The organism is Pseudomonas sp. CC120222-01a (assembly GCF_003097235.1).
Classification (GTDB): Bacteria; Pseudomonadota; Gammaproteobacteria; order Pseudomonadales; family Pseudomonadaceae; genus Aquipseudomonas.
On record NZ_QEQQ01000017.1, the window covers coordinates 1 to 115,343 of the forward strand.

The window sequence follows — 115,343 nt, forward strand, 5'->3', positions numbered from 1 at the left end:
TATATGGGCCGCTGACGCGGCCCATATAGCGCTGCAAACGTCTTTTTCGCCGGGTGAGGCTATTCGCGCTCTCGCGTGCTGATTCCACAGGCAGTCAGCTCGACTCTGAGTTTCGATGTATTTACTGCGTTTTCACACAGCCTGGGTCGTTAGCAGCCAGCTACGACCGGTTGCAGCGAGAGCTAGATAGCTGCCGGTAAGGCCAACAGTTCCAGACAGTTGTTCCGCGAGGACAAAGGCGACGTTAGAAGTGGTATTTAACCAAGGCACTCGCGGTGTTCTGGTCGGTCGTAAACCCTTTCGAGTCCCTGATGCCGTACTTGTCCGACCAGTAGTCATACTCCAGCCCCACATACAGGTGCTTGGCCTCGTACCCCATGGCCTTGCCAAGGTCGTACTTGAGCTGCGGGTTGAAGTGCAGGTTGGCGTGGTAGTCCGACTGGTTGCGGTGGTTGGAACTGGCGTCCTTGTTGTTGACAACCCAGTCCATGAAGCCATCAAACAGGATGTCCGAGTTGCCGACGGGAATCGTGATGGCCCAGGCCGGCGTCACCTGCCATGCGCCGGAGGGTACGCGATTGCCGTCGGGCTTGCGGTAGTAGACGTTGAGCTGGAAGTAGTCGAAACCGGGGATGGCCAGGTCGACGGCAGGGCCAAGCAGGTAGGTCTCGACATCTCCTTCGCCGAATTCGTAGGTGCTGGCAATCAGCACATCCTTGATCGGGCCGAATGACAGATCGGTGCCGCTGATCTTGCCCAGCGACAGGCGCGGGCTGAACTCGCCGTAATAGCTGCTCTTGCCGTTGTTGGCGCTTTCCTTGCCGTTGTAGTTGATTTGGTCGACGAAGAACCAGATGTCGCCCCAGGTCCAGTTGCTGGCACTTTCGAAGGTGAAGGTCTGCTGGATGGGCGGGTCGACCTTGTAGTTCTTGCCCCAGAGATAGGTCAGGCTTTCGTTGTGCCAGAGCAGAGGCCCGTCGTTGACTGTCGGCCCTGGCGCCAGGTCCTTTCCGCCGGCAAGGGACTGCCCGGTTGCCAGCAGGCCACTGGCGATCAGCAGGGAAGCCAGGGTACGTTCCATGTTCATGCGCCTCACATTGCGATTCGAGAAACCTTATTCACTAGTTCGCCTGGAGGGGGCTGTCAAATGCTGCAGACCGTCAGAGCCCATACGGTTGCAGTTGATCCTTGGTCTCAGTGGATACCTTGTTCTTCCAGGATCTTGCGCAACGCATGCACGCCGACCGCAACGATCAGCCCGGTCATGAAGATGCCGGCCAGGCCGATCAGCATGGCCAGGCAGCGCGCCACGCCCAGCTTGGGCACCAGGTCGCCATAGCCAATGGTCAATCCGGTCACGAAGGAAAAGTACAGGCCATCGCCCACAGGCCAGCCTTCCAGCGCGCCGACGGCCATGCCGAGCAGGGCCATGAGCACCAGCAGCATCGACACGATCGGCCAGACGACCAGCAGCCCGCGCCAGAACTCCCGGATGAAGTCGTGGCGCAACTGTTTCATGGCTCGCATGGGACTCTCCTTGAAAGAAGCAAACGGCGGATTTGTTCACCCTCGCACCTGGCTGCACTGCCAATCACCAGCCATCATCATGTAGCTGAATCTAGCCGTACTGGCCGCGTTGCGGGTGTGTTGCACCTGGCTGGCCGACGATTTTGCAGTGCAATCACTCCCTTGGGTATCGACGTTTGGCACGGAGGTCATCATCGTGCGCGATCCTGCAAAAAAAATGGGCCTGGTCGGGCTCACTACGTTGGTCACGGTGAACATGATGGGCTCCGGCATCATCATGCTGCCGGCAAGCATGGCGCAGATCGGCGCCGTTTCGCTGTTGTCCTGGGTGATCACGGCGGCGGGGTCGATGGCCATCGCCTATTGCTTCGCCCAGTGCGGCATCTACTGCACGCGTTCAGGTGGCATGTCGGCCTACAGTGAAGAGGCCCACGGCAAATCTGCCTTCTTTCTTTGTTCCTATCTCTATTTTCTGTCGCTGATGATCGGCAACGTGGCCATCGGCATTTCTGCCGTGGGCTACCTTACGCCCTTCATCCCCTGGCTTGGCAGCGGTGCGGTACCGCTGCTGGTCGGGGCGGTGGCGCTGATCTGGTTCACGACCCTGGCCAATCTGGGCGGCGCCGACATCACCGGGCGGCTGGGGGCGATCAGTGTCTGGGGCGTGATCGTGCCGGTGGCTGGCCTGAGCCTGATCGGCTGGTTCTGGTTCAGCCCTGCTACCTTCGAGCAGGCGTGGAACCCCGGGCAGGTACCGGTCGGCCAGGCGATCACCAACAGCATTCCGCTGACACTGTGGGCGTTCCTGGGCATGGAGTCGGCTGCGCAGAACTCCGACGCGGTGGAGAACCCCAAGCGCAATGTGCCGCTGGCGTGCCTGTTCGGTACGCTGGGCGCGGCGGTGGTGTACGTGCTGTCGACCAGCGTCATCCAGGGCATCGTGCCCAACCCCGACCTGGCCAACGCCAGCGCACCGTTCGCCCTTGCTTACGCGCGGATGTTCGATGACACCGTGGGCAACGTGATCATGGGCCTGGCAGTGATCGCCTGTGTCGGCTCGCTGCTGGGCTGGCAGTTCACCCTGGCAGAGACCGCCAAGGTCACGGCCGGGCAGGGGCTGTTTCCGAAACTGTTCACCCGCACCACGGCCCGCGGCGTTCCCCTGGCCGGGATGCTGACCTGCGCGCTGATGCAGAGCCTGATCGCCCTGTCGACCTTGTCACCCAACGCCAGCGCCCAGTTCGGCAGGCTGGTCAACCTGGCGGCAGTGACCAACATCATTCCCTACATCACCTCGCTGACCGGCTTGCTGGTGATCATGTACAAGGCCCAGGTGGACATCGCCATTTTCCGCCGCAACAGCGTCATCATGCTGGTCGCCGTGGGCTATTGCTTCTACGCGCTGTACGCCTCGGGCCTGGAGGCGGTGTTCGGTGCGGCACTGATCATGGCGTTGGGGTACCTGTTGTTCGGTTTCATAGCCAAGCGCTTCATCAAGGGGCTGGACATGATCGGAGGCGCGCCATGAATAGCAAGGCGAAGTTGGCCAGCCTGTGCTTCGCCAGCCTGATCGGCTGGGCGGCATCTCATGCCACGGTTGCCGCCGCGGACGTCTTGAGTCGGATACGTGACAGCCAGGTGCTGACGCTGGGCTACATGGACGGCTTTGCGCCGTTTTCCTCGGGCAACGAACAGGCCCCGCAAGGCTACACGGTCGAATTGTGCCGGGCCGTCGCCGAACGGCTGCGCCAGGCGCCTGGTTTCGCCGGGCTGCAAGTGCGCTGGCGAGCGCTGCCGGAAGAGGAGGTTGGACGCACCCTGAGCGAGGGGCAGGTGGACCTGTTCTGTACGCCGGCGGTGGAAACCCTCGCCAGGCGCAAATCCCTGGACTTCTCCATCCCGGTGTTCACCTCCGGCCTTGCCGTCATGGTCAGGCGCGATGCGCCCCCGACCTTGCTCGGCCCGCTCAACGGCCGTGCCAGCGATAATGGCCCACGCTGGCGCGCGACGATCAATGCGGGCCTGAGCAAACACAGCTTTGCCGTGCTGCACGGCACGGTGAGCAGCGACTGGGCCCGCCAACGGATTCGCCAGCTTGGCTTGCAGTCCACCCTGCAGGAGGTGCCCACGTATCAGGAAGGAGTGCGCCGGGTGGTGGCGCGCGAGGTCGATGCGTTCCTCGGTGATCGGATGGTCCTGCTGGGCTACCAGGCCGGGCAGGCCGAACGTGAGCAGCTGTGGGTGCCGGACCGCCTGTTCGAGATGAACCGGGTGGCCCTGGCAATGGCCCGTGGCGATGAGGATTTTCGGTTGCTGGTGGACAGCGCCTTGAGTCAGGCATTGGCAGGGCAGCAGGGCGAGGCGCTGTTCAAGCGCTACCTGGGGGCGCCGTCGGCACAGGACCGCTTGCTGCAGAGCCTGTACCCGCTGCCCGATTGAGCGGGCCGATAGTCGGAAGCCGTTGGCAATCTGCGCAGGTCGCGTTGCGCTATCGGCCTTCTCCGCTATGGTGTGGTGAGCCATACACATAAGACTAAAGTCGTAGGAGGGCGGCATGCGGATTCGCGGGGATGTGTTCTGGAACTGGGCTGATCCGATACTTCACCATCGGGCTCATGATGAGACCCTGGACGATGGCACGCGCATTGATGTCCAGGTACGACTGTCGCGTACAGGCAACACACAGATGTTCATCGGCGTGTATGCAGGCTGCGGTATGGCGCTGCATGAAGAAGCCTTTGCTTCAAGGCCCGGTGAGTCGATGACCCGGGCGCTGGCCTGGGGCGTGGGGCAGGCGAGACGTGTCGCCGTCGAAGGGCCGTCTCGGTCCAGGCAGGCGGCTTACGTGTGAATTGAGGCTGACCGGGAACGGCAACTTGATCACCTCACAGGCACTTCAGCGATTGCGCCGGGTCGACGAACCGGTACCCCTCGGTGATCAGCCCATCAACCTTCAGCGCCGTGCGGTTACGTTCCGCCTGCTCACGCATGGCCGCTGTGACATTGACGTTCAGTTCGATCTGCCGGGGCGTGAAGTCGGCATCCGACTCTTTGATCGGGACCGCCGATTTCTGCAACTGGGCAAAACCCTGCTCGGAAAGCTGCACCGGGTTGATGTTGCGTTGCACGTCCCGCTCGCTGCGCGGGTTATTGCTGCGGATGGTGAAGTCCGGCTGGGCGACGCGGCCCGTGGGGCTGTAGAAGATCGAGGTGGCGAGCCGGTCCAGGGCGCAGTCTTCTTCCTTGCGCCGATGCACGAGATCACGCGCCGGGCGTTCGGGCAGCGCCAGGCGGGTGATGCCGAAATCGTTGATCGCACCCAGAATCTCGCGGTGGTCGTCCGACACCTGGATCTCACGACGCGGCGGCCAGAAATCGAAGTTGCCATGGCCGCCCCACCAGCCGCCGACATGAATCGCGAACATCTCGGGGTAGACCTTGCGCTCGCTGCGGCGCATCGGCTTGATGTCGTAGAAGCACATGCACGCCAGCTGGATGAGGTGGGTCGCCCCCAGCGCGGCCAGTGGTTCGTAGATGACGATGCCGAAGCGATCATGGGCGTTCCAGCCCGGGAACACGTCCCACATGCTGGCCGGTTTGTCTGCGCACTCGACTTCGTAGAAGTTCGAGCTCAAAGCATTGATCACGTGCATATCAGTCCCTTGCCGAGGCGATGGCCGACCAGTAGACGCCCGGCAGAACCGGATTGCATTTCAGCGCGCGCCTTGTTGTCGACAGATCGCGCCGCCGGTTGGCTGATGAGCGAGTCTTTGCAGGAAAACTGGGTGAGGCGTTCACCGGTTGCATCACCACGAGTCAGATGCTGGGCAATGCCAGCCAGGTCGGCTGGCCAATCGAAAGTTGCAAGGCATCGCGCAGCTGAATGACCCCTTCGACTGCCAATGCCTGGGCCGAATAGCACAGGCCGATGCGCCGACGCATATCCAGTTGTGGCAGCGGTTCGGTGCGCACATCACGCTGTTCGGCGGCCAGCGACTGCGGCACGATCGCCGAACCCAGCCCGGCGGCTACCAGTTCCAGAGCCAGTGCAAAGGTTTCGGCTTCGGCCACCGGGACGCCATCGTAGAACGGCTGCAGCCGCTGATGGCTTGGCTGTGCTGGGCAGATGATCCAGCGTTCATGCCCGTCGCTGGCCAATGGCAGGGCCCGCACGAACGGGTCACTGTGCAAGGGTAGAAACAGCTCGTCCTCACAGCGCAGTTCTTCGCTGGCCAGCCGCGCAGCGCCCATGCAGCCGGTCACCAGCTGCAGGCGCACGGCGGGTGTGATGGTTGCGGCAGCCAGCGCAAGCTGCTTCACCGTCGCCGAGCTGACATCGTGCTCCACGCCAATCTGCAAGGCTGCACAGACGCGGTCGCTGCGAAAGCGGGTCAGCAGCCTGTTGGCCTCGGCGACCATGCGCTGGGCTTCAGGGTAGAGCGCACGCGCATCGTCGGTGACTTCCACGCCCCTGGGCCGACGCACGAACAGCGTGGTGCCCAGTGCATCTTCCAGTGCCTTGATGCTGCCCGACAGCGCCGGCTGGCTCAGGTGTATGGCGCGTGCGGCGGCGGTGATATTGCGTTCTTCGAACACGGCGATGAACGCACGAAGCTGACGATAATCCACGGGTTACCCATAAGTTCTGCCGATGGCAGCCACAAGAATATCCCATTTTTCGTGCTTTTAACCCTTACCTATACTTGCTCTGCGTTTTATCAATAGGCACTTCGAATATCAGGAGTTTCCCCATGACTACCCATAAACCCCTGGTCGTGATCACCGGTGCCAGCTCCGGCATTGGCCTGGCCACTGCCAGGCTGTTGTCTGGCCGCGGCCACGCGTTGCTGCTGCTGGCTCGCCGCCTGGAGCCGATGCTGCAGCTGCAACTGCCCAATACTTTGGCGCTGTCGGTCGACGTGACCGACCGGGCGGCAGTGCTGGCGGCGGTCGGCCAGGCCGAGCAACGTTTCGGCCCGGTGGATGCGATCATCAACAACGCTGGCGTGATGCTGCTGGGCAACATCGCCACCCAGGACCCTGGCGAATGGGACCGCATGCTCGACATCAATGTGCGCGGGCTGCTTAACGGCATCCATGCCGTGGCTGCCGGCATGGTCGCGCGCAAGCACGGCACTATCATCAATGTCAGCTCCGTCGCCGGGCGCAAGACGTTCCCCAATCACGTCGCCTACGTAGGCACCAAGTTTGCCGTCAGCGGCCTGTCCGAGAACCTGCGCGAAGAACTGTCGCCGAGCAATGTGCGGGTGATCACCATCGAGCCGGGCGCCGTGGACACCGAACTGCTGAGCCATACCAGCGATGAGGGCATCAAGGCGGGCTACGACGAGTGGAAGAAAGACATGGGCGGGGTACTGAGCGCCGAGCACATCGCTGAGGTGATCGACTTCGCCTATGGTCAGCCGCAATCGGTCTGCGTGCGCGAGATCGTGGTCTGCGCCACGCGCCAGCAGCAATAACGGGGGCCATGTGTCTGGCCTTTGATGCGGTTGAGGGCCAACAGGTGCTTGCCTTTAGCTCTTCAGCGCCTATGAGATCGAGCGCCGCCCGCGCGGCGCATCGCGGGCAAGCCCGCTCCCACATTTGTTTCGGGCCAATCTCTCCTGTGAAGCCAACAGGGACCGCCTTGTTGGCATGGCAATGCATCTCGGTGGAAGCCAACAGAGGCATGGCGATGCATCTCGGTGGGCGCTGATGCAGCCCCACCTGTCTCCAGTCATGCACCAAGGCGGACCCTGTTGGCGGTACAGGAGTGACTGGCCCGAAACAAATGTGGGAGCGGGCTTGCCCGCGATGCGCCGCGCGGGCGGCGCTCGATCTCATAGGCGCTGAAGAGCTAAAGGCAAGCACCTGCAAGCCCTAGTGCGGTTTAGAGGCATGACCCTGCCAGCCTCATACACCTCACAACCAGACAGCATCCCAGTGTGGGTAATCACCTATCTTGCTCACCAGACCCGCTCTTACCGGGTTGTAAATGATATACCGCGCAACTTTCACCACATCTTCATCCCGTCGCAAGGCTCGGTCGTGATAACCAACTTGCCAGACAGGAGACGCCCGCTCGCCGGGTTTTCGCAATGCATGGCTGGATCGAGACTTGAAGCGGCGCATCAAAGCGCCGAGCGTCGCTTCTTTCAGTTCGATCAACCAATGCACATGGTCAGGCATTACTACCCATGCCAGGGTCTGGCAGTTGTTTTCCAAATCGGCTTGGCGAAAATGCCTTATCACCAACCTGGCAGAATGGAAATCATGGAACAGAGGTCTGCGCCGGTCAGTGGTCGAAGTGAGTAGATAGATCCTTTCGGGTTCAGAGCAGCGACCTCTGCGGAGCAAGCAGCTGTGGGGAGTGGGCATGCGATCATCCTTGAGCAGACATGGCCATTGGAAGGCTAGCCATTTCAGTGGTGGATGAGCAGTGGAACCATTTCAAGATTTGAGGCTGCAGATACAGAGGGGGGCATCTGGGCTTACAGGTGCATGGCTGGGAATGGCATTAGGGCTTACAGGTGCCAGGCTGGGAATGGCATCAGGGCTTACAGGGGCCTGTCACAAGATCTTTAGCGCCTGTGAGATCGAGCGCCGCCCGCGCGGCGCATCGCGGGCAAGCCCGCTCCCACATCTGTTTCGGGCCAGTCACTCCTGTGCCCCCAACAGGATCCGCCTTGTTCGCATGGCGATACATCTTGGTGAAAGCCAACAGGGCAAGACTATGCATCTCGGTGGGCGCTGATGCTGCTCCACCTCTCTCCAGTCATGCACCAAGGCGGTCCCTGTTGGCTTAATAGGAGTGACTGGCCCGAAACAGATGTGGGAGCGGGCTTGCCCGCGATGCGCCGCGCGGGCGGCGCTCGATCTCATAGGCGATACACCTCTCAAGGCATGCGCATGTCAGCCCTGACCGGCCTCCCTGCCGCGAACCGCAAGGCCAGCGGCAATGCCAACGCCCAAATCGGCGCGAGGACCAGCGCGGTCTCCAGGCGCCCCAGTGGCAGCTCGATACCAGCCAGTCGGGCGCCGGCCAGGTAAGCCAACGGGCCACCGAACAGGCCCAGCAGCACCGCGAGCCACGCGGGGTGGCCGAGCCCTGCCAGGCTATGACGCATGCCGCTGGCCAACACCAGCCATAGCAATGCCAGCCAGAGCGGCAACGGCCACGTATTGAAACTGAACACGCCGAGCATGCCCAAGGTGCTGTCCAGCAGGCAACCAACCGCCGCTACCCAGAGCAGCACACGCAGCTCACCGCCCGGGCTCAGGCAGAGGTGCAGCAGCAGGCCGACCACCACCACCAGCAACAGCCAGGGCCGGTGCGCCCCCAGCACACACAGCCACCAGCCGGCCTGCAACCACAGCGCGTTGCCCAGCAGCCAGCCACGGTGGCCCACGTTCAAGCGCCTGGCAGCGGCGCCCGCCGCGCGTTGGGCCCGGCCCACAGCATCTGGGCCACGCCAATGGTCCGTTCCTCGAAGCCGCCCTGGCAATAACACAGGTAGAACTCCCACAGGCGCTGGAAGGTGTCGTCGTAACCGAGCCTGGCCAGCTCCGTGCGCGAGTGGCGCAGGTTGTCGCGCCAATGGCGCAGGGTGCGCGCATAGTCCTGGCCGAAATCTTCGAGGTGCACCAGGTTCAGCGCAGTCTGGCGGCTGGCGGTGTCGAGCAGGACGCTCAGCGAGGGCAGGGCGCCGCCGGGGAAGATGTAGCGCTGGATGAAGTCCACCGAGCGACGGGCCTGGGCGTAGCGCTGGTCGCGGATGGTGATGGCCTGCAGCAGCATCAGGCCGTCGTCCTTGAGCAGCGCGGCGCACTGGCGGAAGTAGGTGGGCAGGTAGCGGTGGCCGACGGCCTCGATCATCTCGATGGACACCAGCTTGTCGAAGCACCCGCGCAGGTCACGGTAGTCCTCGTGCAGCACAGTGACCAACCGCTCCAGGCCCAGCGCCTTGACCCGCTGCAAGGTGTGGGCGTGCTGCGCGGCGGAGAGCGTGGTGGTGGTGACCCGACAGCCATGCTGCAGGGCCGCGTGGATGGCCAGGCTGCCCCAGCCGCTGCCGATTTCCAGCAGGTGTTCGCCGGGCTTGAGCTCGAGCTTCTGGCAGATCTGCCGGAGCTTGTTCGACTGGGCCTGTTCCAGGCTCTGCTCGGCACTGTCGAACTGAGCGGCGGAATACATCATGGTCGGATCGAGCAGCCGCTCGAACAGCGCATTGCCCAGGTCGTAGTGGGCCAGGATGTTGCGCCGCGCGCCGCGCCGGCTGTTGCGGTTGAGGCGATGCAGCAGGCGCAGGGCCGGGCGCGCCAGGCGGGCCAGGCCGCCTTCCATGGCGTCCAGCACGTCGAGGTTGGCGACGAACAGCCGGGTCACTGCGGCCAGGTCGGGGCTGCGCCAGTAGCCGTGGATGTAGCCTTCGCCCGCCCCGATCGAGCCATTGCCGGCGACCAGGCCCCAGGCGGCCTCGTCAACGATTTCCACTTCCGCGTAGAGCGGGCTGGCGACATCGCCGAAGGTCCATTGCCGGCCCTGGCTGATCAGGCGCAGATGGCCACGGCTTAGCTGGCGCAGCTGCGCCAGCACCGCACGCCGGGCCAGGCTGCCGAGCAGCGGCGTGATGCCGGCGGATTTGCTAACGCTCAAGATCGGTTCGGACATGGTCGGGTTCCTCGCGGATGGCTTGGCCAAGCGCCAGGTCGTGCTGGCTGGCGGTGTGGTTGTGCACAGGGGTGCGTTTGAGTAGCAGGCGCAGGGCTTGCCAGTAGATGCCGCTGACGGTGCGCAGGCTCATCCAGGGAAAGGCCAGCAGGTGTCGATGCAGGCTGGCGCGGTCGAGCGGCTGGCGTTGCACGGCGAGGTCTGCTGCGAACACCAGGTGCCCGGCGTGCCAGTTTTCCATGTGCACGCGCACGCGTTGTGCATCGACGGCGAAGCGCAGCCGGTAGTCCATGTCCATTGGCATGAACGGCGAGACATGGAAGGCCTTGGCTGCGGCAAATGGCTGGGTCAGGTCGCCCTGTACCGGCAACACGTAGTGGAAGCGCTCGCGCCAGGGGGTGTTGCGCACCTCCAGCAGTACGGCCGCGACCTGCCCTTGGCGGTCGTGGCAGAAGTAGACGCTCACCGGGTTGAACGACAGCCCCCAGCAGCGCGGTTGCGTCAGCAGGTGCACGGGGCCTTCGGGCACCTGCCCGGTGGCCTGGCCAACCAGCAGGCGTGCGGCCTCGATCAGGGGCATGCCTTGGCGGGTCAACGCGGGCAGGTAGTCGGTTTCGCGCCAGCACAACGGCGCCAGGCGCGAGCGGCCGAGCCAGCGGGAGAGGTTGAGCAGGCGCGGCAGTTCGTCGAGGTCCAGGTAGAACAGGCCGATGCGGTAGCGGAACGCGTGGGGCCTGGGCGTCAGGCGCCGGTGGCTGACCCAGCCGTGGCACAGGCTGCTGTTCACAGCGTTTCTCCAAAGCGCCTGGCGACCGTCAGCGCACTGAGCACGCCGTCCTCGTGAAAGCCATTGGCCCAGTAGGCACCACAGTAGTAGCTGTGCAGCGGGCCTTGCAGTTCACCCTGACGGGCCTGGGCGGCCAGCGCGGCGAGGCTGTACTGCGGATGCGCGTACTCGAAGCGGGCAATGATTTGCGCAGGGTCCACCATCGCGGTCTGATTGAGGCTGACGCAGAAGGTGACCGGCGCCTCGATGCCCTGCAGGATGTTCATGGCGTAGGTGAGCGCGGCGGGGGCCTGCTCGCTGCCACCGAGGCGGTAGTTCCAGCTGGCCCAGGCCCTGCGCCGGCGCGGCAGCAGGCGGGTGTCGGTGTGCAGCACCACGTCGTTGCTGGCGTAGCGGATGGCGCCGAGAATCGCCTGTTCCGGCTCGCTTGGGCGGTCCAGCAGTGCCAGGGCCTGGTCGCTGTGGCAGGCGAAGACCACCTTGTCGAAGCGTTCGCTGCCGCCTGCCCAGGTCACCGTCACGCCTTCATCGTCGCGGTTCACCCGTTGCACCGGGCAGTTCAGGCGTATGCGCTCGGCAAAGGGCCGGCACAGCGGTGCCAGGTAGCTGCGTGAACCGCCTTCGATCACCCGCCATTGCGGGCGCTGGTTGACCGACAGCAGGCCGTGGTTGCGGCAGAAACGCACGAAGAACTGCAATGGAAAATGCAGCATGTCGGCCCGAGACATCGACCAGATGGCCGAGCCCATGGGCACGATGTAGTGCTCGATGAAGCGCTGACCGTAACGATTGTTGCGCAAGTAATCGCCCAGGGTGGTCGCGCCATCGATACGTTGCTGGTCGAGGTCGGCCAGTGACTGGCGGTTGAAACGCAACACATCGCGCAGCATGCCCCAGAAGGCTGGCGACAACAGGTTGCGGCGCTGGGCAAACAGGCTGCGCAGGTTGTGCCCGTTGTATTCGAAGCCGGTTTGCGGGTCGTGCACCGAAAAGCTCATCTCGGTGATCCGCGAGGCCACGCCCAGGTGTTCCAGCAGGCGGATGAAATGCGGATAGGTCCAGTCGTTGAAGACGATGAAACCCGTGTCCACGGCAAAGTGCTGGCCGCGCCAGTGCACATCGACGGTATGGGTGTGCCCGCCGACCCGGTCTGCCGCTTCGAATACCGTGACATCATGCCGGCGTGACAGCAGGTGGGCGCAGGTGAGGCCGGCGATGCCGCTGCCGATGATGGCGATGCGCATGGTTCAACCCTGGGGCTGGCGCGCCAGGCGCCGGCCCAGCATCAGGCGCCAGCGTGCCGGCAGTGCGCCGAGCAGGCGCAGCAACAGGGTGAAGCTGGCGGGGAAGGTGATCTCCAGTGGGCGACCTGGCAGGCGTGCGGCAATGTATTTGGCGGCGCGTTCGGCGCTCCACAGCTGGGGCATGGGGAAGTCGTTGCGGCGCGTCAGCGGGGTGTCGACGAAACCGGGGCTGACCAGGGTGACATCAATGCCCTCGCTGGCCAGGTCCAGGCGCAGCGACTCGACCAGGTAGCGCAGCGCGGCCTTGGACGCGCCATAGGCACCGGCCCGTGGCAGGGCAAACCAGCTGACCGAACTGCCCATCACCACCAGATGCGGGCGTTGGCCGCGACGCAGCAAGGGCAGGGCGGCGGCCAGGCAATGGCTGGTGCCGATCAGGTTGGTGTGGATCACCCGCTCGACCAGTGCCGGGTCGAACTGGCCTGGCTCCAGGTACTCGCAGGTGCCGGCATTGAGGATTACCAGGTCCAGCGAGCCCCAGGCCTGCTCGATCTGCGCGGCGATGCGTGCCACCTGCTCAGGCTGGTCGACATCGCCGACGGCCAGCAGCACCTGGCCTGCAAAGCGTGCGGCCAGGTCTGCCAGGCGCTCTGCCTGGCGAGCCCCAAGCGCTACGTGGTGCCCTTGCTCCAGCAGGCGCTGTGCCAGTTGCGCGCCGATGCCGCTGCTGGCACCGGTCAGCCAGCAGCGGCTCATGCCAACCTGCCCTTGAGCCAGCGAATTGCGCCGCCCAGGACTGGAACATGTTCATAGAGCAAGGCGCCGGCGTCGAAGTAGTCCTGATGCAAGTAGACCCGTCCACGCCAGCGCAGGTGGCTGCAGCCTTGCAGGCTGATCGGTTGGCCGCCGGCCAGGCGCGGGTGGCGATAGTGCAAGGTCCAGCGGATGTAGCCGTGGCCCGGCTGTGGCTCGTCAAGGTCCTCGAAGGTGTAGCGGACCTCGGCAACGTTGGCGTACAGCTGCGCGAAATAGGCACGCAAGGCCGTGAGCCCACTGACGTGATGGAGGGGGTCGCGAAAGCTGACGTCGTCGCTGTACAAGTCGCCGAGCAGGTCGAGATTGTGCGGACCCAGAGTGGCAAAGCGTTCGGTGAAATGCTGCAGGTAGGTGGACATGCACAATACCTGTACAAAGTTGAATATCTGTACAAGGTATAGTGCAGGTCAGCGAGGAAATCTATACAGCAAAATTATTTTGTACAAATATCCTGAGGCTGCTTGCGGACCAGGCCGCCACACAGCACGCCTATCTCGAACAACAGCCACATGGGTACGGCGAGCAGCGTTTGCGAGAAGATGTCCGGCGGGGTGAGGATCATGCCGACTACGAAGCAGCCGATGACCACGTACGGGCGGACCTTCTTCAGGTACTTCACGTCGACCACGCCGATCCACACCAGCAGCACCACGGCCACCGGGATCTCGAAGGCGACGCCAAAGGCAAAGAACAGCGTCATGACGAAGTCGAGGTAGTTGGCGATGTCGGTCATCATCGCCACGCCTTCTGGCGTGGCTTTGGCGAAGAAGCTGAACATCAGCGGGAACACCAGGAAATAGGCAAAGGCCATGCCGGCGTAGAACAGCAGGATGCTCGACACCAGCAACGGTACGGCGATGCGTTTTTCCTGGCGGTACAGCCCCGGCGCGATGAAGCCCCAGATCTGCTGGAGGATGAACGGGATCGCCAGGAACAGCGAAACGATCATGGTCAGTTTGAACGGCGTGAGGAACGGTGAGGCCACGTCGGTGGCGATCATCGTCGCATTGGCCGGCATATGGTCGCGCAGCGGCGCCGAGACCAAGGTGTAGATCTGCTGGGCGAAGGAGAACAGCCCGGCAAAGATCAGCAAGATGACCGCCACGCAGCGCAGCAGGCGGGTACGCAATTCGGTCAGGTGTGAGACCAGCGGCATGGCCTGGTCGTGTTCGATTGTTTCGCTCATGGGGCTCGCGGCGGTTGGGGCGGTTCGGGCGTGGCAGGCGGATGCAGGCTTTGCGTGTTGTGCGGCGGGTGGTGGATGTCGCTGGCAGCGATCTCGCGTTCGAATTCGTGCTTGATTGCGTTGAGGCTGCGTTTCAGGCGCCCGATCCACAACCCCGCAGTACGCGCGGCACTGGGCAGGCGCTCGGGGCCGAGCACCAGCAAGGCCACCAGGCCAACCAGCAACAGCTCGCTGAAGCTGATACCGAACATGCTTCAGGCGTTCTGCTGCGGCTGCGCGCTGCTTTGTTGCTGCGGTGCGGGTATCGGTGCGGCCGGGGTTTTCTCTTCATCGCTCATGGCCTTGCGAAAGCCCTTGATTGATTCGCCCAGGTCACCGCCGAGGTTCTTCAGCTTCTTGGTGCCGAAGACCAGGACCACGACGGCCAGCAGGACGATCCAGTGTTTCCAGTCAAAAATGCCCATGGTGTTCTCTATTGTCAGGGAGGAGAGAGGCTGGCGCGCGAAGCGCCAGCCTGCCGGGTCAGGCTTCCAGGCCAGCCTTGGCCTGGCCGGTGCGCAGGGTGAAGTTGACGCCCATCGACAGCACGGGCTGTGGCGGGTTCCAGTTGGGCTTCGGTGCGCTCAGCAGGAACTCGGTCAGCGGCTCCATCTTGCCCGCCAGCATGTTCGCCAGCAGGGTGCCGGTGGCGGTGCCGCGCACGGTGCCCAGGCCGTTGCAGGCCAGTGCGCCATACACGTTCTCGCGCAGTTCGCCGAAGAAGCCGGCGCCGTTGCGGGTCATGCCCAGGCCACCGCCCCAGGTGTGCTCGAACGGCACTTCGGTGAGTGTCGGGAAGCGGCGTTCGAACGACAGCCGGTGGGAAGCACGCACCTTGTCGGTGTAGCCATCCTTGGAGCGGCCGTCAGGGTTGAAGCTGAAGCTGTTGCGCACCAGGATGCGGTTGTCGTGGGTACGACGCAAGGTCGAACCGAACGGGTCAGCCGGGATCACGCCCCAGAACTCCTGGCCACCGATGCTGGCCTGTTCGGCCGGGGTCAGCGGGCGGGTCAGGCTGCCGTAGGTGAAGATCGGCAGCATGCGGTTCTGAAGGAAGCCGAAATGCTGGCCGAAGTGGTTGTTGCCGAGGATCAGCTTGCCGGCGGTGATGCGCCCGGTCGGGTGATGCAGCACGATCTTCTGACCGTAATCGACCGCGGTGATCACCGTGTCTTCATACAGCGTGACGTTCTCCGGCAGGCTGTCGGCCAGGCCTTTGACCAGTGCCGAAGGCTGCACCAGCATGGTGCCCGGGGTGTACAGCGCCTTGCGGTAGAACGAGGTACCGATGTGGTCCTTCAGCTCGTTGCCTTCGATCAGCTCGACCTTTTCGCCCAGGGCTTCCAGGCCGCCACGGTAGGCGTTGAGCACGGCGATGCCTTTGTCTTCGATGGCTGCCTGGTATTTGCCGGAGTGGCGCAGGTGGGCGTCGACGATGTTGTGCTGCTCGACCAGGTCACGAAGGATGCCCTGGCCGCGCTGGTTCAAGTGCAGGATGTTCTTGGCGTTGGCCTTGTCGCCGATGTAGTCCGGCGCGCCGATGTCGTGGGGCACGTCGATCAGGAAGCCGGCGTTGCGGCCGGAGGTGCCGAAGCCGACCTGCTGGGCTTCCACCAGGATCACCTTGTCCTGAGGGAAGTTCAGGGCCAGCTGGCGTGCAGCGGCAAGGCCGGTGAAGCCGCCACCGATCACCACCCATGGCGCCTGGTCATCACCGATCAGCGGGGCTTTAGGCTGACGCACGCGGCTGGTGTGGAACCAGCCAGGGGACGAATCGTCACGTGGCAGCGCATCGACGCGCACCAGCGAGGCCGGGTCGGCCGGGATTCCGTCATTGAGCAGCGTGGCTGCGCCACCTGCTGCGACAACGCCTGCGCCGACGCCGGCACCAATAAGTACTTTCCTGCGGGTAACTGCCATTTACATCCATCTCAGTCAAAGGTGATTGCGGTAAATCCTTGAAGCGCATTGATTCTTATTTGAAGAATACAATGTGTATACAGATTGTATGGCCGAGGTTGAGGGTGCGTCAATCTGCCTCTGCGACCGAGTGGCCCATTCCTTGCTTTCGTAGGGCGCATGCAATCGAGGTAACAGTCCCGCCATGCACGCCCAACGCCACCGCTTCAATGACGTCAACACCCATGCCAGCGCGATCCTCGGCTGGCAGCAGACCTACGACCAGATCAGCGCCGGCAGTGCACACACCGAGCTCACGCACCTCACCGCCGAACGCTTCCAGATCTTTCGTGAATGCCTGGACAAGCGCGTGGTCCAGCACGGGGCGGCGCCGGCGCGGCGCTTTTGCCTGGCGCTACCCGCCGGCAGTGCGGGGGCCGGGGTATTCCAGGGCAGCAGCGTGGGTAGCGCGGATGTCACGCTTCTTCACAGTGGTCAGGAGTTTTTCGTCCATGCGCCCGAAGGCATGGACCTGCTGGCGGTGAGTGTCGATGCCGATCGTCTGGAACAATTGGCCGAGCGCGAGTTCAGCGCCCAGGAACTGCGGGCATTGAACAGGGCCACTCGGCTGAACGTCAGCCCGGCCTTTCTCGGTGCCGTACGTTCGCAGTTGCAGGGCCTGATCGATGCGGCGCTGCAGGGCGAAGCGCTGGTGGAAGCGCAGCTCGAAGACTTGTTGCTGGAGTGCATGCTGGTGCTGCTGGACCAGGTCAGCCAAGGTGGCGCGGGGCGAGGAGGGAATGTTGCGGTCAGCGCCTACCTGGTCCGCCAGGCGCACCAGATGGCCCTGGATTGCCTGGACGAGCCGTTGTCGGTGTTGCAGATCTGCGAGCGCCTGGATGTCAGCCGCAGCACCTTGCAGCGCAGTTTCCTCGGGGTCACCGGCCTGAGCCCGGTCGAGTACCTGCGTGCGGTGCGCCTGAATGCCGTGCGGCAACGGCTGCAGTGCACCGCCGCCGAGCAGTTCACCGTTGCCCGGGTGGCCAGCGACCTGGGCTTTACCCACCTCGGGCATTTCTCCGGCGCCTACCGCGCGCTGTTCGGTGAACTGCCGTCACACACCGCTCGCCAGGACAGCGTGGTTCAGGCAAAGCGTTCCAGGCGGTAAGGCGAGGGGTCGACCAGCGGGGTACTGCCATCGACCAGGTCTGCCGCCAGCTGCCCGGCTGCGGGCGAAGTACCGAAGCCGTGGCCGGAGAAACCGGTCGCCAGCACCATCCCTGGCAGCTGCTGAACGTGCCCGATCACCGGTAGCGAGTCTGGCGTCACATCGATGGTGCCGGCCCATGCCTGCTCGATGCGCGCCTGCTTGAACACCGGCCAGGCCGCCCTGAGGTTGTCCAGCGCCTCCTGGTTCAACGCCGGGTTGGCGTCGGGGTTCTGGGTGCGGATGCGCTCGAACGGCGACACCGCAGCAGGTGACCAGCGCCGTGCCAATGCCAGGTCCTTGAAAAACGGCTTGCCGAACGATACCCGCAGCAAACCCCGCTGTGCACGGAACTGCGGCAGGTAGCGTCGCCCGAGCAAGGCATGATCGAGGGTCAGGTGGGCATCGAGGGCACCCCGTTGGGTGATGATGAAACCACCGTCCATATGCTTGCGGAACGAGAAATCCGGGCCGCCCACGGCGATGTCGGTAGGGCCTTCCATGGGCGCCGTGCGCAGCACCGAACAGTTCAGCGGCAAGGTCGGCAAGGCGACCCCGTGGTTGCCCAGCAGGCGCCGCGACCACAAGCCACCGGCCAGCAGCACCTGCTCGCAGCGGATCTCGCCGTGCTCGGTCACCACACCGTCGATGCGCCCGGCGGCGGTGGTTACGCTGCGCACCGCACAGTTCTCGACGATCACCGCGCCACGGGCCATGGCCGCCTGGGCGATGGCACTGCTGGCCAGGGTTGGCTCAGCACGGCCGTCGCTTTCGGTGAAGATGCCACCGGCCCAGGTGGCCTGCCCACCTGGCACGCGCTGGGCGATTTCGGCGTTGCTCAGCAGGCGCGAACCGACCGGCAGGCCGTCTACCGACTTCAGCCAGGCCTCGTGCATCGCCATTTGCCCGGGTTCCCGGGCGGCAAACAGAATGCCCGCCTGCCGGTAGCCGACCTCGCGCCCGACCCGGGCGGGCATTTGCGCCCACAACCGGTCTGCGGCCAGGGCCAGGGGCAGGTCCTCGCGGTGGCGGCTGGTCTTGCGCACCCAGCCGAGGTTGCGCGATGACTGCTCGCCGGCGATGCGGCCTTTCTCCAGTACCACCACCGGGATGTTGCGCTCGGCGAGGGTCAGGGCAGCGGTGAGGCCGACGATGCCGCCGCCGATGATGACCACGGTGGTGGCGCTGGGTGGCGTGTTTGCGCAGTGCACCGGCGCGATGACAGGGGACATGGACGGTTCTCCTCGAAGGCGGGCTAGCGCGACAGGTCGATCAGCTGGGTGGTGGCGCGGGAGGCTCCGCGGTAGGCGGTCACCTCCAGTTCCACCCGGTACACCGTCGCGCCCAGGGGCGGGCAAGTGACCGTGCTGGCCGGGTCGATGCCGCGAAACACTTCGCCGACGATGGTCATCACGCTGGCGACATCCTCAGGCCTCTGGATGAACACCCGTGAGCAGACTACGTCGGCCAGGGTCGCATCCACGGCATTCAGCGCCGCTTCGATGTTGGCGAGCACCTGGCGGGTCTGGGCCTCGAGGTCTTCGGGGATTTCGCCAGTCGCCGGGTTGCGCCCGGCGGTGTTGGACACGAAGATCCAGTCGTCCACGGCCACCAGGCGCGAATAGCTGCCCAGGGTCTCGTATTTCGATCCGGTCTTGAGTTTGGTGATCTGCAGCATGGCATTGTCCTTGAGGGTTGGAGGGATGGATCAGCTCAGCGCCGGGCTTTCCCACAGGTTGAGGCGCACGCCGACGCCGCGCTCCAGCGCCTGGCGGTACACCACCGTGCCCCAGGCCACGTCCTCGACCGGCATGCCGCCCACCGACATGATGATGATCTCTTCGTCGTTGCTGCGGCCGGGGGCTACGCCTGCGACGATCTTGCCGATGTCTTCCAGCTGCTCGGCCGGCAGGCTGCCTTCGGCGATCATGTCCATGAACCGCACGCCCACCAGCGGCACATGGTTGTGCGCAGGCTTGGGCAGCTCCTCGAACCAGGCCTCATACAGGCCGGTGTTGTCGACCACCTTGCGTACGTCGGCCTGCTCCATGCCGGCGTCGATGCTGCAGCCGGCGGGCATGGCGAGAAACGCGCCGGGCTTGACCCATTCGCGCTTCACCAGCGGATAGGTGGAAGGGTCACCGGTTTCGCCGGAGGTGCAGTAGGTCACCAGGTCCGAACCGCGTACCACCTCCTCGATGCTGTCGACCACTTCGATGGTGGTGATCTGCGGGTAGGTTTCGCCTACCCAGCTGATGAAGTCGTCCAGGCTCTTCTGGCCGCGGCCCTTGAGCTTGAGGGTATCGACTTGCGGGCACACGGCCATGAACGCGGCCACGGTGGTCTTGCCCATCACGCCGGGGCCCAGCAGGCCGATCACCCGCGAGTCGCGGCGGGCCAGGTGGCGTGCGCCGACACCGGGGATGGCGCCGGTGCGGTAGGCCGACAGCAGGTTGGCCGACATGTGCGCCAGGGGGGCGCCGGTGTCCGGGTCATTGAGGGTGAACATCAGGATCGAACGCGGCAGGCCCTTTTCGCGGTTGGCGATGTTGGAGCCGTACCACTTGACGCCGGCGGTGCAGAAGTCGCCGCCCAGGTAGGCAGGCATCGCCATCATGCGGCGGTCGGCCGTGGGCTTGGGCATGTTGGGGAAGGGCGAGTCCTTGGGGAAGGTGATCATCGCGCCGTGGGAGTCGCTGTTCGGCCCGGCCATGCGGTAGTCGCCGTGGTGGAGCAGGGCGAACATCTGCTCCATGGTGTTCACGCAGGCCAGCATGTCGGTGACGCCGGCGCGGATCATGTCCTGCTCGGACAGGTAGAGAAAGTCGATTTTTGTAGTTGTCGTCATGGCTCATCTCGGGGCGGAGGAAGAGGGCCGGCAGCGAAGACTGCTGCCGACGGCGCCGATGTTAGGAATGCGCCAGGGCGGGCGGCTATCCCAAATTGGTCAGGAATCACGGGGTGTCTGCGGCCATGGCTATCCGCGCTGTCTAGCCTGCGGCTTTGCGCGATTTCAGCGGAATTCGCGCTGCTGCACAGCTGGCAGCCATGACCAAAAGCCCGGCAAAGGGGTACATGCTGCGGGCCTCCGGGCGTTGCACACTGTGGGGGTCACAAGGCATCAGCCAGGGACGGTCGTGTCACACCGCTGTAAACCAGCACATCCATCCAGGATCAATCCATGAAAACAACAACATCCAATCCGATTGACAAGACTTCCGTGTACATCTGCGCCGGCCTGGTTTCCGCTGGTGGGGCCCTGTTGCTCAATGTGTTGCCGGTGTTGTTCGGTGCCCTGGCCGAGCAGTTCGGTTATGGCGAACAGCAGCTGGGCAGCCTGGCCATGGCCATGAACCTCGGCTTCGGGGTGCTCGGCCTGGCCTCGCTGCTGTGGATCCAGCGCTTGAGCTGGCGGGTCATTTCTACTTTGTCTTCGCTACTGGTGGCGGCTGCGCTGGCGGCGATGCTGGGTAACCCCAGCTACGAGGCGCTGATGCTGCTGATGGCCCTGGCCGGGGCCGGCACCGGTTCGCTGTACGCCCTGGCGATGAGCATCTTCGGCGACAGCGCGCAACCTGAGCGGGCCTTCGGTTTCAAGCTGGGCATGGAGACCGTGCCCGGCGCCTTGCTGCTGATCGTGCTGCCGGTGGCGGTGGCACCGCAGTGGGGCTTCCAGGGCATGCTGGTGACACTGGTGATCAGCATGTTGCTGATGGGGGTAGCGCCTTTGCCGTGGGTGCCGAGCCGCAGTGCGCGGCAGCTTGAGGCGCGTGCTGGCGGGGCGCCGGTGGTGTGCCGCGAGAGCCGGACCATTGCCTGGCTGAGCCTGCTCGCCAGCCTGGTGTTCCTGACCGGCATCATGTCGGTGTGGGCCTTCCTTGAACTGATGGGCAAGAAGAGCGGCCTGTCTTCGGACACCATCGGCTCGGTGCTGGCGCTGGGCTTCATCATCAATGCCGGCGGCGGCTTCATCGCCTCGTCGGTCGGCCTGAAGGCCGGGCGCTTCCTGCCGGTGGCAGTGATCATCGCGGCCGAGGTGGCGGGCCTGGTGCTGCTGGCACAGTTCGACTCGCTGACCACCTACGTGGCCGGGGTAATGTGCTTCCTGTTCTCGATCAGCTTCGTGCTGGCCTACACCTTTGGCGTGATGGCCGAGTTCGACCTGTCGGGCCGGCTGGTGGCCTTGGGGGCGCTGTGCCTGTCGGTCGGCGCGGCGGTGGGGCCGGCAGTCGGTGGCCTGCTGATCGAAACCTACGGCTACACCGCGGTGCTGCTGTTCTCCGGTGCTTGCTCGATCAGCGTGCTGGCGATCTACGGTGCTGCCGTGCTGCGTTCGCAGCAGGCGGGGAAGCGTGAGCCGATGGGCGACGCGGTGACCTTGCCGAAGCTGTGATGGATGCAACCTGGGTAGAAAAAGCTCGCTGGGGATGACTCGGCGAGCTTTTTCATTTCACGCGACTAAGGACGAAACCAAGCATGAAGATTGCAGTGATCGGGGCAGGGGCCATGGGCAGCCTGTTTGCCGCCAGGTTGCTCGATGCCGGCGCCGAAGTGACCCTGGTGGATGTCGATGAGCGGCTGCTCGAAGCCCTGCACACCGATGGCCTGCGCCTGGAGGACGAACAGGGAACGCGGGTTTACTGGCCTCGGGTGGCACGGGCCGAGCAGCTGCAGGGCGAGTTCGATGCCTTGCTGATGCTGACCAAGAGTTACCACGCTCGCCAGGCCATGCAGGCCAGTCGGCATCTGCTCGGCCAGCAGACATTGGTGCTGACGTTGCAGAACGGCCTGGACAGCGTGCCGGTGCTGCGCGAGTTCGTGGCAGACCGTTGCCTGGCGATGGGCATGACCCTCTATCCGGCCGATGTGCTGGCGCCCGGCAGCGTGCGCAGTTGCGGCGGTGGCGAGGTGCGCTTGCGCGGGCTGTTGCCTGGGGCAGGGCAGGCCGGGCCGTTGCAGGCACTGATCGATGGCTTGCGCCGTGGCGGCATGCGCTGCATCGAAGACCCGGATATCGAGGTGAGCCTCTGGGAGAAGGTCGCCTTCAACACGGCGCTGAACTCGCTGTGTGCCCTGACGGGGAACAACGTGGGCGAGCTAGGCCGTTGCGCGCGCGGCCGCGAGGTGGCGTTGGCACTGGTTGCCGAGGCGGCCTCCATCGCCGCGTCGGTGGGCGTGGCGCTGGACCCGCAGCGCGTTGTGCTGGCGGTGGAGGAGGCGTTCGTCGTGCACGCCGGGCACAAGCCCTCCATGCTCCAGGACCTCGAACACGGCAGGCGCATGGAGATCGATGCGCTGTCCGGCGCGTTGCTGGGCCATGCCCGGCGCCAGGGCGTACGCGCCCCGGCCATGGCCGCCATCGACCGGCTGTTGCGCCGGGTGCAGCGTCAGCGCAGCGGTGAAAAGGCCGCTGGCAGGTAGACCACCGAGTTCATCTTCTGCAGCTGCGCGGCAGAATTCTCCGGCGGCCATACCCCGTCGCTGACGGCGCGGGTGCGCACATCCAGGCGCTGCTCCAGGCTGGCGTAGGGCCAGATGTGCAGGTAGCGCGGCAGCCTGCCATTGGTGGCGTAGAACGCCGCATACACCGGCGAATACGGCTCCCCCGTGCGCGGCCCGACCGCCTTGCGCCAGCCGGCCAGGGTCGGTGCCAGGCCGGAGGTGACCAGGTCGTACTCGCGCAGCTCGTAGAATGGCCCGTGCTTGCCGGGGGCCAGCGGCTCAAGGAATGTGAACAGACGGTAGTCATCCATGTGCTGTTCAAGCACGAACTCACCGATGCCGAAAGCATCACTGGCCAGCAGCACGCGCTCGCGTTCGGCTGCCTGGACCTCGACGCTGGCAAAGCGGCGCAGCACGGCAATGGTGTTCTGCGGGCCGATCTCGGAAACCCAGCAGCCGATCAGCTCGACGCCCTCGATGGCGGCTTGCAAGGCCTCCTGTAGGCGGGGCAGGGCCTGGCTGGGTGTGCGCACGCGCAAGGTAAAGCGCAGCAGTTCGTAGTGGTAGGACATCAAGCGTAGCTCCTGGCTAAAAGATGAGGAACGCTAAGGGGCAGCGGGCCAGGCGCTCAATGACCGGGCGGATCAATGTTGTTGCGTTACACGCAACGAAAGCTCGCCCGCAGGCCGCAATGGGCAATGTGGCGCGGTATGTGCTTGCGCTTAGTTCATCCGTCTTTTTGTTACCCAAAATCACGTGAATATTGCACTAATATGGCGCGTGCTCCCGATAGAGGTGGTTCATGAACGGTCAAGCGATGTCTGTCTGGAACGAGCGTGTCCACGCGGTATGTGGGCGCTTCGAAACCCGCTACGACCAGTGCCAGAGCCTTTTCATCGGCGACTTGCGCCCCTCGCTGCTGGGCACCACGCAGGTCGCCCACATCCGTAGCAATGCCCATGCGATCGCCCGTTCGGAGCGCGAGGCGGGGCGTGATGGCGATTCACATTGTTTCCTTGTGTTACAGCAGCAAGGGGAAATGTCCATCGAGCTGGGCGACCGGGTGATGGAACTGCGCGAAGGTGACATGGCGCTGCTGGATTCGGCGCAGGCGATGAAGATGATCCCCCGCGGGCTGTTCTCCCACGTGTCCATCCACATGCCCCGCGAGCGCCTGAAGAACCTCGATGCCAGCCGTTTCGGCAAGCTGTCCACCGCCGGCGCGTGCGGGCAATTGCTGGCGACAATGGTGCGCCAGGTGGCCGAAGGCGAACTCGAACAGTGGGCCTGCGCCGAAGACGGTGACGGGCTGCAGGCTGCGCTGGTGGGGTTGCTCGGTTCGGTGCTGGAATACCGGGCGCGCGACAGTTCGCCCGGCCTGCACCTGCACGAAGTGCAGTCGCTGATCCAGCAGCGGCTGGACTCGCCGCGCCTGACGCCGGTGGCCCTGGCCGAGGAGCTGGGCATTTCCAGCCGGCAGCTGTATCGCCTGTTCGAGGCCAGCGGCGACAGCGTCTGCCGTTACATCCTGCGCGAACGGCTGCTCAAGGCCGCCCAGGACTTGCGCAACCCGGCCTATGGGCATCGCTCGATCACCGACATCGGCACCCGCTGGGGCTTCGCCGATTCCGCGCATTTCTCCAAGACCTTCAAAAAGCAGCTGGGCATGACGCCACGCAGCTATCGCGGTCAGGGGCAGTAGGCCAGGGGGGCGCCGCTGAGGTTGGAAACCGCGCAGCGCGGATGAGCGAGGCGCTTCCGGCAGATGAAAAACATTGATAGCATTCGGCCATCCATTCGGATGTCGGGTTTGTGACGCTGTTCTCGTTTTACCGTGTTCCGAGCCTGGAGCCTTCCCCCCACTGCAGGGCCTCGAAAAGTAGCGGCCCACAGTGATAGACGGCGTTCACGTTCCGTGGACAGCAGCCGATACTCTGATGCAAACAATAATGCAGATCTTCGACAGGGATGTTCCACGATGAAGCAGGCAGTGTGGTGGGCGGCGTTGGCCTTGATGGCAGGTGTTGCACAGGCCGCGACCGAGAGCGATCCATTGCTCGATGGCGCCACCTCCAGCGGCGGCAGTGAAGTGCGCGGCGTGCTCCGCGCCCGCTCCCAGGCCGTATTGGCCAGCGAGCTGTCCGGTCGGGTCACGGAGATCCCCTTCAGCGAAGGTCAGTCGTTCAGCAAGGGCGATGTGCTGGTGCGCTTCGATTGCAGTGCCTATCAGGCGCAGGCCAATGCCTCGGCCGCCGCCGTGCGAGCGACCCGTGAAGAGTTGCGCAACAAACAGCAACTGGCGGCGCTGAACTCGGTTGGCAAGTTCGAAGTGTCCCTGGCTGAAGCGCGCCAGGCCCAGGCCCAGGCCGAAGCCCAGGTTTACCAGGTGCAGGTACAGCGCTGCCAGATCAAGGCACCTTACGATGGCCAGGTGGTGCAGCGGCGGGTCCAGCCCCACGAAAGCGTGGCCAGCGGCGCACCCCTGTTGGAAATCGTCGACAATCGCTCGCTGGAAATCCACCTGTTGGTGCCATCGAACTGGCTGGGCAAACTCAAGCCTGAGCAGACGTTCAGCTTTGTTCCCGACGAGACCGGCAAGCCGATCGATGCGGTGATCAAGCGGCTGGGTGCGCGCATCGACGAGGGCAGTCAGACCTTGCTGCTGATTGCCAATGTGCCGGCCAATACGTCGGGCCTGCTGTCTGGCATGAGCGGTACGGCGCACTTTGCGGAGCGCAAATGAACGCTCCCGTTCCTGGTGCACTCGAGCAACTGCTGGCCCATTACCTGAAGCTCGAACGCCAGGCCCGGTCTGCGCCCTCGGTGGAAGAGCTGGCTTTCAGCATGGTCAACGACAGTCAGCCGCTGTTCGGCTACCGCCATGGGGCACTGTTGATCGCTGGCAAGGTCCGCGCGCTGACCGCTGTCAGCGCGGTCGAACCGAACGCGCCGTTCGTGGTGTTCGTTGAGCGGGTGGCCAAGGCGCTGGCGGCTGGCGAGCGTTTTGCCCTGCCGGGGATCGTGCCTGCGCAGGACCTGGACCAGGCCTGCCGTGATGACTGGCAGGCGCTGTCCGCGGCGCATGGTTTCTGGCTGCCGTTGAAGGACCGCCAGGGCGAGGTCTTCGGTGGGCTCTGGCTGGCCCGCGACATGCCCTGGACCGAGGCAGAACAAGCGTTGCTGGCGCAACTCGGTGACTGTTACAGCCACGCATGGCTTGCCCTGCAGCCTGGCAAGCCGTGGCGCCTGCGTTGGCCGGCACGGGCCCGCTGGGCCTTGGCTGCAGCACTGTTGCTGGTGCTGCTGGTGCCGGTGCGCCAGTCGGTGTTGGCCCCGGCCGAAGTGGCGCCGCGCAATGGGCAGGTGGTCGCCGCGCCGCTGGATGGTGTGGTCGCCGATGTTCTGGTCAAGCCGAATCAGCCGGTCAAGGCCGGCGAGGTGCTGGTGCGTTTCGATGCCACCACCCTCAAGGCCCAGGCCGATGTCGCCGAACGTACCCTGGGCGTGGCCGAGGCGGAGTTCAAGGCCAACACCCAGCGCGCCTTCTCCGATAGCGACTCCAGTGCGCGCCTCGATCTGCTGGCCGCCCGGGTCGAGCAGAAGCGTGCCGAGCGTGATTACGCCCGTGATCTGCTGGCGCGCACCGACGTGCGTGCCGAGCGCGACGGCATAGCCGTGTTCGCCGATGCCCAGCGTTATATCGGCAAGCCGCTGCGCACTGGCGAACGCCTGATGGAAATCGCCAACCCGGCCCAGGCCGAACTGCGCATCGAACTGCCGGTTGCCGATGCCATTGGTCTGGAGAAGGGCGCTGAAGTCGCGCTGTTCCTCGACAGCGATCCGCTGCACCGGCACAGCGCCGTACTCGAGCGCGCCGCTTACCAGGCGCAGAACACCCCGGCCGGGCAGCTCGCCTATCGCCTCGATGCCCGCTTCGAGAACGCACCACCACGCATCGGCCTGCGCGGCACCGCCAAGGTGTTCGGTGATCGCGCGCCGCTGGCCCTGTATCTGCTGCGCCGGCCCCTGGCGGCCCTGCGCCAGGCGGTGGGCCTGTGATGCTGCCGGCGCTGCGCCCCGACTTGCAGCTTTCGGCGGGTGCACCGGGGCTCGACGGCTCGCCCAACTGGACGCTCGCCGATCCGTTGCGCGGGCGTTATTTCAAGCTCGGTGCGCCGGCCATGCGCTTGTTGCGCCACTGGGCCCTGGGCGATCCGCAGCGGGTGCTGAACGCCGCCAATGCCGAGCCAGGCGTACCCTTGACAGGCGCGGCGGTGGAGGAGTTGCTGCGCTTCCTGCGCGGGAATGACCTGGTCAGCGCGGTGGATGAAGAACAGCGCGCCAGCTATGCCGCCAAGGCAGCTGCCCAGCGCCAGGGCATCGGGACCCAGTTGCTGCACAAATACCTGTTTTTCCGAGTTCCGCTGTGGCGCCCGGACGCTTTTCTCAATCGCACCTGGCCCTGGCTCGAGCGCCATGGCCGTAACCTGCTGCGCTATGGCCTGCCGGCCGTGCTGCCGACCGGCCTGTTCCTGGTGATGCGCGACTGGGAGCGCTTTCTTGCGACCTTCCCCCATCTGCTGAGCCTCGGCGGCATGGCGGCCTTCGCCATTGCCCTGGGCTTTGCCAAGCTCTGCCATGAATTCGGCCATGCCTACATGGCCAAACGCGCCGGTTGCCGGGTGCCGAGCATGGGCGTGGCGTTCATGGTCCTGTTGCCGATGCTCTATACCGATGTCAGCGATGCCTGGCGCGTGCAGGACCGCCGCACCCGCCTGCTGATCGGCGCCGGTGGCGTGCTCGCCGAGCTGATCCTGGCCTGCATTGCCCTGCTGGCGTGGTCGCTGCTGCCGGACGGGGCAGGGCGCACCGCCGCCTTCATGCTGGCCAGCGCCACCTGGATCACCACCTTGGCGATCAACGTCAATCCGCTGATGCGCTTTGACGGTTATTTCCTGCTCAGCGATCTGTGGGGGGTCGATAACCTGCAGGGGCGCGGGTTCGCCCTGGGGCGTTGGCACTTGCGGGAAAAGCTCTTCGGTTATGGCGAGCCCATGCCCGAGCGCTGGTCGCCGAAGCTGCGCCGGCGCCTGCTGTGCTGGAGCTATGCCTCGTGGATCTGGCGCGCGGCGCTGTTCTTCGGTATCGCCCTGGCGGTCTATCACCTGTTCTTCAAGGTGCTGGGCATCTTCCTGATGATGGTCGAACTGGTCTGGTTCATCGGCCTGCCAATCTGGCGCGAATGGCAGCATTGGTGGCAGCACCGGGACAAGGCCCAGCCGCGCAAGGTGCTGTTGCTCGGTGCCGGTCTCGCCTGGGTGCTGGCCTTGCTGATCGTGCCGTGGCGCAGCGGCGTGGAAGTGCCGGCGATGCTCGAAGCGTCCCGTTTAAGCGCCTTGCATGCGCCAGCGTCGGCGCGGATTCGCGAGGTGCTGGTCAAGGATGGTCAGCAGGTCGAGGCCAGCCAGGTGCTGATGACCCTGGAGTCGCCCGACCTCGAAGCGCGCATGGTGATCGGTCGACGCGAGATCGAGATTCTTCAGTTGCAGTTGCGGCGCCAGTCCGCGCGCAGCGAAACCGCCGCCGACAGCGGCATCCTCGAGCAGCGCCTGGCCGAGGCCGTGGCCGAGTACCGTGGCCTGGCTGCCCAGCGCGAACGCCTGGTGCTGCGTGCCCCCCATGGCGGGACAGTGCGTGACCTGGCGGACAACCTGGTTGCCGGTCGCTGGGTCGGTGCTGACCTGCCGCTGGCGCAGATTGCAGAAGGTGGCCTGCGCCTTCGTGGTTACCTGGCCGAAGCCGATCTGTGGCGGGTGGCGCCGGGTGCCGCCGGGCATTTCGTCGCCGATGACGTACTGCGCGATTCCCTGCCGGTGAGCCTGGCCTCGGTGGATGCCAATGGCGTGGCCTATATCGACCAGGAAGCGCTGATTTCCGAGCATCACGGGCCGATTGCGATCCGCCGTGACGAAGAGAAGAGGGCGCAGCCGTTGCAAGCGCAATATGGTGCGCAGTTCATGCTCGAAAACAGTGCATTGAACCCGCTTTCACACCCTGTTCGCGGCCTTGTCGTGCTGGACGGAAAGGGCGAATCGCTGTTGTCCGCCGCCTGGCGACGTATGGCAGCGATCGGGGTTAGAGAAAGTGGATTTTAGTCGTGCGATTGTAAGGCGGTTGGGGTAGGCTGATATCAACTGGCCATGCAAGTAAGCGTGGCTCTCGTCACAATAAAAGCTAGCATGCAAAGTCATGACTACAGGGATGTTCGCATTGATGTCGAAGCATGCTGTGACCCTCCGTGCCCTGCATCCGGACGATATGGCCTTTATCGAGCGCCTGTATGCCGGTTCGCGCGCCGAGGAGATGGCCCATAGCGGCTGGCCGGCCGAGCAGATCGCTGCATTTCTCAGCCAGCAATTCAATGCTCAGCATAATTACTATCAAGCCCATTATGCCGATGGGGAATTATTGATCATCGAACTTGAAGGGCGGCCGATTGGCCGTCTTTATATGTTCTGGGGGCCGACCACCCTCAACGTGATCGATATAACCCTGCTCAGCGAGTTCCAGGGCCGGGGTATTGGCTCGGCCCTGATCGAAACGCAATTGCGCCGGGCCGATGAGCAAGGCCTGAGAGTTGAACTCTTCGTCGAATCCTATAACCCCGCTCAGCGGCTGTATGGCCGTCTGGGCTTCTACGTCTGTGGCGATTCCGGGGTTTACCTGAAGCTGCGCCGCGACGCTCGCACTGACTCAAGGAACGTTTCATGAGCGACCCGACAATTGCTGCCATTCCCAGCCTGCAGGAACTGCGTGAGGCCGACCCCGAAGGCTTCGTGCTTCAGCTCTCACCGGAGCAGGGCCTGAAGGTCAGGCTGTTGTCCGTGCGCGAAGGCGTGGCCATGAACCAGGACTACGAATGCTATTCGCTGGCTGTGGTGCTGCCCCTCGGGGTCAGCCTGCCGCAGGCGGTGTTCAATCTGTTCGGGCCAGGGCGCGAGCTGCCCTGGACATTGATGATGACCCCGGTGTTCCCCGAACCCGATGGCCGTCATGTACTTGAAGCGGTTATCCATCGCCAGCGGCAGCTGGCTGCGGTTGCAGTCTGAGTCACGGAAATCCAAACCACGCTAGTCAACATAAGGAAGAGTCTGATGGCTGATCCATTCCTGGGTGAAATCAGAATGGTGGGGTTCAACTTCAACCCCTATGGATGGGCGCTGTGCCAGGGTCAGGTCATGTCCCTGAGCCAGAACACGGCACTGTTCGCGCTGCTGGGGACCACGTATGGCGGTGATGGTGTGAGTAACTTCGCACTTCCTGACCTGCGCAGCCGTACGCCGGTGGGCTGGGGCCAGGGTAATGGCCTGTCGGTGTATGAACTGGGCGAGCAGGGCGGTACCGAGCATGTCACCCAGACACTGACCAACATGCCGCCGCATACGCACCTGCTGAACCTGACCGCGGCCAACAACCTGACCGCGACCAACAACTTGGGCGGTACCACTGTGCCTCAGGTGGTCAATGCCGACGCAACCAGCGCCACGCCGATCGCGGGCGGCTGCCTGGGCATCGCCAACGATGGTACCGGCACCACGTTCCAGATCTATCACAGCGGCAAGGACAACGCTGGCAACCCGCTGCCGCGCGTCGACCTGGCCACGCAGGCGCTCACGGTGACCGGTACCACCGCTATCGGCGGCTCCACCACCGTGTCCGGGACTGCTTCCGTGACCGGCACCGGTAGCCCGTCCTCGGTGCTGAGCCCGTTCCTCGCGTTGAACTTCATCATCGCGCTGCAGGGTATTTTCCCGAGCCGCAGCTAACGCAACAACCAGCGGTGCCCCGGGGCACCGCCACTTTTTCGAGTGCATTGCCCGAGCGGGCACTGCGCTGGCTCACCAGGAGGTGCACCTTGACATTCATCGAACGACTCTCGCGCAAGTCCGTCCAGCCGTCGCAGCCCGCTGAACCTGGCCAGGCTCCGCTGTTGATGGCCCTCGAGCCGCGAATCATGTTCGATGCGTCGGTGGCCGTGGTCGCCGAGGATGCCGCTGCGCAGACCACAGCCGATGCGGCCAAGGACGGCACCTCCAGCAGCGACAGCCAGGCCCCGGCCTCCGCCGGCGAGACGGCGAGCCAGCAACAGGCCTCACAGCGCCAGGAAGTGGTATTCGTCGATGGTCAGGTCAACAATGTCGGGCAGTTGCTCGAAGGCCTGTCGGCGAATACCGAAGTGGTGGTCCTCGACCCGGACAAGGACGGCCTGCAGCAGATGGCCGACTATCTCAAGGGCCGTGAGAACCTCGACGCCATTCATCTGCTGTCCCATGGTGCTGACGGTACGGTGCAACTGGGCAATGTCTGGCTGGCCAGCAACAACCTTGCCGAGCACCACGCGGCGCTGGAGAGCATCGGTGCCGCGCTCAAGGCCGACGGCGACCTGATGATCTACGGTTGCGATGTGGGGCAGGGCGACAAGGGCCAGGCGTTCATCGACGAACTGGCTGCGATCACCGGCGCCGATGTCGCCGCCTCGGTGGATGAGACCGGTTCTGCAGCCCTGGGCGGCAACTGGAGCCTGGAGCGCAACAGCGGCAGCATCGAGACCGCCACGCTCAGCATCAACGGCTATGACAGCCTGATGGTCGCCAGCTACTCGGGTGGTACCGTCTCCAGTGCGCCGGTCCTGGGCACTTCCGGCAACCTGATGAAGTACGTGGTCGGTGACTTCAACGGCGACGGCCGTGCCGACATTCTTTTCCAGGCCTCAGGCAGCAACGGGCTCTGGAGTTTCGCCCAGAGCAACAGTGATGGCACCTTCACCATTCTCAGCCAGGCAAACTCGATCTTCGCCGGCCTGAGCCTGGGTGATGCATCTACTGGAGGTGCCAACTTCCATGCCGGAGACTTCAACGGCGATGGCCGCATCGACCTGCTCGCCGCGCCCCTGACTGGCCCGACGATGAAGCTCTACATCAACAACGGCAGCGGTTTCAGCAGCCAGGACGTGACCGGTCCGAACTTCGGCGTTCGTACCCTGGTGGGCGACTTCAACGGCGACGGCGCCCTCGACATCCTCTACCAGACCAACGGCAGCGCCTCGGCCTGGGCCCTGGCATTGAACAACGGCAGCGCCACGCCAAGCTTCACCACCGTCACCAGCGCGGACGGGGCCTGGCCGTTCGGCGGGATCATCATGCCCGACTTCAACGCCTACAACTACAAGGCGGCGGACATCGATGGCGATGGTTTTACCGACCTGATCTACGTTGCCTCCGGGATGCAGATGAAGTACTTCCGCAACAACAGCGGGGTCTTCGTTGACAGCACTTCCTCGGCGGGCCTGCCGATCACCAGCGTGAGCCGGGCCATCGTCGCCGACTTCGACGGCGACGGCGACGCTGATATCCTTTATCAGGTCGGCGGCAACGGCACTCTCTTCCGTTACGTGCGTAACGACAACGGCACTTTCGTCGATGTCGACCAGGCCAGCTCGCCGTTCGCCAACGTGGTCCTGCCCGACATGAGCTCCCAGCAGTTCCGCGTCGGCGATATTGATGGCGACGGCGACCTCGATCTCGTCGTCACCTCGTCCTCGGCCAACAGCACCAGCATCTTCTACCAGAGCGGCAGCCTGCCCAAACTGGTCAGCTCGACCCCGGCCGATAACAGCCTGAGCGTCTCCCCAAGTGCCAATATCACCCTGACCTTCGACCAGTCGGTGACCAAGGGTACGGGCAACATCTACATCGTGCGCACCAGCGACAACACGATCATCCAGACCATCGACGTCAGCAGCAGCGCCGTTGCCGGCATTGGCACCACCTGGACCATCGACCCGCCAGCCGATTTGGTCGACGGCGTGGCCTATGCCGTGCGTATCGACAATAAGACCTTCGCCAACGCCAACGGCCAGGTTTACAAGGGCATCCAGAACAACACCGCACTGAACTTCAGCGTAGTCGCCGTCGCCGCGCCAGTGATCGGCAACTTCAATGGCGACGCTGCCAGCTACGTCGAAGGCGCCGCCTATGTGCTGCTCGACTCGGGTAGCAACGCCACCGTCACCGATGCTGACTCGGCCAACTTCAGCGGCGGCCAGATGACCGTGCAGATCACCACTGGCCTGGCCAGTGGTGAAGACGTGCTGTTCATCCGCAACCAGGGCAACGGGGCCAACCTGATTTTCGTGAGCGGCGCCTCGATCATCTACAACGGCCTGGTGGTCGGTACCTTCACCGGCGGCACCAATGGCAACCCGCTGGTGATCACCTTCACCAACAACGCCAACCCGACCACCGTTTCCGCGCTGGTGCAGAACCTGGCGTACCGCAACGCCAACAGCACCGAGCCGTCGACCACGCCACGTACGGTGTCGGTCGCCATGAGCGACGGTGCCGGTGGTACCAGTGCCACGGCCACGATCGGCATCGAGATCCATCCGGTCAACGATGCACCGGTGGTCAACATCACCGCGACCAACCCGACTTACACCGAGAACGCCGCGGCGGTCCAGCTGTTCACTGGCGCGACGATCAATACCGTCGAGTCGGGCCAGTCGGTGCTGCAGATGGTCTTCACCGTCAGCGGCATCGCCAACGGCGCGGCGGAGAAGCTGGTCATCGACGGCACCGACGTGACCCTGGTCCAGGGCACCTCGCTGACCACCTCGATCAACGGCATCAGCGTCAGCGTGTCGGTGAGCGCCGGCACGGCCACCGTCACTCTGGACAAGGCCGCCGGCCTGTCCACGGCGGCGGCGCAGGCCGTCCTCAACGGCATGGCCTACCGCAATGACAGCGAGAGTCCGACCACGGCCAACCGGGTCGTGTCCCTGAGCACCGTGAGCGACAACGGCGGGAGCACCGACGGTGGCCAACCCACCGCTGCCGTGGGCATCTTCAGCACCGTGACCGTGGTCGGCGTCAACGATGCGCCGGTCCTCAGTGGTGGGCCATACAACTTCGCCACCCTCAACGAAGACACCACGGCCACTGGCGTGCCGATCTCGACCGTACTGGCCAGCCACACCATGATCGACCCCGATACCGGCGCCCTGCGCGGTGTCGCGATCATCGCCAAGACCGGCAACGGCACCTGGCAATACTCCACCGACAACAGCAACTGGACCGACTTCGGTGCCGTCTCCAGCACCAGCGCGCTGTTGATGGCTGCCACCACCTATATTCGCTACGTCCCGGATGCCGCCAACGGCGAGACCGCGACCCTGAGCTTCCGTGGCTGGGACCAGACCTCCGGCACCGCCTCGGTCAACGGCATCCGTGGCCTGGCCGACACCACCAGCAATGGCGGCACCACGGCGTTCTCGATCGGTACCGGGGCGGTCAACCAGATAGTGACCTCGGTCAACGATGCACCGATCATGATCGGCGTAGCGCCGACCCTGCCCGGACTCACCGACACCTCTACCAGCAGCGTCGGCACCCTGGTCAGCGACCTGCTGGGTGGTGTCACCGATGTCGACACCGGCGCGTTGAAGGGCATGGCGATCACCGGCCTGACCTCGAGCTACGGCAAATGGCAGTACAGCACCGACGCCGGCAGCACCTGGAGCGACGTCGACACCGTCTCCGTCACCTCTGCGCTGATCCTCACCGCGCAGAACAGAGTGCGCTTCGTGCCGGACGGCATCCACGGTGAAACCGCGACCATCACCTACAAGGCCTGGGACCAGACCAATGCCACCCTCGGCCTGCAGGGTACCAAGACCAATACCACCACCTCCGGCGGCACCTCGGCCTATTCCAGCCAGACCGACACTGCCACCGTGGTGGTTACCGCCGTCAACGACCGCCCTGTGGTGACGCTGACCGGTACTGCGGCGATCTGGACCGAAGCCAACAACGCCCCTTCCGACCGCATCGTGGTGGATTCCGGGGTGACCGTGTCCGACCCCGACGGCCCGAACCCGCTCACCGCTACCGTGCGCCTGCTGACCTACTACAGCGCCCAGGACAGCCTGGCCTTCGTCAACGATCAGCTCACCATGGGCAATATTGTCGGCACCTGGAGCGCCGGTACCGGCATCATGACCCTGACGTCCGCCGGCAACACGGCGACCGCCGCCGAGTTCCAGGCCGCGATGCGGGCAGTGACCTACGGTAACGCCTCGGAATCCCCGAACACCACGAGCCGTACCGTGCAGTTCCAGGTCACCGACGGTGGTGGCCTGTCCTCCATCGCAGTCACCCGTGACATCACCATCGTCGCGGTCAACGACTCGCCGACCATCAGCGCGCCGGCCTCGCAGCAGATCATCGAGGACATCCCGACGGCGCTCGGCTCGATCACCTTCAGTGATGTCGACTCGACCCTGGGCATCGTCACCTTCTCCGTCGCCAGCGGTACCCTCAGCGCCACCAGTGCCGGTGGCGTGACCGTGGGCGGCACTTCGACGGCCCTGACCCTGAGCGGCACCCTGGCCAACATCAACCAGTTCATCGCCAGCAATCGCCTGGTCTACAGTGCGGCGGCCAACGCCAGCGGCGATGTGACCCTGACCATCAACGTCAATACCAGCAGCGTTTCCGATGCCACCAGCACCATGACCCTGCAAGTCCAGGCGGTGAACGATGCGCCAGTGGCCACCGTGCCGTCGTCCATCACCGTGACCGAAGACGTGGCCAGCGCGATCACCGGTATCAGCTTCACCGACGTCGATGCCGGCATCAACACCGTGGAAGCGACCTTCTCGGTGCCGAGCGGCACCCTGAGCGCCACCACGGGCATGGGTGTGACCGTGGTCGGCTCCGGTACCGGCCTGCTGACCCTGTCGGGCAGCCTGGCCGATATCAACTTCTTCATCGCGGCCAATGGCCTGGCCTTCAAGACCGCCCAGGACGCCACTGCCAGCGTGACCCTGACGGTCAGCATCAACGACGGCGGCTTCAGCGGCAGCGGCGGCGAGCAGACCGACACCAAGACCGTGACCCTCAATGTCACGGCGGTCAACGATGCACCCGTCAACAACGTGCCGGGCACACAGACTGCCTCGCAGAACGTCCCCCTGGCCTTCAACACCGGCAACGGCAACGCCATCTCGATCAGCGACGTGGATGCCGGCAACGGTCTGATGACGGTGACCCTGACCGCGACCAACGGCGTGCTCAGCCTGGGTAGCCTCAACGGCATCAGCCTGGTGATCGGCACCGGCCTGAACAACATCACTATGACGTTCGAGGGCACCCGCACCGACATCAACGCGGCGCTGCAGACCCTCACCTTCAGGCCGTTGAACAACTACCTCGGCGCTGCCAGCGTGACCATCGAGACCCACGACAACGGCAACTCCGGGTCCGGTGGTGCCAAGTCCGATGTCGATACCCTCTCGATCAACGTCATCCCGGTGAACCCGAAGATCACCCATGTCTCGGCCCAAGGCCTGGACCGCACCGTGAAGGTCGGCGATGACGTACTGATCAGCATGACCTGGGACCAGGTGGTCAACGTCGATCTGAGCAGTGGCAGCCCGACCTTGCTGCTGGAAACCGGCCTGGTGGACCGCAACGCGCAGTATGTCAGCGGCAGCGGCAGTAATACCTTGGTCTTCAAGTACACCGTGCAGGCCGGTGATATCAGCGCCGACCTGGACTTCCAGAGCACTGCGGCGCTGCAGATGAACGGCGCCGTGATCAGCAACAATACCAGTGACCTGGCGGTCTTGACCCTGCCGACCCCAGGCGCCGCCGACTCCCTCGGCGGGCGCAGCAATATCGTGGTCGACGGTGTGGTGCCCGTGGTGGGCAGCGTCAGCGCGCCGGTGGACGGCACCTACATCGTCGGGCAGGCCCTGGACTTCACCGTCAACTTCAGCGAAGCGATGACGGTCGATACCCGCACCGGCGTCCCGCGTATCGCCGTGACCCTGGACACAGGCGGCACCGTCTGGGCCGAGTATGTCTCCGGCAGCGGCAGCAGCGCCCTGGTGTTCCGTATGGTGGTCAGCAGCGGGCAGCTGGACAGCAACGGCGTCACCTTGGGCACTAGCATCGACACCCACGGCGGGGCGATCACCGACCTGGCCGGTAACGCCACCGTAACCACCCTGAACGGCGTGGCCAGCTTGGCAGGCGTCAATGTCGACGGCATCGCGCCCAGCGTCATCAACGTGACGCCGCCAGTGGACGGCAGCTACAAGGCCGGTGACGTGCTGACCTTCACCGTCAATGCCAGCGAAGCCGTGCAGATCGGCAGCCTGGCGCCGCGCCTGACGCTGGATGTGGGCGGGGTGACCCGTTACGCAAGCTACGTGTCCGGTAGCGGCACCGACAAACTGGTGTTCCAGTACGTGGTGCAGACCGGCGACAACGACGCAAACGGCATCGCTGCCAACAGCCTGGACCTGCGTGGCGAGCAGCTGACCGACCTGGCCGGCAACGCTATCGATCCGGCCTTGGGCAGCGGCAACCTGCCGGGCGTGCTGGTCGATACCACGGCACCGATCGCCAGTAACATCGTGCGCGTCGGCGCCAGCCCGACCAACAGCGGCTCGGCCAGTTTCACCGTGACCTTCAGCGAGGATGTGAGCGGGGTTGATGTCAGTGACTTCACCTTGGCCTTGGGCGGCTCGGCGGGCGGCAGCATCGCCAGCGTTACCCGCGTCGATGGTCGCACCTACACCGTGCTGGTCGACAACCTGGCGGGTATCGGCACCGTGCAGCTCAACCTCAATGCCAGCGGTACCGGCATTGCCGATGCCGCCGGCAACGCCTTGACCGGCGGCCTGAGTGGTGCCAGCTACAGCATCGACCGCGTCGCGCCGAGCGTGACCCGTGTCGATGTGCCGAATGGCGGCACCTATGTGGCGGGGCAGAGCCTGGATTTCACCGTGCACATGGACGAAACCGTGCTGCTGGATACCCGCAACGGCTCGCCACGCCTCGAAGTGACCCTGGACAACGGCCAGACCGCCTATGCGACCTACCTGTCCGGCGCCGGCAGCAGCGCCCTGGTGTTCCGCCTGACCGTGGCGACCGGCCAGCTCGATACCAATGGCATTGCCATCGGCAGCACGATCCAGCTCAATGGCGCGACCCTGCGCGATGCCATCGGTAACGATGCCCACACCACACTCAACGGCCTGCCGAACACCGACGCTATCCTGGTCGATGCCGTGGCGCCGACGGTCAGCAGCCTCGATTTGCCAGCCACCGGTGCCTACAAGGCTGGTGACGTGCTGCGCTTTACGGTCAATGCCAGCGAGGTCGTCAACGTTAACGGTACGCCGCGCCTGGCCCTCAACATCGGCGGCGTGACCCGTTACGCCGACTACGTCTCCGGCAGCGGCACCTCGGCGCTGGTGTTCGAGTACACCATCGTCTCGCCAAACACCGCCAACAGCGGCATCGGCCTGCCGGGCAGCATCGACCTGAATGGCGCGACCCTGCGCGATCCGGCCGGCAACGCCATGAACCTCAACCTCAACGCCCCTGGCACCGCCAGCGGCGTGATCGTCGATACCCAGGCGCCGGAAATCGCCAACATCGCCCGCGTCGAAGTGACGCCGAGCAATGCCAGCAGCGTGCATTACTTCGTCACCTTCAACGAGGACGTCAGCGGTGTGGACAGTGCCGATTTCAGCCTTGCTTTCACCGGCAGCGCCAACGGACGAATCGCTTCGATCACCCGCATCGACGGGCGTACCTTCGAGGTGCTGGTGGACAACCTGGCCGGTGTCGGCAACGTGCGCCTGGACCTGAATGGCAGCAATACCGGTATCGTCGATGTCGCCGGCAACCCGGTCAGCGGCGGCCTGGCCGGCAGCGTGTACACCCTCGACCGCGTCGCGCCATCGGTGACCAACGTTGCTGTAGCGGCCAGCGGCACCTACACCGCCGGGCAAACCCTGGACTTCACCGTCAACACCGATGAAGCGGTGCTGGTCGACAGCGGTGCCGGCAATCCGCGCCTGGCCATTACCCTGGACAACGGTCGGGTGGTCTACGCCGACTACCTGTCCGGCTCCGGCAGCATGGCGCTGACCTTCCGCCTGACCGTCACCAGTGGCATGGCTGGCAACAGCAGTTTTGCGGTGGCATCGACTATCGACACCAATGGCGGCACCCTGCGTGATGCCATCGGCAACGACGCCAACACCGGCCTGAACAATGTCGGTAACACCGGTGGCATCCTGGTTGATGCCCGTGCACCGCAGCCAAGCAGCATTGTCGTGGATGGCCCGGTCTTGCCGACCGACCGCAGCCTGAGCTTTATCCTGACCTTCGACGAGGCGGTCAGCGGTGTCGATGCCAACGACTTCAGCGTGCTGGGCACGGCCAGTGCCAGCGGCGTGGTGCAGTCGGTGCAGCGTATCGACGCGCAGACCTACCGCATCGTGGTCGGCGACCTGCGCGGGCAGGGCACCTTGGCCCTGAGTCTCAACGCGCTGAACAGTGGCATCCAGGATGGCGCCGGCAACCTGCTGGTACGCTCCTTGGCCAGCGCCGCCCAGGCCCGGCAGGCCCAGGACGTCGGCGATCTGGAGTACCGCATCAACCCACCGGATACCTCGGTCGTTGCACAACCCTCGGTGATCCAGCCGCAAGTACCGAGCAGGGTCATCAACGAAAGCATCTCGCCGCTGGTTCCCGGCTCGCTGTTCGAAGTGCGCACCGTGGGCGGCGACCTGAAACCGCTGGGCACCATCTTCCTCGGCCAGGCCGGCAGTGCACCGAGCTTTATCGCCCAGGTGTTCGGCAGCAGCGACAGCGGCCTCGGTAGCGGCGACGGCCAGGGCTTCCTGGGCTTCGGCGGTGGTAACGGCGGCATCTTCGGCAGCAGCACCTTCGCCACCCTCTTCGGTCGCGAGGTACCGGGGGTGACCGAGATGAACGTGTTCAGCGCCAGCCAATGGAAACAGAGCGACCTCAACCAGGGGCTGCGCGGAGTGTTCGGCGTGCCGACCTTTGGCCAGCAACTGCAGCAAATCAATGAAGCCGACCAGCGTCATGTGCGCGAGTTGGCCAAGGCCCTGGCAAAACCGGCAGAGATCGGACAACGGGCATGAAAGGCAGCACAATTCTTAAGAATCGAGCCGTACCAGGGGGCGGCCCAAGGATGAACAAGAAACACAAACTGTTTGCCGCCAGTCTGTTGGCATTGGCCATGGGCGGCTGTGCCGTCAAGACCGACCCGATCGAACGCAGTGCCAGCGAAGCGCGGGCCCGTGCTGACCTGGCGCAGATCTACAAGGACCAGGAACCCCTCAACGGGCCCCTGACCCTGCACCAGGCCATGGCCCGTGCCGTCAAGTACAACCTCGAAGCCCGTCTGAAGGTGATGGAAGAGGCCCTGGGCCAGCGTCAGCTGGACCTGGCCCAGTTCGACATGCTACCGCGCATGGCCCTGTCTGCAGGGTACGCCGGTCGCAACAACGTCAGTGCGTCGAGCAGCCAGAGCATCCGCACCGGTACCCAGTCTCTCGAACCTTCGACCTCGCAGGACCGTGACCGCGACGTGGCCGACCTGACCATGGTCTGGAACGTGCTGGATTTTGGTGTCAGCTACCTGGGCGCCAAGCAGCAGTCCGACCAGCGCTACATTCTCCAGGAGCGCAAGCGCAAGGTGATCCACACCATCACCCAGGACGTGCGTTCAGCGTACTGGCGTGCTGTGGCGGCGGAGCGTCTGCTGAGCCAGATCGATAAACTGATGGGGCGCATCGAGCAGGCCCGTATCAACAGCCAACTGATGAGTGCCCAGCGCATCGGTGACCCGGTCCAGGCCTTGAGCTACCAGCGCGCCCTGATCGAGGCAACGCGCCAACTGCAAGAGCAGCGCCGCGCGCTGACCCTGGCCAAGACCGAACTGGCGGCACTGATCAACCAGCCGATGGACAAGCCGTACACCCTGGCGCTGGACGGCAACTATGCGGTGCCCGAGCTGCACGTCGACTTCGCCAAGCTGGAGCAGCAGGCCCTGGCCAGCCGGCCGGAACTGCGCGAGCAGGACTACCAGTCGCGCATCAGTGCCACCGAAACCCGCAAGGCCATGCTGCGCATGCTGCCGGGCCTGGAGTTCTCGGCCGGCGGTCACTACGACAGCAACTCCTTCCTGACCAATCAGAGCTGGGCCGACTATGGCTTGAAGGTCACCTGGAACCTGTTCAACGTAATGTCCGCGCCGACCGCGATCAAGGTCGCCAAGGCCGGAGAAAACGTCGCCGATGCCCGTCGCCAGGCGATGTCGGTGGCAGTCATGGCGCAACTGTACGTGGCGCGGGCCAACTTCGAGGAAGCCAGCCGTCAGTTCAAGATCAGCGAAGAGATGGCCAATCTTGACGGGCAGATCGCTGAGCAACTGCGCAACCGCTTCCAGACCAACAACATCGGTGAGCTGGAGCTGATCCAGGGCGAGCTGAACAATCTGCAGACCCAGCTAAAACGCGACCTGTCCTACGCTGAAATGCGCAATGCCTACTCCCAAGTGTTCGTCAGCACGGGGGCGGACCCGCTGCCCAACGCACTGACGGATGACAAGGTGCAGACCATCGCCAATGCCTTGCAGAGCAGCGAGGACAGCTGGAACCGTTGAGTTTGCTGTGTAGCTGATGACTTCATCGTCGGCAACGTTGGCTCTGTGGGGGGCGGTGTTGCCGGTGATGGGGTCGGGTTCTATGCTGAAACCCCGATCAGAAATTTTCCAGAACGATCTTCCCCCGAGCCTTACCGCTTTCAATCACCGAATGGGCGCGCTTGAGGTTCTCGGCGTTGATCGCACCGAAATGCTCACCAAGGGTGGTCTTGAGAAGCCCTTCATCGACCAGCCGCGAAACACGCTCGAGCAGTTGGTGCTGCTTGATCATGTCCTCGGTCTTGTACAGCGAACGCGTGAACATCAGTTCCCAGTGCAACGAAAGTGACTTGCGCTTGAGCGGCATGACATCCAGCTGCGCTGGATCGTCGATCAGTGCGAGCTTGCCTTGTGGCCGAAGCACCTCAACCAACTGGGTAAGGTAGGTATCGGTGTGGCTCAGGCTGATCACGTAGTCGACTGGATTGAGCTTGAGCGCTTCCAGCTGAAGGGGGATCGACTGGGAGTGGTCGATGACGTGATGGGCGCCCAGATCTTTCACCCAGCCCTGGGTTTCAGGCCGTGAGGCGGTACCGATGACGGTCAGTTGCGTGAGCTTGCTGGCAAGCTGAACCAGGATTGAACCGACGCCGCCGGCAGCTCCGATAATCAGAAGGCGTTGGCCCTCGCCAGCGTTCTCTGCAATGCCCAGGCGGTCGAACAGCAGCTCCCAAGCGGTGATGGCGGTCAGCGGCAAGGCCGCTGCGCTTGCGTTGTCCAGGCTGCGGGGCTTGTGGCCAACGATGCGCTCATCGACCACATGAAACTCGCTGTAGCTGCCCGGGCGATCAATGGCGCCAGCGTAGAACACCTCGTCGCCCGGTTGGAACAACGTCACTTCAGCGCCTACCTCGCGGACGACGCCGACAGCATCCCAGCCGAGCACCTGCGGCTGCTCACCTCCACGGCTTGCGCGGATTTTCGTATCGACCGGGTTTACCGCAATCGCCTTGACCTCTACCAGCAGATCCCGGGCACCGGGTTTGGGTACGGGCAGTTCCGCGTCATAGAGCGCTTGCGGGTCATGGATAGGCAAACCGGCTTGGGTGTAAACGACGGCCTTCATTGGCGCGACCTCCAGAGATTCAAAAAGTGGGTGCAGGCTATTCGTTTCGATTCATTCAAGAAACAGCCTGAATGGAGTAAGACTTTCTCTCCCGCGGTGAAAGTTGGGTGAAGCAACCTGCTCCACCCAGAGGGCGCGGGTGATCACCTGGCGTTGTAGCGTGGAGCGAGCTGGTTGCTGGACAGCTGGTCGAACAGGGCCTTTCGGCTGGCGTCGTAACGTTCGAATGACTGCAGGTCGTGCATCGAGGGGATGGAAATCAGTACATCGTCGTCGAAGTCCTGCAAGGCACCGTCCACCAGATCCTGAGCCGACATGACGATGGCTGGATCCAGGTTCTCCACCGGCAAGCCGCCGATCTGCCAGAAATCGGTCGCGGTGGCGCCTGGCAAGACTGCCTGGATCTTGAGGCCGGTGCCCGCCAACTCCTTGTGCAGGGACTGGGTAAAGGCAGTGACATAGGCCTTGCTGCCGCCATATACGCCGTTGAGCAGCTCCGGGGCCAGGCTGACGATGGACGAGATGTTGATGACGGCGCCGTGCTTGCGAGCCACGAAGCCTGGAATGGCTGCATAGGTGAGGCGGGTGAGGGCGGTGACGTTGAGGGTGATCATTTCGGCCATGCGCTCGACATCACTTTCCAGCAGGCCGGTGTGAGTACCGATGCCCGCGTTGTTCACCAGCAGGCTGATGCTGGCGTCTTCACGCAGTTTGCGTTCTACCTTGGCCAGCGCTTCTGCATTGGCCAGATCTGCCGGGAGCACCTCCACGTTCCGTTGGGTTTGCGTGGTGATGCGATTGGCCAATGTGTTGAGACGCTCCCGGTTACGGGCAACCAGCACCAGGTCGTAGCCCCTGCGTGCCAAGCGTTCTGCGTAGATGGAACCGATGCCGGTCGAGGCGCCGGTGATGAGGGCAGTGCCTTTGAATGACTGGGTCATGATCATGCTCCGTGGTTGGGTGTGGAGCCATGATGCAGAACGTCGCTTTCGTCTTAAACGACGCATATGATACGTTTTCAGGACATTGAACAAGGAGCACACACCATGCACCGGGTCGGCTACCTCATCACCGAAGGTTTCCAGATCATGTCGCTGGCGACGCAGGCCGTATTCGAGTTCGCGAACATCGTCGCGGGCGAAGCGGTTTACAAGATCCAGAACTTCTCCATCGAGGGCGGCACGGTGCGCTCTTCCCTGGGGATGTACATGGACACGCTGGCGTTGGGCGCTCCTGGGTTGGCTGACACCTGGATGATCACGGGGACGTTGACCCCGCTGACGCCGCCGAGTGAGGAAGTGCTGGCCAGCGTACGAAGCTTTGTCGACGGTGCTCGACGCACCGCAGGGCTGTGTACCGGCTGCTTCATCCTGGCCCAGGCGGGCGTCCTGGATAACCGGCGAGCCACGACGCATTGGGCCTATGCGAAAAAGCTGCGTGAGCTGCACCCGAAAATTGAAGTGGAAGAAGATCGGATCTTCATTGTCGATGGGCAGATCTGGACTTCCGCTGGCATGACCGCCGCCCTGGATATGGCGCTGGGCATGGTGGAAAAGGACCTGGGCACCGAAATGGCCAGGTCAGTGGCGCGAAAGCTGGTGATGCATCAGCGCCGCTCCGGTGGGCAATCGCAACATTCCGAGCTGCTGACCCTTTCGCCAAAGTCAGACCGTATTCAGAGCGCCCTGGATTACGCGCGCAAGAACCTGACTCGCCCGTTGAGCGTCGAAGAACTCGCTGAAGCTGTGCATTTGAGCCCCCGGCAATTTACCCGGGTGTTCACTGCCGAGACCGGACAGTCTCCCGCCAAGGCCGTGGAAAGCCTGCGGCTTGAAGCGGCCAGGCTGATGATCGAGCAGAGCCGGCACAGCCTGGACGTGGTGGCGAAGGAGGCTGGCTTCAGGGACCGGCGGCATATGCGCGAGGTCTTCATTCGCGGCTATGGCGTCCCCCCGCAAGCCGTGCGAAGGGACGCGAGGCGTGTGGTTTCAGCTGGCTAGGCCTGGTCCAGCGCAGTGTTCAAGCGAGGCATGTCGCCAGCGGCGGCAAGCGCGGCGAGGATGACAACCGCTTGCTGTTGATTGCTGAGGGAAGTGGAGCTCGGTTGCTGCGAAGTGGGTGCGGTCATTGTATTACCCGTTCCGGTAGGGTCAGGCCAAGCCGTTTCCGTAGCGCCCAGTCCAAGCATGAATGTGATCGCCATGGCGACTTGGCCCTGCTTATTGAGCATGTGGCGACTCCTATTTCAGTCTCTTTCGACGGTGCCGTCCAGGAACAGGTCGTCAGTGACGGGCTCCAGCCAGTCCACGGCCTTGCCCTCCAGCAACTCATTGATCGCAACGTGCTGCATGGCCGTGGTGTCGGTCGCGCCGTGCCAGTGACGTCGGCCACAGTTGCACCAGATCAGATCACCTGCACGGATCTCGGTTTTCGGCCCATCCTCGCATTGCGTCCAGCCCACGCCATCGGTGACCAGCAAGGCCTGGCCCAGGGGATGGGTGTGCCAGTGGGTACGAGCACCCGGCTCGAAGTTGACCACCGCAACGCCAATCCGGGCCGGGGCCGGAGCCATGAATACACGGTCGATGCGCACGCGCCCGGTGAACCACTCAGCAGGCCCCTGGATCGCTTTGGCTGAACCCGCGCGATGGATCTGCATATCGGCGTCGGGAAGATTGCTGTCAGTCATGGTGTTGCCAACCTCTCAGAAAATCGAGTTGAGAGAACTGTACCGAGCGCGTTTTAATTCGAGTATTGGCAAAATACAGAAATCGGTGTGAAGCTGGGCTTAACAATGAAAGCAGACAACCTGAGTGATCTGGTGGTGTTCGTGGCCGTGGCCAGGGAGCGTAACTTCACCCGGGCGGCGGCCCATCTGGGCGTGTCGCCATCAGCCGTCAGCCAGACAATTCGCGGCCTGGAAGAGCGCCTCGGGGTGCGACTGCTGACGCGCACCACCCGCAGCGTCACCCGGACTGAAGCGGGGGAGCGGCTGCTGCACGAGGTTGCGCCCTTGCTGGATCAGATCGAGGGCCACCTGGGGGCGCTGACGGAGTTCGGCCAGCAGCCGTCAGGCACGGTGCGCATCACCGCTGACGAATTTGCCGCCCGCCATGTGCTGTGGCCGAAGCTGCAGCCGGTCATCGAGGCCTATCCAGACATCACGATCGAGTTGATGACCGACTACGGCCTGACAGACATCGTTGCCGAGCGATTCGACGCGGGCGTGCGACTGGGCGGCATTATCGATGCCGACATGGTGGCGGTACCCATCGGCCCAGCCATGCGCATGGTGACCGTCGCCTCACCGGCCTACCTGAAGCGATACGGCGTCCCCCTGCGGCCTGAAGAGCTGATGACCCACCGCTGCATCAATTTGCGCTTGCCTACGCACGGAGGCCTTTACCCCTGGGAGTTCACCAGTGATGGCAACGAGTTCCGTGTCCGCGTGCAAGGGCCGCTGATCATGAACAGCTCGCTGCAGATCCTCGATGCCTGCCTGGCCGGGGCAGGGCTGGCCCAGGTGACTGATGTCCATGCGCTGGCATACATGCGTAGTGGGGCGCTTGTGGAGGTACTGGAGCAGTGGTCGGAGAGCTTCCCTGGCTATCACCTGTATTACCCGACACGGCGACAGCAAACGGCTGCGTTCAAAATCGTTGTGGACGCACTGCGTGGCGACCTCGATTTACACGACACGTCAAGACGTTGAGGCTGTGCGCTGCGCTTCCTTGGTCTCGTATTACATTGTCACTTCTTGCTTGCCGCCGGCCGTTCCCTGGCAATGACTGGCATGGAATTTTCATAACTCCCGAAAGATCAATTTAATCTCCCACCACAATAAATACGGGGGCTTTATGAGTTGCCTGATTTGCGCGGGAATTGCTGAGTCCATCGAGTGCGCTGTGGGCTGGGAAGAGCGAAACTGCCCTCAATGTGGCTGTTACCGAATGTCCCAAGTACTTGTTCTGGCAATGATGGAAGAGGGGCAGATCTTCGATGCCGAGAAGATGAGACAGTGGCTTGGCATGTGTCGTAATGTCGCACGGGTTCCTACCATCGAGCCGCATCAAGCGATACTGATGCAGTAGCCGACTGCATCGTCCGGTATTCACTCGCCCTCCGGCGCGTTGACTGCGTTTGGCGGGGAGGGGTATTCGCTTATCGTCACAGCCCGATTCCTCACATCAACGTGAAAGCTTCAAAGCACCAACCCCATGCCTTCAAGCTCAAATCTGCATTTGCATCAGGCACCCCGAGTTCGGCGCACTGGCCAACGTTTCCAGCTGAAGTGCATGGCGGGCACTGGTAATGAACAGTGTGGTGCCATCCTCTCCACCAAAGCACAGGTCGGTCGGGCTCGGCACCGGCAACCCGATCATACGGTCCAGGTTACCCTCGGCATCAAAGCGCGCCAGGCTCCAGCCTTCCAGTTGCGTGGTCCACACTCCCCCTTTGCCATCCAGCGCGAGCCCGCCCAGGCTGCCGCCGCCACGGGGCAGTGAAGCCAGGCGGCGCACGCTGCTGCTTCCCGGTTGCAGCAACAGGATGTCCCCGGCCTCAGGTTCCAAGGCATAGACCGCGCTGCCCTTGGCGTCCCAGCGAAACGCACTGACCGGCTCCGGCAACGACCAGCCATGGCGCAGCTCGCCCTCGGCGCTGAGCTCACCGATCAGGCAGCCGTTTCCACTCCTGGCACAGGCCCACAGCGTGCCGGAGGGGTGGTTGGCCAATGCCAGCAGACGACTACCGAGCAGGTCCTGGCGAGGATGCTCGTTGCCTTGCCAGTCGATCAGTGACCAGCCCCCGGCCTGGGCCACTAGCAGGCCGTCAGAGTGCAGCTCCATGCCACGTATCGGCAGGTCGAGGCGAATCAGCAAGCGACTGGACTGGCCGTCCCAGCAATGGATGGCTGGCGCCAGGGTGTCGGCCCAGTACAGCACGCGCTGGCCCGCGTGCCAGCGCGGGAACGCGCCGTGAAACGCCCAGGGGCCGGGCAGCACGCTGAGCTCGCCGGTGGCGCGCGGGCTGCTGTCCGGGCGCAGTTGCTCACCGACCCGGCGCGCCGCGTCAGCCAGTTCCGGGCCGAGCAGGGTCAGGCGCTCCAGTGTCAGGCGGTAGGCCGGCCCGGCCACGCTCAAGGCACCGCGTACCAGGCCCTGCTTGTCGATGATCGGCGCTGCGACGCAGCGGATGCCCAGACGGATTTCCTCGTCGTCCAGGGCATAGCCGCGTGCCTGGGTGATCTGCAGTTCGGCCAGCAGGCGGCGGCGGTCGGTGATGGTCAGCGGCGTCAGCGGCGTCAGCACCAGTCCCTTGAGGATCTCATCGCGGGCAGTAGGTGAGAGCGCGGACAGGATCGCCTTTCCCTGGCCGGTGCAGTACACCGGCTTGCCCTGCCCGAGGCTTGCAGCCGAGCGCTGGGTGTGGGCGCCTTCGCAACGTTCCAGTGACAGCACCTGATTGCCGTCGAGCACCGCCAGGTAGGAGGTTTCGCCGGTGAGGTCACGCAGGGCACGCAGCTCGGCGCTGGCGGCGGCCACCAGGTCCGGTTCCAGGTAGGCGTTGCGGACCATCTCCAGGTAGTTGAAGCCCAGGCGGTAGACCTTGCGTGTCGGGTCGCGACGGATCATGCCGCGCTCCACCAAGGTGGCGATGATGCGATATAGCGTGGTGCGCGGCAGTGGCACCTGCTCGGCCAGCTTGGCCTGGCTGATGCCGGTGGCGGTTGCGCCAATGGCCTGGAGCACGTCCAGGGCTTTTTCCAGAGCAGCGGTGCCTTCACCTGGTTTCATCGTGGATTCCCATCTATTGGAACTCGGCTGGGTGAGTGCTAAGTCTGCCCCTTTTTCGAACAGTTTTCCGCCATAGAATCGGACTCAACAGGGCCTGTAGCGAACAGCGGTTCCATATGTTGGGAATTCGCCCTGGCAACTCAATCGGATGAACCCGCGAGGAGAACCTACAACAATGTCCGTCATCCACAACTACGCCGATGCCCATGAGAGCGTCTCCGGTAAACAGGTCGTCGTCAGCGACGAAGTACTGGCCAAGCTGGCCACCTGCAGCAGTGGTTCGCTGACCACCCAGCTGTTCAAGCGCGGCTTCCGCCAGCCGGCGCTGGTCGGCCTGCGCGCCATGTGCCCCGACGCCAAGCCGTTCGCCGGGCGAGCCTTCACCATGCGCTTCATCCCCGCTCGTGAAGACATCGACACCTATTCGACCATGACCACCAAGCCCAACGACGACAACCTGCAATGGGTGGGCGTGGAGCAGATCCAGCCGGGTGACGTGCTGGTGATCGACAGCCGCAACGACCCGGCCGCCGCGTCGGCCGGCAACATCCTGGTGACCCGCCTGCTGGCCCGTGGCGCCAAGGCTATTGTCACCGACGGCGCGCTGCGCGATGGCAGCGAAATCGCTGCCATGCGCCTGCCGGCCTATGCCCGCGAGATCACTGCGACCACGCGTATTTCCTATCACCACGTGGCCGACCTGCAGGTGCCGATCGGTTGTGCCGGCGTGGCGGTGTACCCGGGCGACATCATCGTCGGCGATGCCGACGGCCTGACCGTGGTCCCGGCGCACCTGGCCGAGGAGCTGGCCGAGGTGTGCAGCGTGCAGGACGACATCGAAGGCTACCTGGCCATGCGCATTGCCGCCGGCGAAGCGCTGTGGGGCGTGTACCCGCCGAGCCCGGCGTCGGTGTCCGACTACCACGCGTGGGTCGCCGCCGGCCGCCCGGCCATCCCGTCGATCATCGACCGCGAGGAGGGCTGAACCATGGCCGAGCACAAGCATGCACAACTGATCCGCCGCTACTTCGACGCCTGCAACGAAGGCGACTACGAGAAGCTGGTGTCCTGCTTCACCCCGGACGCGGTGCACTACTTCCCCTCGGGGTTGCCGGAAATCCCGTGGCGCACCGCTGACACCATCGCCCGCAAGTGGGTGTGGTGCGTGGAGAACCTGGGTTCGCAGTGGACCATCGAGAGGATTCTGGTCAGCCACGACAGCAACGAAGCGGTGATCGAGTGGACCCACTGGAAGAGCAAGCTGGGCACGGCCCTGCGGGGTGATGAGTGGTACGTGTTCGACGAGCAGAGCGGCTTGATCAAGGAGATCCGCGCCTATTATGCATCGCCCGCGGACAAGGACGTGGTGATCAACGAGCTGGTCGATTTCGACTATGTCGGCCGGGGATATCACCTGGAGCCGAAGGCGCGTTAAGGCCACTGGCCTCTTCGCGGGACAAGCCCGCTCCCACAAGGACCGTGCTGTACCTGTAGGAGCGGGGCTTGCCCCGCGAATGGCCACACTGCAATTGTTGAAGGAGTCTCCCATGACTACCCCGCAAAACCCGAATTTCGCCGCTATCGATGCGGTCGTCGCCCAAGCGGCCGCTGCCGCCGACTTCTGGGCCGATTCCAGCGCCACCCAGCGCGCCACCTTGCTGCGCGGCCTGGCCGATGTCCTGGAACAGCAGCAGGCCGAACTGGTCGTCATCGCCGACCGCGAAAGCGGCCTGGGCGAAGCCCGCCTGAACGGCGAAGTGGCTCGCACTGCTTTCCAGCTGCGTGGCTTCGCCAGCGAAGTGCAAGCCGGTGTGCCATATCGTCAGGTCGATGATGAAGCCATTGCCGGTGCACCACCTGCCGGCCGTCCGCGCCTGACCCGTGTACAGCGGCCGCTGGGCCCGGTGGCGATGTTCTCGGCCAGCAACTTCCCGTTCGCCTTCTCGGTACTCGGTGGCGATACCGCCTCGGCCCTGGCCGCCGGTTGCCCGGTGGTGATCAAGCCGCACTCCGGCCACCCGGAACTGTCCCGCGCCGTGTTCGCTTTGGCGGCAGGCGTGGTCCGCGCCCAGGGCCTGCCGGCAGGCCTGCTGACCCTGGCCGAAGCGCCCAATCGTGCCGCCGGCACTTATCTGGTCCAGCATCCGTCAATCGCCGCCGTGGCCTTCACCGGCTCCTACCAGGGTGGCAAAGCCCTGTGGCAGGCCGCCAATGACCGCGAGCGCCCGGTGCCGTTCTTTGGCGAGCTGGGTTCGATCAACCCGCTGGTGGCCTTGCCGGCCGTGCTGGAAAAAGACAGCGAAGCCCTGGCCAGGACCCTGGCTGGCTCGATCACCCTGGGCTGCGGCCAGTTCTGCACCAGCCCCGGCGTGATCGTGCTGCTCGACTCGCCCCACAGCCAGCGTTTCGTCGCCCAGCTGGCCGAGGCCATTGCGCCGATTGCCACGCACCGTATGCTGACGCCGGGCATGCAGCAGGGCTTCGAGGCGGCCGCTGCCACGGTCGCGGCCAACGCCACGCCGGTGTTCGCCCCGCAGGCCGATGGCGCTGGCCCGGCACCGCGGCTGTTCGCCACCGATGCCGCATCGTTCATTGCCAACGCTCACCTGCGTGAAGAAATGTTCGGCCCGGCGGCGCTGATCGTCACCGCGAATTCTGTTGCTCAGGCGGCCGAAGTACTCGAAGCGATCGGCGGTACCCTGACCACTACCTTGTGGGGCCTGGACGCCGATAACGCCGATAACCGCCAACTGCTGCGGGCGGCCCAGCGAGTGTCCGGGCGCGTGCTGTTCAGCGGCGTGCCGACCGGCGTTGCCGTGTGCCACGCCCAGCAACACGGCGGGCCATGGCCGTCTTCCACCGCGCCACAGTCCACTTCGGTCGGCTTTGCCGCCATCGAGCGTTTCCTGCGTCCGGTTGCGTTGCAGGACGCACCGGCCTGGGTACTGGGCTGAGGAGGGCAGGGTGATGATGCGACATATCGTGCTGTTCCGCCGCCTGCCCGGCGTCGAAGCGCAGCCTGAACGGGAAGCGGTGCTGGTGGCGCGGATGCGTGACCTGACCGAAGAAATCGACTTCATCCGTGACTGGCGCGTCGCGGCCAACGAACTGGATCGGCCGATCTGCTGGGACTACATCCTCGAGTCCAGCTTCGATGACGCCGACGCGGTAGCGCGTTACCTGCCACACCCCGCGCACCAGGCCCTGGTCGCCGACCTCAAGCAGTACTTCGAGTGGGTGGCAGTGGATTACAGCGTCTGATTGACCCCAGAGGCGCCTGGCCCTCTGCCGGGGCCAGGCGCTATAACAAAAAAAAGATCCGGCATCACAGGTGCCGGGCGGAGTCGTACATGAACAAGAAAAACAACTATCGCTGGACGATCCTGACCATGTTGTTCCTGGCCATGATCATCAACTATGTCGATCGCGCTGCCCTGTCGATCGCCATGCCGTTCATTACCCAGGAGTATCACCTCACGCCCGCCGAGAAGGGCATGATCTTCAGCAGCTTCTTCTTCGGCTATGCGCTGTTCTGCTTCGTCGGTGGCTACCTGGCCGACCGCTTCGGGCCCAAGCGGGTGCTGACCTGGTCAATGAGCTTCTGGTCGGTGCTGTGCGGTTCCACCGCACTGGCCTTCAATTTCTGGTCGCTGCTGATCGTGCGCGCGCTGTTCGGCGTCGGCGAAGGCCCGGTGTCGACCACCGCCAACAAGACCGTCAACAGCTGGTTCCCGATCAAGGAGCGCGCCCGCGCGATCGGCATCAACCAGGCTGGCGGCCCGCTGGGCGGCGCCCTGGCCGGCCCGATCGTGGGTTTTCTCGCCCTGTGGTTGGGCTGGCGCGTGGCTTTCGTAGTGATCGCGGTGATCGGTGTGCTGTGGGCCATCGCCTGGTACCGCCTGGCGGCCTCGACGCCCAAGGAGCACCCGCAGGTGTCGGCCGAAGAGCTGGCACTGATCAACGAGGGCCGTGAGGCGCCGGTCACTGCCGTCGCAGAAGCTCCCCGCACCCCGGTGCTGGAGATCATCCTGCAGCGTTCGGTACTGGTCACTGGCGTATCGCTGTTCTGCTACAACTACATCCTGTATTTCTTCATGACCTGGTTCCCCAGCTACCTGATCGAGGCCAAGGGCATCGACCTCAAGGCCATGAGCATCGTCACCGCACTGCCGTGGCTGGTGGGTACCGTCGGCTTCATCTGTGGCGGGTTGCTGATCGACTGGGTGTTCAAGCGCACCGGCAAGCAACTGTTCTCGCGCAAGGTGGTGCTGGTCAGCTGCTTGCTGGTGGCTGCTGTGTGCATTGGGTTGACCGGACAGGTCGAGAGCGTGACCAGCACCGTAGTAGTGATGACCGTGGCCATCGGTTTCCTGATGCTGACCGCGCCCGCCTACTGGTCGCTGATCCAGGACGCCGTGCCGGACCATCAGGTGGGCACCGCCGGAGGTTTCATGCACGGCCTGGCCAACCTGTCCGGCATCGTTGCGCCGACCGTGACCGGTTTCATCATCCAGTCCACCGGCACCTACAGCAGCGGCTTTGGCCTGGCCGCCGTGCTGGGCATCGTCGGTGCGCTGATCGTGGCCTTGTTCGTCGGCCAGAAGCCGGCCCGCCAAGTCACCGTCATCGCCACCGTCTGAACTGACTGCTACCCACGTTTTACGGGAATACACCATGCCTACGCTTCTAGTCACCGGCGCCGCCGGAATCGTCGGAACCGCCCTGCGCCCGTACTTGCGCGAGCGCTTCAGCCTGCGCCTGCTGGATCGCCGGCCGATCGCCGAGCTAGCCGCCAATGAAACCGCCCTGGTTGGCGACCTGACCGACCCGGCCTTCGTCCGCCAGGCCTGCGAAGGTATCGACGCGGTGCTGCACCTGGCCTGTGCCCATGGCACCGATATCCAGTTCCAGGCCACGATAGAGCCCAACTACCACGCCACCCTTTACCTGCTCGAGGCCGCCCAGCGCGCCGGGGCGCGGCGCTTCGTGTTCGCCAGCAGCCACCATGTGCTGGGCCAGTACCCCACGCAGGCAGCCGAACAGTTCGACGACCACCCGGTGGCGCCGGACAGCTACTACGCGCTGAGCAAGGTGTTCGGCGAAGCGGCCTGCGCAACCTTCTCCCAGCGCAGCGAACTGGCGACGTTCGTCGTGCGCATTGGCAACGCCGACGCCAAGGTTGCCGACGCCCGTCGCCTGCGCCTGTGGACCAGTGCCCGGGACCTCGCGCAGCTGGTGCTGATCGGCCTGGAGCATCCGCAGGTGCGCCATGAGATCGTCTACGGCGTGTCGGAATGCCCCCAGGCGCTGTTCCACAACAGCCGTGCCCGCGCCCTGGGCTACCGGCCGCAGGACAATGCGGCCGAGCACCTGGCCGACAACTTCCTCGCCTATGAAACCATGGCCCCGGTCGGTTCCGGCCGTGACCATGTTGGTGGCGCCTATGCCGGCGTTGCCCTGGCCAGTGTTCTGGAGCAAGCATGAAAATCGTCCGTATCGATACCCAGGTCGTCGAAATTCCCTTCCATGATGGCGGCAAGGGCCAGGGCATCACGCCGACCACCTGGCACACCCTGGAGAACGTGCTGATCCGCCTGGAAGACGAGCAGGGCAATGTCGGCTGGGGCGAGGCGTTCGGTTATTTCGTCGCCGACGCCACCAAGGCCCTGATCGATCGCCTGATCGCGCCGCTGCTGCTGGGCCGGCAGATCGACGACATTGCCGCCTTCAACCGGGAACTGCAGCTGCGCCTGCACCTGTTCGGCCGCTATGGCGTGACGATGTTCGCCATCTCCGGTGTCGATATCGCCCTGTGGGACCTGGCGGCCCGGCGTGAAGGCGTGCCCTTGCACAGGTTGCTCGGCCAGGCCACCCGCGAGCAGGTGCCCGCTTACGCAAGCCTGGTGCGCTATGCCGACGATCAGGTGGCCCCGGCCATTTGCGAGAAGGCGTTGGGCATGGGCTTCACCGACATCAAGCTGCATGAAGTGACCGTGCCGGAGATCGCTGCCTGCCGCCGTGCCATCGGCCATGACGTGCCGCTGGCCACCGATGTGAATTGTGGCTGGTCCGTGGCCGATACCCGCGAATGGCTGCCGGCGCTGGCCGACCTGCAACTGGCCTGGCTGGAGGAACCGATCTTCCCGCCGGAGGACTTTGCCACCCTGGCCAGCCTGCGCGGGCAGGGCGTGCCACTGTCGGCTGGAGAGAACTGGTGCACCGCCGTGCAGTTCGAGCAGGCATTGCGCAGCGGCGCCGTGGATACGGTTCAGCCCAGCGTGACCAAGGTAGGCGGCATTTCCGAGTGCCTGCGCATTGCCGCGCTCGCCGAGCAGCATGCGGGCGTGGTGCTGCCGCACTGCCCGTACTTCGGCCCGGGGCTGATCGCCACCTTGCACCTGGCAGCGGTGCAGCCGCAGGTACCGCAGATCGAATACCTGTTCGTCGAGCCGGCTGGCTGGTTGTACCCGGTGGAGCAGCTGCGTCAGGGCAATCAGTTGCAGATCCCTCAGGGCCCAGGTTTAGGCCTGGACATCGACCTGCAAGTGGCCGAGCGCTTCCGCCGCTAACCGACCCGTAAACGCCTCACCGCCGTGCCTCGGCATGGCGGCAGGGGCTGTGCATGCCTGAAAAATGGCATTGGAGGTTCTATGCACACCGTGGTTCTGAGCAATGCCACCTGGTCGCTGGGCGTGCTGCCGGCCTGGGGAGGGCGCATCGCCCACCTCGATGCCGAGGGGCTGGCGGTCCTGCTGCCGATCAACGCCCATTCGTTTAACCCGCTGGACTGGCCACGGGCAGGCGCGTATCCGCTGATGCCGTACTCCAACCGCATCCGCAACGCGCGGTTGCAGTACGCCGGCACCGGGCACGCGCTGCCCGCACATCCGGCGGCACGGCCCCATACCTTGCATGGGGTGGGCCACACCCAACCCTGGCAGGTGGTGGACACCGGCAGCGATCGCCTGAGCATCGCCTGCGACTATCAAGGCGAGCACTGGCCCTGGGCGTTTCGCGCCGAACAGCACTTCGTGCTCGACGGCGCACGTCTGCGCATCACCCTGGTGCTGATAAACCAGGGACAAACTCCCATGCCCGGCGGCCTTGGGCTGCACCCGTACTTCCAGCGCCACCCCGGCATGCGCGTGCAGTACCGCACCGGGCGCGAATGGCAGATCGACGCGGAGTACCTGGCCACCGGAACCTACCAGGACGGTGCCAGGGACTGGTTGATCGAAGCGGATGCCGGCGAGGCGCTGGCGCATTACCAGTCGCGCTGGGATGGCCGGTTGCAACTCGATTACCCCAAGGGCCATTTGCACGTTCAAGTCTCGTCGGTGCTGAGCCACTTTGTCGCCTTCGCTCCGGCCGGCAGCCCATACCTGTGCCTGGAGCCGGTGTCGCACCTGGCTGACGCGTTCAACCAGCCCCGCGACAGCTGGGCCGAAACCGGCACCCGTGAGCTTGCTCCTGGCCAGCGCCTGGAAGCCACCCTCGAATACACCTGGCAACACCGCTGACGCAACACCCCACATACCTATAAGAAGAGCACAACAACAATGAAACACTCCTCGACTGGAGCGGGCTTCGCTCGCGCTGCAAAACCCCTCTCCCTGCTGCTCGGCCTCGGCCCGCTGTATGCCCATGGCGCATTCCTCGACGACAGCAAGGCCAACCTGACCTTTCGCAATTTCTACTACAACCACGACCTGCGCGACTCGACCAAGCCTGCCCAGTCAAAGCTGGAGGAGTGGGCCCAGGGCTTCATCCTCAAAGGCGAGTCAGGTTATACCGATACGGCGGTCGGGGTGGGCGTGGATGTGTACGCAGGTCTTGGCCTGAAGCTCGATTCGTCGTCCTCGCGCAGCGGCACCGGGCTGTTGCCGGGGGCCTATGACCGTGCCGGCGGGCCGCGCAATGCCGACCCGCGCTCGGTGGACGATTTCTCCGAAGCCACGGCGGCGGCCAAGTTCAAGTATTCGAAGAGCGAGCTCAAGGTGGGCGGGCTGTTCCCGAAGATTCCGCTGGTCAGTTCCGGTGACGCACGGCTGCTGCCGCAGTTCTTCGAGGGTGCGATGCTGGATATTCGCGAACTGGACAACCTCGACATCGGCCTGGGCCAGATGCGCCGGGTCAACCAGCGCGAATTTGCCGGTGCCCGGGATATCCAGGTGGGCAATTACTACAGCGTGTTCAGCGACCGCTTCGATTACCTCGGTGGGACCTGGCGCGCCACGCCGCAGACCTCGCTGGGGGTGTGGACCGGTCGCCTGGCGGATGTGTACCAGCAAACCCTGTACACCGGCATCCACACCCTCAAGGTGGGTGATTGGAACCTTTCCGGCACGCTCAACTACCTCGACACCGGCGAATCCGGCAGCGAAAAGGCCGGCCAGCTCGACAGCCGCATGACCTCGACGATGCTCAGCGCCAACCTGCGTGCCCAGACCTTTCGCCTCGGCTACCAATACAACGCCGGTGACAGCGCCTTGCCGTTCATCCACGACACCGACCTGCCCGGGGTGGCCAACGCCGTACAGGTGCTGCGCTTCGACCGCGCCCAAGAGCGCTCCTGGCAGGCCCGCTACGACCTCGACTTCGCCGCCCTTGGGGTGCCGGGACTGACCGCGTTCGCTCGCTATGTGAAGGGCGACAACTTCAAGGTGGCCGGCGAGGACGGCAGTGAATGGGAGCGCAATCTGGACATCACCTATGTGATCCAGAGCGGGCCCCTGAAGAACCTGGCGCTGCGCTGGCGCAACGTCGAACTGCAGGGCGATGCCACCGGCCGGCGAGATGAGAACCGGGTGATCATCGCCTATACCTTGCCCTTGCTCTGACCCGGAGAATTGCCCGTGCTATCCCGTCCGCTCGATCCTGCCATGCAGGCCTACATCGACAACAGCCAGCGTTTCGCCCCGCGTGACGACAGTCTGGCAGCCCGGCGCGAAGCCTTTCTCGCTGCCTGCCGTGCTTGCACGCCACCGCGACCGTTCGGCTGGCAGGTTGCCGATATCGACCTGAAGGGCTTACGCCTGCGCTGTTACACACCCCCGGGCAAAGTGCCGCCCGGGGGGTGGACGACACTGCTGTACCTGCACGGCGGCGGCTGGGACCTGGGCAATCTCGACACCCATGACTGGTTCGCCCATGCCCTGATGCAGCGGTTGCCGCTGGCGATCGTTGCCGTGGACTACCGGTTGGCGCCGGAGCATGCCTACCCGGCGCCGCTGATGGACTGCCTGAACGCTTGGCACGGTTTGCGGGCCGGGGCCGTCGACCCCCGCCTCAGTAAGGCGTGTCTGATGGTGGCGGGGGACAGCGCAGGTGGCACGCTGGCTGCTGGCCTGTGCATGGCGTTGCGCCGCGACGGGCTGGAACAGCCGCTGGGGCAGATGCTGGTGTATCCGGTGCTGTCGGCTCGGCAGCACTTGCCATCGATGCGCGAGCACGTCGAGGCGCCGATGATGACGGTGGCGGGGTTGATGAAGTCATTGGCGGGCTTCGTGCCTGAAGCGTCGCAGCGTGATGACCCCTGCGCGATGCCGCTGGAGGCTGGAGACTTTGCCGGGCTGGCACCGGCGTTGGCGCTGGTGGCGCGGGTCGACCCGCTGTGCGATCACGGGCTTGCCTATGTCGATGCGCTGGTGGCAGCGGGTGTGGTGGCCCGAGCCTGGGTGGGCGAGGGCATGGTGCATTCGAGCCTGCGCGCATTCGGGGTGGCCGAAGTGGAACAGGCTTGGGATTACATGGCGGCGCAGCTGCGGCGCTGGGCTGGCAATTGACGTGCGCAGCCCTCAGGTGCTTTCGCGCACCACCAGGCTGAAGCCCACATCCTCCACTTGTTCACCACGCCCCAGGCTGCCTTCGATCCGCTGCAGCAGCAACTCTGCCGTACGCAGGCCAATACGCCCGCCGTCAACATTCACCGTGCTCAGGCGCGGGTGGGTATGCGCGGCGAATTCCAGGTTGCCGAAGCCCATTACCGCCAAGTCCTGAGGCACTCGCAGGCCGTTGGCCTGGGCCTCGGCCATGACCCCCTGGGCGAGCAGGTCGATGCTGCAGATCACCGCATCCATCGGCACCTTGGCCGCCAGCAGTCGGGCCATGGCTTCACGGCCGTGGCCCATGTTCACCGGTACGGCTTCGAGCTCGCAGGCGACCACTTCGACACCGGCCTCGTGCAAAGTGTCGACACACGCCTGGCGCCGTCGGGTGGCGCGGGCGTCGTCGCTCCAGACCAGTCCGACGCGGCTGTGGCCGCGTTCGATGATGTGCTCGGCCATGGCCTGGCCAACGGCTTCGTGAGAAAAGCCGACCACAGTGTCGATCGGGTCCACTGCCAGCTCCCAGGTCTCCACTACCGGAATGCCACGGGCGATCAGCTTTTCCCGTGCGTCAGGGCTTTGCAGTTGGCGGGTCAGCACGATGCCATCGGGGCGGCGGGCCAGGATCGCGTCGATCAATTCCGGTTCGCTGCTGTGTGCCAGATCCGACTGGCTCAGCAGCAGTTGGTAGCGCGCGGCGGCCAGGCGCTGGCCGAGCTGGGTGATAGTGTCGACGAAGGCACGGTTGGCAATGTTCGGCACCACAACGATGATCAGCCGACTGCGCTGTGAAACCAATGCGCCCGCCAGCATATTCGGCACATATCCGGTCTTGCGGATGGCATTGCGCACCTTTTTCTGGGTTTTTTCCGACACCAGTTCCGGCCGGTTGATCACCCGGGAAACGGTGATGGGCGAGACCTTGGCCATCTTCGCCACGTCATCGAGGGTGGCGGGGCCCGGTTTCGGGCCAGGGGTGATTACGGACGTTTCCAGCATGCGAAGCCTCAAGGCAGGCGGGGTGGCGGGTGGGTCGATTCTACCGGAACGGCGCACGCTTTCCTGCCCCTTTTGAAGCATTCCCAATAGGTGGGAATTTCGCCGGAATGCCAATTTGCAACCCGCGCAGAATAAGGCCTAGGATAAATGACAGCGCTGTCATTTGATAGCGCTGTCATTGGTCGGAAACAGCTCTCCAGCAGGGCTGCAAGCTGCCAGAATCCCAGGCAGGCGCCGGTGCAAGGCCCTGCTACACGCCAATAAAAACAATGAGGCAACCGCGATGCACAACCACGACACCTACGCCGCCGGGCCTGCCCCCGGCGCCGCGGCCGCGTCCACCACGGCTACCCGCTATCGGTACCTGATCCTGGCTCTGATCACCATGGTTCTGGCCTTGAGCAGCGGTGATCGCGCCGCCCTGTCGGTGGCCGGTTCCGACATGAGCAAGGAGCTCGGCATCAGCTCGGTGGAAATGGGTTATCTGTTCTCCATTTTCAGCTGGGCCTATGTGATCTTCCTGATTCCCTCCGGCTGGCTGGCCGATCGCTTCGGTTCGAAAAAGACCTTGGCCCTTGCCATCTGCATCTGGTCGGCATTCACGGTGTGCATGGGCCTGGTGCACTACGTCGGCATGATCGTGCCGCTGCTGCTGGCCCTGCGCTTTCTGCTTGGCGTGGCCGAAGCGCCGGTGGGACCGGCGTCTACCCGGGTGATCGCCTCCTGGTTCCCGTCGGCGGAGCGGGGCATGGCAGGAGCCATTTTCAACAGCGCCCAATACATCTCGCTGGCCTTCTTCACGCCATTCATGGGCTGGCTTTGCTACGCCTTCGGTTGGCAGTACATGTTCATCGTCATGGGCATCGTCGGCTTCGGTATCGCCGCGATCTGGTGGAAAAACTATTACCTGCCGGTCAGCCATCCGAAGATGAACGGCGAAGAACTCGACTACCTGCGCAAAGGGGAAGCGCTGGTCGATCTCGAAGCTCAGGCCTCGCTGCCCAAGGAAAAGCGCCGCAGTTCGTTGGCTGAAGTGGGCCTGCTGTTCAAGAGCCGTATGCTGCTGGGCATGTTCATCAGCCAGTACTGCGTCAGCGCGGTTACCTGGTTCTACGTGACCTGGTTCCCGATCTACCTGGTCAAAGAGCGTGGTTTCGACATCCTCCAGGCGGGCCTGGTGGCTTCCATCCCGGCCTTGTGCGGGCTGATCGGCGCGGTCTCCTCTGGCTTCTTTTCCGACTACCTGCTGCGCCGCACCAAGTCCCTGAGCATCGCCCGCAAGACGCCGATCATCACCGGCGTGCTGCTGAGCTCGACCATGATGCTGTGCAACTACGTCGACGCCAAGTGGCTGGTGATCGCAGTGATGAGCCTGGCCTTCTTCGGCAAGGGCTTCGGCAACCTTGGCTTCAGCGTGGTGGCCGACACCGCTCCGCGGGAAATGATCGGCATGACCGGTGGCGTGTTTAACGCCCTGGGCAACACCGCCGGCATCGTCACCCCCGTGGTGATCGGCTACTTGCTGCATTCCAGCGGCTCGTTCAATAGCGCACTCATTTATGTCGGCGCCCACGGCCTGCTGGCGGCATTCGCCTACTTGGTGATCGTCGGCCGCATCCAGCGCCTGCAACTTTCCGACTTGACCGGCAAACCTGCCGACACCCAGTGATTTAGAGGAGCACGCCATGATCGAAAGCAACGTGTACATCGACCCGAAGATCGCCGCCCTGCAAGCCGGGCCAGCCACCACCGACAGCATTGCCTGGATCAAGCTGTCCTACACCATGCTGCCACTGGGTGCGCCGATCAGCGATGCCAAGGTGCTGACCGGGAGGCAAAAACCGCTGACCGAAATCGCGTTCATCTTCGCTGAAATCCGTACCCGCGAAGGCCACGAAGGCATCGGCTTCGGTTACTCCAAGCGCGCTGGCGGTCCGGGCATGTATGCCCATGCCCAGGAAATCGCCCCGACCCTGTTGGGGGAAGATCCCAACGACATCGCCAAGCTCTACAACAAGCTGCTCTGGGCCGGCGCTTCGATGGGCCGCAGCGGCATGACCACCCAGGCCATCGCGCCCTTCGACATCGCCCTATGGGACTTGAAAGCCAAGCGCGCCGGCCTGCCGTTGGCCAAGTTGCTGGGTGCCCACCGCGACTCTGTGCAGTGCTACAACACCTCGGGCGGCTACCTGTCGACACCGCTGGAAAAGGTCTTGGAGAACGTGCAGACCTCCCGTGGCAACGGCATTGGCGGCATCAAGATCAAGGTTGGTCAGCCGGACACCAGCATCGATTTCAAGCGTGTGCAGGCGGTTCGCGAGCAATTGGGCGAAGGCTTCCCGCTGATGGTCGACGCCAACCAGCAATGGGATCGGGTCACCGCCCAGCGATTCTGCCGCAAGCTTGAGCAGTTTGACTTGACCTGGATCGAGGAGCCTTTGGACAGCGCCGATGTTGAAGGCCACGCTGCCCTGGCTGCGTCGTTGGACACCGCTATCGCCACCGGCGAAATGCTCACCAGCTTCAACGAACACGCCCAGCTGATCACCGCCAACGCCTGCGATTTTGTGCAACCCGATGCGCCGCGTGTCGGCGGTATTACGCCATTCTTGCAGATCATGAACCTGGCCAGCTTCAAGGGCCTGAAGTTGGCGCCGCACTTCGCCATGGAGATTCACCTGCACCTGGCGGCGGCTTACCCGGAAGAACCTTGGCTGGAGCACTTCGAATGGCTCGAACCGATGTTCAACGAGCGCCTGGAGTTGCGTGAAGGGCGCATGTGGGTGCCTAACCGCCCTGGGCTCGGTTTCTCCCTTAGCGAACAGGCCTTGGCCTGGACCCAGCACAGCGTCGAATTCGGCAAACGCCCCTGAGCAAGCCACGGCGGTGGCGCTTTTGTCGCCACCGCCGTGTATGACATACCCATAGGAAAACACCATGAGTCACCGTGAAGTGAGCCCCGTCATTCGCCTCGATGCCGCTGACAACGTCGTTGTCGCGCGCGTCGAAATCCCCGCCGGCACCGCCATCCCCGGTGAAGGCGTGACCACTCGGCAGCCCGTACCGCTGGGGCACAAAGTCGCCGCCCGGCTGATCGCCATGGGCGAGCCGGTACTCAAGTACAACACGGTGATCGGCTATGCCGCCGAAGACCTGCTGCCGGGTACCTGGATGCACAGCCACAACATTGCCTTTGGTGAAACTGACCGCGACTACCGCTACGGCCTGGACTATGTACCTACCGACATGCTGCCGCCAGAGCAGCGTGCGACCTTCCAGGGCATCGTCCGGGAAGACGGACGAGTAGCTACCCGTAACTACCTGGGCGTGTTCGTGGTCGGCAACTGCGGCGCCACCGTGGCGCGCAAGATCGCCAATCACTTCGACGAACGTCGCCTGGCCGGCTTCCCCAATATCGACGGCGTGGTGCCCCACGTTCATGAAATCGGCTGTGGCATGGAAATGACCGGCGAACCGATGGACCTGCTGCGTCGCACCATCGGTGGCTACATCAAGCACCCCAACACCGTGGGTGCGGTGGTCATCGCCCTGGGCTGCGAGCGCAACAATATCCATGGTTTCTTCGAGCAGGAAGGGCTGATGGAAGGCGACATGCTGAAGAAGCTGGTAATCCAGGACGTCGGCGGGGTGAAGAGCGCCACCGACCAGGGCATTGCCCTGATCGAAGGCATGCTGCCCAAGGCCGATCAGGCGCGGCGCCAGCCGGTGTCCGCCGAACACCTGATGATTGGCATGCAGTGCGGTGGCTCCGATGGATTCTCCGGTCTTTCGGCCAACCCGGCGCTGGGCGCAGCGGTGGATATCCTGGTGCGCCATGGCGGCACCGCGATCCTTTCGGAAACCTCGGAAATCTTCGGCGTCGAGCACACCCTGACCGCCCGCGCCGCCACTCCGGCGGTAGGCCGCAAGCTGATCGAGCGCATCGAATGGTGGCTGGAGTACAACCGCGGCCGCGATACCCAGATCAATGGTCGGGTCAGCCCCGGCAACAACGCCGGTGGCCTGGCCAACGTGCTGGAAAAATCGCTGGGCGGCGCGAAGAAGGGCGGTAACGCGCCGTTGATGGATGTTTATGAGTATGCCCACCCGGTGAAGACCCACGGGCTGGTGTTCATGGACACTCCCGGCTACGACCCGGTTTCGGCCACCGGCCAGATTGCCGGCGGCGCCAACCTGATCGCCTTCACCACCGGCCGTGGCTCGTGCTTTGGCTCGGTCCCGGCACCGACCTTCAAGCTGGCCAGCAACACGCCCATGTACCAGCGCATGAGCGACGACATGGACATCAACTGCGGGCAGATCATCGACGGCCACAAGACCATTGGCCAGATGGGCCAGGAAATCTTCGAGCGGTTGCTCGCCCATGCCTCGGGAGAGGCGACCAAGAGCGAGCTCAACGGCCTGGGCGAGGATGAATTCTGCCCATGGCAGATAGGCGTGCTCGCCTGACCCGGCCTCTTTGCGGCTAAAGCCGCTCCTACAGGATTCACCTGGCGCTCAGGGGCTGTACAACTCCCTCTGTGAGAGCGGGCGTGCCCGCGAAGAGGCCCTCCCAGACAACACAACGATAACGGCCAGCCTACAGTCCGGCCGAATGGACCCGTCATGCACAAAAACAACAATATCCTGCCTGTCGCCTCACTGCTGTGCTTCACCCTTCCGGCCCACGCCGGTGGTTTCCTGAAAGACAGCCAAGCCTCCCTGAAAGCCCAGAACTTCTACCTCAACCGCGACTTCCGCGAAGACGCCGGCATCTCCAAGCGCGAAGAATGGGCCCAGGGCTTCATCCTCGATTTCCGCTCCGGCTACACCCCCGGCACCCTCGGCTTTGGCGTCGACGCCATCGGCATGCTTGGCCTCAAGCTCGATTCGTCCCCGGGGCGCAGTGGCACTGGCCTGCTGCCGGTAGGCGACGACGGTCGCGCCCCGGACCAGTACAGCAAGTTCGGCGTGACCGCCAAGGTGCGCCTGTCGAAGACTGAGCTGAAGATCGGCACCCAGTTGCTCAAGTACCCGACCATCGCCTCCAGCACCGGGCGCATCCTGCCGCAGACCTTCCAGGGCGGTGTGCTCACCTCCAAAGAGCTGGATAGCCTGACCTTCACCTACGCGCAGATCGACCGGACCACCAAGCGTGACTATTCCCACACAGAGGCCATGAGCCTGGTCAACAAGAACCGGCGTTTCAGCGGCACGCCCGAGGCTGACGACTTTCGCATGGGCGGCGTGGACTACGTGGTCAACCCCAACCTGAGCCTCAGCTACCAATACGGCGAGCTCGACGAGATCTACGGCCAGCACTATTTCGGCCTGCTCGGCAGCACCGCGCTGGGACCCGGCAAACTTGCACTTGATGCGCGCTATTTCATCAGCGATGACAAAGGTCAGGCCCTGGCCGGCCAGGTCGACAACCGCACGCTCAACGTGCTGCTCAGCTACAGCCAGGCCGGGCATACCTTTGGCGTCGCCTACCAGGGTCTGTCGGGCTCCACGGCCATGCCTTACCTGATCGGCACCGACGCCTATCTGACCAACTACATGATGGCCGCCGACTTCATGGAAACCGGCGAGCGCACCTGGCAGCTGCGCTACGCCTACGACTTCGTTGCCCTCGGCATCCCGGGGCTGACGTTCTCGACCCGATACAACCATGCCGATCACGCCAACCCGGCCACTTTCGCTGGGGAAGGGCGCGAGTGGGAGCGGGACACCGACCTGGGTTACACCGTCCAGTCCGGGCCGCTGAAGAACGTCAACGTGCTGTGGCGAAACGCGGCGCTGCGCTCCAATTACCAACGCGATATCGATGAGAACCGGCTGATAGTGAGCTACACATTACCGCTGTTCTGATCACTCAGGTCATGTACGAGGAGTAGCCGCCGGGTATTGGCGGTGTGGCCGGTAACGTCTTTTTACCGGCTTTTTTTTCATCCAGGACAGTGCGGCAAACATAAGCGCGACCCATTCAGCCCGGTTCCATCGCGGTGTTTTTCTTCCAGCCTCGCAGGCTCATGATGCACGGACCCACCAGCAGGATGATCAGCGCCCAGGCCTGTGCCTGCCATCCCCACACCCCCCACAGCACATTGCTGGCGATGAAACAGCAGAAGCCCAGCTTGAACGCTAATTCCAGGGGGCCTGGATGGGCGCGCTGGCACTCATCAGGCGGCGCGTTGTTCGCCCTTGAGCAGTTTCTTCTGAGCTTCCATGGCCTTGCCCATGTCTTCAAGTTCCTGCTTGCCCAGCAGTTTGCGGGCGGTGGGGAACAGCTCACTTTCTTCTTCCTCGATATGGTGCTCCAGCAGCTCTTTCATCACCTTGACCCGGCCGGCAAACTCTACGGTGCCGGTCTCGGTGTGCAGCAGGTCGGGAATGACCAGCGAGTCGACCGTGCGGTGTTCCTCCTTGGCCTCGTAATACATCTTCGCTTCTTCCTTGCCACCGGCCTGCTTGATCGCGGGGTACAGGATCTCTTCTTCCAAAGTCGTATGGATGCTCACTTCCTGTTTGATGCGTTCGAGCAGTTCGGCGCGTTTCTTTACGGCGCGCTCGGTGGTCGACGACAGTTCCTCGAGCAGTTTCTTCACCAGTTGATGGTCCTGGATCAGCAGTTCGATTGCGTTCATGGGACACCTCTTCAGGGGCTGGGGAAAATCACGGTTGCTCTGGGTGGAGTAGGCTACAAGCGCAAGGGTTGAATGCAGCCGATGGGTGTTCTGCCACCACGAAGAGTTGCTTCGTGGGGGCGACGAGATAGACCGTCTGGGGCTTTCTCGAAGCCATAGGGGGCGCGGACTACCATCATGTTCGAGGTCAGGCGTTATTGATGCCCTGATCGGCGGTATCACTTGCCCTCAGGCGCGTTCGCCGCGAAGCCAGCGCTGGTGAAAGTGAGCAAGCCGCGCAGCAACCACAGCACGTGGGCACGGACAGCGAAAACCGTGATTTCGTCACGGGAATCAGGGCTGAGGCTCGCCTTTCGGGCGAGCCTCTTTTTCGTCAAAGGATCGGTTTACCACCAGTGACAGCGTACCGTGAACCACTGATGTAACTGGCCTCATCGGAGCCCAGCAGCACATAGATTGGCGCGACCTCCACTGGCTGCCCCGGACGTCCCATGGGGTAGCTGGAGCCGAAGTTCATAACCGCCTCGTCGGGCATGGTGGCCGGGATCAAAGGCGTCCAGATGGGGCCAGGCGCAACGCTGTTGACCCTGATTCCCTTCTTCCCTAGCAGCTGAGCCAAACCCGCCGTGAAGTTGGCAATGGCACCTTTGGTCGCGGCATAGGCCAGCAGGCTTGGCGATGGATCGTCGGAGTTGACCGAGCTCGTGTTGATGATCGAGCTGCCTCGTGGCATGGAAGGTAGTGCTGACTTGCAGATCCTGAAGATAGCGGTGATGTTGGTATCGAAGGTTTTTACCCATTCGTCATCGTCGATTTCCTCCACGATGTCGCGACAGTGATTTCTCTGCGCCAGGTCGCCGGGCAGCAGGAGGCATTGTCGGCCTGCAGCTTCGACCCAGCGCGCCGTTTCCTGAGCGTCTTCATGCTCATCGAGATAAGCGATGGCAACGTCAGCACCTTCGCGGGCATAGGCGATGGCGACGGCTCGCCCGATGCCACTATCAGCACCGGTGACCAGGGCTATCTTGCCTTCCAGGCGGTTGTGGCCGGTATACGACTGCTCACCGCAGTCTGGATAGGGCTCCATCTTGCGTTGCGAACCGGGAACACTTTGCGGCTGTGAAGGGAAGGGCGGAGTAGGGAAATCGCGCATGGTAGAAGCTCCTGCAGTTGAGAACGCTCTTACCGTTTCGAAGCATCGGATTGCTGTGGGTTGGGTTCAATGTGCATTCGTTACGACGAGCGGCGTGGCACTCAAAAATGCGAATTGAATGTCGGGTTGCATCGTTTGTTCTATCGAACTGACCGCCTCGCTATGGCCCCCTGGAAAGGGGGCTGATGTGCAGAGAAAAGGGTCAGCCAGCCAGGGCCTTGATCAACTGTTCATTGAAGGCCGGAATATCGTCCGGTTTGCGGCTGGTGATCAGGTTGCCATCCACCACTACTTCTTCATCAACCCAGTTACCGCCCATGTTGCGAATATCGTCCTGCAACGTCTTGTAGCTGGTCATCCGTTTGCCCTGGGCCAGGCCGGTCGACACCAGCTTCTGAGCGCCGGGGATCAGGCGGATGGTGTCGGAATTCTGCACGCCGCTTGGTATCCACTCAATTCGCTTGCTCACAGACTATCAGGGTCGCCAAAAAACATTTGTATCCTCGACCGAAGCCACCGCTCCGCCGGATCATTGTCCTGCGCCCCGCGCCAGGCCATGTGCAGCTCGAACGTGCGCACTTCCATGGGCAAGTCTTCAGCGCGCAGCCCTCCGGCTGCCGTCAAGGCATCGGCCGTATAGTCCGGCACCGTGGCAACGATATCGGTCCCCGCCAGCAAGCTCCCCAAACCATTGAATTGCGGCACTGCCAACACCACATGGCGTTTGCGGCCGATCTCTTCCAGCGCTTCATCAATGAAACCGGAAAGGTCCCCGGCAAACGACACCAGCGCATGCGGCCGTGCGCAGAAGTCGTCGAGGGTGATGCTGCCCGGCACGCTGTCGGCACGCAGCAGCTTGGGCTTGCTGCGGCGCAGTATCTTGCGCTTGGCGTTGGCTGGCAGTTCGCTGGTGTAGCTGACGCCCACGGAAATCTCGCCCGAGGCCAGCAGGGTCGGCATCAGCAGGTAGTTGACCCGGCGCACCACCAGAACGATGCCGGGGGCTTCGGCGCGGATGCGCTTGAGCAACTGCGGCAGCAGGGCGAACTCGGCGTCGTCCGACAGGCCGATGCGGAACACCGCGTTGCTGGTCGCCGGGTCGAATTCGGCCGCACGGCTGACCGCAGTGGAGATCGAATCCAGCGCCGGCGACAGCAGAGCAAAGATTTCATGGGCGCGTGCCGACGGCTCCATGCTGCGGCCGGTACGCACGAACAGCGGGTCGTCGAACAGGTTGCGCAGGCGCGACAGGGCTGCGCTGATTGCCGGCTGGCCGAGGAACAGCTTCTCTGCGGCGCGGGTCACGCTACGCTCATGCATGAGGGTTTCGAACACGATCAGCAGGTTGAGGTCTACGCGACGCAGGTCGTTTCGATTCATCGGTGCGCTTCGCCTAAAGTGGGGCAGGGGTGAATCTTAAGGCCAAAGGCTGTTACCCTGCACCGATTTCCGGGGGCCAATGCACAGGAAAGTCAGGTGCCCAATCGATGACAGGCATGTCGACTATTAATAGCCACTGATGGTCTAACGGCTAAAGCCCGGATAAAGTCCGTGGTAATACGAGATTCACACAGGCGAGGTATGCGATGTCCCGCATGATCCGTTTCCACAAGTTCGGCGCTGCCGATGTGCTCCGTTGCGAGGAGCAGGCCGAACCGTCACCTGCCGTCGGCGAGGTGCAGATCCGCGTCGAGGCCATCGGCGTGAGCTGGTATGACGTGCTCTGGCGGCAGAACCTGGCGCCCTCTCAAGCCCGTCTGCCCGCAGGGATCGGCCACGAGATGGCCGGTGTGGTGACGGCGGTCGGCGAGGGCGTCGATGACATCGCGGTGGGCGACCGGGTCGCCAGCTTCCCGGCCACCAGCGCCAACGATCACCCGGTGTATGGCGACGTCATCGTCCTGCCGCGCACCGCCATTACCCGCTACCCGGACCTGCTGACGCCGATCGAGGCCAGCGTGCACTACACGCCGCTGCTGATCGCCTATTTCGCCTACGTCGACCTGGCCCGCGCCAAGGCCGGGCAGACGGCGCTGGTCACCGATGCCAGCCATTGCGCCGGGCCAGCCTTCGTGCAACTGGGCAAGGCGCTTGGCCTGAAGGTGTTCGCCGCCACCAAGGAAGCTGAGCAGCGTGAATACCTGCTGGGCCTGGGCGCCGACAAGGTGATCGTCACCGAAGAGCAGGACCTGCTCATGCAGGTCGGCAAGTACACCGATGGCCGCGGCGTGGACATGGTCCTCGATGGCATGGGCGGGCCGCAGATGTCGCTGCTCGGCGATGTGCTGGCGCCGCGTGGCAGCCTGGTGCTGTATGGCCTGCAGGGCGGTAACCAGACACCGTTCCCGGCCTGCGCGGCGTTCCAGAAGAACATCCAGTTCTACGTGCACTGCATCGGCAACTTCACCGGCAAGCCGGAACTGGGCATCAGCCAGGACCAGGTGGCGTTGCAACGGGCCTTGCGCGATATCAACCAGTTCACCGCTGATCAATTGCTGACGCCGCAGATCATCAAGGTGTATCCGTTTGCCGAGGTGGTCGAGGCCCATCGGTATATGGACGAGTGCCCTTGTGGTGGGCGGGTTGTGCTGGACATGGCTTCGGCCTGACAGCATGTTTGGCAACGAAAAACCGGGCGCATGCCCGGTTTTTTGCATTATGGCTGGCTATATTTCAGTGACAGGTGATATGAGCTTTGTAAGTTGATGTTGCCTGATAGCCGACAGCCTATTTTCAAATGACGTTTCGGCTCTGCGAATGGTGTGTTTGCCGATTTCTGAATGGTTTTTTCATCAGGATCTGTATCTTTTAATCCTTATTCAACGCTCGATAATGGCGCATTGACAGTTGGCGCAAGGAGCGGGCAGTGGAGAGGGGAAGGCACAGCCGTGCTTGGTTGAAGACGTTGGTAACTCCATGGATGGGATCATATTTTTCGATGGTGTGGCGACAGCGTTGTGCAACTTCAAAGTTTTCCGGGTTGTTGTAGGAAATTTCTTCAAATTAAATCCGCTGCGCTAACTCATGGGCGGCGATTTTTTGCAGTGAATGAAGTTGTGAGGTGACGCCGTGAGTATTATTCACGACCAGGCTATGCACTTTATCTATCAGCAAGTGCTTGAGCGCCTGTTGAGTCATATGTCCAAAGAGCAGCGCGCATCGCTGCAACTGTTGATACAGCGCCTGCTGGTGGCCGCTGGTGGGCCGGAATATATCGGTACGTTCAGGTTGCTGGTGGTTCAGGGCGCGGATCGTCGCAGTGCCCGGCTATTGGCGATCTTGCGTGCCGCCCAGTTGAGCATTGCCTTGCGAGCGCCGGTCACTTTCAAGTTACGGGTGCTGGTGACCTGTTTGCCGGCAACCGGCAGCGCGCTGCTGGAGCAGCATGAGCGCGCCTTCAGCGCCTTGTTCATGCACGATGATCCGCGGGTGCAACTGCAGATGGTCGAGGGCGCTGAGGTGGTGCCCTTCTGTCGCCGCGCTGGCGCCACAGTTCCGCAGTTGCCGTTGCCACGCAAAGCCTTGCTCTTGTTCGGCCACCTGCTCGATGCACGCCCGGAAGCACTGCTGGGCAGTCGCACGCACCTGGAACTGGCCAATGCCGTTCGCCGGGCACTGGCCGAGTACCCAGCTACCGACGCACTGGTAACCGCCGTGCCCGCCCGCCAGCGCCGGCGCTTTGTCGCCTGGGCCCGGCGCAGCCTGCGCCTGGCAGGTGTCGTCAGCCCTGACTCGCTGCATCAATGCGTCGATAGCCTGGCCAGATGGCTGGGCCAGTTGCATGCCATGGCCGATTCACCGGGAGCGGCGATTGCCGCATCGGATAGCACCCGCGCCCGGGCTTTGCCGCTGCGGGTCATCGCGATCGATGATTTGCTGGCCCAGTTGCTCAGTGACGGCCAACTGGACCTGGTAATGGGGTGGAGTTTCGAGGCGGGGTGTGAAGGCTCGCCGTTGGCGGCGTTTGTCGACCCTCTGGCGCTGGCGCAGTTGCATGAAACAGACGGTCACGGCCAATCGTTTTCTGCACCCGGGCAAGCCTTGCGTCTGGTCAGCCAGAACAACCCTGCCAGGCCTCCGGTGCCTCAGCCGGGGCGCTTCGCCAAGGCCTACGGGCTTGAGCAGACCCAGCTCGCCTGCATGTTGTACCGGCCATTTTGCGACCAGGGGGCGGGGCTGGAACGGTTTCTGCAAAGTTGTCACGCCGACATGCTGGTCGCGTTGCCTTACCTGCACCGGGCCCTGCAGGGCAAATCCTGCCCTGACGCAGTCAAGGACTGGATCGTCAACACCAGCGGCCTGCCGCTGGGGCAGTTACGCATGGTCTACAAAGGGCGGCTGGGGGCGGGTGTACGGCGCTTGCTCGCCAGCCTGGCGCGGCGCGACGTGCAGTTGCGATGGCTGGGCCGCCCTGCGCCGTGCAAGGCCTCATCCTGATGGGGCGTGAGTTCGCCTACCAGGTGGTGTATCGCTACCTGGTCGCCTTGATCGACGAAGCCGAGCGGGGTGGGCAGTTGCGCTTGCCCTCGCTGAGGGCCTTGTCCAGGCGCCTGCAGGTTTCATTGGCCACGGTGCAGGCGGCCTACAGCCTGCTCGAGCATGAAGGGCGGGTGCAGTCGGTGCCGAAGTCTGGCTACTTCGCCCAGGTCGGCTTGCAAGCAGGCCTGGCCGATGTGGCCCATGTGTTGCCCGCACAGCCGCTGCTGGAGCGCGCACTGTTCGCCCATGAGCGGCGCCTGGGGCGGCTGCGCACGCGGCCAGCGCAGGGGCTGGGCGGCCCACGCCTGCGTGATGCCCTGGCCGAACGCTACACCCGGTCTTCGCGTCAGTACTGGCGACCTGAGGATGTGCACCTGGGCCCGGACGTGCAGGCGTTGCTGGAAACGCTGCTGCTGGCCCTGGCGCTGCGTGGTTGCACCGTAGTGGTCGCTTCGCCGTGCTGTTGGCGGATCTTGCGGGCATTGCAACGCTGTGACATGCGGGTACTCGAACTGCCGCTGGACAGCGGCGGCGGCCCGGATATCGGCAGCCTGTCCAGGCTGCTGGGCCGTGAGCCGGTGCGCATGATGATCCTGCCTTCGTGCCTGGGTTTTCCTGTCGGGCGCCTGATGCCCCAGCGCGCCCAGCAGCAGATCGGCGACCTGCTGGCATTGCACCCGGTCTGGCTGCTGGAGAACGATCTGGACAGCGAACTGTGTTTTTACACGCCAGCGGACTCTCGGTTGCGCGACTGGGTAGACCCGCGCTGGCTGCTGATACTGGGTTCGCTGGAGGCGGCAATGGGGGCCGAGGCACCTTATGCCTACCTGCTGGGGGGCCATCCTGCGTTGGCAGATGCGTTCAACCAGCGTGCCTTCCAGCTTGCCCCGATGCGCCAGCAGGCGCTGGCGCAGATGATCAGCTCAGGCGAAATGGACGAGCACCTGGGTCGGATGCGGGTGGCACTGCCGGGGCGCATGGCGCAACTTTGCCAGCACCTGAGTGCAGTATTGGGAGGGCAGCTGGTCTTCGACATGCCTGAGGGTGGGTGCGCCTTGTGGGTGCGCCTGCCACCGGAAAGTGTGGGCGCTCAAGCCGTGGCGGCGACCGCAGGCTCGGCATTGCAGGTGCTGGCGGGTGAGCAGTTCAGCGTACACGGGCGTTATCGGCAGTTTCTGGCGCTGACCTGGTTGGGTGAGGAGCCTGGAGCGCTGATCGAAGCGCTCGAAGGCCTGGCACGGGGCTTGGCGTTTGACGCCATTCGTCGCTAGGCCGGCGCAACGGTTCAGAGTGCTTGCCTGTGTGTGCGGTCTGTATGTATAAACAGTGCTCACTCTTGCTGCCCGACCCCGTCTTGTGATCGCTCACTCTGTCGATGACCCGCTGTATTACCTGCATAACTTCCGTCAGGTGCTGCTGTGGGTCGAGTCTCGTTACGCCGACCTGCTCGACGAGCAGGAGCTGGCCTTTCTCCATGCCTTTGCCGAACTGGCGCAGCCGGCCCAGGCGCTGCTGGTGCGCATGGTGATGCGCAAGGGCGAGCTGTTTCGCAGTGACCGCCTGGACTACGCCGAAATTGGTGACAGTATGGCTGCCCTGCAACCGCTGTTGGCATTGGGGTGGGTGCGCGAGCCCGAGGCCCTGAGCCTTGAGCAGTTGTTCGCGCTGTTGCGCAAGGATGAACTCGCCGTTGGTTTCGCTGGGCAGTTGAGCCGCCCGCGGGCGGCCAAGGGCGACCTGTTTGAACAATTGCGGCACCTGTCGCTGGCCCCCAGGCCTTTGCGCGAGTGGTTCGCCCAGGCCCCGGTGGGTATCGTGCAATGGTGCCTGCAGCCGCTGTGCGATCGCATGCGCCTGTTGTTTTTCGGCAACCTGTACCAGGACTGGTCGGACTTCGTGCTGGCCGACCTGGGCCTGCTGCGCTTCGAGCAGGTAGCGTTCAGCCCCGACTCCCGTGCCCTGCAGCAGCGCAGCGAGGTCGACCAGGCGATGGCGTTGCATCAGTGTGCCGAGCGTCTGGAGCTGGGTGAAGATCCCGAAGCGATCCTGGCGACACTGGCCGGCCTGGACATCGACAGCCCATGGCTGTCGCGGCGCCATGGGCGGCTGCTGTTCGCCGTGGGCCAGCAGTGCGAACGTCTGGGAGACTGGGACCAGGCCCTGGAGGTGTATGCCCGTAGCAGCCATGCGCAAGCGCGTATCCGACAGGTTCGCGTGTTCGAACGCAGCGAGCGTTGGCAGCAGGCCCACGCATTCGCCCAGGAGCTGGCGGCCGCACCTGCCAACGCCCTTGAAGTGCAAGCCCTGGAGCGCATGTTGCCACGCCTGGCACGCAAACTCGGCGGGCCCGCACAGCGCCGCCGGCGTGCAGCACCCCTTGAGGTGATCGAACTGGAGCTGCCGCGCGAGCAGGCAGCGCTGGGTGTCGAGGAAGCCGTGCGTCAATACCTGGAGCAGGCGGGAGGGCAGGCGCATTACGTGGAAAACACGCTGCTCAACAGCCTGTTCGGCCTGTTGTGCTGGGAGGCGATCTTCGCTCCGGTTCCGGGGGCCTTCTTCAACCCGTTCCAGGCGGCGCCCCAGGACTTGCATGACAGCGACTTCCTGCAACGGCGTGCGGCACAGTTCGCGGCCTGCCTGGGCCGCCTGGACGATGGCTGCCACCGCCAGGCCATTCTCGACTGCTACGCGGCCAAGCAAGGCTTGCAATCGCCGTTCGTGTTCTGGCCCATGCTCAGCGACACGTTGCTCGATCAGGCGCTGGCGTGCCTGCCCGCCGCGCACTTGAAGCAGTGCTTCCTGCGCCTGTTGCAGGATATCCGCAACAACCGCGCCGGCATGCCAGACCTGATCCAGTTCTGGCCGGAGCAGCAGCGTTATCGGATGGTCGAGGTCAAGGGCCCGGGAGACCGCCTGCAGGACAACCAGCTGCGCTGGCTGGAGTTCTGCGCCGAGCATGGCTTGCCGGTGGCGGTCTGCCATGTGCGCTGGAGCGAGGCACCGTGAGCTATCGCGTGGCGGTGCGGGCGTTGTGCGAGTTCAGCGCCAAGGCCGGTGACCTGGACCTGCGCTTTACCCCGTCCCCCACGGCCCAGGAAGGTATCGAAGGGCATCGCCGGGTAGTCGCCCGGCGTGCCGCGGGCTATGAGGCGGAAATTGCCCTTGAGGGCGAGTACCAGGGCCTGCTGGTGCGCGGGCGCGCCGATGGCTACGACCCGGCCGCCAATCGCCTGGAAGAGATCAAGACCTATCGCGGCGACCTGGCCCGCCAGCCGGCCAATCATCGCCAGTTGCACTGGGCCCAGGCCAAGGTCTATGCCTGGCTGCTGTGCCGGGCGCGGCAGCTGGTGGCCATCGAGGTGGCGTTGGTCTACCTGGATGTCGACAACGACAGCCAGACGCTGATCAGCGAGCACTATGGCGCCGAAGCGTTGCAGGGCTTCTTCGAAACCCAGTGCCAGCGGTTTCTCGCCTGGGCCCAGGCCCAGCAACAGCGCCTTGCCGAGCGTGATCGGGGCTTGCAGAGCCTGAGTTTTCCGTACCCGGAGTTTCGCCAGGGCCAGCGGCAACTGGCCGAAACCTTGTACAAGGCGGTCAGTACCGGGCGCTGCCTGATGGCCCAGGCCAGCACCGGCATCGGCAAGACCCTGGGCACCTTGTTCCCGCTGCTCAAGGCCATGGTCCCGCAGCAACTGGACAAGGTGTTCTTCCTCACGGCCAAGACCCCCGGCCGGGCGCTGGCGCTGGACGCGCTAGGCCAGATCAGCGCAGGCACGCCACAGCCGGCGTTGCGCACCCTTGAGCTGATCGCCCGGGACAAGGCCTGTGAATACCCGGACAAAGCCTGCCATGGTGAGTCCTGCCCGTTGGCCCAAGGTTTTTACGACCGCTTGCCCGCCGCACGCGAGGCGGCGGCCCTGCGGCCCATGCTCGACCGCGCCGGCTTGCGCGAGGTGGCCTTGGCGCACCAGCTGTGCCCGTACTACCTCGGCCAGGAAATGGCCCGCTGGGTGGACGTGCTGGTGGCTGACTACAACTACTATTTTGACGCCCACGCCTTGCTGTTCAACCTGACTCAGCTCAACCAGTGGCGGGTCGCGGTGCTGGTGGACGAGGCGCACAACCTGGTGGAGCGCGGCCGCGGCATGTACAGCGCCAGCCTCGACCAGGGCCAGTTGCTTGCTTTGCGCCAGAGCAAGCCGCAAGGGCTTGGCAGTGCCCTGGACCGGCTGAACCGGCAGTGGAACGCGCTGTACAAGGAACAGCGCGCGCCTTACCAGGCCTGCGACCAGTTGCCGGAGGCCTTCCTGCGTGCCCTTCAGCAATGCATCGGGTTGATCCAGGAGCGCATGAATGAAAAGCCTGCCGAGGTCGATGCCCAGGTGCTGCAGTTCTTCTACCAGGCGCTGCAGTTCAGCCGGGTGGCGGAACTGTTCGACGAGCATTTCCTGTTCGACGTCAGCCTGCGCGAGGGCCCGCGCAGGCGGCGCCTGGCCAGCCTGTGCCTGCGCAACGTCACCCCGGCCCGGCTACTAGCCCCGCGCATGCAGGCAGCGCGCAGCGTGACGCTGTTTTCCGCCACCTTGAGCCCGAGGCCTTTTTACACCGACCTGCTTGGCATGCCGCCCGATACCGCCTGGCTGGAGGTGGCGGCACCGTTCAAGGCCGAGCAGCTCGAGGTGCGCATCGCCAGCCAGGTATCGACCCGCTATCGTGAGCGCCAGGCTTCACTGGCGCCGATCACCGAGCTGATTGCCGAGCAGTATCAGCGCCAGCCAGGCAACTACCTGGCGTTCTTCAGCAGTTTCGAATACCAGCAGCAGGTGGCCGGCCTGCTCGCTGAACGTTATCCGGGCATCCCGCTCTGGGCCCAGGCGCCGGGCATGGACGAAGGTGCACGCCAGGCTTTTCTCGATCGCTTCGTGGCGGACGGGCAGGGGGTCGGTTTTGCCGTGCTCGGCGGGACGTTCGGCGAGGGCGTCGACTTGCCGGGTACACGCCTGATCGGGGCCTTTGTCGCCACCCTCGGCCTGCCTCAGGTCAACCCGGTCAACGAGCAGTTCAAGCAGCGTCTGGGCCGGCAGTTTGGCGCCGGTTTCGACTACGCCTACCTGTACCCGGGTGTGCGCAAGGTCATCCAGGCCGCCGGGCGGGTCATTCGCGGCGACCATGACCGCGGTGTGCTGGTGCTGATCGACGAACGCTTCGCCGAACACCGGGTGCAGCAGATGTTCCCCACATGGTGGCAGGTGGCCGGTAAATAATCCTGGGTGGCCCCATCGCACGGCATTGCAACTCCCAGTACACTGCGTGTTCCAACACCAACATCCGTTGAACTCGAGGTTTTTGCATGACGCTCAGTCCTTTGGCAGGCAAGCCGGCTCCGGCCAGCGTGCTGGTCGATATCCCCCGCCTGCTCACCGCTTACTACACCGGCCGCCCCGACGCCGCCGTGGCGGCCCAGCGCGTGGCCTTCGGCACCTCGGGGCACCGGGGCAGCTCGTTCGACCTGAGCTTCAACGAGCACCATGTGCTGGCGATCACCCAGGCCATCTGCCTGTACCGCCAGGAAAAAGCCATCGACGGCCCGTTGTTCATCGGCGCCGACACCCACGCGCTGTCCGCACCGGCTGCAGCCAGTGCGCTGGAAGTGCTGGCCGCCAATGGCGTGCAAGTGATGCTGTCCAAGGACGACGAATACACCCCGACGCCGGCGGTGTCCCATGCCATCCTCTGCTACAACCGTGGCCGCACTCAGGGCCTGGCCGATGGCATCGTCATCACCCCGTCGCACAACCCGCCACAGAGTGGTGGCTTCAAGTACAACCCGCCCAACGGCGGCCCGGCCGACAGCGATGTGACCAAGTGGATCGAGGCCAAGGCCAACGAATTGCTGGCTGCGGGCCTGTCGGGGGTCAAGCGCATGGAGCACGCCCAGGCGCTGCAAGCTGCCACCACCCAGCGCCATGACTACGTGGCCAATTACGTGGCCGACCTGGAAAACGTCATCGACTTCGACGTCATTCGTGGCGCCAACCTGCGCCTGGGCGTCGATCCGCTGGGCGGGGCAGGGGTGCGCTACTGGTCGGCGATCGCCGAGCGCTACCAGCTGAATCTGGAAGTGGTGAACACCGAGGTCGACCCGACCTTCCGCTTCATGTGCGTGGACTGGGACGGGCAGATCCGCATGGACCCATCTTCGCCTTATGCCATGCAAGGCCTGATTGGCCTGCGCGACCGCTTCGACGTGGCCTTCGCCTGTGACCCGGACCATGACCGCCACGGCATCGTCACCGCCGATGGCCTGCTGCAGCCAAACAACTACCTGGCCGTGGCCATCGACTACCTGTACCGCAACCGTCCGCAGTGGCGTAGCGATGCCGCGGTGGGCAAGACCGTGGTGTCCAGCGGCCTGATCGACCGTGTCACCGAGCGCCTGGGCCGTGAGCTGTACGAAGTGCCGGTGGGCTTCAAGTTCTTCGCCCAAGGCCTGTTCGACGGCTCGCTCGGCTTTGGCGGTGAGGAGAGTGCCGGTGCCTCGTTCCTGCGCAAGGACGGCACGGTCTGGGCCACCGACAAGGATGGCTTGATCCCGGCGCTGCTGGCGGCCGAGATGACTGCCCGCACCGGGCGCAACCCGAGCCAGGCCTACAACGACCTGACGGCTGCGCTGGGCAAACCGTTCGCCACCCGCGTCGAGGCCAAGGCCGATGCGCGGCAAAAGGCGGCGCTGAGCAAGTTGGCACCGGAGCAGGTGAAGTCCACCGAACTGGCGGGTGAGCCTATCGTGCAGATCCTCAGCCAGGCACCAGGCAATGGTCAGGCGATTGGTGGCTTGAAAGTGATGACCGCCAATGGCTGGTTTGCCGCGCGGCCTTCGGGTACAGAAGACATCTACAAGATCTACGCCGAGAGCTTTGTCGACGAGGCGCACCTCAAGCGCCTGGTGGAAGAGGCGCAGGTGCTGGTGGATGCGGCGATTGCCTGAATGATCCCTGGGGCCGCTTTGCGGCCCTTTCGCGACACAAGGCCGCTCCTACAGGAGATCGCATATCCCCTGTAGGAGCGGCCTTGTGTCGCGAATGGGCTGCAGAGCAGCCCCTTTCACTCAAGCAACATCGACCAGGACGATTTCGCTGTCCTCGATCGCGGTCACCCGCAGCACTTCTTCTTCCTCGATGGCCACGCCATCCCGGCCCTTGGCACGCAGTCCATTGACTTCCACCAGTCCCTTGGCCGGCACCAGGTAACCCCGGCGCCCGGCATCGAAGCGGTATTCGGCGGTTTCGCCAGCCCGCAGTGTCGCGGCCACCAGCCGTGCATCGGTACGGATCTGCAGGCTGTCCTCATCGCCGGCACGGCCACTGGCCAGGGTCACGAAGCCTTCGCCACGTTCACCTTTGGGGAATGGGCGGACACCCCAGGACGGTGCATCGCCGACGTTCTCCGGCACGATCCAGATCTGGAAGATACGGGTATCGACCTCTTCCAGGTTGTACTCGCTGTGCACGATGCCGCTACCGGCACTCATCACCTGCACGTCGCCAGCCTCGGTGCGGCCTTTGTTGCCCAGGCTGTCCTGGTGGGTAATGGCACCTTCACGCACATAGGTGATGATTTCCATGTCGCGGTGCGGGTGTGGCGGGAAACCGCTGCCTGCGGCAATCAGGTCGTCGTTCCACACCCGCAGGTTGCCCCAGTGCATGCGCGCCGGGTCGTAGTATTCGGCGAACGAGAAGTGGTGATGAGCGTCGAGCCAGCCGTGGTTGGCGTGGCCGAGGCCTTCGAAGGGTCGCAGTTGCAGCATGGTCGTGCTCCTTGAATCAGTGGAATGAGGCCATGATGCGTCAAAAATAGATCGAAAATAAGCGTAAATATCGGCTGATTATTATCTGTTCTATAGATTAATCGTGGCGATGTGGATTGTGCGATTCATCGCCTAATGCACTGATCTGCAAGCATTCGCTGGCGATTTTCGGCAGATGCGGCGAACATGGCTCGCTGATCTGATTTTCAACGGAGTGACCGTGGCCCACGAGCAACCCCAGGCCCCCGCCGAACTGACCCCACCCGCCCAATTACCCTGGTTGCGCCGCCTGGCTGCCCGCCTGCTGGGCCGTGGATTGAGCCGCCTGCAGGCACAACACCGCGACTCTTGGAGTCTTGGTTACGAGGCTGGGCGCCAGGTGCTGGTCATCCGCGACGCGCGCCCTGACACCGCCGCCGTGCCCAGGCAGGACGACAACCTGTTCGACGATTGGCGCCTGCCGTTGAGTGCCGAACTGAAAAAACGCTTCAAGGCCGACGTGGCCCAGCGCCTGCCTGCCGAGGCCCAGCCCAGCGCGGCGCAGTGGAAGCTGATCTTCAGCGATACGCCGTCCACCTGCGTGGTGGCCGGCGCCGGGGCGGGCAAGTCGACCTCGCTGGTGCTGCGCATCCTGCTGCTGCGTCACTACCTGGGCTACGAGCTGGACGCGATGACCGTGGTCACCTTCACCCGCGAGTCGCGCAAGGACTTCATCAAGCGCCTGGTGCAGGTGTTCAGCCTGTGGCAGCTCGACCTGCAACCGGCCAAGGCCCGCGAGCTGGTGCGTACCTTCCATTCACGGATCCTGCCGCTGGTGCGCAGCCTGCCGGGCTTCGGCCAGGTGCGGGCGTTCGAGACCCTGGGCAACGAAATGCCGGCTGGCCGCGAGGCAGAGGCCGACAGCAACCCGTTCGACCTGCGGCTTAACGATGCCCAGCGCCAACAGCTCAACCAGTGCTACAGCCAGTTGCTCGGTGAAAGCCCGCGCTTCGCCGAAATCGTCGCCACCTTGCGCCGCGAGGCCCTGCAACTCAAACCGCTGGACCCGGACCACCCGGATGTGCAGAAGCGCGTGCAGGTCACTCAGCTGGCTGCCCAGCGTGACGAAGAACTGTGCGATGTGATCGAAGACCTGTGGTTCGCCGCCGGCGCCTGGCCGATCAAGGGTATCGAGCCGTGCCGCGAAACGGTCGAGATCCGTGGCAGCCGCTTCCATGTGCATGGGCGCCTGGAAGGCCTCGATGCCTGGGTGGTGCTGGGCTTCGACCCGGCGGAAAGTGCCCAGTACCAACGCCCCGGCGCCAAGCTGGCGGTGCGTGCCGAGTGGGCGGTCAAGCGCACCTTGTTGCAGGCGTTCTGCGACAAGCCGCTGATCTGGCTCGACAACTACGCCATGGCCCGGCGCCTGGCGGCATCGCTGGCCGGCGATGCCGTGGCCGGGCCCGGTTTCGAGTACAAGGTCAAAGGTGAGCTGGCCCCGGCGCCGCTGCTCGACGCCTTCGTCGGTGCCGCCAACTTCATCGAGAACCTTGGCCTTGAGGTGAACCCGGCCGTGGCGGCCATGAGCTTCCCGTCCGGCGACTCCGACGCACTGTTCTTCGAGGCCTTGGCCCTGTACTGGAAAGCCCTGGAAGCGCACCTGCTCGACCAGTCGCCACCGGTGATGAGCTACAACCGCATGTTCGCCCTGTTCGGCGAGAACAACCCGGAGAACCTGCGACTGCTGCCCGACCCGCTGCTGCGGCCACTGGCGCACCTGATGATCGATGAATTCCAGGACGTCTCGCCGCAGATCGTCAGCTGGCTGCGCGCCTGCCTTGCGGAAGTCCGCCGACGTGGCCCGGCCATGCACACCGGGCGCCATGCCCAGCATGCCTCGCTGATGTGCGTAGGCGATGACTGGCAGTCGATCTACGGCTGGCGTGGCAGTTCGCCGAAGTACTTCATGGAGTTCACCAAGGCCTTCCCGTCGCCGGCCAATACCCGGGTGATGCTGGTGGACAACTACCGCTGCCAGCAGCAGGTGATCGATGCCGCCGAGCACCTGGTCAAAGGCACTCCGGCCATTGCCGGCAAGAAGGCCCGCGCCAGTGGGCCGGCCGCCGAGCTGCCGGCTGCCCCGGTGCGGGTCTTCGACCGTGATGAGGCGGCGCTGGGTGAGACGCTGATCGAGCATTACCAGCGCGGCGAGTCGGTGATGATGCTGTACCGCAAGGGCAGCGACAAAGCCCTGATGAACGAGCACCTGCAAAGTGTCTTGCACGCCGAAGCCCTGTTGCCGGCTGAGCAACGGCGCCTGCGCCAACTGACCTACCACAGTGCCAAAGGCTTGCAGGCCGATGCGGTGTTCATGCTCGGCGATTGCCAGTACCTGACCAGCTCGCCGTACAAGAACCAGGTGTACCGCCAGGCTGGCCTGGGCAAGGCCGGCGATGCCCAGCCGTTCGACACGGCGCAGAAGGAGGAGGTACAGCGCCTGGCCTATGTGGCGGTGACCCGTGCGGTCAGGCACTGCTATTGGCATGTGGAGGCGGCCAACGGCGAGGCAGTGGGTGCACCGCGGGCGTCGAGCCAAGTGGATGGGCGGCAGGCCTTCTTTGAAGACCTGCGCGGTCAATGATTACTCGTTCAAGGTTTCTGCCTGGCGGGTAAGGCTCAGTAGCAGCTCGGTCTCAACCTCTTGCTGTTCGTGCGTCAAGGCGCCCATGGCCTTGTCAAAAGCGCCTTGATCGAGTGGCACTCGGCGTAGCAGGCCGTTTTCGTCCAGCGGCGACTCTGGCATGGCTGCGCTCAGCGTGCGCGTGATGGCGTTTTTCAGCTGGGTGACGGGCTCATAGTCCGCGTCCCAGCAATAGAACAGGTAGTCGATACCTGGGCGCCAGAAGTCGGTAACATCTTCGAACTGGCTGGCATGTTTGGCTTTCAGGAAGTCAACCCAGACGGGTTGACTGGCCATCCACTGCTGCCGGGCCGCGGTGTCGGCATCCAATGCGAGCACGGCAGAACCGACGTTGTCGACGATCTGCTGGTTGATTCTCGCGACATTACGATAGAGCATGCCCCTGCTGGGTTCGGGGAAGTCAAGGCGCTGCGCCAGGGACTGACGCAAGGCCAGGCGGACTTCAATGTCGTCGACCAGGCCCGTTTCCAGGTCCACATCAGGGAAGGCAGCGGGGTAGTCCAGCGCATCGTAGGCCGGCAGCTCATCGTCCATGACGTCGTTCTGCAGCGCCTGCTTGCGCAGAGTGCGCTTGATACTGATGCGATCAGCCAGTTCGTTGACCTTTTCCCGGCGATACAACTGGCGGTACAGGTCTAAAAGCGGCTTGACGCTGCCCTGTTGGTGGCCAGCTGCCTGGTTGACCAGCAATTCGACTTCCAACGCGCTGAAGGCTTCCGCGCCAGCATCACCACAGGTGGCTGGGAAGAGTTGCGCCACCTCCGTCAGGCGCTCTCGCAGCGCAGTGTCTGCACCGGCCTTCTCCAGCAGTGACCATACTCGCGTGCGCAGGCCCTGCGGGTCGCTTTGTGCTTCCTTCGAGTTGGTCAGGCGTTCGAACACGGCTTGCAGGTCACCGTTTTCGTTCTGGTCGAACAGGTCGGCCCAGAGCTGGTCCTGCCGGCTGCTCGCCGAGTCCCGCCAGAACCCCTGCCACTCTGGCCTGTCGGGCGTCTGCTCGAAGGTGTTCACGCCGCTCGCGCGCAGGCGCCTTAACGATTCGGCTTCGAGATTGTTGTAGTTGAACAACCAGCTGCGTCCAGGTTGCCGGGCGGCGACATCGCGGGCAAACGGGCTGCGCAGTATGTTGGCCAGATCCTGGATATGGTGGATGCGGTTGGACGACAAGTTCAGGTAACGCAACTGATACTGTGGTTGGTTCATCAAGGTAGTGAGGCCGTTGGGCCATGCCTGTAGCTCGCAGTTGCTCAATTCCAGATACTGGAGCCGACCCATGAAACTGACATCAGGGGCGTGCTCCAGTGGGTTGAAGTCAAGGTCCAGCCGTTGTGGATGGACCAGATCCTGGAAGCGTGCCGCGAGGTTCTGATCGAGTGTGATGCGGTTGCTCCCCAGCCTGAGGACATCCAGAGGCTGCTTGCACAGGAACGCCAGTGTGCTTTCGTCGAGTGTCAGCTGGTTGCGGCGCAGGTTCAACTGGCGCAGGTCCGGCATCGCGGCCAGCACCCGCTGCGCAGTGGGCGAAAGGGACGCCAAGCCGTTGCTGGTCAGGTCCAGCGTACGCAACCTGGGCGTTGATTCAAGTGCCTGGAACAGCTCTTCAGCATCGATCTCTCGGTTGCCGGTCACTTCCAGCACCTGCAGGTTGGGGAAGCACGACAGGAACTGAGCATTCAGGTGCTTCAACCACAGCTCGGTCAGTTTCAGTTCACGGATGTGAGGCAGGCGGGCGTTGATCGGGGGTAACTGGCTCAAGCGCATGCGCTCGAGCACGAGCGTCTGCTGGTTGCGGCCCATCCAGGCCTGTTTGAGCTGCTCGGCACATTGCTGTCGTTCCATAAGATCGTGCAGGCCTTCGGCGCTCCCGACCCATTGCTCCAAGTCATGCGCGAGATCGCGCGATTCTCTCTGCAATTGTTTGATCGCGGCGCTGAGGTCGCCGGTCCTGGCCAGTTCGGCCTGCAAGGCTGCGATCTGGGGACTGTCCAAGGCTGGGAAGAGTAACTTCAGCCGCTTCGCAGCAGCGCTGGCACTGAGGGTGGCTGCGCCACGACCGCTGAGTGGGTAACCGAGGCGGCCATGGGCCAGGCGCATCGGTGAGCGCCAACCCGGCTTGATCGGTTGCTGGCCAAGCCGTGTGGCGCAGCCTGGGCGGTCGGCAAGCGCGATATCCAGCAGTTGGGCTGCGCTCGCTTGCGGGTGGTCAGTTCGCAGGGCCTGGCCCAGCAGTTGGCTGTCAGCATTGGCCAAGCTGGGCCGGTAGAGGCCCAGCAAGGCATGGTTGAGGCGGGCGCGCGCTTGCAGGTAGCGTGCTTCCTCGGCCACGCGCAAGGGGACGCGGCCGCCCGCCATGCGTTGGCGTTCGCTACTGCCGGCATGGGCGACCAGTTCTTCCAGTGCGTGGTCGGGCAAGCCGGGAAACTGGCGGCGCAGGGTCTGTGCTTCCACCCCGGGTGGTGTTTGTTGGCTCTTGAGCATGCTGTCGAAGATGTCGCTGCGGCGTTCAGTCAAACGGCTCGCCAATTGCTCGTCCAGCGCGCGCGCACGCTGTTGCGCAGCAGTGCCTGGCAGCAACTGTTGCAGGGCTTGCTCATCCATCTGTTCCACGACGACGTTGCTCAGGTTACCGGCGTCCAGCTCTTCCCGGCCGATCTCGATCGATAACGTATCGGCGGCCTCATCTGCACCAAAGTAAACTGCATCCCCCCATTTTTCAGGCCCCGTGAACACCTTCAAGCGGTACCGCGCAGGCCAGCCCGGCATGCTGGTCAGTTGCGGTAGCGCGAAGTTCTTGTAGGCTGCCAGTGGCAGGCCATGGCGCACTCGGGTGATGATGTTCTGGGTGTCGTTGTCCAGGCGCAGGCGCAGCAAAGTGTCGGCCAGCAACGCTGGCGGGCGTGAGCCGTTGAACTGGCTGTGGCGCAGGCTGTCTGCATCGTCGCCAGCAATGCGCAGGGCAGTGAGTTGTTCCGAGGGGGCAAGGCCCTCGCTGAACTGGCCAAGCCCTTCCAGCAGTTTGCTGTCGCTCCAAGCGAGCGGGTCGTCATGATCCAGCTGCCAGCGTTTTTCACCCAGGTAGCGCAATGTCGGGCTATAGGCATCGGGGTTTTCAGGGTGGCGGACACGCCATTTGCCGTCCGTGCCTTCGAACACTTCGTACAGCTGCTCTTCAAGCCGCAGGTGGTGTTTGTCACCGCTGACGTAGAGCCCCTGCGTGTTGGGCTGTGCGTCTGCGGGCAGCGCTTGCTTGCTGGCATAGGGGCGCATATCGGGCTGCCAGAGGCTTTGGCGGTTACCTTTCCAGACGCTTTCCAGCGCATCGACAAACCCCGATGCCTTGACCAGTCTTGTACCGACTGCAAAGCCCCCGATCGTGGCGGCATTGATGGCCAGTGATTCCAGCTGCAGCAACGCTTCATGGGTATCGCCATCCTCCCAGGCTTCGAAGCCGGTGAACACCGAATCCATGATGTCGTAGGCGAAGACACCGAGCATGACGGCATCCAGCCCTGGCACCAGGAAAGCAGCCACATTAAGCACGCTCATGCCGGCGTCAAGCCACCGCGCAAGCCGTTCCTTGCGTGCCTTGGCATCGACATCGGCAGTGGGAACCGCAATCGTTCGGGCGTCGGCCTTCAGGCGCCGTGCGTGGTTGCGGTACAGCGCTGGCCAGATGGGCAGTGTCTGCTTGACGGTGTCGAAGTCCAGCTTGGGATTCATAGCGGGCTTGCGCCCGGAGGTGGTTCGTTCGTACAGGGCGTTTTCCAGCTTGGCGGTGAGTGCTGCTTGCTTGTCCTGGTCGGCAAATCCGATCAGATGGCGGCGAAACGTGGTTTGCAGCAAGCGGTGACGCAAATGCGTGCCGGCCTTCTGTAACGAGGGGAACTCCCTGACAGGATGCTCGCTGTCCTGGGGAATATAGAGAATGCAGGGGTTGGACTGATCCGCGCGATCGGTGCCAAACACCAGGACGTTATTCAAGGGGATGCCGAACAGGCCAAAACGCCAGCAATGAAGGGTGTGTTCGCCATAGCGCGGCGCAGGGTGGTTATCGCATAGCTGGGTCAGGGCATCGCACCCCTTGCGAGTCAAAAGGTATTTGAGGTGAGCGGTCATTGCCTCGGTTTTCAGCGCCTGACGGGTTGCATCAATCCACAGCTGTTCGATTTCTGCTTTGCGGGGGCCCTCGTATATGGCTTTCAGGTGGTCCTGATAGTGCTGGCCAAGGTCCAGCGTTCGACACTGCTCGACGAACGCCTTGGGTTCGAGGTCAAAGAGTATCGCGTCGCTGTCGCGGCCTTGGGTGAGGCTGTCATGGAGGCCGGCTTCGTCGGGCCCTTTAAAGTTGTGCAGGGCGGCTTCAAGCAAGGAGCGCCGCTGTGCCGGCCCATCGAGCTGGGTGATGGGAGGCTGGGGTTCTCCCAGGGAAATCTCCAGGCCAGGCGAGTTTACTTGCGGTTCCAATACCGTGTATGGCTGGTGGACGTATTGAGCCTGGTCCACCTCGACATCCAGGCCCAATTGCAGGCTCAGCAACGGTTTGCAGAATTCATGAATCTGCTTGAAGCCCTTGAGCGCGCCGCGCAATGCCTTGAATTGCTTATCGCGGTCGACAATGAGTTGCCGCACAAGCACCTGGTCATCTTGACTGGCAGCAGCGTACCAGCTGTATGGCGCGCCATTTTCATCCAGGTAGTCCTTGCGCACGGCCTGCACGATACGGCGGGTATGCTCAGGATGCATCGTGCGCGCCCAGAGGGGCAGGCTGCGGTCAATCTGGGCTTGATGGAAGGGCGTGGGTGAGGTGGTCATGGTTGAGGGTGCTCCTGTTGAAAGAAGCGCTATTTGGCAGCCTGCGCGGCAGCAGAGGGTGGTAGTCAGTTGCGTGCACGGGTCGGTCCTGTGTATGCAGGGGTCGGGAAGAGGCCAGCGTGGGCAGGGGGACTGAGGGAAGGTGGGGAACGGCATGTTGTCAGGGAGAACTCCAATGCATTCGCTGTGCAGTCCCAAGGATCATTTGCTGGACCTCGATGGTATTGAAATTGCGGTACGCACCTGGGGGCCAGAAGACGGCATCCCGGTGCTGGCCTTGCATGGCTGGCTGGACAATGCGGCCTCGTTCGAGCGCCTGGGGCCATTGCTGGAAGGTTGCTTCGTGGTGGCCCCCGACCTGGTCGGCCATGGCCGTTCCGATCACCGCCGCCACGACAGTGGCTATTACCTCTGGGAGCATGCCGAGGACATGCTGGCGGTCACCGACAGCCTGGGCCTGTCCCAGTTTCACGTGCTTGCCCATGGCATGGGTACCGGCATCGCTTCGTTGCTGGCTGCCATGACCAGCGGCATCGCCAGCATGATCTTCCTCGATGGCATCGGCGCGCCGTTCACCGTGGCCGAGGATGATCGCGTGCAGCACCTGGCACGCGCCTATCGGCTGAAGAAGATGGTCCAGCGCAGCCGGCTGCAAGGTTTTGGCGAGCCCGATGGCAGCCGCTTCGACAATCTGGAAACCGCGCTCGAACAACGGCGCAAGCGCCTGGATGGCGAGTTGAGCGAGGATGCCGCCCGGCTGCTGGCCTTGCGCGACCTGCTGCAATTGGCCGACGGTTATTGTTGGCGTCACGACCCACGGCTGGTACTGCCCGAGCCCATGCCGCTGACCGAGCGAGAGGCGTGCGACCTGCTGCGGGAGATCCGCTGCCCGTTGTACCTGATGTTCGGCAGGCAGGGCGCATTCACCGGCAATGGTTTCGAACAGCGCCAGGCAGCGTTGCCGGGCCATGCCAAGGTGTCCTGGCACCCCGGTGGGCACCATTTCCATCTCGAGGCGCCGGACCGGGCGCTGGTCGATCAGATCCTGCGCATCCTTGCTCGCCATGAAGGGGGCCTGCTGCAGCGGCTGGTGAACGAATAGCGGGGGTGTGGCCAGCCTGCCGGCTCCTGCGCTAAGGTGACGAACACCGCAAGGAGAGCCTGCATGCGACCGTTCGCCATCAAGCACATCGACCACCTGGTGTTGCGGGTCAGTGACCTGCAACGCAGCGTGGCCTTCTACCGTGACCTGCTGGGCTGCACGGTCAGCCGTGAGCGCCCTGACCTGGGCATGGTCCACCTGGCGACCGGCACGGCGATGATTGACCTGGTGACACTCGACGGCCCGCTGGGTCGGCCCGGTGGTGCGGCACCGGGGGCCGAAGGGCGCAACCTGCACCACTTCTGCCTGCGCATCGAGCCGTTCGACGAACAGGCCCTGACGGCTTACCTGCAGGCGGCCGGGGTGGCGGTTGAGCCGGCAGAAAAACGTTATGGCGCCGAAGGCGAGGGACTGTCGCTGTACTGTTTCGATCCCGATGGCAATCAGGTCGAGCTCAAGGGTGCGGTCGAGGAGGCGGTATGACCCAGATCGAGGTGATCGAGCACTGGATCGATACGCCTGACGGCAAGCTGTTCGCCCAGGACTGGCACCCGCTGAACACCCAGGGCGTGCCAATCATGCTGCTGCACGACTCGCTGGGTTGCGTTGCCTTGTGGCGTGACTTCCCCGAACAGCTGGCCGCGGCGACCGGCCAACGGGTGATTGCCTATGACCGCCTGGGCTTCGGCCGCTCCGCTGCGCACCCAGGCCGGTTGCGCCGTGGCTTTGTCGAGGCCGAGGCCGAGCAGGGCTTTGCGGCACTGTTGCGGCAGCTGGACATTGGCGACTTCATCGTCTTTGGCCACAGCGTCGGTGGCGGCATGGCCGTCGGCTGCGCTGCGGCCCATGGCAAGCATTGCCGAGGTCTGATCATCGAGTCGGCCCAGGCCTTTGTCGAGGACCGTACCTTGCAGGGCATCCGCGATGCCGACCGCCAGTTCGCCGAGCCGGGGCAACTGCAGCGCCTGGCGCGCTATCACGGCGACAAGGCCGAGTGGGTGTTGCGCGCCTGGGTGGACACCTGGCTGGGTGACGCCTTCGCCGACTGGAACCTGGATCCGTTGCTGGCGCAGGTGCAGTGCCCGCTGCTCAGCCTGCATGGCGACCAGGACGAATTCGGCTCGCCAGCGCATCCCCGGCGCTTTACCGCGCTGGCTGCCGGGCCGAGCGTGATGCGCTTGTTGCCGGGCTGCGGGCATGTGCCGCACCGGGAACAGGCTGAAATCGTGCTGGCCGAGGTGCAGCGGTTTCTGGCGTGATGGCATCTGGCGATGCTGGCAAGTGGATATTGCGGCAAAGCCGATTATGCTTCAGTTACCTTGCTGCGATCCGAGGCAGCTGACCTCGTCGTGCTTCGCGCAACCAATGCTAGCCCTAGGGCCTGGGTGCGACGGTGAAATGGGTGTGAGGTACTCCGGCCTTCGATAACGACAAGACGGAGGCAACCCATGGCGGTTCTCGACAGCGCTTCCACGGGCAGTAGCGCGCCCCAACGGGGCATCACCAAGGAGGAGCGCAAGGTCATCTTCGCCTCCTCGCTGGGCACCGTGTTCGAATGGTACGACTTCTACCTGTACGGCTCGCTGGCAGCGATCATCGCCAAGCATTTCTTCGCCGGCGTCAATGAAACCACCTCGTTCATCTTCGCCTTGCTGGCCTTTGCTGCCGGCTTTGCCGTGCGGCCGTTCGGGGCCATTGTGTTCGGCCGCCTGGGCGACATGATCGGGCGCAAGTACACTTTCCTCATCACCATCGTCATCATGGGCCTGTCCACCGCAGTGGTGGGGCTGTTACCCAGCTACGCGGCGATTGGCGTAGCGGCGCCGATCATCCTGATCACCCTGCGTCTGCTCCAGGGCCTGGCGCTGGGCGGCGAGTATGGCGGTGCAGCCACCTATGTGGCCGAGCACGCGCCCAAGGGCCGGCGCGGCTTCTTCACGGCGTGGATCCAGACCACTGCCACGCTCGGTCTGTTTCTTTCGCTGCTGGTGATCCTGGCCTGCCGTACCGTGATGGGTACCGAGGTGTTCGAGGCCTGGGGCTGGCGGGTTCCGTTCCTGCTGTCGATCCTGCTGCTGGCGATTTCGGTGTATATCCGCATGCAGCTCAACGAGTCGCCGGTGTTCATGAAGATGAAGGCCGAAGGCAAGGCGTGCAAGGCGCCACTGACCGAGTCGTTCGCCCGCTGGGACAACCTCAAGGTGGTGATCATGTCGCTGCTCGGCGGCACTGCCGGGCAGGCGGTGGTGTGGTACACCGGGCAGTTCTATGCGCTGTTCTTCCTGCTGCAGATGCTCAAGATCGACCCGCAGACCGCCAACCTGCTGATCGCCGGTTCCTTGCTGATCGGCACGCCGTTCTTCATCTTCTTCGGCAGCCTGTCAGACCGCATTGGCCGCAAGAAGATCGTCATGGCCGGCTGCATCATCGCCGCGCTGACCTACTTCCCGATCTTCAAGGCGCTGACTGAGTACGGCAACCCGGACGTGTTCGTCGCCCAGGAGCAGAACCCGGTGGTAGTGGTCGCCGACCCGGGCCAGTGCGCGTTCCAGTTCGACCCGGTGGGCAAGGCCAGATTCACCAGTTCCTGCGACATCGCCAAGAGCCTGCTGGCCAAACGTGCGATTCCTTACACCAACCAGGCAGCCGAGCCTAGCAGCGTGGCACAGGTACGTATCGGTGAACGGGTGATCCCGAGCTTTGACGGCAGCAGCCTGGCAGCCGCCGACCTGAAAACCCAGAGCGATGCCTTCACCGCGACCATGGGCGGCGCCTTGAAAGAGGCGGGTTACCCGGAAAAGGCCGACCCGGCGAAGATCCACTACCCGATGGTGCTGTTGCTGCTGACCATTCTGGTGATCTACGTGACCATGGTCTACGGGCCGATCGCCGCCTGGCTGGTTGAACTGTTCCCGGCGCGGATTCGCTACACCTCGATGTCGCTGCCGTACCACATCGGCAACGGCTGGTTCGGTGGCTTCCTGCCGACGGTGGCGTTCGCCATGGTGGCGGCGACCGGGGACATCTATTACGGGCTGTGGTACCCGATCGTGATTGCGGTGATGACGGCGGTATTAGGGATCTTCTTCCTGCCCGAAACCAAGGACCGGGATATCAGTTAGGCAGGTCTGGCCTCTTCGCGGGGCAAGCCCGCGAAGAGGCCGGCACAGGCAAAGTTCAGTCGAAATACCCCCGCAAGGTAAAGGCATATCCGGTATCCACGCCCTTGGCCTCACCCCGGTTCCAGCGCTTCTTCAGCACGAACTCGAATGCCGGTTCGTACAACCCATCCCTGATCAGCGCCCCCGCCAGCACCTCGACGTCATACCAGCCATTGTCCAGTTCGATGATCGGCCGCCCCGGCACCTGATAGCGCGCAATCAGGTCACCCAGCGTCTTGTTGGTGAAGTGCTGCAGGATGCGCCAGGTATACAGCATCACCGTGCGGTTCTCGACCTGCAGCACATAGCCGTTGCGCCGGTGCTTGAGGCGGCTGCCAGGTTCGAGCAGGGCCGGTGTGTAGCCATCGAGGGTGAACAGGATGTGGTAGGGCAGGTTGTCGACCCCCGCCAGCGGTACCACCACGCCCTCGGCCACGGCCTTGTCGCCGCTGTCATTGCTGGTGAACTCGCGGGCCAGGTCGTCGGACAGGTGGTTTTCGTGTTTGAAACGGTCGAGCAGCTGGATATCACCCAGCAGGAAATAGTCGACCAGGTCGTTGAGCACTTCGCTGAATTCGTGGCGCATCTGTTTTCCTTGTTGTGGCGCACGGGATACAGCTGCAATGTAGCCAATGGCAGCATCGGCTGCCATGGGCATGCTCAGTGTTTCTGGGCGATCTGGATCAGGTTGCCGCAGGTGTCGTCGAACAGGGCGACGGTGACCGGGCCGAGGCGCGTGGGCGCCTTGATGAACACGACGCCGGCTTTGCACAGGCGGGCGTACTCGGCCTGGATGTCACGCACGCCGAACGACGTGGCGGGGATGCCGTCTTCCCTCAGCGCGGCCTTGTAGACCTTGGCCGCCGGATGCACGTCGGGCTCCAGCAGCAGTTCGACGCCGTCGGGGTCGCTGGGCGAGGTGAGCGTCAGCCAGCGGTGCTGGCCCATTGGGATATCGTGTTTGGGCATGAAGCCGAGCACGTAGTGGTAGAAAGCCAGGGCCTTGGCCTGGTCGTCGACGAGGATGCTGGTGACAACGATCTTCATAGGCGCACACCGTATCTTCGGGTCGTTACCTACCAGTAAAGACGGCTCTGGCTCAATTCACCAGCGAGCTTTGACCCTGCTCCTGTGCGTTGCTTCATTTCCAGATGGGGACATGGTCCGCACGGCAATAGCCTTGGCGAGCAACCCCATCTTGGTAAGGAGTGATGCGCATGAAATTCAGGGTAATGGTTGTACTTCTGATCGCTGCCACTGCCGCTGGCGCGCAAGCACAAGAGCAGTTGAATACAAATGAGGGCTGCAGCCCGATTGACGACTTGAAGACAATCCAGGCGGATGCCGTCGATGGCGGAGATGTTGATGCGACGAGAAAACTATCCCGAAAGAAACGCGGCGTTGCCCCGGTTGTGGGCATGCTGTGCGAGCACGGGTACAAATTAATTGGCGATGATTGTGTAGTCGCTGATATACCGTTTGACTGAGGATGATCAGTAAATGGCTTACAGCCCTCGGCACGTAGGTGTGCAGTTCTGAGGCGACAGCCTTGTGTCGACTGAAACGTCCCGGTCGCTGGGAAGCCGGCAACTGGGGCATTGCAGGTTACAGCCAGCCCTGCAATGCAGGAAAACTATGTTCAAGCCTTAGGCAAATCCTTCATCACCCGGCAACCCGCTGAATCAGGCCACAAGGTAAAGTGACAGGAAAATTCCAAGGCGCCCGTAAACGGCGCCAACGAGGTGCCCGTGGCTTCCTACACCCTGCGACAACTCAAATACTTCGTCACCACCGTCGAGGCCGGCAGCGTCGCCGAGGCCTCGCGGCAGCTGTACATCGCCCAGCCGTCGATCTCCACGGCGATCAAGAGCCTGGAAGAAAGTTTCGGTGTGCAGCTGTTCATCCGCCACCACGCCCAGGGCGTGTCGCTGACTCCCAGCGGCAAGCGTTTCTATGCCAAGACCAAGTCGCTGCTGCAGATGGCCCACGAATTCGAGCAGAACGCCCTGGCGGACAACGACACGGTGGCCGGGCAGATCGACATCGGTTGCTTCGAAACCGTGGCGCCGCTGTACCTGCCGCGGTTGATCGCCGGTTTTCGCGAACGCTACCCAGGCGTGGACATCCGCTTGCGCGATGGTGAGCAGCAGGACCTGATCCAAGGCCTGACCGCGGGGACCTTCGATCTGGCGTTTCTCTATGATCACGACCTGGACGGCACCATCGAGGCCGAACCCTTGATGCCTGCGCAGAAGCCTTATGTGTTGTTGCCCGAGAAGCACCGGTTTGCCGGCCAGGCCCAGGTGTCGCTGCGTGATCTGTGCCCGGAGCCGATGATCTTGCTGGACGTGGCGCCGAGCCGGACCTATTTCGTCAGCCTGTTCAATGAAATGGGCCTGACGCCGAACATCGTCTTCAGTTCGCCGTCGATCGAGATGGTGCGCGGGATGGTGGGGCAGGGCTTCGGGTTTTCACTGCTGGTGACCCGGCCGCATTCGGAATGCACCTATGACGGGCAGAAGCTGGTGACGATCGACATCGCCGAGCCGGTGGCGTTGTCGGGGTTGGCGGCGGCGCACCTGAAGCGGGTGCAGCTGACCAAGCCCGCGCAGTTGTTCGTCGAATTCTGCCGCGAAGAACTGGCCAAGTTCTGAATATCTGGGGGCGCTTTGCGCCCCTTTCGCGACACAAGGCCGCTCCTACAAGGGAACACACATTTCCTGTAGGAGCGGCCTTGTGTCGCGAAAGGGCCGCGAAGCGGCCCCAGCTATCTCAAATGGATCACTGCTGATCCGGCACCACCGCAATCACGTCGATTTCCATCAGCCACTCGGCCTGGGCCAAGCCGGCCACCACCAGCCCGGTGGAGATCGGGAACACACCCTTCAGCCACTTGCCGACTTCCTTGTACACCGGCTCGCGGAAGCGCGGGTCGGTGATGTAGGTGGTGGTCTTGACGATGTGCGACAGGTCGGAACCCGCTTCTTCAAGCAGCTGCTTGACGTTCTTCATCGCCTGCTCGGTCTGCGCCCGAGGGTCGCCCAGGCCCACCAGCTTGCCTTCGAAGTCGGTGCCGACCTGGCCGCGCACGTAGATGGTGTTACCGGCCCGCACGGCCTGGCACAGGTCGTTGTCCAGGGTCTGGTTGGGGTAGGTTTCCTTGGTGTTGAACATGCGGATGCGAGTATGGGTAGGCATCAGTGGGCTCCGAAGGTGCTGACGTTGCTGATCGAGTGGTCTTGTTGCTCATCCGCGTCGCGCTGCTCGCGGTCGCGGTAGGCCAGGTAAGTGCGTTGCGTGGCGATGTGGCCGGCGACGTGCTTGGCGTCGTGCCACACGCCCCAGATGAACGACGAGCCACGGCGCGACAGCCAGGGCAGGCCGAGGAAGTACACGCCCGGCTCGCGGGCGACGCCGCGCTGGTGCTGGGGCTTGCCGTTGGCGTCGAAGGTGTCGACCTGCAGCCAGCTGAAGTCCACGCCGTAGCCGGTGGCCCAGATGATGCTGGTAACGCCGGCCTGGGCCAGGTCCAGTTGCTGCAGCGGGTTGACCATGCACTCCGGGTCAGCCAGGCGCTTGCGCGCCTCGGGCTCTTCCGGCAGGTCCAGGCCGTTGCGCTCGATGTAGGCATCGGCGGCATCCAGCAAAGCCAGGTAGTTCTCGTCGCCGCGGTTGATGTTGTCGACCAGGTTGTCCTGGAAGCGTGCCACGCCGTTTTCGAACGACTGGGTCAGGCCGACCAGGGTCATGCCCTGATGGGCGAGGGCGCGGAAGTCCACGGTGTGGCCGCCACGGGCGCCGCTGACGGCGATGGTCACGTGCTCGCGGCCGGGCTTGGCGATTTCCGCGTCCCACTCGCCCAGCACGCCCAGCCACCAGCAGAAGTCGCGGTTGCGGTAGGCCCGTGGCGGGCGGTCGTGGGCGCCGACCGACAGGTACACCTGGCGCCCGGCACGCATCAGCTCTTCGGCGATCTGCACACCGGAGGAACCGGCGCCTACCACCAGCACGGCGCCTTCAGGCAGCTGCTCGGGGTTGAAGTAGGCGGCGGAGTGGATCTGGTGCAGGTTGGCATCTTTCGGTGCGATGGCCGGGATGACCGGTTTCTGGAACGGGCCGGTGGCAGCCACCACGCGGTTGGCGCGGATCACGCCTTCGTTGGTCTCGATGGTGAAGCCGGGGCGGTCGGCGTTGCGTACCACCTTCTTCACTTCGATGCCGGTGCGTACCGGCAGGTTGTACTTGCGTACGTACTGCTCGAAGTAGTCGGCGACCTGGTCCTTGCCAGCGAAGGCGTCGGCGTCGAGGTTGAATTCCAGCCCCGGGAAGCGGTCGTGCCAGACCGGGCCGTTGGCCACCAGCGAATCCCAGCGGCCGGTGCGCCAGGCCTCGGCGATGCGCTTGCGCTCCAGCACCAGGTGCGGCACGCCAAGCTTGCTCAGGTGTTCGCTCATGGCCACGCCGGCCTGGCCGGCGCCAACCACGAGGGTGTCGATTTCGATGTTGTTCAGTGTCATGTCCGAGCCCTTGTTCAGGCGGTTTTTGTCAGGTCGGTTTGGAGGACCGCCGTTGCCTGGGGCCAGACTAGGGATGCCTGGAAAATCGCGAAAATAGTATTTAGCTGGGGCTTGCCGATAAAACGGCGAAGGCCCCGATTTGCCTGGGCTTGGCTGGGGTTTTAAGGGCTGTTCGACCGGTATTGGCCGGCCTTAGTTTTTTCCTGTTCAAGGCACAGGAAAATGTTGGTTTCGTGGCCCTGAAGCTTGCGCCCAGAATGCTGGGCATCGCACAGAACAACAGGAGTTCCACCATGACCTTCTCCATCATCGGTCGCTGCCAGGAAACCGGCCAGGTCGGTATTGCCATCAGCTCTTCGAGCATCGCCGTGGGCGCCCGTTGCCCGTGGGTTCGTGCCGGCGTCGGCGCCGTGTCGACCCAGAACATCACCCTGCCGGCACTCGGCCCGCAAATCCTCGATGCCCTGGAGCAGGGCCAGTTGCCGCCTGCCGCCGCGCTGGACCGGGTGCTCAGCGCCAATGGCTGGAGCGAGTATCGCCAGGTCACGGTGATCGACAGCCAAGGCCAGGTGGCGCTGTTCACCGGCAAGGAGGCGCTGGGCGTGCATAACGCCGTCACGGGCGAGCAGTGCGCGGCCGCGGGCAACCTGTTGTCCTCGCTGCAGGTGATCGAAGCCATGGTGCAGGCCTTCGAACAGGCCGGTGGGCATCTGGCTGACCGCCTGCTGGCGGCCATGCACGCCGCGATGGCGGCGGGTGGTGAAGCCGGCCCGGTGCATTCCGCGGCGCTGAAGATCGCCGGCGAGCTGACCTGGCCGCTGGTGGACCTGCGTGTGGACTGGGCTGACGAGGACCCGATCGGCGTGCTCGATGGCCTGTGGCAGGCGTACCGGCCACAGATGCAGGACTATGTTACCCGCGCCCTCGATCCGACTGCCGCTCCCAGCTACGGGGTGCCGGGCGATGAGTGAATTCAGCAGTCGCGCCTTGCTGGAGCGGCTGATCGGCTTTGCCACGGTCAGCCGCGACTCCAACCTCGAGTTGATCGGTTTCATCCGCGACTACCTGGCCGGGCTTGGCGTGGAGTGCGAGCTGTTCCACAACCCGGAAGGCAGCAAGGCCAACCTGTTCGCCACCATCGGCCCCAAGGATATCGGCGGTGTGGTGCTGTCCGGGCACACCGACGTAGTGCCGGTGGACGGCCAGGCCTGGACGCTGCCGGCCTTCGCCCTGACCGAGCGCGACGGGCGCCTGTATGGCCGCGGCGCGGCTGACATGAAGGGCTTCATCGCCTCGGTGCTGGCTGCCGTGCCGGCATTCCTGGCGCAACCGCTGCGCATGCCGGTGCACCTGGCGTTCTCCTATGACGAGGAAGTCGGCTGCCTGGGCGTGCGCTCGATGCTGGCCGCACTGGAACAACGCCCGCACAAGCCGCGCCTGTGCCTGATCGGTGAGCCTACTGAGCTGAAGCCGGTGCTGGGCCACAAGGGCAAGCTGGCGATGCGTTGCGAAGTGCACGGCGCGGCGTGCCACTCGGCGTACGCACCTTACGGGGTGAATGCCATCGAGTACGCTGCCAAGCTGATCGGCAAGCTGGGCGAGATCGGTGACGCGCTGGCGCTGCCGGCCCACCACGACGAACGCTTCGACCCGCCGTTTTCCACGGTGCAGACCGGGGTCATCAAAGGGGGCAGGGCGCTGAACATCGTGCCGGAGGAATGTGCGTTCGATTTCGAGGTGCGCGCGCTGCCGGGGTTCGAGGCGCAGGCGGTGGCCGACCAGCTGCAGACCTACGCCGAGGCCGAGTTGCTGCCACGCATGCGCAAGGTCAATGCGGGCAGTGCGATTCGCCTGCAACCGTTGAGTGCGTACCCGGGGCTGGCCACGCCAGCCGACAGTGAGGCCGCGCGCCTGGTGGCATTGCTCAGTGGTTCGGATGATTTCGGCACCGTGGCGTTCGGCACCGAGGGCGGCCTGTTCGACCAGGCCGGTATTCCCACCGTGGTGTGCGGGCCGGGCAGCATGGACCAGGGGCACAAGCCGGACGAGTTTGTCAGCGTCGAACAGATGCAGGGTTGTGATGCGATGTTGCTGAGGTTGGTGGATTACCTGAGGCAGGAATAATGGTGTTGGCTTCTTCGCGGGCGCGCCCGCGAAGAGGCCACAGGCTTGATAATCAGATCTCAATCGCCCCACTGACCAACCCATACACCGCAATCACGGCCCCCAGCACCACCACAGCAAACACAACTCGCTCGAAACCATTGAACACCTGCCGCTGCTGCTCCATCCTCGCCTTGAAATACAGCACTGTCCCCGGCCCATAGATCACGGCCGATAGCAGCAGATATTTCATCCCTCCCGCCCACACCATCAATACCGCATAGGCCGTCGCCAGCAAGGCGATCAGCAGATCCTTGCCACGCTCTCGGGCGTCGTTTTCATAGGTCTCGCGGCTGGATGCCAGCTTCAATGCATAGGCTGCCACCAACAGGTACGGGATCAGCGTCAGCGAACTGGTCAACTCCAGCGCCAAGGTGAAGGCGTACTCGGTGAACCAGGTCAGCAACAGGAACAACTGCACGAACAGCGTGGTCAGCCACAGCGCTGCCGAGGGCACCTTGTGCGGGTTCTCATGGGTGAGGAAGGCCGGCATGGCCTGGTCATGAGCAGCGCTGTACAGCACCTCGGCGGCGAGCAATGTCCACGAAAGGTAAGCGCCGAGCACCGAGACGATCAGCCCGATGCTGATGAAGATCGCCCCCCAACGCCCGACAATGGCCTCCAGCACGCCGGCCATCGACGGTTGGCGCAAGCCGGCAAGCTCCGGGCGCAGCATCACGCCGTAGCTGAGCAGGGTGATCAGCACCAGCAGGCACAGCACGCCGATGAAGCCGAGCACCGTGGCGATGCCGACGTCACGCCGATTGCGTGCATAGCGCGAATAGACGCTGGCGCCTTCGATGCCGAGAAACACGAACACGGTGACCAGCATGGTGCTGCGCACCTGCTCGAACAGGGATTCGGTCGGTGGCAGCATCTCGGCGGCGGCATGCCCGACCCGGCCATAGTCGTCCAGGTGGGCCAGATCGGCGGCTGGGCCAGCTGCGGCGGTACCCCAGAAGTTCAGCGAAAACAGCTCGCTGTCGAAGGCGGCAACGATCACTACGATGAACACCAGGATCGGGATCATCTTCGCCACCGTGGCGATGGTGTTGATCGCGGCGGCCTGCTGTACCCCGCGCAGCACCAGGAAGTGGAAGGCCCACAGCAGCACCGAGGAAACCGCGATGGCGGCCACCGTGTTGCCTTCGCCGAACACCGGGAAGAAGGCGCCGAGGGTGGATTTGATGAGGATGAAGTAGGAGACGTTGCCAATGCAGGTGCCGGCCCAGAAGCCGAATGCCGAGGCAAAACCCAGGTAGCTGCCGAAGCCGGCGCTGGCGTAGGCGTAGATCCCGGAGTCGAGGTCGGGGCGGCGGCGGGCGAGGGTCTGGAACACGAAGGCCAGCATGAGCATGCCGAAGCCGGCGATGCACCAGGCGATGATCGCGCCCAGGCCGCCAGTGGCGCGGCCGAAGGTGGCCGGGAGGGAGAAGATGCCGGCACCGACCATCGAGCCGACGACCAGGGCGGTGAGCGCCCAGACGTTGAGTTTGCCTTCCGTTGCGGTGGTCATCGGGCTTGCTCTCCCTTGCGCTGAAGGGTTGAGTAAAGACCGAGGCTAGACGGTGTGCCAGGCGATTGTGTTGCCGAACCGCCGGGAAGGGGCCGCAGCGCGGCCCCCGGCAGTTTAGAAGGTTGCCTTGACCTGCAGGCCGAAGACCAGCGCGTTGTCGATGTCCTTCCCGGAGAACGCCCCTGGCTCGATGATGTACTGCACATCCGGGCGCAGGTTCAGCCACGGCGTGGCCTGGTAGCCATAGCTCAGTTCGACCAACTGCTCGGCATTGTCGATGTTGGGGAACTGCTGCCCGGCATTGAATGCGGCGTCTTCCAGCACATCGCGGCTACGTGGGTTCGGCACGGCGCGGCCATAGCCCAGGGCCACGGTATCGCGCGGGCGGCCTTCGAACGGCTTGTACAGCACCACCCCGGCGCCATACCACTTGGTGAACGGCGAGGCGGCCTCGCTCGCTGCCGAGTACTGGCCGAAGGCGTGCAGGCTGCGGCCCGGCGAGCCGGCGTCGTTCCACACGGCCTGGTCGACCAGCAGGTAGTGGCCACCGCGACCGGACACTTCCTTGCTGCTGTCGACGCGCTTCACGTCGGAGCTGTCGTAGTAGTAACCCAGCTTGTACTCGCCCGGCAGTTCGCCCTGCAGCTTGTACACCAGTTCCACAGGCACCACGGTGCCGGTGGTGTGCTTGGGCCCCAGGTGCCAGGCGCGGCTGGAGTTGCCGTTGCTTTCCGGGTCGACGTTGAATGCTGCCACGCGCAGCTGCCAGGACGGCGACAGGTCGTACTTCACGCGCACGCCGAGGTGGGCGTTGGGGTAGTTGGTCCAGCCGCTGCCGCCGGACATGTTCAGCGGGTGGCCGCAGAAGCCGGCGTTCATGAAGTTGCACAGGATGCCGCTGTCGAGGCCGCCGAGGTCGTTGCCCATGGCCATGTAGCCGAGCTTGACGTTGAGCGCCGGGGTGAACAGGGTGCGCTCGTAGCTCAGTTCGGTCAGGCGGGTGTACAGGCCACCGTAGTTTTCCTGGATCGGCAGGCGGTTGCCGACCAGGTCTTCCGAGGCGCTGTTGCCGCGGCGGTCGTTGATGGTCAGCTGGACCTTGCCGCCGTTTTCCAGGCCGTACAGTTTCGACAGGTCGAACTGTGCGCCGAGCTTGATGTTCTGCGAATAGCGCGCCGAGCGGTGCAGACCGCCGTGGGCGTTGTACGCGGTTTCACCGCTGTAGTCGCCGGTGATCTTGACGCCGTCTTCTTCGAGCTGGTGACGCAGGCCGCCCCAGTCACCGGTCATGGTGCTGCGGTTGAGCAGGTCGCCGTCGGCCAGGGCGGTGGTGCTGGCCAGGGCCAGAAGCAGGGTTGGGGTGATGCGGATTGCGGATGGCATTGCTGTGTCTCGTGTTGTTTTCGGGGGGCCATTCGCGAACAAGCCCGCTCTCATCAGGATCAGCAGAGAACCTGTGGGAGCGGGCTTGCCCGCGAATGCAGCGACGCGGTCTTACGGCAGGGCGTAAGAAATCACGTAGTCGCCACGATCAGTCGACTGGCGCGCACCGCCAGCGGTGATCACCACGTACTGTTTGCCGGTCTTCGGCGAAACGTAGGTCATCGGGCCACCCTGGCTGCCGACAGGCAGGCGGGCTTTCCAGATTTCGTTACCGTTGCTGCTGTCGTAGGCGCGCAGGTAGAAGTCCTGGGTGCCGGCGATGAACACCAGGCCGCCTTGGGTCGACAGGGTGCCGCCGAGGGTCGGCAGGCCGATCTTGATCGGCAGGTGCATGCGGATGCCCAGGGGGCCGGTGTCTTCCACGGTACCGACCGGTACCTGCCAGGCGATCTGGCGGGTCTTCATGTCGATGGCGGTCAGGGTGCCGAATGGCGGCGCCTGGCACGGGATGCCGGCAACCGACAGGAAGCGGTTCTTGTTCACTGCGTACGGGGTGCCCTTGAGCGGTACAGCGCCCATGCCGGTGTTAAGTGCTTCACCGCCGGAGGCTGCGTCACCCTTGTTCTGCGATGGGATCATCTGGATCCACAGGCCCAGGCGCATGTCGTTGACGAAGATGAAGCCATGCACCGGGTCGGTGGAGAGGCTGCCCCAGTTCATGCCACCCAGCGAACCCGGGAAGCTCAGCGACAGGTCGGTACCCGGCGCGGTGTACAGGCCGTCGTAGCGCATCTTCTTGAAGTCGATACGGCACAGCAGTTGGTCGTACGGCGTGGCACCCCACATGTCTGATTCGCTCAGGGTCTGCGCGCCGATCTGCGGCATGCCTACCGATTTGGGCTGGGTCGGGGAGTACGGCTCGTTGGGGATGTTGCTTGGCTTGACCGGCACTTCGTCGACCTGGGTCAGCGGTTTGCCGGTGGCGCGGTCGAGCACGTAGATCTGCCCGGCCTTGGTACCGATCACCACGGCAGGCACGGACTTGCCGTCGTCCTTGGTGAAGTCGATCAGGCTTGGCTGCATCGGCAGGTCGAAGTCCCAGAGGTCGTTGTGCACGGTCTGGAAGACCCACTTCTGGTTACCGGTGGTGGCGTCCAGGGCCAGCACGGAAGCACCGTAGGTGTGGTCCAGCTTGCTGCGTTCAACGCCATAGATGTCGGTGGACGACGAGCCCATTGGCAGGAACACGGTGTTCATTGCCGGGTCGTAGGACATCGGTGCCCAGCTGTTCGGAGTGCTGCGCACGTAGGTGTTGTCACCTTCCGGCGCCTTGCGGTCTTCCGGGTTGCCCGGGTCGAAGGCCCAGCGCATTTCACCGGTGATCACGTCGAAACCACGGATCACGCCGCCTGGCATGTCGGTCTGGACGTTGTCGGCGACGCGGCCGCCAACCACCACGGTGGTACCGGCCATCAGCGGTGCGGAGGACAGCTGGTAGTAGGAGTCCGGCACGTTACCCAGGCCGGCCATCAGGTTGACCTGGCCGTTGTTGCCGAAGCCCTGGCAGAACTGGCCGTTGTCGGCGTCAACAGCGATCAGGCGACCGTCGATGGTGTTGGTCAGCAGGCGACGCTGGCAATTGGCACCGGCTGCGACGCTGCCGCCGGTGATTGGCGAGCTGTTCGGCTGGGTCGGCTGGGCGATCGCGGCGGTGGCGTCGAAGTAGGCCATGCCACGGCAACGCTGCCAGACCTTGGACTGGGCGTTGATTTCGTTCTTCCACAGCTCTTTGCCGGTGTCGGCATCGAGGGCGATCAGGTTGTTGTGCGGGGTGCAGATGAACACCTTGTTGCCGATCTGCAGCGGGCTCAGCTGGTCTTCGGCACCGTTGCCGTCGCTGATGGCGACGTCACCGGTGTGGTAGGTCCAGGCCACCTTGAGCTTGTTGACGTTGTCGCGGTTGATCTGGTCCAGCGCGGCGAAGCGGCTGCCACCTTCGGTGTTGCCGTAGTGGGCCCAGTCCTTCTGCTCCTTGCCGGCTTCGACCGGGGTCATGCCCGGGCCTTTGCCGGTGGGAGCAACACTTGGGTGGGCGACGAACATGTTGCCGGCAGCGATCACCAGCACCACGGCCAGCACGCCGGCGATGCCGTAGGCACCACGGCCGGCGCTGGCGCCATTGGCACGGGCGAGCATCGGGTAGACCAGCGCCACCACCATGCCGATCGCGCCGAACATGAACAGGCGCGAGAACAGTGGCCAGAACACCAGGCCGGCGTCGACCAGTGCCCAGATCGCGGTACCGACCAGGAACGCCGCGTACAGCCAGGCGCCGGCCTGCTTGCGGCGAGCGATGAGAATACCGGCGATGGCCATGGCCAGGCCACCGATCAGGAAGTACCAGGAACCGCCCAGGCCGGCGAGCTTGATGCCGCCAGCAGCCAGGAGCAGGCCGAGCAGGGCGACGATCACGCCCAAGCCGACCAGGATGATGTTTGTGGCGCCAGAGGCGCGCGGTGTTTCGTTCATGCCAGGGATCTCAGCAGGTGGAATGTGCGCAGTTTAAGCCCTTAGCTTGCTAATTAACAAGTTGGTACATAATTTCATGGGGCTGATTGTCGCAGGGCTGAACTTGCGAAGATGTGGCTAAAAGCTTAGATCAGGCATTCAAAATTGCATTAAACGCGGTGTTTATCCGATATATAAAATTGACCGCCTAGACTTTTGTAGCATGACCGTTGGGTGCCTCAATGCGTCGGCCACGGCGAGTCGATGCCATAGAACGCGGCAAGCCAGATAGTCGGCTGCCCTTGGGCCGTCCATTCCACGCGATGACGGCAATGCGCCGGAATATCCACGCAGTCGCCCGGCACCAGCAAGCGGGTGTAGTCCTCGTGCTCAAGGCGCAGCCCGGCGCTGCCAGTCAAAAGCATGATCCATTCGCCTTCGGCCTGGTCGTACCAGAACCCGGGTGGGCTGGCCTGGCCGCAGGAAACGATGCGTTCGATGCGCAGGCCGGGGCGCCGCAGCAGTTCATCGACCCGCTCGGCAGCGGCAGGGTCGCAATGGGGGAGGGCGTTGAGCAGGTTGGTGAGGGGCATGGGCCGTTCTCGTGCTGGTGGAGGTGCTTCCACTATGGACCTGATCGCTCTGTCGTGCGCTTCTTGACCCGCTTCGTGGTTTGTAGGACTGTTCCGAGATTTGAGAATCGGGGTATCCATGGACAAGCTCCTGGCGATGAGGATGTTCACCACGACAGTCGATGCCCAGGGCTTTTCAGCGGCAGCGCGCAGGCTCGGCGTCGCCACCTCTTCGGTGACGCGCCTGGTCGATGGGCTGGAGTCGGAGCTCGGCACGACCTTGCTCAACCGCTCCACGCGCCAGGTCAGCCTGACCGAAGCGGGCGCACGTTACTACGCCCGGGCAAAGGAAATCTTCGATGCGCTGGACGAGGCCGATGCCAGCGTCGCCGACCGTGGCGATGAGCCGGTCGGCGTGCTGCGCCTGTGCTTGCCTGTGGAGTTCGGCCGCCGCGTGATCGCACCGCACCTGGGGCCTTTCCTGGCCCGCCACCCGTCGCTGGAGCTGGACATCGACATGAGCGACCGGCTCGATGACCTGCTCGACGGCCGCTACGACCTGTCCATTCGCCTCGGCGACCCATCACCGCACGACGAACTGGTGTGCCGGCCACTCGGCCGCTTCCAGCGCTGGCTGGTGGCAAGCCCCGATTACCTGGCCAGGCGCGACGCGCTGCTGCATCCCGAGCAGTTGCTGCAGCACGCCTGCCTGCGTTTTCGCTACGGGCAGAAGGCGCGCGCCTGGCGCCTGCAGCGGGCCGATGAGGCACTGGAACTGGACGTGAGCGGGCCGTTGCGCAGCGCCAATGCCGACCTGTTGCGCGAAGCGGCACTGGCCGGCAGCGGCATCGCCTTGCTGGCTGACTGGCTGGTGCGCGAGGATGTGGCGGCCGGGCGCCTGCAGCGGGTGTTTGCAGACTGGCAGGTCAGCCCCGGCACCGCCAACGACAGCATCAATGCCTTGTATTTGCCCAACCATCGCGGCTCTCGGCGGGTCAACGCGTTCATCGGCTTTTGCGAAGGCCTGCTCAAACCCTGATCCCCTGTCGTTGCGCCTTGCGCAAAGCCTCGTTGCGCCGGGGCCGGATTCTCTCGCAGGCAAGCGCTCGGTAAGGTGCCTGGCATATTCCAACCCGATGCCGAGGTCCCTCGCATGAATCCCTCCCTTGCTGCTGCCCAGCCAGCCCATGCCGGCCTGAGCCGTGCCCTGGTCGCGCTGCTGGCGTTCTGTTGTGGCGCGATCGTCGCCAATATCTACTACGCGCAGCCCATCGTCGGGCTGATCGCCCCGGACCTGGGGCTGTCCACTGAGCGCGCCAGCCTGATCGTGTCGCTGACCCAACTGGGCTACGCACTGGGCCTGCTGTTGCTGGTGCCACTGGCAGACCTGGTGGAAAACCGCCGTTTGATGATCATCACCGCCGTGCTGGCCTGCGTCAGCCTGTTGCTGGCGGGGACCAACAGCAGCGGCCAGGGGCAACTGTTCCTGGTCTATGCCTTGCTGATCGGTTTCAGTTCGGTGGCTGTGCAGATGCTCATTCCGCTGGCCGCGCACCTTGCGCCTGAGCAACAGCGCGGGCGGGTGGTCGGCAACATCATGGGCGGCCTGCTGCTAGGCATTCTGCTGGCGCGGCCGTTGTCTAGCCTGGTCGCCGACCACTTTGGCTGGCGCACGGTATTCATCGGCGCTGCTGGCCTGATGTTGGCAATCATCCTGTTGCTGGCGCTGACCCTGCCGCGTCGGGTGCCTGAGCACAAGGCGAGCTACGCCGGGCTGATGCTGTCGTTGGTCGCCTTGCTGCGCCAATACCCGGTGCTGCGCCAGCGCTCGCTGTACCAGGCGTTGATGTTCGCGGCTTTCAGCCTCTACTGGACTGCGGTGCCGCTGGCCCTGGCCAACGAGCATGGCCTGTCGCAAAGCCAGATCGCCTTGTTCGCCCTGGTCGGCGCGGTGGGTGCCATTGCTGCACCGATGGCGGGCCGCCTGGCCGATGCCGGTCATGCCCGTGCCGGCTCGTTGCTGGCCCTGGTGTTGGCGCCGCTGGCGCTGCTGATGGGACTGACCACGCCCGGCTACAGCGTGATCGGCCTGGGGCTGACTGGGGTGCTGCTGGATTTTGCAGTGCAGATGAACATGGTCATCGGCCAGCGCGAAGTCTATGCACTGGACCCGGCCAGCCGCGGGCGGCTGAATGCGCTGTACATGACCAGCATCTTCCTGGGCGGTGCAGCGGGGTCGGCGGTGGCCAGTGCGGTATTTGCCCAACAGGGTTGGCACGGTGTGGCGCTGGTGGGGGCGGCTCTGCCGGGCGTGGCTCTGGTGGCCTTCCTGCTGGCCTCGCGGCGAGGGTAAGCACTTAGCGGCCCAGCGGCAAGGCCACGCCAATCAACGCGAACAGGCTCCCGCAGCAACGATTGAAGCCCTTGCCGCCCTTGGCCAGCCATGGCCGGATACGAAACGCCAGGCGCGCCAGCACGTACTCGACCACGCATTCCACGCTGGCAAAGGTCGCCGCCATGATCACGAACTGCAGCAACAGCCCACGCTGCGGGTCGATGAACTGCGGCAGGAAGGCGCCATAGAACAACAGCACCTTGGGGTTGGCGATCGCGGACAGCAGGCCTTGGCGGAACATCCCCAGGTTGCTCAGGCGGGCTGCACGCTCGGTCACCTCCAGATGCAGGGCAGGGCTGCGCCAGAGCTGAATGCCCAGCCACACCAGATAGGCGCCGCCCACCCACTTGAGCACGGTCAGTACCGAGGCTGAGGTCTGCAGTAGCGCCGTCAGTCCGAACATCGCCAGGGCAATCAGTGCACTGAAGCCGAACACCCCGCCAACAATGGTGAATAGCGTGCGCCGTGTGCCATACAGCGCGCCGTGGGTCAGGGCGAGCAGGCTGTTCGGACCGGGCGTCAGCGACAGGCCGATGCTCGCCAGCAGGTAGATCAACCAGGTATCCAGAGCCATGATGTGCGCCTTCGCTATTCAAGAGCGGCCAGTCTATGCGACGGCACTGCAAGTGAAGGGTATGATCTGGACATTCAATGGTGTTTTTTGGACCCGTTTTGAATGATCCCTGATATCCGCCTGCTGATCTTGCCGTTACCGGACTTCGCCCTGCTGCCATTCGGTGCGTTTCTCGACAAGCTGCGCTTCAGCGCCGACGACGAGGATTACAGCCAGCAGCGCTACTGCAGCTGGACCCTGGCCAGCCTGACCGGCGAGCCCGTGCCGTCGAGCAGCGGTGCGGTGATGCAGGTGCAGGCCATTGCCGAACAGCTGCAGTGGGAAAACTACGACTACCTGGTGCTGTTCGGCAGCCGCAATGCCGAAGCTACTGCCGCGTTGGCGCCGAGCTACAAGCCCTTGCTCAAGCGAGCGGCCAAGGCGGGGGTGAAGCTGGTCGCCATCGACAACGCTGCCTTCCTGCTGGCCGCTTGCGGCCTGCTGGACGGCCACAAGGTCGTGGTGCACTGGCGCCATGAGGCGGAGTTCCGGGCATCCTTCCCGCATCTGCAAGTACTGCGCGAGCAGTTGTACTGCATTGATGGCGCGCGCATCACCTGTGCCGGCGGCACGGCAGCCATCGACTTGGCGGTGGAACTGCTGGCAGGTGCCTGCGGGCGTGCCCGGGCGCTCAAGGGCCTGGCCGACATGCTGGTCGACGAATCACGCGACAGCCGCCATGCCTTGCGTTCACTGGAGGCCGGTGCCGGGCAGGGGCGCCAGGTGCAGCGTGCGTTGGCGCTGATGCGTCATCACCTGGGGGCACAAGGGTCGATCGAACAGCTGGCTGCGGAGCTCGGCATCAGCCGCCGTCAGCTGGACCGCCAGTTCCAGGCCAGTCACGGCATGAGCGCCAAGGCCTGGTGGCTGGAGATGCGCCTGCAGCAGGCGCGTTGGCGATTGCTCAACTCCAGTCACAGCCTGGCGCAGATCGCCGATGAGGTCGGCCTGGGCGATGCCAGCTACCTGGGCAAGTGCGTGCGGCGGCGGTTTGGCTGCACGGCGCTGGCGCTGCGCACAAGTGCTACACGCATCGTGTAGGAGCGGCCTTGTGTCGCGAAAGGGCCGCAAAGCGGCCCCTGGCGGTTAACGTGTTGAAGCTGAAATCCTGGGGCCGCTATGCGACCCTTTCGCGACACAAGGCCGCTCCTACAGGGTCATTGCGGCGTGCCGAACAGGCCGGTCCAGTAGATGCCGGCATCGCTCTTCGGGTCTACCGCATAGGCCGCGCCCATTTCGCGGAAGTCCGGGTTCATCAGGGTGGCGCAGTGGCCGGGGCTGTCGAGCCAGCCATCGACCACCTTCTGCGCGGTGTCGCGCCCGGCAGCGATGTCTTCGCCGATCTGCTGGTACAGGTAGCCAGCCAGTTCTGCCCGGTCACCCGGCGTGCGCCCGTCCTTGTCGATGTGGTCGAAGAAGTTCTGGTTGGCCATGGCCCGCGTATGGCTGGCTGCCACGCCCGCCAGCGCCGCGCTCCAGCTCAGCGCAGGGGCTGCGGCAAACGGCTGGCCGCCGCATTGGCGGGGGGCCTTGCGTGCGGCATTGATGGCCTGCAGCAGCTTCTGCCCCTCGGCCTGCCAGTCACCCAGGCGCCCGCTGAGCAAGGGCCGGGCCAGCACGATGCGCCAGTCGCGGCCTTCCTGGCTGACGCCGATGTCGACAAACTGCGGGTCGAGCACCACCTGGCAGAAGCTCTCCTTGATGGCATTCATGGCAGCGTTCGCATCACGTGGGCCGGACAGGCTGATCGCCTGGACGTTGACCATCGGGTAGGCCGCGCGGCTCATGGCCTGCTGCAGGTCGCGAGTGCCCTCCGGCGACAGTGCCAGGCGCGTGTCACTGTTGAGCGGCGGTAGTTCCACCGACACCTGGTCCCCGCAGCGCTGGGCCTGGCTGCGGTAGGTATTGATCGAATCGATCAGTTGCGCTTCTTCGCCGGTGACGGCCAAGGCCCCGGTCGACAGGACCAGGCCCAGCGACAAGGCGGCAACGGATGACAGGACGCGCATGTGGATCTCCCTGTGACTGGCAGCGTCTTGGTATGCGCTGCTCATCCTACACAAGCGCGAGGCTTTTGGCCCAGTCTCGTGCAAAGCATCGATAACGCCAGCAATGACTTGCGGGCAGCAAAAGAGGGAGTAGACCGGTGAGCGCCAGAAAAGTGCAGTGGCGGATCAGCGCGCCAGTTCCTGATTCGGCTTGTAGAACAGGAAATGCCGGGTCTCGGCGGTCTTGCGATAGGCCTTGGCCCAGCTCGGGTGCACCTGGCGGTCATGGAAGTACAGCGCGCCGCCAGTGCTGTCCTTGAGTTGCTGGTTCAAGGCCTTGCGGGCGATTTCCTTGGCGATGTCGTAGCGGTCCTTTTCCTCGACCTGGTCCGGGCGGCCGTCACACCACCAGGAAAACTGGCAGGATTTGGTTTCCACGCCTTGCTTGACCACCCCGCAGATGGTGTCGGGAAAGCCATCCTTGCCCAAGCGGTTGATCACCACGTTGGCCACTGCGCTCATGTCTTCGCCGTCGGCACCCTTGGCTTCCCAATAGATGGTGCGGGCCAGGCAGGTGATGCTGTCATCCATCGGCGCCTGGCCTGCAGGGTCCACCGCCTGCACTTCGCCAGGGGTGATGGTTTCTGCCTTTTTCGGCGGTGGAGCGTCCTCCACCACCTTTTTCTCCAGGTTTTGCGCCTTGTCCTCGGCCACTGCGGCCTTGGCACTGTCGGCGGCATGCAAAGGGCCTGCGAGCAGGGCCGAGGTCAAGCCGATCAGCATCCACGAGAAGCGCATGGTCAATTTTCCGAAGTGTGGGCTGAGTCACAGTCTAGCCAAGCGCAATCACTTCAGCGTAAGCATTAGCACCAAAGGCAAGGTCGCGGCAGCCAGCACGGTCTGCAGGGCAATGATGGTGGCCATCAGCGGCGCGTTGCCGCCCATCTGCCGCGCCATCACGTAAGACGACGAAGCGGTCGGCAAAGCCTGGAACAGCACCGCCACAACCGCTGCCTGGCCGCTCAACCCGAGCAGGCGGCACAGGCCCCAGGTGGTCAGCGGCATGACCAGGAACTTGAACGCCGATGCCGCCAGCAATGGCCGCACTTGCTGGCCGAGACTGGCGCCGCCGAGTGCAGCGCCCACGCACAGCAGGCCCAGGGGCAGGGCGGCCTGGCCCAGCGCCTTGACCGTGGGCTCCAGGCCGGCCGGCAGGCCCAGGCCAGTGACCCGCAACAACAGGCCCCCGGCGCAGCCGACGATCAGCGGGTTGGCGAAGATGGCCCGCAACACCGTTGCCGGGGAGCTGTGGCGTGCGCTGAAGCGGGCAAATACCAGCACGCAGAGCAGATTGACCAAGGGCACGATGGCGGCGTTGGCCACCGCGGCCAGGGCAATCCCGGCGCTGCCGTAGATGCCGGCGGCGAGGGTGGCGCCGATGTAGTTGTTGAAGCGCACGCCGCCCTGGAACACTGAGGTGAAGTCGGCGCCGTCGTGGTTCACTGCACCCTGGTAGAGCACCAGCAGCACGGCGCCAAGCAGGGTGGAAAGCATCAGTACACCGACCATGCCCAGCACCGGCACGCCATCGAGATTGGCCGTGGCCAGGCCATGCAGGAACAGCGACGGCAGCAGCACGTAATAGCTCAGGCGTTCGGCGCCCGGCCAGAACGACTCGGCGAGAAAGCCGCGGATGCGCAGGAAGGTGCCCAGGGCAATCAGCAAGATGATCGGCACGAGTGTGGTCAGCAGCAGGTGAAGCATGGTGGTCGTTCCGTGGTCGGGTACGGGCACAGGTTAGCGTGGCTGACTGATTGGGAAAAACGTTGATTTCTGCACTGACTGATGAGGAAAACTGTACCTTCACGCGTCCATGGCGGTCCTCAACACAGCACTGAGGTGCCGGCGTTGGCTCTTTTCATGTTCCAGCAACACTACCCGCCGTACCAGTTGTGGCTCACCAAAGGGCAGGCAGGTGGCCGGCGGCAAGCGTTGCAGGTCGTCATCGGCCATGGGAATGATCGCTACCCCGAGCCCCATCACCGCCATGCGCGCCAGTGCTTCCTGGCTGTCCAGTTCCATCTGTTCGCTGACCTGCAGATGCTGGCGGCGCAGTTCCTGCTCGATCTGCCGCCCGGCCCATGCACGCTTGTCGAAGCGCAGGAACGGTTGGCCTGCCAACAGCTGCGGCAGGCTCTGGCCAGCCAGTTCGGGGCTGGCGATGGCCCAGAAGCGGTCCTCGAACAGTGGCGTGAAAATCAGGTTCTGCGGGTAGGGGCTGACCGGCTCCGTGGTGATCGCTGCATCCAGCTCGCCGTCCTCGACGCGCCGTGCAAGCTCGGCCGACATCCCTGAGTTGACGCTGATGTGCAGTTCCGGGTGATGGGCCTTGATCCAGACCAGGGCCTTGGGCAGGCGCCGGGCGAGGACTGTGTGGATCGCCCCCAGGCGCAAGCGGCCACGCAGGCTCGGGCCGCTGGCCAGGGCATCGGCCAGCTCGTCATAGGCGCCGAGGATATGCTCGGCCCGCGCTACCGCCAGTTGCCCGGCTTCGGTCAGCACCACCTGGCGACGGCTGCGGTCGAACAGCGCGACCTTGAGTTCGTCTTCGAGGGTCTTGATGTGCAGGCTCACGGCCGAAGGGGTGAGGCTGAGCAGATCGGCGGCACGGGCGAAGGTGCCGTGGCGGGCGATGGTCACCAGGGTGCGCAGGGCTTTGAGGGACACGCGAACGGGCTCCGGGCGGCGAGGGAAGTGTTTCAGTCTGTGGCTGAATGGAATGCCTGGCAAGCTGCGCAGTCCCACTCGTTACGCGGGTACGAAACCCGTCTATCCCACGCCATGGAGAAACCACATGAAAGCAGTAGTCTTCACCGCATTGCTGGCCTCGGCCGGTCTCGCCCAGGCCGCACAGACGGTGGAATTGAAGCTGGCCGGGGCGGACGGCCCGGGCAAGTCGATCGGGACCATCAGCATCGAACAGAACAAGTACGGCACCGTGCTCACCCCCGACCTCAAGGACCTGCCCCCCGGCGTACATGGCTTCCACCTGCACCAGCAGGGTTCGTGCGCAGCGGCAGAGGAAAACGGCAAGCCAGTACCAGCTGGCGCGGCGGGCGGGCACTGGGACCCTGACGCCACCAACGCACACAAAGGCCCCTATGATGACAGTGGCCACCGTGGTGACCTGCCGGCGCTGTATGTGGGCGCCGACGGCAAGGCCACCTACCCGGTATTGGCGCCACGTCTGAAAGCTACCGATTTCAAAGGCCACGCGCTGATGGTGCATGCCGGTGGCGACAACCATAGTGACCATCCAGAGAAGCTGGGCGGTGGCGGGGCCCGCGTGGCTTGTGGGGTCGTTCAGTAATCCATTTCTTGAAGTTGTCGCGATCCCTGTGGGAGCCGGCAAGCACGGCTCCCACAACTACAGCGTAAGCCTTGGCAGCTCAGCTGCGCAGCCACTCCACCAGCCCCAGTACCGTGGCCGTGGTGTCACGGCCATGGGGGACCACCAGGTAATACGCTTCGCGCGGTTTCACCGCCAGGTCGGTCAGGCGCACCAGCTCGCCCGAGGCCAGCAGGTGATCGAGCATGCGCCCCCAGCCCAGCGCCACGCCATGGCCGTGCAATGCGGCCTGGATGGTGTCGGTGTACAGGTGGCAGCGCAGCCCGTAATCGAGCTTCGGCGGGTTGCCGCCGAGGGCGCGGAACCACGTTGGCCAGGTCATCCAGCCCTCGGTGGTGGCATCGGCGTCGAGCAGGTCGGCGTTGTACAGGGCTTCGAGCGAGTCCGGCATGCTATTGCGTGCCAGCCAGGCCGGTGAACACACCGGAAACACCTCTTCCTCGAACAGTTGCAACGCGGTGCCGTCTTCCCAGCGGCCATTGCCGTAGCGCACCAGCAGGTCGATGTCATGATTGCGCAGGTCGCCGGTGAACATCTGCGTCGCCAGGCGCAGACGCACGTGAGGCATGGCCGCGCGCAGGTTGCTCAGGCGTGGCATCACCCGCAGCTGGGAAAAGGTTGCGGTGGTGCTGAGCACCAGTTCCTGTTCGCTGCTGCCTTCACTGAGGCGGTCGAACATTGCCGCGATTTTCTGCAAGGACTCGGACATCACTGCGAACATCGCCTGGCCTTCACTGGTCAGGCGGATGCCGCGGTGCAGCCGCTGGAACAGTTGTACCCCAAGGTTTTCCTCGAGCTGCCGGATCTGTTTGCTGACCGCCGCCTGGGTCACGCCCAGCTCACGGGCCGCCAGGGTGACACTGCTGTGGCGGGCGACCGCTTCGAACTCAAGGAGCGCAGTCATCGATGGGATGATGCGACGGTAGCCTTTGTGCGTATCGCTGTTTTCTTGTGTTTTCATTCGACGTCCTGGCAAGGCGCGACGCGCTGGTCCGCGTCGCGCGCCGACAGTGGCAGAAAACGCGGCAGGGCGAAAGGGCTGCTCAGGGTTGGCGCTCGGCTACCGCACGCAATGTGCGCAGCGTCACCACCGGGGCATCGACCACGAAGCGGTTGGCCAGCCAGCCCGGCACGTCGCCGGCAGGGTCGGCCTGCAACTGGTAGGTCACCTCGGTTTCCCGTTCGCCGAGCGGCTTCATGACCCATTCGCCCGACAGGTGCTGTACGCGGATCAACCCCGGCTCTTCTGGCAGGCGGTTCGGTTCGGCGCTCAGGTGCCGTACCAGGGTGCCGTCATCCAGGCGCTCGGTGCGGACCTTGAGAATGATGTCGCGCGGCAGGGTCGGCCACGGCAGGTTGGTGGTCAGGTAGACCCAGGTGCTGTCGCCATCCACGTCCAGCAAGCGCATCTGTTCGCAGGCGTACAGCCACTTGCACGCCACCCGCAGGTTTTCCTGAAGGTCGGTGAGGGTGCGCACGCTGGCTTTCATGGTGCTGACGCCGCGAAACTGCTGGTAGGGCGAATCAGGTGCCGCAGCCAGGTACACACGGATACCTTCGCGGTCGTAGGCGATCTTCCAGTCGTCAGCCGCCAGGCTGGCGCCGGAGACAAGCAGTACCGCAAGCAGCAGGCAGCGGTTCATGGCGAGCACCGCGCTAGGGGCAGGGCTTATCAGTATGAGCGGCAAACAGAAAGCCCGCCAGGTGGCGGGCTTTCGGGCATCAGCCTGAACTCAACGCTGTGGGTTGAGGGTCAGGTGCACGTGGCGGTTCACGTCCTTGTACAGCAGGTAGCTGAACTTGCCTGGGCCGCCGGCGTAGCAGGCTTGCGGGCAGAAGGCGCGCAGCCACATGAAGTCGCCGGCTTCCACTTCGACCCAGTCCTGGTTCAGGCGGTACACCGCCTTGCCTTCCAGCACATACAGGCCGTGTTCCATGACGTGGGTTTCCGCGAACGGAATCACGCCGCCCGGCTGGAAGGTGACGATGTTGACGTGCATGTCGTGGCGCATGTCGGCCATGTCGACGAAGCGGGTGGTGACCCAACGGCCTTCGGTGCCCGGCATCTCGATGACGGTGGCGTTGTCGCGGTGGGTGACGAACGACTCAGGTACGGCCAGGCCTTCGACTTTCTGGTAGTGCTTGCGCAGCCAGTGGAAGGTGACGTTGGCCTTGCTGTTGTTGCGCAGGCTCCACTCGGCGCCCGGGGCCAGGAAGGCATAGCCGCCTGGGGTCAGGGTGTGGTGCTTGCCTTCGACGGTGATGTCCAGTTCGCCTTCGACGATGAACACCACGGCTTCTGCGTTCGGGTCCAGCTCAGGGCGCTCGCTGCCGCCTTCCGGGGCCACTTCGACGATGTACTGCGAGAAGGTTTCGGCAAAACCGGTCAGCGGGCGGGCGATGACCCACATGCGCATCTTGTCCCAGAACGGCAGGTGGCTGGTGACGATGTCACGCATCACCCCTTTAGGGATGACGGCATAGGCTTCGGTGAACATGGCACGGTCAGTCAGCAGCTCGGTCTGAGCTGGGTGCCCACCGTGGGGGGCGAAGTAGGAGTGGTTCGACATGAGCGGTCTCGACTTGTTGTTCTCTCCCCGTGCCTTGGACCACACCGGCCGGTGCGTGCAGGGGATGTGCGGACAGCATATGGGGCAGTCCGCATCATCCACAAATTAAATGTTGAAATACTCGACATTCAGTTACTGAATGCGAACCTGGCGCCCTGCGTGGGCTTCGGGCAGCCGGTCGCCCTGGCCGAACAGCTTGTGGCGCAAGGTGCCGTCGGTGTAGCTCAGCGGGTAGCGACCACGGCGCTGCAGCTCCGGTACCAGCAGGTCGACGACATTGGCCAGGTCATCCGGTTGCACGGCGTAGGTGAGGTTGAAACCGTCGATGCCGGTCTGGTCGAGCCAGTGTTCCAACTGATCGGCAATTTCGCCGGGCGAACCGACCAGGACCGGGCCACGCCCGCCCAGGCCGACGAATTCGGCGGCCTCACGCACGGTCCAGCGGCGGTTCGGGTCGGCGGCGGTGAATGCCGCCAGGGCGGCACGGCCAGCATCGTTTTCGACGTATTCGATGGGGGCATCCGGGTCGAGGCCTGCGAAGTCGATACCGGTCCAGCCTGAGAGCAAGGCAAGGGCGGCGTCCAGATCGACGTAGCGGCGGTATTCGGCAAAGCGTGCCTGGGCTTCCTGAGTGGTCGGCGCGACGATCAGCAGCGCCTGGGCATAGATCAGCACCTCATCGCGGCCACGCCCGGCTACTTCGCTGGCCTGGCGGATGCCGTCGGCGTAGCGGCGCAGCACGGTGGGCGTCGGGCCACTGATGAACACG

The 115,343-nt window shown here is 64.0% G+C and carries 96 protein-coding genes and 4 pseudogenes (1 of these 100 running past the window's edge); 52 read left to right on the forward strand and 48 right to left on the reverse strand.

The features are described from left to right. Positions 1–244: 244 nt before the first annotated feature. Both N430_RS20190 and N430_RS20195 read right to left on the reverse strand, forming a co-directional pair. Positions 245–1,081, reverse strand: coding sequence for an outer membrane protein OmpK (locus N430_RS20190; protein ID WP_110635518.1), 837 nt, complete (start codon positions 1,079–1,081; stop codon positions 245–247). A 113-nt stretch (positions 1,082–1,194) separates the two neighbouring features. After that, on the reverse strand, positions 1,195–1,527 hold the full coding sequence (locus N430_RS20195) for a potassium channel family protein (RefSeq protein ID WP_256592155.1): 333 nt from the start codon (positions 1,525–1,527) through the stop codon (positions 1,195–1,197). Between the two features lie 196 nt (positions 1,528–1,723). Here N430_RS20195 and potE point away from each other — a divergent pair, with 196 nt between their 5' ends. The 3 genes from potE to N430_RS20210 all read left to right on the forward strand — a co-directional run bounded on the left by potE (position 1,724) and on the right by N430_RS20210 (position 4,378). Further along, the gene (potE, locus tag N430_RS20200) at positions 1,724–3,055 is read left to right on the forward strand and encodes a putrescine-ornithine antiporter (protein ID WP_110634685.1); all 1,332 of its coding nucleotides are present in this window, start codon (positions 1,724–1,726) and stop codon (positions 3,053–3,055) included. After that, positions 3,052–3,966 carry a transporter substrate-binding domain-containing protein gene (locus tag N430_RS20205; protein WP_110634688.1) on the forward strand — a complete coding sequence of 305 codons (915 nt, stop codon included), beginning with the start codon at positions 3,052–3,054 and terminating at the stop codon, positions 3,964–3,966. Before potE ends, N430_RS20205 begins: the two co-directional genes overlap by 4 nt. A 115-nt stretch (positions 3,967–4,081) precedes the next feature. After that, positions 4,082–4,378: a hypothetical protein gene (locus N430_RS20210; protein WP_110634691.1), complete on the forward strand. Its 297-nt coding sequence runs from the start codon at positions 4,082–4,084 to the stop codon at positions 4,376–4,378. Positions 4,379–4,412: 34 nt separating this feature from the next. On the opposite strand, the gene N430_RS20215 is transcribed toward N430_RS20210, so the two are convergent. Both N430_RS20215 and N430_RS20220 read right to left on the reverse strand, forming a co-directional pair. Further along, entirely contained in the window at positions 4,413–5,180 is a 768-nt protein-coding gene (locus N430_RS20215) for a hypothetical protein (protein WP_110634694.1), read from the reverse strand. Between the two features lie 163 nt (positions 5,181–5,343). Then, positions 5,344–6,156, reverse strand: a complete 813-nt coding sequence (locus tag N430_RS20220) for a LysR family transcriptional regulator (RefSeq protein ID WP_110634697.1) — start codon at positions 6,154–6,156, stop codon at positions 5,344–5,346. Between the two features lie 122 nt (positions 6,157–6,278). Here N430_RS20220 and N430_RS20225 point away from each other — a divergent pair, with 122 nt between their 5' ends. After that, positions 6,279–7,007 (forward strand): SDR family oxidoreductase, encoded by a 729-nt coding sequence (locus N430_RS20225; RefSeq protein ID WP_110634699.1) that lies wholly within the window; start codon positions 6,279–6,281, stop codon positions 7,005–7,007. A gap of 442 nt (positions 7,008–7,449) precedes the next feature. On the opposite strand, the gene N430_RS20240 is transcribed toward N430_RS20225, so the two are convergent. From N430_RS20240 to N430_RS20300, 11 genes and pseudogenes are all read right to left on the reverse strand, one after another. After that, entirely contained in the window at positions 7,450–7,905 is a 456-nt protein-coding gene (locus N430_RS20240; RefSeq protein ID WP_110634702.1) for a transposase, read from the reverse strand. A gap of 518 nt (positions 7,906–8,423) precedes the next feature. Then, the gene (locus N430_RS20255) at positions 8,424–8,936 is read right to left on the reverse strand and encodes a DUF2878 domain-containing protein (protein ID WP_110634705.1); all 513 of its coding nucleotides are present in this window, start codon (positions 8,934–8,936) and stop codon (positions 8,424–8,426) included. A 2-nt stretch (positions 8,937–8,938) separates the two neighbouring features. After that, a complete protein-coding gene (locus N430_RS20260) occupies positions 8,939–10,198 on the reverse strand; it encodes a cyclopropane-fatty-acyl-phospholipid synthase family protein (protein WP_110634708.1) in 1,260 nt (419 codons plus the stop codon). Further along, entirely contained in the window at positions 10,173–10,985 is an 813-nt protein-coding gene (locus N430_RS20265; protein ID WP_110634711.1) for a DUF1365 domain-containing protein, read from the reverse strand. The genes N430_RS20260 and N430_RS20265 overlap by 26 nt, the downstream gene beginning before the upstream one ends. Further along, complete coding sequence (locus N430_RS20270) at positions 10,982–12,229, reverse strand: NAD(P)/FAD-dependent oxidoreductase (RefSeq protein ID WP_110634714.1); 1,248 nt, start codon at positions 12,227–12,229, stop codon at positions 10,982–10,984. The genes N430_RS20265 and N430_RS20270 overlap by 4 nt, the downstream gene beginning before the upstream one ends. 3 nt (positions 12,230–12,232) lie before the next feature. Next, positions 12,233–12,985 carry an SDR family oxidoreductase gene (locus N430_RS20275; protein ID WP_110634717.1) on the reverse strand — a complete coding sequence of 251 codons (753 nt, stop codon included), beginning with the start codon at positions 12,983–12,985 and terminating at the stop codon, positions 12,233–12,235. Next, the gene (locus tag N430_RS20280) at positions 12,982–13,404 is read right to left on the reverse strand and encodes a nuclear transport factor 2 family protein (protein WP_110634720.1); all 423 of its coding nucleotides are present in this window, start codon (positions 13,402–13,404) and stop codon (positions 12,982–12,984) included. Before N430_RS20280 ends, N430_RS20275 begins: the two co-directional genes overlap by 4 nt. 74 nt (positions 13,405–13,478) lie before the next feature. Continuing rightward, positions 13,479–14,231 (reverse strand): twin-arginine translocase subunit TatC, encoded by a 753-nt coding sequence (gene tatC / locus N430_RS20285; protein ID WP_110634723.1) that lies wholly within the window; start codon positions 14,229–14,231, stop codon positions 13,479–13,481. 2 nt (positions 14,232–14,233) lie between these two features. Then, positions 14,234–14,482, reverse strand: a pseudogene (gene tatB, locus N430_RS20290) (Sec-independent protein translocase protein TatB); the annotation flags it as partial. Positions 14,483–14,485: 3 nt separating this feature from the next. Then, a complete protein-coding gene (locus N430_RS20295) occupies positions 14,486–14,695 on the reverse strand; it encodes a twin-arginine translocase TatA/TatE family subunit (protein WP_110634729.1) in 210 nt (69 codons plus the stop codon). A gap of 58 nt (positions 14,696–14,753) precedes the next feature. Next, the gene (locus N430_RS20300) at positions 14,754–16,076 is read right to left on the reverse strand and encodes an FAD-binding oxidoreductase (protein WP_165837371.1); all 1,323 of its coding nucleotides are present in this window, start codon (positions 16,074–16,076) and stop codon (positions 14,754–14,756) included. A 298-nt stretch (positions 16,077–16,374) separates the two neighbouring features. On the opposite strand from N430_RS20300, the gene N430_RS20305 reads away from it, so the two are divergent. Continuing rightward, positions 16,375–17,337 (forward strand): helix-turn-helix domain-containing protein, encoded by a 963-nt coding sequence (locus N430_RS20305; RefSeq protein WP_110634735.1) that lies wholly within the window; start codon positions 16,375–16,377, stop codon positions 17,335–17,337. Here N430_RS20305 and N430_RS20310 read toward each other — a convergent pair. From N430_RS20310 to N430_RS20320, 3 genes are read right to left on the reverse strand one after another with little or no spacing between them, the layout of a single operon-like run. Next, positions 17,313–18,608: an FAD-binding oxidoreductase gene (locus tag N430_RS20310; RefSeq protein WP_110634739.1), complete on the reverse strand. Its 1,296-nt coding sequence runs from the start codon at positions 18,606–18,608 to the stop codon at positions 17,313–17,315. The two genes, N430_RS20305 and N430_RS20310, sit on opposite strands and share 25 nt — an antisense overlap. A 23-nt stretch (positions 18,609–18,631) precedes the next feature. Then, positions 18,632–19,054, reverse strand: a complete 423-nt coding sequence (locus N430_RS20315) for a Rid family hydrolase (RefSeq protein ID WP_110634742.1) — start codon at positions 19,052–19,054, stop codon at positions 18,632–18,634. A gap of 30 nt (positions 19,055–19,084) precedes the next feature. After that, on the reverse strand, positions 19,085–20,224 hold the full coding sequence (locus N430_RS20320; RefSeq protein ID WP_110634745.1) for a tyramine oxidase subunit B: 1,140 nt from the start codon (positions 20,222–20,224) through the stop codon (positions 19,085–19,087). A gap of 333 nt (positions 20,225–20,557) precedes the next feature. On the opposite strand from N430_RS20320, the gene N430_RS20325 reads away from it, so the two are divergent. After that, entirely contained in the window at positions 20,558–21,769 is a 1,212-nt protein-coding gene (locus N430_RS20325) for an MFS transporter (RefSeq protein ID WP_110634748.1), read from the forward strand. Positions 21,770–21,852: 83 nt separating this feature from the next. Continuing rightward, entirely contained in the window at positions 21,853–22,797 is a 945-nt protein-coding gene (locus N430_RS20330; protein WP_110634751.1) for a ketopantoate reductase family protein, read from the forward strand. On the opposite strand, the gene N430_RS20335 is transcribed toward N430_RS20330, so the two are convergent. Further along, on the reverse strand, positions 22,764–23,390 hold the full coding sequence (locus N430_RS20335) for an NIPSNAP family protein (protein ID WP_110634754.1): 627 nt from the start codon (positions 23,388–23,390) through the stop codon (positions 22,764–22,766). The genes N430_RS20330 and N430_RS20335 overlap by 34 nt on opposite strands. Before the next feature lie 230 nt (positions 23,391–23,620). Between N430_RS20335 and feaR the strand changes: the two genes are divergently transcribed. The 10 genes and pseudogenes from feaR (at position 23,621) to N430_RS20380 (ending at position 41,373) form a co-directional block, all read left to right on the forward strand. Next, positions 23,621–24,520, forward strand: a complete 900-nt coding sequence (feaR, locus tag N430_RS20340; protein ID WP_110634757.1) for a transcriptional regulator FeaR — start codon at positions 23,621–23,623, stop codon at positions 24,518–24,520. Positions 24,521–24,796: 276 nt separating this feature from the next. Continuing rightward, complete coding sequence (locus N430_RS20345) at positions 24,797–25,561, forward strand: efflux RND transporter periplasmic adaptor subunit (RefSeq protein ID WP_110634760.1); 765 nt, start codon at positions 24,797–24,799, stop codon at positions 25,559–25,561. Further along, positions 25,558–25,792, forward strand: a pseudogene (locus N430_RS30045) (HlyD family secretion protein); the annotation flags it as partial. The gene N430_RS20345 and the pseudogene N430_RS30045, both read left to right, overlap by 4 nt. An 80-nt stretch (positions 25,793–25,872) precedes the next feature. After that, a pseudogene (locus tag N430_RS20350) lies at positions 25,873–26,877 on the forward strand (efflux RND transporter periplasmic adaptor subunit); the annotation flags it as partial. Continuing rightward, positions 26,874–28,973 (forward strand): HlyD family efflux transporter periplasmic adaptor subunit, encoded by a 2,100-nt coding sequence (locus N430_RS20355; RefSeq protein WP_178083402.1) that lies wholly within the window; start codon positions 26,874–26,876, stop codon positions 28,971–28,973. The pseudogene N430_RS20350 and the gene N430_RS20355, both read left to right, overlap by 4 nt. Positions 28,974–29,079: 106 nt before the next feature. Further along, positions 29,080–29,589: a GNAT family N-acetyltransferase gene (locus N430_RS20360; protein ID WP_256592156.1), complete on the forward strand. Its 510-nt coding sequence runs from the start codon at positions 29,080–29,082 to the stop codon at positions 29,587–29,589. Next, on the forward strand, positions 29,586–29,927 hold the full coding sequence (locus N430_RS20365; RefSeq protein WP_110634769.1) for a hypothetical protein: 342 nt from the start codon (positions 29,586–29,588) through the stop codon (positions 29,925–29,927). The genes N430_RS20360 and N430_RS20365 overlap by 4 nt, the downstream gene beginning before the upstream one ends. Before the next feature lie 45 nt (positions 29,928–29,972). Next, positions 29,973–30,644: a phage tail protein gene (locus tag N430_RS20370; RefSeq protein ID WP_110634772.1), complete on the forward strand. Its 672-nt coding sequence runs from the start codon at positions 29,973–29,975 to the stop codon at positions 30,642–30,644. An 89-nt stretch (positions 30,645–30,733) separates the two neighbouring features. Beyond that, on the forward strand, positions 30,734–39,847 hold the full coding sequence (locus N430_RS20375) for a DUF4347 domain-containing protein (RefSeq protein WP_110634775.1): 9,114 nt from the start codon (positions 30,734–30,736) through the stop codon (positions 39,845–39,847). Between the two features lie 50 nt (positions 39,848–39,897). Then, entirely contained in the window at positions 39,898–41,373 is a 1,476-nt protein-coding gene (locus tag N430_RS20380; protein ID WP_110634779.1) for a TolC family protein, read from the forward strand. A 97-nt stretch (positions 41,374–41,470) separates the two neighbouring features. Here N430_RS20380 and N430_RS20385 read toward each other — a convergent pair whose 3' ends face one another. Together N430_RS20385 and N430_RS20390 are read right to left on the reverse strand one after the other, a co-directional pair. Then, a complete protein-coding gene (locus N430_RS20385) occupies positions 41,471–42,478 on the reverse strand; it encodes a zinc-binding alcohol dehydrogenase family protein (RefSeq protein WP_110634782.1) in 1,008 nt (335 codons plus the stop codon). Positions 42,479–42,621: 143 nt separating this feature from the next. Then, on the reverse strand, positions 42,622–43,419 hold the full coding sequence (locus tag N430_RS20390; protein ID WP_110634785.1) for an SDR family oxidoreductase: 798 nt from the start codon (positions 43,417–43,419) through the stop codon (positions 42,622–42,624). 105 nt (positions 43,420–43,524) lie between these two features. On the opposite strand from N430_RS20390, the gene N430_RS20395 reads away from it, so the two are divergent. Beyond that, a complete protein-coding gene (locus N430_RS20395) occupies positions 43,525–44,478 on the forward strand; it encodes a GlxA family transcriptional regulator (RefSeq protein ID WP_110634788.1) in 954 nt (317 codons plus the stop codon). Here N430_RS20395 and N430_RS20400 read toward each other — a convergent pair. Both N430_RS20400 and N430_RS20405 read right to left on the reverse strand, forming a co-directional pair. Further along, the gene (locus tag N430_RS20400) at positions 44,475–44,708 is read right to left on the reverse strand and encodes a hypothetical protein (protein WP_110634791.1); all 234 of its coding nucleotides are present in this window, start codon (positions 44,706–44,708) and stop codon (positions 44,475–44,477) included. The genes N430_RS20395 and N430_RS20400 overlap by 4 nt on opposite strands. Positions 44,709–44,723: 15 nt before the next feature. Further along, the gene (locus N430_RS20405) at positions 44,724–45,167 is read right to left on the reverse strand and encodes a cupin domain-containing protein (RefSeq protein ID WP_110634794.1); all 444 of its coding nucleotides are present in this window, start codon (positions 45,165–45,167) and stop codon (positions 44,724–44,726) included. Positions 45,168–45,272: 105 nt separating this feature from the next. On the opposite strand from N430_RS20405, the gene N430_RS20410 reads away from it, so the two are divergent. Further along, positions 45,273–46,190: a LysR family transcriptional regulator gene (locus N430_RS20410; RefSeq protein ID WP_110634797.1), complete on the forward strand. Its 918-nt coding sequence runs from the start codon at positions 45,273–45,275 to the stop codon at positions 46,188–46,190. 517 nt (positions 46,191–46,707) lie between these two features. On the opposite strand, the gene N430_RS20415 is transcribed toward N430_RS20410, so the two are convergent. Beyond that, positions 46,708–48,273 (reverse strand): IclR family transcriptional regulator C-terminal domain-containing protein, encoded by a 1,566-nt coding sequence (locus tag N430_RS20415; RefSeq protein ID WP_110634800.1) that lies wholly within the window; start codon positions 48,271–48,273, stop codon positions 46,708–46,710. A gap of 175 nt (positions 48,274–48,448) precedes the next feature. On the opposite strand from N430_RS20415, the gene N430_RS20420 reads away from it, so the two are divergent. The 10 genes from N430_RS20420 to N430_RS20465 all read left to right on the forward strand — a co-directional run bounded on the left by N430_RS20420 (position 48,449) and on the right by N430_RS20465 (position 58,058). After that, positions 48,449–49,258 carry a ribonuclease activity regulator RraA gene (locus N430_RS20420; RefSeq protein ID WP_103469154.1) on the forward strand — a complete coding sequence of 270 codons (810 nt, stop codon included), beginning with the start codon at positions 48,449–48,451 and terminating at the stop codon, positions 49,256–49,258. Positions 49,259–49,261: 3 nt separating this feature from the next. Beyond that, entirely contained in the window at positions 49,262–49,708 is a 447-nt protein-coding gene (locus N430_RS20425) for a nuclear transport factor 2 family protein (RefSeq protein WP_110634803.1), read from the forward strand. A 112-nt stretch (positions 49,709–49,820) separates the two neighbouring features. Then, on the forward strand, positions 49,821–51,227 hold the full coding sequence (locus tag N430_RS20430; RefSeq protein ID WP_256592157.1) for an aldehyde dehydrogenase (NADP(+)): 1,407 nt from the start codon (positions 49,821–49,823) through the stop codon (positions 51,225–51,227). A gap of 13 nt (positions 51,228–51,240) precedes the next feature. Further along, positions 51,241–51,534, forward strand: a complete 294-nt coding sequence (locus N430_RS20435; protein WP_110634809.1) for a Dabb family protein — start codon at positions 51,241–51,243, stop codon at positions 51,532–51,534. A gap of 89 nt (positions 51,535–51,623) precedes the next feature. Beyond that, positions 51,624–52,913 carry an MFS transporter gene (locus tag N430_RS20440; protein WP_110634813.1) on the forward strand — a complete coding sequence of 430 codons (1,290 nt, stop codon included), beginning with the start codon at positions 51,624–51,626 and terminating at the stop codon, positions 52,911–52,913. A 34-nt stretch (positions 52,914–52,947) separates the two neighbouring features. Continuing rightward, on the forward strand, positions 52,948–53,757 hold the full coding sequence (locus tag N430_RS20445; RefSeq protein WP_110634816.1) for an NAD(P)-dependent oxidoreductase: 810 nt from the start codon (positions 52,948–52,950) through the stop codon (positions 53,755–53,757). Then, positions 53,754–54,842 (forward strand): mandelate racemase/muconate lactonizing enzyme family protein, encoded by a 1,089-nt coding sequence (locus N430_RS20450; protein ID WP_110634819.1) that lies wholly within the window; start codon positions 53,754–53,756, stop codon positions 54,840–54,842. The genes N430_RS20445 and N430_RS20450 overlap by 4 nt, the downstream gene beginning before the upstream one ends. Positions 54,843–54,923: 81 nt before the next feature. Then, entirely contained in the window at positions 54,924–55,793 is an 870-nt protein-coding gene (locus tag N430_RS20455) for an aldose 1-epimerase (protein ID WP_110634822.1), read from the forward strand. Between the two features lie 39 nt (positions 55,794–55,832). Continuing rightward, a complete protein-coding gene (locus N430_RS20460; protein ID WP_110634825.1) occupies positions 55,833–57,113 on the forward strand; it encodes an OprD family porin in 1,281 nt (426 codons plus the stop codon). 15 nt (positions 57,114–57,128) lie between these two features. After that, positions 57,129–58,058 carry an alpha/beta hydrolase gene (locus tag N430_RS20465; protein ID WP_256592158.1) on the forward strand — a complete coding sequence of 310 codons (930 nt, stop codon included), beginning with the start codon at positions 57,129–57,131 and terminating at the stop codon, positions 58,056–58,058. A gap of 12 nt (positions 58,059–58,070) precedes the next feature. Here N430_RS20465 and N430_RS20470 read toward each other — a convergent pair whose 3' ends face one another. Next, the gene (locus N430_RS20470; protein WP_110634831.1) at positions 58,071–59,099 is read right to left on the reverse strand and encodes a LacI family DNA-binding transcriptional regulator; all 1,029 of its coding nucleotides are present in this window, start codon (positions 59,097–59,099) and stop codon (positions 58,071–58,073) included. Positions 59,100–59,382: 283 nt separating this feature from the next. Between N430_RS20470 and N430_RS20475 the strand changes: the two genes are divergently transcribed. The 4 genes from N430_RS20475 (at position 59,383) to N430_RS20490 (ending at position 64,970) form a co-directional block, all read left to right on the forward strand. Then, positions 59,383–60,768 carry an MFS transporter gene (locus N430_RS20475; RefSeq protein WP_110634834.1) on the forward strand — a complete coding sequence of 462 codons (1,386 nt, stop codon included), beginning with the start codon at positions 59,383–59,385 and terminating at the stop codon, positions 60,766–60,768. 16 nt (positions 60,769–60,784) lie between these two features. Continuing rightward, positions 60,785–61,972, forward strand: a complete 1,188-nt coding sequence (locus tag N430_RS20480; protein WP_110634837.1) for a mandelate racemase/muconate lactonizing enzyme family protein — start codon at positions 60,785–60,787, stop codon at positions 61,970–61,972. 64 nt (positions 61,973–62,036) lie between these two features. Beyond that, on the forward strand, positions 62,037–63,569 hold the full coding sequence (locus N430_RS20485; protein ID WP_110634840.1) for a UxaA family hydrolase: 1,533 nt from the start codon (positions 62,037–62,039) through the stop codon (positions 63,567–63,569). 156 nt (positions 63,570–63,725) lie between these two features. Further along, entirely contained in the window at positions 63,726–64,970 is a 1,245-nt protein-coding gene (locus tag N430_RS20490) for an OprD family porin (RefSeq protein ID WP_110634843.1), read from the forward strand. 311 nt (positions 64,971–65,281) lie between these two features. On the opposite strand, the gene N430_RS20500 is transcribed toward N430_RS20490, so the two are convergent. The 4 genes and pseudogenes from N430_RS20500 to N430_RS20515 form a co-directional block, all read right to left on the reverse strand. Continuing rightward, positions 65,282–65,746 (reverse strand): hemerythrin domain-containing protein, encoded by a 465-nt coding sequence (locus tag N430_RS20500; RefSeq protein ID WP_110634849.1) that lies wholly within the window; start codon positions 65,744–65,746, stop codon positions 65,282–65,284. A 373-nt stretch (positions 65,747–66,119) separates the two neighbouring features. Further along, entirely contained in the window at positions 66,120–66,899 is a 780-nt protein-coding gene (locus tag N430_RS20505; RefSeq protein ID WP_110634852.1) for an SDR family oxidoreductase, read from the reverse strand. 202 nt (positions 66,900–67,101) lie between these two features. Then, a pseudogene (locus tag N430_RS20510) lies at positions 67,102–67,347 on the reverse strand (DJ-1/PfpI family protein); the annotation flags it as partial. A 17-nt stretch (positions 67,348–67,364) separates the two neighbouring features. After that, positions 67,365–68,279 carry a LysR family transcriptional regulator gene (locus N430_RS20515; RefSeq protein ID WP_110634855.1) on the reverse strand — a complete coding sequence of 305 codons (915 nt, stop codon included), beginning with the start codon at positions 68,277–68,279 and terminating at the stop codon, positions 67,365–67,367. 206 nt (positions 68,280–68,485) lie between these two features. On the opposite strand from N430_RS20515, the gene N430_RS20520 reads away from it, so the two are divergent. The 6 genes from N430_RS20520 to pgm all read left to right on the forward strand — a co-directional run bounded on the left by N430_RS20520 (position 68,486) and on the right by pgm (position 78,366). Continuing rightward, a complete protein-coding gene (locus tag N430_RS20520; RefSeq protein WP_110634858.1) occupies positions 68,486–69,508 on the forward strand; it encodes a zinc-dependent alcohol dehydrogenase family protein in 1,023 nt (340 codons plus the stop codon). A 460-nt stretch (positions 69,509–69,968) separates the two neighbouring features. Then, complete coding sequence (locus tag N430_RS20525; protein ID WP_110634861.1) at positions 69,969–71,336, forward strand: hypothetical protein; 1,368 nt, start codon at positions 69,969–69,971, stop codon at positions 71,334–71,336. After that, entirely contained in the window at positions 71,336–72,649 is a 1,314-nt protein-coding gene (locus N430_RS20530) for a GntR family transcriptional regulator (protein ID WP_110635528.1), read from the forward strand. The genes N430_RS20525 and N430_RS20530 overlap by 1 nt, the downstream gene beginning before the upstream one ends. Before the next feature lie 85 nt (positions 72,650–72,734). After that, on the forward strand, positions 72,735–74,384 hold the full coding sequence (locus tag N430_RS20535; RefSeq protein WP_110634864.1) for a VRR-NUC domain-containing protein: 1,650 nt from the start codon (positions 72,735–72,737) through the stop codon (positions 74,382–74,384). Beyond that, positions 74,381–76,642 carry an ATP-dependent DNA helicase gene (locus N430_RS20540; RefSeq protein WP_110634867.1) on the forward strand — a complete coding sequence of 754 codons (2,262 nt, stop codon included), beginning with the start codon at positions 74,381–74,383 and terminating at the stop codon, positions 76,640–76,642. Before N430_RS20535 ends, N430_RS20540 begins: the two co-directional genes overlap by 4 nt. An 86-nt stretch (positions 76,643–76,728) precedes the next feature. Next, positions 76,729–78,366 carry a phosphoglucomutase (alpha-D-glucose-1,6-bisphosphate-dependent) gene (gene pgm / locus N430_RS20545; protein WP_110634870.1) on the forward strand — a complete coding sequence of 546 codons (1,638 nt, stop codon included), beginning with the start codon at positions 76,729–76,731 and terminating at the stop codon, positions 78,364–78,366. Positions 78,367–78,486: 120 nt separating this feature from the next. Here pgm and N430_RS20550 read toward each other — a convergent pair whose 3' ends face one another. After that, positions 78,487–79,185 carry a pirin family protein gene (locus N430_RS20550; RefSeq protein WP_110634873.1) on the reverse strand — a complete coding sequence of 233 codons (699 nt, stop codon included), beginning with the start codon at positions 79,183–79,185 and terminating at the stop codon, positions 78,487–78,489. A gap of 175 nt (positions 79,186–79,360) precedes the next feature. On the opposite strand from N430_RS20550, the gene N430_RS20555 reads away from it, so the two are divergent. Beyond that, a complete protein-coding gene (locus N430_RS20555) occupies positions 79,361–81,805 on the forward strand; it encodes a UvrD-helicase domain-containing protein (RefSeq protein WP_110634876.1) in 2,445 nt (814 codons plus the stop codon). On the opposite strand, the gene N430_RS20560 is transcribed toward N430_RS20555, so the two are convergent. After that, positions 81,806–86,677, reverse strand: a complete 4,872-nt coding sequence (locus N430_RS20560) for an NEL-type E3 ubiquitin ligase domain-containing protein (protein ID WP_371922785.1) — start codon at positions 86,675–86,677, stop codon at positions 81,806–81,808. A gap of 175 nt (positions 86,678–86,852) precedes the next feature. Between N430_RS20560 and N430_RS20565 the strand changes: the two genes are divergently transcribed. The 4 genes from N430_RS20565 (at position 86,853) to N430_RS20580 (ending at position 90,901) form a co-directional block, all read left to right on the forward strand. Next, positions 86,853–87,779, forward strand: coding sequence for an alpha/beta fold hydrolase (locus N430_RS20565; protein WP_110634879.1), 927 nt, complete (start codon positions 86,853–86,855; stop codon positions 87,777–87,779). Between the two features lie 63 nt (positions 87,780–87,842). Further along, positions 87,843–88,262, forward strand: a complete 420-nt coding sequence (locus N430_RS20570; RefSeq protein WP_110634882.1) for a VOC family protein — start codon at positions 87,843–87,845, stop codon at positions 88,260–88,262. Further along, positions 88,259–89,038 (forward strand): alpha/beta fold hydrolase, encoded by a 780-nt coding sequence (locus N430_RS20575; RefSeq protein WP_110634885.1) that lies wholly within the window; start codon positions 88,259–88,261, stop codon positions 89,036–89,038. Before N430_RS20570 ends, N430_RS20575 begins: the two co-directional genes overlap by 4 nt. Before the next feature lie 189 nt (positions 89,039–89,227). Then, the gene (locus tag N430_RS20580; RefSeq protein ID WP_110634888.1) at positions 89,228–90,901 is read left to right on the forward strand and encodes an MFS transporter; all 1,674 of its coding nucleotides are present in this window, start codon (positions 89,228–89,230) and stop codon (positions 90,899–90,901) included. Between the two features lie 55 nt (positions 90,902–90,956). Here the strand turns inward: N430_RS20580 and N430_RS20585 are convergent, their stop codons facing one another. Both N430_RS20585 and N430_RS20590 read right to left on the reverse strand, forming a co-directional pair. After that, a complete protein-coding gene (locus tag N430_RS20585) occupies positions 90,957–91,526 on the reverse strand; it encodes a hypothetical protein (RefSeq protein WP_110634891.1) in 570 nt (189 codons plus the stop codon). Between the two features lie 74 nt (positions 91,527–91,600). Continuing rightward, positions 91,601–91,987: a VOC family protein gene (locus N430_RS20590; protein WP_110634894.1), complete on the reverse strand. Its 387-nt coding sequence runs from the start codon at positions 91,985–91,987 to the stop codon at positions 91,601–91,603. Positions 91,988–92,157: 170 nt separating this feature from the next. On the opposite strand from N430_RS20590, the gene N430_RS20595 reads away from it, so the two are divergent. Both N430_RS20595 and N430_RS20600 read left to right on the forward strand, forming a co-directional pair. Then, positions 92,158–92,427 carry a hypothetical protein gene (locus N430_RS20595; RefSeq protein ID WP_110634897.1) on the forward strand — a complete coding sequence of 90 codons (270 nt, stop codon included), beginning with the start codon at positions 92,158–92,160 and terminating at the stop codon, positions 92,425–92,427. A gap of 261 nt (positions 92,428–92,688) precedes the next feature. Beyond that, positions 92,689–93,594, forward strand: a complete 906-nt coding sequence (locus N430_RS20600) for a LysR family transcriptional regulator (RefSeq protein WP_110634900.1) — start codon at positions 92,689–92,691, stop codon at positions 93,592–93,594. Between the two features lie 127 nt (positions 93,595–93,721). Here the strand turns inward: N430_RS20600 and N430_RS20605 are convergent, their stop codons facing one another. Together N430_RS20605 and N430_RS20610 are read right to left on the reverse strand one after the other, a co-directional pair. Further along, positions 93,722–94,138: a RidA family protein gene (locus tag N430_RS20605; protein WP_014590706.1), complete on the reverse strand. Its 417-nt coding sequence runs from the start codon at positions 94,136–94,138 to the stop codon at positions 93,722–93,724. Next, entirely contained in the window at positions 94,138–95,457 is a 1,320-nt protein-coding gene (locus N430_RS20610) for an NAD(P)/FAD-dependent oxidoreductase (protein WP_110634903.1), read from the reverse strand. The genes N430_RS20605 and N430_RS20610 overlap by 1 nt, the downstream gene beginning before the upstream one ends. A gap of 293 nt (positions 95,458–95,750) precedes the next feature. On the opposite strand from N430_RS20610, the gene N430_RS20615 reads away from it, so the two are divergent. Beyond that, the gene (locus N430_RS20615) at positions 95,751–96,428 is read left to right on the forward strand and encodes a DUF1028 domain-containing protein (RefSeq protein ID WP_110634906.1); all 678 of its coding nucleotides are present in this window, start codon (positions 95,751–95,753) and stop codon (positions 96,426–96,428) included. After that, positions 96,421–97,581, forward strand: a complete 1,161-nt coding sequence (gene argE, locus N430_RS20620; protein WP_110634909.1) for an acetylornithine deacetylase — start codon at positions 96,421–96,423, stop codon at positions 97,579–97,581. The genes N430_RS20615 and argE overlap by 8 nt, the downstream gene beginning before the upstream one ends. A gap of 52 nt (positions 97,582–97,633) precedes the next feature. Here argE and N430_RS20625 read toward each other — a convergent pair whose 3' ends face one another. The 4 genes from N430_RS20625 to N430_RS20640 all read right to left on the reverse strand — a co-directional run bounded on the left by N430_RS20625 (position 97,634) and on the right by N430_RS20640 (position 103,620). Beyond that, positions 97,634–99,136 carry an amino acid permease gene (locus N430_RS20625; RefSeq protein ID WP_110634913.1) on the reverse strand — a complete coding sequence of 501 codons (1,503 nt, stop codon included), beginning with the start codon at positions 99,134–99,136 and terminating at the stop codon, positions 97,634–97,636. 114 nt (positions 99,137–99,250) lie between these two features. Beyond that, complete coding sequence (locus tag N430_RS20630) at positions 99,251–100,519, reverse strand: carbohydrate porin (protein ID WP_110634916.1); 1,269 nt, start codon at positions 100,517–100,519, stop codon at positions 99,251–99,253. Positions 100,520–100,630: 111 nt separating this feature from the next. Then, positions 100,631–103,048: a glucose/quinate/shikimate family membrane-bound PQQ-dependent dehydrogenase gene (locus tag N430_RS20635; RefSeq protein WP_110634919.1), complete on the reverse strand. Its 2,418-nt coding sequence runs from the start codon at positions 103,046–103,048 to the stop codon at positions 100,631–100,633. A 218-nt stretch (positions 103,049–103,266) separates the two neighbouring features. After that, entirely contained in the window at positions 103,267–103,620 is a 354-nt protein-coding gene (locus N430_RS20640) for a cupin (RefSeq protein WP_110634921.1), read from the reverse strand. A 118-nt stretch (positions 103,621–103,738) separates the two neighbouring features. On the opposite strand from N430_RS20640, the gene N430_RS20645 reads away from it, so the two are divergent. Then, on the forward strand, positions 103,739–104,638 hold the full coding sequence (locus N430_RS20645; RefSeq protein WP_110634924.1) for a LysR family transcriptional regulator: 900 nt from the start codon (positions 103,739–103,741) through the stop codon (positions 104,636–104,638). A 114-nt stretch (positions 104,639–104,752) separates the two neighbouring features. Next, positions 104,753–105,952, forward strand: coding sequence for an MFS transporter (locus N430_RS20650; protein WP_110634927.1), 1,200 nt, complete (start codon positions 104,753–104,755; stop codon positions 105,950–105,952). A gap of 4 nt (positions 105,953–105,956) precedes the next feature. Here N430_RS20650 and N430_RS20655 read toward each other — a convergent pair whose 3' ends face one another. After that, positions 105,957–106,568: a LysE family translocator gene (locus tag N430_RS20655; RefSeq protein WP_110634930.1), complete on the reverse strand. Its 612-nt coding sequence runs from the start codon at positions 106,566–106,568 to the stop codon at positions 105,957–105,959. A gap of 102 nt (positions 106,569–106,670) precedes the next feature. On the opposite strand from N430_RS20655, the gene N430_RS20660 reads away from it, so the two are divergent. Then, on the forward strand, positions 106,671–107,648 hold the full coding sequence (locus N430_RS20660; RefSeq protein WP_110634933.1) for a GlxA family transcriptional regulator: 978 nt from the start codon (positions 106,671–106,673) through the stop codon (positions 107,646–107,648). Between the two features lie 116 nt (positions 107,649–107,764). Here the strand turns inward: N430_RS20660 and N430_RS20665 are convergent, their stop codons facing one another. The 4 genes from N430_RS20665 to N430_RS20680 form a co-directional block, all read right to left on the reverse strand. After that, positions 107,765–108,616 carry a CAP domain-containing protein gene (locus tag N430_RS20665; RefSeq protein ID WP_110634936.1) on the reverse strand — a complete coding sequence of 284 codons (852 nt, stop codon included), beginning with the start codon at positions 108,614–108,616 and terminating at the stop codon, positions 107,765–107,767. A gap of 165 nt (positions 108,617–108,781) precedes the next feature. Next, a complete protein-coding gene (locus N430_RS20670) occupies positions 108,782–109,393 on the reverse strand; it encodes a cell wall hydrolase (RefSeq protein WP_110634939.1) in 612 nt (203 codons plus the stop codon). A 48-nt stretch (positions 109,394–109,441) separates the two neighbouring features. Beyond that, entirely contained in the window at positions 109,442–110,359 is a 918-nt protein-coding gene (locus N430_RS20675) for an AEC family transporter (RefSeq protein WP_110634942.1), read from the reverse strand. Between the two features lie 99 nt (positions 110,360–110,458). Continuing rightward, complete coding sequence (locus tag N430_RS20680) at positions 110,459–111,322, reverse strand: LysR family transcriptional regulator (protein WP_110634945.1); 864 nt, start codon at positions 111,320–111,322, stop codon at positions 110,459–110,461. A gap of 127 nt (positions 111,323–111,449) precedes the next feature. Between N430_RS20680 and sodC the strand changes: the two genes are divergently transcribed. After that, a complete protein-coding gene (sodC, locus tag N430_RS20685) occupies positions 111,450–111,965 on the forward strand; it encodes a superoxide dismutase family protein (RefSeq protein WP_110634949.1) in 516 nt (171 codons plus the stop codon). 79 nt (positions 111,966–112,044) lie between these two features. On the opposite strand, the gene N430_RS20690 is transcribed toward sodC, so the two are convergent. From N430_RS20690 to N430_RS20705, 4 genes are all read right to left on the reverse strand, one after another. Then, positions 112,045–112,965, reverse strand: a complete 921-nt coding sequence (locus N430_RS20690) for a LysR substrate-binding domain-containing protein (protein ID WP_110634952.1) — start codon at positions 112,963–112,965, stop codon at positions 112,045–112,047. Positions 112,966–113,047: 82 nt separating this feature from the next. Next, positions 113,048–113,647, reverse strand: coding sequence for an START domain-containing protein (locus N430_RS20695; RefSeq protein WP_110634955.1), 600 nt, complete (start codon positions 113,645–113,647; stop codon positions 113,048–113,050). Between the two features lie 90 nt (positions 113,648–113,737). Further along, positions 113,738–114,574, reverse strand: a complete 837-nt coding sequence (locus tag N430_RS20700) for a bifunctional allantoicase/(S)-ureidoglycine aminohydrolase (RefSeq protein ID WP_027918838.1) — start codon at positions 114,572–114,574, stop codon at positions 113,738–113,740. Positions 114,575–114,706: 132 nt separating this feature from the next. After that, on the reverse strand, positions 114,707–115,343 hold the end of the coding sequence (locus tag N430_RS20705) for an LLM class flavin-dependent oxidoreductase (RefSeq protein WP_110634958.1). The gene runs 728 nt beyond the window's last position; only the last 637 of its 1,365 coding nucleotides appear in the window; its start codon lies beyond the right edge, outside the window; its stop codon occupies positions 114,707–114,709.

Bases quoted from the DNA above. Each gene is read 5' to 3' on its own strand.
- N430_RS20485 (WP_110634840.1), top strand. From the start codon at position 62,037: ATGAGTCACCGTGAAGTGAGCCCCGTCATTCGCCTCGATGCCGCTGAC.
- N430_RS20360 (WP_256592156.1), top strand. From the start codon at position 29,080: ATGTTCGCATTGATGTCGAAGCATGCTGTGACCCTCCGTGCCCTGCAT.
- N430_RS20610 (WP_110634903.1), bottom strand. From the start codon at position 95,457: ATGACACTGAACAACATCGAAATCGACACCCTCGTGGTTGGCGCCGGC.
- N430_RS20475 (WP_110634834.1), top strand. From the start codon at position 59,383: ATGCACAACCACGACACCTACGCCGCCGGGCCTGCCCCCGGCGCCGCG.
- N430_RS20445 (WP_110634816.1), top strand. From the start codon at position 52,948: ATGCCTACGCTTCTAGTCACCGGCGCCGCCGGAATCGTCGGAACCGCC.
- N430_RS20270 (WP_110634714.1), bottom strand. From the start codon at position 12,229: ATGCGCATCGCCATCATCGGCAGCGGCATCGCCGGCCTCACCTGCGCC.
- N430_RS20215 (WP_110634694.1), bottom strand. From the start codon at position 5,180: ATGCACGTGATCAATGCTTTGAGCTCGAACTTCTACGAAGTCGAGTGC.
- N430_RS20460 (WP_110634825.1), top strand. From the start codon at position 55,833: ATGAAACACTCCTCGACTGGAGCGGGCTTCGCTCGCGCTGCAAAACCC.
- N430_RS20260 (WP_110634708.1), bottom strand. From the start codon at position 10,198: ATGTCCGAACCGATCTTGAGCGTTAGCAAATCCGCCGGCATCACGCCG.
- N430_RS20365 (WP_110634769.1), top strand. From the start codon at position 29,586: ATGAGCGACCCGACAATTGCTGCCATTCCCAGCCTGCAGGAACTGCGT.
- N430_RS20555 (WP_110634876.1), top strand. From the start codon at position 79,361: ATGCGGCGAACATGGCTCGCTGATCTGATTTTCAACGGAGTGACCGTG.
- N430_RS20210 (WP_110634691.1), top strand. From the start codon at position 4,082: ATGCGGATTCGCGGGGATGTGTTCTGGAACTGGGCTGATCCGATACTT.
- N430_RS20655 (WP_110634930.1), bottom strand. From the start codon at position 106,568: ATGGCTCTGGATACCTGGTTGATCTACCTGCTGGCGAGCATCGGCCTG.
- N430_RS20665 (WP_110634936.1), bottom strand. From the start codon at position 108,616: ATGCGCGTCCTGTCATCCGTTGCCGCCTTGTCGCTGGGCCTGGTCCTG.
- N430_RS20490 (WP_110634843.1), top strand. From the start codon at position 63,726: ATGCACAAAAACAACAATATCCTGCCTGTCGCCTCACTGCTGTGCTTC.
- N430_RS20395 (WP_110634788.1), top strand. From the start codon at position 43,525: ATGCACCGGGTCGGCTACCTCATCACCGAAGGTTTCCAGATCATGTCG.
- N430_RS20380 (WP_110634779.1), top strand. From the start codon at position 39,898: ATGAACAAGAAACACAAACTGTTTGCCGCCAGTCTGTTGGCATTGGCC.
- N430_RS20575 (WP_110634885.1), top strand. From the start codon at position 88,259: ATGACCCAGATCGAGGTGATCGAGCACTGGATCGATACGCCTGACGGC.
- N430_RS20410 (WP_110634797.1), top strand. From the start codon at position 45,273: ATGAAAGCAGACAACCTGAGTGATCTGGTGGTGTTCGTGGCCGTGGCC.
- N430_RS20415 (WP_110634800.1), bottom strand. From the start codon at position 48,273: ATGAAACCAGGTGAAGGCACCGCTGCTCTGGAAAAAGCCCTGGACGTG.
- N430_RS20570 (WP_110634882.1), top strand. From the start codon at position 87,843: ATGCGACCGTTCGCCATCAAGCACATCGACCACCTGGTGTTGCGGGTC.
- N430_RS20195 (WP_256592155.1), bottom strand. From the start codon at position 1,527: ATGCGAGCCATGAAACAGTTGCGCCACGACTTCATCCGGGAGTTCTGG.
- N430_RS20435 (WP_110634809.1), top strand. From the start codon at position 51,241: ATGATGCGACATATCGTGCTGTTCCGCCGCCTGCCCGGCGTCGAAGCG.
- N430_RS20585 (WP_110634891.1), bottom strand. From the start codon at position 91,526: ATGCGCCACGAATTCAGCGAAGTGCTCAACGACCTGGTCGACTATTTC.
- N430_RS20625 (WP_110634913.1), bottom strand. From the start codon at position 99,136: ATGACCACCGCAACGGAAGGCAAACTCAACGTCTGGGCGCTCACCGCC.
- N430_RS20590 (WP_110634894.1), bottom strand. From the start codon at position 91,987: ATGAAGATCGTTGTCACCAGCATCCTCGTCGACGACCAGGCCAAGGCC.
- N430_RS20550 (WP_110634873.1), bottom strand. From the start codon at position 79,185: ATGCTGCAACTGCGACCCTTCGAAGGCCTCGGCCACGCCAACCACGGC.
- N430_RS20480 (WP_110634837.1), top strand. From the start codon at position 60,785: ATGATCGAAAGCAACGTGTACATCGACCCGAAGATCGCCGCCCTGCAA.
- N430_RS20505 (WP_110634852.1), bottom strand. From the start codon at position 66,899: ATGCGCGATTTCCCTACTCCGCCCTTCCCTTCACAGCCGCAAAGTGTT.
- N430_RS20675 (WP_110634942.1), bottom strand. From the start codon at position 110,359: ATGCTTCACCTGCTGCTGACCACACTCGTGCCGATCATCTTGCTGATT.
- sodC (WP_110634949.1), top strand. From the start codon at position 111,450: ATGAAAGCAGTAGTCTTCACCGCATTGCTGGCCTCGGCCGGTCTCGCC.
- N430_RS20190 (WP_110635518.1), bottom strand. From the start codon at position 1,081: ATGGAACGTACCCTGGCTTCCCTGCTGATCGCCAGTGGCCTGCTGGCA.
- N430_RS20440 (WP_110634813.1), top strand. From the start codon at position 51,624: ATGAACAAGAAAAACAACTATCGCTGGACGATCCTGACCATGTTGTTC.
- N430_RS20515 (WP_110634855.1), bottom strand. From the start codon at position 68,279: ATGAATCGAAACGACCTGCGTCGCGTAGACCTCAACCTGCTGATCGTG.
- N430_RS20240 (WP_110634702.1), bottom strand. From the start codon at position 7,905: ATGCCCACTCCCCACAGCTGCTTGCTCCGCAGAGGTCGCTGCTCTGAA.
- tatC (WP_110634723.1), bottom strand. From the start codon at position 14,231: ATGAGCGAAACAATCGAACACGACCAGGCCATGCCGCTGGTCTCACAC.
- N430_RS20400 (WP_110634791.1), bottom strand. From the start codon at position 44,708: ATGCTCAATAAGCAGGGCCAAGTCGCCATGGCGATCACATTCATGCTT.
- N430_RS20520 (WP_110634858.1), top strand. From the start codon at position 68,486: ATGTCCCGCATGATCCGTTTCCACAAGTTCGGCGCTGCCGATGTGCTC.
- N430_RS20635 (WP_110634919.1), bottom strand. From the start codon at position 103,048: ATGAACGAAACACCGCGCGCCTCTGGCGCCACAAACATCATCCTGGTC.
- N430_RS20425 (WP_110634803.1), top strand. From the start codon at position 49,262: ATGGCCGAGCACAAGCATGCACAACTGATCCGCCGCTACTTCGACGCC.
- N430_RS20320 (WP_110634745.1), bottom strand. From the start codon at position 20,224: ATGACGACAACTACAAAAATCGACTTTCTCTACCTGTCCGAGCAGGAC.
- N430_RS20670 (WP_110634939.1), bottom strand. From the start codon at position 109,393: ATGCGCTTCTCGTGGATGCTGATCGGCTTGACCTCGGCCCTGCTCGCA.
- N430_RS20615 (WP_110634906.1), top strand. From the start codon at position 95,751: ATGACCTTCTCCATCATCGGTCGCTGCCAGGAAACCGGCCAGGTCGGT.
- N430_RS20370 (WP_110634772.1), top strand. From the start codon at position 29,973: ATGGCTGATCCATTCCTGGGTGAAATCAGAATGGTGGGGTTCAACTTC.
- N430_RS20595 (WP_110634897.1), top strand. From the start codon at position 92,158: ATGAAATTCAGGGTAATGGTTGTACTTCTGATCGCTGCCACTGCCGCT.
- N430_RS20455 (WP_110634822.1), top strand. From the start codon at position 54,924: ATGCACACCGTGGTTCTGAGCAATGCCACCTGGTCGCTGGGCGTGCTG.
- N430_RS20450 (WP_110634819.1), top strand. From the start codon at position 53,754: ATGAAAATCGTCCGTATCGATACCCAGGTCGTCGAAATTCCCTTCCAT.
- feaR (WP_110634757.1), top strand. From the start codon at position 23,621: ATGAACGGTCAAGCGATGTCTGTCTGGAACGAGCGTGTCCACGCGGTA.
- N430_RS20690 (WP_110634952.1), bottom strand. From the start codon at position 112,965: ATGAAAACACAAGAAAACAGCGATACGCACAAAGGCTACCGTCGCATC.
- N430_RS20330 (WP_110634751.1), top strand. From the start codon at position 21,853: ATGAAGATTGCAGTGATCGGGGCAGGGGCCATGGGCAGCCTGTTTGCC.
- N430_RS20295 (WP_110634729.1), bottom strand. From the start codon at position 14,695: ATGGGCATTTTTGACTGGAAACACTGGATCGTCCTGCTGGCCGTCGTG.
- N430_RS20530 (WP_110635528.1), top strand. From the start codon at position 71,336: ATGGGGCGTGAGTTCGCCTACCAGGTGGTGTATCGCTACCTGGTCGCC.
- N430_RS20390 (WP_110634785.1), bottom strand. From the start codon at position 43,419: ATGACCCAGTCATTCAAAGGCACTGCCCTCATCACCGGCGCCTCGACC.
- N430_RS20325 (WP_110634748.1), top strand. From the start codon at position 20,558: ATGAAAACAACAACATCCAATCCGATTGACAAGACTTCCGTGTACATC.
- N430_RS20645 (WP_110634924.1), top strand. From the start codon at position 103,739: ATGGACAAGCTCCTGGCGATGAGGATGTTCACCACGACAGTCGATGCC.
- N430_RS20275 (WP_110634717.1), bottom strand. From the start codon at position 12,985: ATGAGCCGCTGCTGGCTGACCGGTGCCAGCAGCGGCATCGGCGCGCAA.
- N430_RS20310 (WP_110634739.1), bottom strand. From the start codon at position 18,608: ATGTCCCCTGTCATCGCGCCGGTGCACTGCGCAAACACGCCACCCAGC.
- N430_RS20565 (WP_110634879.1), top strand. From the start codon at position 86,853: ATGCATTCGCTGTGCAGTCCCAAGGATCATTTGCTGGACCTCGATGGT.
- N430_RS20640 (WP_110634921.1), bottom strand. From the start codon at position 103,620: ATGCCCCTCACCAACCTGCTCAACGCCCTCCCCCATTGCGACCCTGCC.
- N430_RS20345 (WP_110634760.1), top strand. From the start codon at position 24,797: ATGAAGCAGGCAGTGTGGTGGGCGGCGTTGGCCTTGATGGCAGGTGTT.
- N430_RS20650 (WP_110634927.1), top strand. From the start codon at position 104,753: ATGAATCCCTCCCTTGCTGCTGCCCAGCCAGCCCATGCCGGCCTGAGC.
- N430_RS20205 (WP_110634688.1), top strand. From the start codon at position 3,052: ATGAATAGCAAGGCGAAGTTGGCCAGCCTGTGCTTCGCCAGCCTGATC.
- N430_RS20305 (WP_110634735.1), top strand. From the start codon at position 16,375: ATGCACGCCCAACGCCACCGCTTCAATGACGTCAACACCCATGCCAGC.
- N430_RS20430 (WP_256592157.1), top strand. From the start codon at position 49,821: ATGACTACCCCGCAAAACCCGAATTTCGCCGCTATCGATGCGGTCGTC.
- N430_RS20580 (WP_110634888.1), top strand. From the start codon at position 89,228: ATGGCGGTTCTCGACAGCGCTTCCACGGGCAGTAGCGCGCCCCAACGG.
- N430_RS20560 (WP_371922785.1), bottom strand. From the start codon at position 86,677: ATGACCACCTCACCCACGCCCTTCCATCAAGCCCAGATTGACCGCAGC.
- N430_RS20605 (WP_014590706.1), bottom strand. From the start codon at position 94,138: ATGCCTACCCATACTCGCATCCGCATGTTCAACACCAAGGAAACCTAC.
- N430_RS20420 (WP_103469154.1), top strand. From the start codon at position 48,449: ATGTCCGTCATCCACAACTACGCCGATGCCCATGAGAGCGTCTCCGGT.
- N430_RS20700 (WP_027918838.1), bottom strand. From the start codon at position 114,574: ATGTCGAACCACTCCTACTTCGCCCCCCACGGTGGGCACCCAGCTCAG.
- N430_RS20695 (WP_110634955.1), bottom strand. From the start codon at position 113,647: ATGAACCGCTGCCTGCTGCTTGCGGTACTGCTTGTCTCCGGCGCCAGC.
- N430_RS20335 (WP_110634754.1), bottom strand. From the start codon at position 23,390: ATGTCCTACCACTACGAACTGCTGCGCTTTACCTTGCGCGTGCGCACA.
- N430_RS20315 (WP_110634742.1), bottom strand. From the start codon at position 19,054: ATGCTGCAGATCACCAAACTCAAGACCGGATCGAAATACGAGACCCTG.
- N430_RS20630 (WP_110634916.1), bottom strand. From the start codon at position 100,519: ATGCCATCCGCAATCCGCATCACCCCAACCCTGCTTCTGGCCCTGGCC.
- N430_RS20385 (WP_110634782.1), bottom strand. From the start codon at position 42,478: ATGAAGGCCGTCGTTTACACCCAAGCCGGTTTGCCTATCCATGACCCG.
- N430_RS20660 (WP_110634933.1), top strand. From the start codon at position 106,671: ATGATCCCTGATATCCGCCTGCTGATCTTGCCGTTACCGGACTTCGCC.
- N430_RS20280 (WP_110634720.1), bottom strand. From the start codon at position 13,404: ATGTCCACCTACCTGCAGCATTTCACCGAACGCTTTGCCACTCTGGGT.
- N430_RS20470 (WP_110634831.1), bottom strand. From the start codon at position 59,099: ATGCTGGAAACGTCCGTAATCACCCCTGGCCCGAAACCGGGCCCCGCC.
- pgm (WP_110634870.1), top strand. From the start codon at position 76,729: ATGACGCTCAGTCCTTTGGCAGGCAAGCCGGCTCCGGCCAGCGTGCTG.
- N430_RS20405 (WP_110634794.1), bottom strand. From the start codon at position 45,167: ATGACTGACAGCAATCTTCCCGACGCCGATATGCAGATCCATCGCGCG.
- N430_RS20500 (WP_110634849.1), bottom strand. From the start codon at position 65,746: ATGAACGCAATCGAACTGCTGATCCAGGACCATCAACTGGTGAAGAAA.
- N430_RS20225 (WP_110634699.1), top strand. From the start codon at position 6,279: ATGACTACCCATAAACCCCTGGTCGTGATCACCGGTGCCAGCTCCGGC.
- argE (WP_110634909.1), top strand. From the start codon at position 96,421: ATGAGTGAATTCAGCAGTCGCGCCTTGCTGGAGCGGCTGATCGGCTTT.